The sequence below is a fragment of the Paenisporosarcina sp. OV554 genome, from assembly GCF_003058165.1.
Lineage (GTDB): Bacteria > Bacillota > Bacilli > Bacillales_A > Planococcaceae > Paenisporosarcina.
The window spans coordinates 1-115,343 of the sequence record NZ_QBUC01000003.1; the positions used below are offsets into that span (position 1 = coordinate 1).

General features: G+C 37.5%; 113 protein-coding genes, 1 tRNA gene, 2 other RNA genes, 4 pseudogenes and 1 riboswitch (1 of these 121 running past the window's edge). Of the genes and pseudogenes, 27 read left to right on the top strand and 93 right to left on the bottom strand.

Translation table 11 applies throughout. From position 1 onward, the window contains the following. Nucleotides 1-358: 358 nt before the first annotated feature. Nucleotides 359-1,267 carry a DMT family transporter gene (locus C8K15_RS03580; protein ID WP_108585069.1) on the bottom strand — a complete coding sequence of 303 codons (909 nt, stop codon included), beginning with the start codon at nt 1,265-1,267 and terminating at the stop codon, nt 359-361. A 140-nt stretch (nt 1,268-1,407) separates the two neighbouring features. Here C8K15_RS03580 and C8K15_RS03585 point away from each other — a divergent pair, with 140 nt between their 5' ends. After that, nucleotides 1,408-2,133, top strand: a complete 726-nt coding sequence (locus tag C8K15_RS03585; protein WP_108585070.1) for an MgtC/SapB family protein — start codon at nt 1,408-1,410, stop codon at nt 2,131-2,133. A 12-nt stretch (nt 2,134-2,145) separates the two neighbouring features. Further along, on the top strand, nt 2,146-3,135 hold the full coding sequence (locus C8K15_RS03590; protein WP_108585071.1) for a cation diffusion facilitator family transporter: 990 nt from the start codon (nt 2,146-2,148) through the stop codon (nt 3,133-3,135). Nucleotides 3,136-3,287: 152 nt separating this feature from the next. Here C8K15_RS03590 and C8K15_RS03595 read toward each other — a convergent pair whose 3' ends face one another. The 5 genes from C8K15_RS03595 to pruA all read right to left on the bottom strand — a co-directional run bounded on the left by C8K15_RS03595 (nt 3,288) and on the right by pruA (nt 9,451). Further along, the gene (locus C8K15_RS03595; protein WP_108585072.1) at nt 3,288-3,695 is read right to left on the bottom strand and encodes a YugN family protein; all 408 of its coding nucleotides are present in this window, start codon (nt 3,693-3,695) and stop codon (nt 3,288-3,290) included. A gap of 105 nt (nt 3,696-3,800) precedes the next feature. Continuing rightward, nucleotides 3,801-4,964 (bottom strand): iron-containing alcohol dehydrogenase, encoded by a 1,164-nt coding sequence (locus tag C8K15_RS03600; protein ID WP_108585073.1) that lies wholly within the window; start codon nt 4,962-4,964, stop codon nt 3,801-3,803. Nucleotides 4,965-5,080: 116 nt separating this feature from the next. Then, nucleotides 5,081-6,325, bottom strand: a complete 1,245-nt coding sequence (locus tag C8K15_RS03605) for a Glu/Leu/Phe/Val family dehydrogenase (RefSeq protein WP_108585074.1) — start codon at nt 6,323-6,325, stop codon at nt 5,081-5,083. An 80-nt stretch (nt 6,326-6,405) separates the two neighbouring features. Beyond that, nucleotides 6,406-7,599 (bottom strand): ornithine--oxo-acid transaminase, encoded by a 1,194-nt coding sequence (locus C8K15_RS03610; protein WP_108585075.1) that lies wholly within the window; start codon nt 7,597-7,599, stop codon nt 6,406-6,408. Between the two features lie 307 nt (nt 7,600-7,906). Then, a complete protein-coding gene (pruA, locus tag C8K15_RS03615; RefSeq protein WP_108585076.1) occupies nt 7,907-9,451 on the bottom strand; it encodes an L-glutamate gamma-semialdehyde dehydrogenase in 1,545 nt (514 codons plus the stop codon). A gap of 141 nt (nt 9,452-9,592) precedes the next feature. On the opposite strand from pruA, the gene C8K15_RS03620 reads away from it, so the two are divergent. Next, on the top strand, nt 9,593-10,900 hold the full coding sequence (locus C8K15_RS03620; RefSeq protein WP_108585077.1) for an AAA-type ATPase lid domain-containing protein: 1,308 nt from the start codon (nt 9,593-9,595) through the stop codon (nt 10,898-10,900). A gap of 68 nt (nt 10,901-10,968) precedes the next feature. Here the strand turns inward: C8K15_RS03620 and yugI are convergent, their stop codons facing one another. The 3 genes from yugI to C8K15_RS03635 form a co-directional block, all read right to left on the bottom strand. Further along, nucleotides 10,969-11,343: a S1 domain-containing post-transcriptional regulator GSP13 gene (gene yugI, locus C8K15_RS03625; RefSeq protein ID WP_108585078.1), complete on the bottom strand. Its 375-nt coding sequence runs from the start codon at nt 11,341-11,343 to the stop codon at nt 10,969-10,971. Nucleotides 11,344-11,598: 255 nt separating this feature from the next. Further along, entirely contained in the window at nt 11,599-13,737 is a 2,139-nt protein-coding gene (locus C8K15_RS03630; protein ID WP_108585079.1) for a hypothetical protein, read from the bottom strand. Then, nucleotides 13,727-14,284, bottom strand: coding sequence for an RNA polymerase sigma factor (locus tag C8K15_RS03635; protein ID WP_108585080.1), 558 nt, complete (start codon nt 14,282-14,284; stop codon nt 13,727-13,729). Before C8K15_RS03635 ends, C8K15_RS03630 begins: the two co-directional genes overlap by 11 nt. A 134-nt stretch (nt 14,285-14,418) precedes the next feature. On the opposite strand from C8K15_RS03635, the gene C8K15_RS03640 reads away from it, so the two are divergent. Both C8K15_RS03640 and C8K15_RS03645 read left to right on the top strand, forming a co-directional pair. After that, nucleotides 14,419-15,759, top strand: coding sequence for a sodium-dependent transporter (locus tag C8K15_RS03640; protein WP_108585081.1), 1,341 nt, complete (start codon nt 14,419-14,421; stop codon nt 15,757-15,759). 101 nt (nt 15,760-15,860) lie between these two features. Beyond that, nucleotides 15,861-16,076, top strand: coding sequence for a helix-turn-helix domain-containing protein (locus tag C8K15_RS03645; protein WP_108585082.1), 216 nt, complete (start codon nt 15,861-15,863; stop codon nt 16,074-16,076). 70 nt (nt 16,077-16,146) lie between these two features. On the opposite strand, the gene C8K15_RS03650 is transcribed toward C8K15_RS03645, so the two are convergent. Further along, nucleotides 16,147-16,407, bottom strand: a complete 261-nt coding sequence (locus C8K15_RS03650; protein ID WP_108585083.1) for a DUF1871 family protein — start codon at nt 16,405-16,407, stop codon at nt 16,147-16,149. A 164-nt stretch (nt 16,408-16,571) separates the two neighbouring features. Between C8K15_RS03650 and C8K15_RS03655 the strand changes: the two genes are divergently transcribed. Then, a complete protein-coding gene (locus C8K15_RS03655; RefSeq protein WP_108585084.1) occupies nt 16,572-17,744 on the top strand; it encodes a MalY/PatB family protein in 1,173 nt (390 codons plus the stop codon). Nucleotides 17,745-17,888: 144 nt separating this feature from the next. Here C8K15_RS03655 and C8K15_RS03660 read toward each other — a convergent pair whose 3' ends face one another. Continuing rightward, on the bottom strand, nt 17,889-18,101 hold the full coding sequence (locus C8K15_RS03660) for a hypothetical protein (protein ID WP_108585085.1): 213 nt from the start codon (nt 18,099-18,101) through the stop codon (nt 17,889-17,891). A gap of 17 nt (nt 18,102-18,118) precedes the next feature. Continuing rightward, nucleotides 18,119-18,850: a peptidylprolyl isomerase gene (locus C8K15_RS03665; protein ID WP_233260371.1), complete on the bottom strand. Its 732-nt coding sequence runs from the start codon at nt 18,848-18,850 to the stop codon at nt 18,119-18,121. A gap of 140 nt (nt 18,851-18,990) precedes the next feature. Between C8K15_RS03665 and C8K15_RS03670 the strand changes: the two genes are divergently transcribed. From C8K15_RS03670 to mnhG, 8 genes are all read left to right on the top strand, one after another. Next, on the top strand, nt 18,991-20,223 hold the full coding sequence (locus tag C8K15_RS03670) for an MFS transporter (RefSeq protein WP_108585086.1): 1,233 nt from the start codon (nt 18,991-18,993) through the stop codon (nt 20,221-20,223). A 235-nt stretch (nt 20,224-20,458) separates the two neighbouring features. Further along, the gene (locus C8K15_RS03675) at nt 20,459-22,876 is read left to right on the top strand and encodes a Na+/H+ antiporter subunit A (RefSeq protein ID WP_108585087.1); all 2,418 of its coding nucleotides are present in this window, start codon (nt 20,459-20,461) and stop codon (nt 22,874-22,876) included. Next, nucleotides 22,866-23,288, top strand: a complete 423-nt coding sequence (locus tag C8K15_RS03680; protein ID WP_108585088.1) for a Na(+)/H(+) antiporter subunit B — start codon at nt 22,866-22,868, stop codon at nt 23,286-23,288. Before C8K15_RS03675 ends, C8K15_RS03680 begins: the two co-directional genes overlap by 11 nt. Further along, nucleotides 23,288-23,629 carry a Na(+)/H(+) antiporter subunit C gene (locus C8K15_RS03685; RefSeq protein ID WP_108585089.1) on the top strand — a complete coding sequence of 114 codons (342 nt, stop codon included), beginning with the start codon at nt 23,288-23,290 and terminating at the stop codon, nt 23,627-23,629. Before C8K15_RS03680 ends, C8K15_RS03685 begins: the two co-directional genes overlap by 1 nt. Beyond that, nucleotides 23,622-25,106 (top strand): Na+/H+ antiporter subunit D, encoded by a 1,485-nt coding sequence (locus C8K15_RS03690; protein WP_108585280.1) that lies wholly within the window; start codon nt 23,622-23,624, stop codon nt 25,104-25,106. The genes C8K15_RS03685 and C8K15_RS03690 overlap by 8 nt, the downstream gene beginning before the upstream one ends. 1 nt (nt 25,107) lies before the next feature. Further along, nucleotides 25,108-25,584 carry a Na+/H+ antiporter subunit E gene (locus C8K15_RS03695; protein ID WP_108585090.1) on the top strand — a complete coding sequence of 159 codons (477 nt, stop codon included), beginning with the start codon at nt 25,108-25,110 and terminating at the stop codon, nt 25,582-25,584. Next, entirely contained in the window at nt 25,584-25,868 is a 285-nt protein-coding gene (locus C8K15_RS03700) for a Na(+)/H(+) antiporter subunit F1 (RefSeq protein WP_108585091.1), read from the top strand. Before C8K15_RS03695 ends, C8K15_RS03700 begins: the two co-directional genes overlap by 1 nt. After that, nucleotides 25,855-26,220 (top strand): monovalent cation/H(+) antiporter subunit G, encoded by a 366-nt coding sequence (gene mnhG / locus C8K15_RS03705; RefSeq protein ID WP_108585092.1) that lies wholly within the window; start codon nt 25,855-25,857, stop codon nt 26,218-26,220. The genes C8K15_RS03700 and mnhG overlap by 14 nt, the downstream gene beginning before the upstream one ends. A 59-nt stretch (nt 26,221-26,279) precedes the next feature. Here the strand turns inward: mnhG and C8K15_RS03710 are convergent, their stop codons facing one another. Then, nucleotides 26,280-26,549 (bottom strand): hypothetical protein, encoded by a 270-nt coding sequence (locus C8K15_RS03710; RefSeq protein WP_108585093.1) that lies wholly within the window; start codon nt 26,547-26,549, stop codon nt 26,280-26,282. A gap of 174 nt (nt 26,550-26,723) precedes the next feature. Then, a complete protein-coding gene (locus C8K15_RS03715; protein WP_233260372.1) occupies nt 26,724-28,235 on the bottom strand; it encodes a leucyl aminopeptidase in 1,512 nt (503 codons plus the stop codon). 185 nt (nt 28,236-28,420) lie between these two features. On the opposite strand from C8K15_RS03715, the gene C8K15_RS03720 reads away from it, so the two are divergent. After that, complete coding sequence (locus tag C8K15_RS03720) at nt 28,421-28,897, top strand: divergent PAP2 family protein (protein ID WP_108585095.1); 477 nt, start codon at nt 28,421-28,423, stop codon at nt 28,895-28,897. Nucleotides 28,898-28,992: 95 nt separating this feature from the next. On the opposite strand, the gene C8K15_RS21130 is transcribed toward C8K15_RS03720, so the two are convergent. From C8K15_RS21130 to C8K15_RS03750, 7 genes are all read right to left on the bottom strand, one after another. Beyond that, the gene (locus C8K15_RS21130; protein ID WP_255421024.1) at nt 28,993-29,121 is read right to left on the bottom strand and encodes a hypothetical protein; all 129 of its coding nucleotides are present in this window, start codon (nt 29,119-29,121) and stop codon (nt 28,993-28,995) included. Between the two features lie 1,004 nt (nt 29,122-30,125). Then, nucleotides 30,126-30,455: a YuiB family protein gene (locus C8K15_RS03730; RefSeq protein ID WP_108585097.1), complete on the bottom strand. Its 330-nt coding sequence runs from the start codon at nt 30,453-30,455 to the stop codon at nt 30,126-30,128. A 232-nt stretch (nt 30,456-30,687) separates the two neighbouring features. Then, nucleotides 30,688-30,825 (bottom strand): YuiA family protein, encoded by a 138-nt coding sequence (locus C8K15_RS20185; RefSeq protein WP_158268252.1) that lies wholly within the window; start codon nt 30,823-30,825, stop codon nt 30,688-30,690. Nucleotides 30,826-30,967: 142 nt separating this feature from the next. Beyond that, on the bottom strand, nt 30,968-31,459 hold the full coding sequence (locus C8K15_RS03735; protein ID WP_108585098.1) for an NUDIX domain-containing protein: 492 nt from the start codon (nt 31,457-31,459) through the stop codon (nt 30,968-30,970). A 131-nt stretch (nt 31,460-31,590) separates the two neighbouring features. Then, on the bottom strand, nt 31,591-32,805 hold the full coding sequence (locus C8K15_RS03740; protein ID WP_108585099.1) for an NAD(P)/FAD-dependent oxidoreductase: 1,215 nt from the start codon (nt 32,803-32,805) through the stop codon (nt 31,591-31,593). 214 nt (nt 32,806-33,019) lie between these two features. Then, complete coding sequence (locus C8K15_RS03745; protein ID WP_108585100.1) at nt 33,020-33,382, bottom strand: HesB/IscA family protein; 363 nt, start codon at nt 33,380-33,382, stop codon at nt 33,020-33,022. A gap of 198 nt (nt 33,383-33,580) precedes the next feature. Continuing rightward, nucleotides 33,581-33,814, bottom strand: a complete 234-nt coding sequence (locus C8K15_RS03750; protein WP_090567122.1) for a NifU family protein — start codon at nt 33,812-33,814, stop codon at nt 33,581-33,583. An 84-nt stretch (nt 33,815-33,898) separates the two neighbouring features. Between C8K15_RS03750 and C8K15_RS03755 the strand changes: the two genes are divergently transcribed. Next, a complete protein-coding gene (locus C8K15_RS03755; RefSeq protein ID WP_108585101.1) occupies nt 33,899-34,231 on the top strand; it encodes a YuzD family protein in 333 nt (110 codons plus the stop codon). A 266-nt stretch (nt 34,232-34,497) separates the two neighbouring features. Here the strand turns inward: C8K15_RS03755 and C8K15_RS03760 are convergent, their stop codons facing one another. Next, nucleotides 34,498-35,565 (bottom strand): NAD(P)/FAD-dependent oxidoreductase, encoded by a 1,068-nt coding sequence (locus tag C8K15_RS03760; RefSeq protein WP_108585102.1) that lies wholly within the window; start codon nt 35,563-35,565, stop codon nt 34,498-34,500. 141 nt (nt 35,566-35,706) lie between these two features. On the opposite strand from C8K15_RS03760, the gene C8K15_RS03765 reads away from it, so the two are divergent. Next, on the top strand, nt 35,707-35,943 hold the full coding sequence (locus C8K15_RS03765) for a YuzB family protein (protein ID WP_108585103.1): 237 nt from the start codon (nt 35,707-35,709) through the stop codon (nt 35,941-35,943). Between the two features lie 33 nt (nt 35,944-35,976). On the opposite strand, the gene C8K15_RS03770 is transcribed toward C8K15_RS03765, so the two are convergent. The 26 genes and pseudogenes from C8K15_RS03770 to C8K15_RS03890 form a co-directional block, all read right to left on the bottom strand. Continuing rightward, nucleotides 35,977-36,738, bottom strand: coding sequence for a TIGR01457 family HAD-type hydrolase (locus C8K15_RS03770; RefSeq protein WP_108585104.1), 762 nt, complete (start codon nt 36,736-36,738; stop codon nt 35,977-35,979). Continuing rightward, nucleotides 36,735-37,187, bottom strand: coding sequence for a DUF86 domain-containing protein (locus C8K15_RS03775; protein WP_108585105.1), 453 nt, complete (start codon nt 37,185-37,187; stop codon nt 36,735-36,737). The genes C8K15_RS03770 and C8K15_RS03775 overlap by 4 nt, the downstream gene beginning before the upstream one ends. 103 nt (nt 37,188-37,290) lie before the next feature. Continuing rightward, nucleotides 37,291-37,644, bottom strand: coding sequence for a YutD family protein (locus C8K15_RS03780; protein WP_108585106.1), 354 nt, complete (start codon nt 37,642-37,644; stop codon nt 37,291-37,293). Nucleotides 37,645-37,661: 17 nt separating this feature from the next. Then, nucleotides 37,662-38,585, bottom strand: coding sequence for a lipoyl synthase (lipA, locus tag C8K15_RS03785; RefSeq protein WP_108585107.1), 924 nt, complete (start codon nt 38,583-38,585; stop codon nt 37,662-37,664). 245 nt (nt 38,586-38,830) lie between these two features. Beyond that, nucleotides 38,831-39,607 carry a sporulation protein YunB gene (gene yunB, locus C8K15_RS03790; protein WP_108585108.1) on the bottom strand — a complete coding sequence of 259 codons (777 nt, stop codon included), beginning with the start codon at nt 39,605-39,607 and terminating at the stop codon, nt 38,831-38,833. Between the two features lie 46 nt (nt 39,608-39,653). Next, entirely contained in the window at nt 39,654-41,018 is a 1,365-nt protein-coding gene (locus tag C8K15_RS03795; protein WP_108585109.1) for a bifunctional metallophosphatase/5'-nucleotidase, read from the bottom strand. 12 nt (nt 41,019-41,030) lie between these two features. Then, entirely contained in the window at nt 41,031-41,855 is an 825-nt protein-coding gene (locus C8K15_RS03800) for a sulfite exporter TauE/SafE family protein (RefSeq protein ID WP_108585110.1), read from the bottom strand. Further along, nucleotides 41,855-42,715, bottom strand: a complete 861-nt coding sequence (locus C8K15_RS03805) for a DUF72 domain-containing protein (RefSeq protein ID WP_108585111.1) — start codon at nt 42,713-42,715, stop codon at nt 41,855-41,857. Before C8K15_RS03805 ends, C8K15_RS03800 begins: the two co-directional genes overlap by 1 nt. A gap of 1,223 nt (nt 42,716-43,938) precedes the next feature. Continuing rightward, on the bottom strand, nt 43,939-45,336 hold the full coding sequence (sufB, locus tag C8K15_RS03810; RefSeq protein ID WP_108585112.1) for a Fe-S cluster assembly protein SufB: 1,398 nt from the start codon (nt 45,334-45,336) through the stop codon (nt 43,939-43,941). A gap of 18 nt (nt 45,337-45,354) precedes the next feature. Beyond that, complete coding sequence (gene sufU, locus C8K15_RS03815) at nt 45,355-45,792, bottom strand: Fe-S cluster assembly sulfur transfer protein SufU (protein ID WP_108585113.1); 438 nt, start codon at nt 45,790-45,792, stop codon at nt 45,355-45,357. Continuing rightward, nucleotides 45,782-47,011: a cysteine desulfurase gene (locus tag C8K15_RS03820; protein ID WP_108585114.1), complete on the bottom strand. Its 1,230-nt coding sequence runs from the start codon at nt 47,009-47,011 to the stop codon at nt 45,782-45,784. Before C8K15_RS03820 ends, sufU begins: the two co-directional genes overlap by 11 nt. Continuing rightward, on the bottom strand, nt 47,011-48,315 hold the full coding sequence (sufD, locus tag C8K15_RS03825) for a Fe-S cluster assembly protein SufD (RefSeq protein WP_108585115.1): 1,305 nt from the start codon (nt 48,313-48,315) through the stop codon (nt 47,011-47,013). The genes C8K15_RS03820 and sufD overlap by 1 nt, the downstream gene beginning before the upstream one ends. Nucleotides 48,316-48,332: 17 nt before the next feature. Continuing rightward, a complete protein-coding gene (gene sufC / locus C8K15_RS03830; RefSeq protein ID WP_108585116.1) occupies nt 48,333-49,112 on the bottom strand; it encodes a Fe-S cluster assembly ATPase SufC in 780 nt (259 codons plus the stop codon). Between the two features lie 285 nt (nt 49,113-49,397). Next, nucleotides 49,398-49,556, bottom strand: a complete 159-nt coding sequence (locus C8K15_RS20535) for a YuzK family famiily protein (protein WP_199224059.1) — start codon at nt 49,554-49,556, stop codon at nt 49,398-49,400. Between the two features lie 159 nt (nt 49,557-49,715). Then, on the bottom strand, nt 49,716-50,246 hold the full coding sequence (locus C8K15_RS03835) for a hypothetical protein (protein WP_233260373.1): 531 nt from the start codon (nt 50,244-50,246) through the stop codon (nt 49,716-49,718). 125 nt (nt 50,247-50,371) lie between these two features. Further along, a pseudogene (locus tag C8K15_RS03840) lies at nt 50,372-50,539 on the bottom strand (cation:dicarboxylate symporter family transporter); the annotation flags it as partial. 80 nt (nt 50,540-50,619) lie between these two features. After that, nucleotides 50,620-51,438, bottom strand: coding sequence for a MetQ/NlpA family ABC transporter substrate-binding protein (locus tag C8K15_RS03845; protein ID WP_108585118.1), 819 nt, complete (start codon nt 51,436-51,438; stop codon nt 50,620-50,622). 56 nt (nt 51,439-51,494) lie between these two features. After that, complete coding sequence (locus tag C8K15_RS03850) at nt 51,495-52,163, bottom strand: methionine ABC transporter permease (RefSeq protein ID WP_108585119.1); 669 nt, start codon at nt 52,161-52,163, stop codon at nt 51,495-51,497. Then, nucleotides 52,156-53,181 carry a methionine ABC transporter ATP-binding protein gene (locus C8K15_RS03855; protein WP_108585120.1) on the bottom strand — a complete coding sequence of 342 codons (1,026 nt, stop codon included), beginning with the start codon at nt 53,179-53,181 and terminating at the stop codon, nt 52,156-52,158. Before C8K15_RS03855 ends, C8K15_RS03850 begins: the two co-directional genes overlap by 8 nt. 86 nt (nt 53,182-53,267) lie before the next feature. Beyond that, nucleotides 53,268-53,375, bottom strand: a riboswitch (SAM riboswitch). Between the two features lie 63 nt (nt 53,376-53,438). Then, a complete protein-coding gene (locus C8K15_RS03860; RefSeq protein ID WP_108585121.1) occupies nt 53,439-53,747 on the bottom strand; it encodes a thioredoxin family protein in 309 nt (102 codons plus the stop codon). Between the two features lie 18 nt (nt 53,748-53,765). Continuing rightward, nucleotides 53,766-54,107, bottom strand: coding sequence for a toprim domain-containing protein (locus C8K15_RS03865; protein ID WP_108585122.1), 342 nt, complete (start codon nt 54,105-54,107; stop codon nt 53,766-53,768). 160 nt (nt 54,108-54,267) lie between these two features. After that, complete coding sequence (gene gcvH, locus C8K15_RS03870; RefSeq protein ID WP_108585123.1) at nt 54,268-54,648, bottom strand: glycine cleavage system protein GcvH; 381 nt, start codon at nt 54,646-54,648, stop codon at nt 54,268-54,270. Nucleotides 54,649-54,721: 73 nt separating this feature from the next. Further along, nucleotides 54,722-55,081 carry an arsenate reductase family protein gene (locus tag C8K15_RS03875; RefSeq protein WP_108585124.1) on the bottom strand — a complete coding sequence of 120 codons (360 nt, stop codon included), beginning with the start codon at nt 55,079-55,081 and terminating at the stop codon, nt 54,722-54,724. Between the two features lie 80 nt (nt 55,082-55,161). After that, nucleotides 55,162-56,946, bottom strand: coding sequence for an acyl-CoA dehydrogenase family protein (locus C8K15_RS03880; RefSeq protein WP_108585125.1), 1,785 nt, complete (start codon nt 56,944-56,946; stop codon nt 55,162-55,164). A gap of 284 nt (nt 56,947-57,230) precedes the next feature. Continuing rightward, a complete protein-coding gene (locus tag C8K15_RS03885; RefSeq protein WP_108585126.1) occupies nt 57,231-58,406 on the bottom strand; it encodes an acetyl-CoA C-acetyltransferase in 1,176 nt (391 codons plus the stop codon). Nucleotides 58,407-58,436: 30 nt separating this feature from the next. After that, complete coding sequence (locus C8K15_RS03890) at nt 58,437-60,803, bottom strand: 3-hydroxyacyl-CoA dehydrogenase/enoyl-CoA hydratase family protein (protein ID WP_108585127.1); 2,367 nt, start codon at nt 60,801-60,803, stop codon at nt 58,437-58,439. 420 nt (nt 60,804-61,223) lie between these two features. Here C8K15_RS03890 and C8K15_RS03895 point away from each other — a divergent pair, with 420 nt between their 5' ends. The 6 genes from C8K15_RS03895 to C8K15_RS03920 all read left to right on the top strand — a co-directional run bounded on the left by C8K15_RS03895 (nt 61,224) and on the right by C8K15_RS03920 (nt 65,023). Continuing rightward, nucleotides 61,224-61,484 (top strand): hypothetical protein, encoded by a 261-nt coding sequence (locus tag C8K15_RS03895; protein ID WP_108585128.1) that lies wholly within the window; start codon nt 61,224-61,226, stop codon nt 61,482-61,484. Next, the gene (locus C8K15_RS03900; RefSeq protein ID WP_108585129.1) at nt 61,481-61,795 is read left to right on the top strand and encodes a spore coat protein; all 315 of its coding nucleotides are present in this window, start codon (nt 61,481-61,483) and stop codon (nt 61,793-61,795) included. Before C8K15_RS03895 ends, C8K15_RS03900 begins: the two co-directional genes overlap by 4 nt. 71 nt (nt 61,796-61,866) lie before the next feature. Continuing rightward, the gene (locus C8K15_RS03905) at nt 61,867-62,187 is read left to right on the top strand and encodes a thioredoxin family protein (protein WP_108585130.1); all 321 of its coding nucleotides are present in this window, start codon (nt 61,867-61,869) and stop codon (nt 62,185-62,187) included. Between the two features lie 65 nt (nt 62,188-62,252). Beyond that, nucleotides 62,253-62,720 carry an STAS domain-containing protein gene (locus C8K15_RS03910; protein ID WP_108585131.1) on the top strand — a complete coding sequence of 156 codons (468 nt, stop codon included), beginning with the start codon at nt 62,253-62,255 and terminating at the stop codon, nt 62,718-62,720. Between the two features lie 184 nt (nt 62,721-62,904). Further along, a complete protein-coding gene (locus tag C8K15_RS03915) occupies nt 62,905-64,356 on the top strand; it encodes a catalase (RefSeq protein ID WP_108585132.1) in 1,452 nt (483 codons plus the stop codon). A gap of 145 nt (nt 64,357-64,501) precedes the next feature. Beyond that, the gene (locus C8K15_RS03920) at nt 64,502-65,023 is read left to right on the top strand and encodes a C39 family peptidase (protein WP_108585133.1); all 522 of its coding nucleotides are present in this window, start codon (nt 64,502-64,504) and stop codon (nt 65,021-65,023) included. Nucleotides 65,024-65,025: 2 nt separating this feature from the next. Here the strand turns inward: C8K15_RS03920 and C8K15_RS03925 are convergent, their stop codons facing one another. Continuing rightward, nucleotides 65,026-65,916, bottom strand: a complete 891-nt coding sequence (locus C8K15_RS03925; RefSeq protein WP_108585134.1) for a 5'-3' exonuclease — start codon at nt 65,914-65,916, stop codon at nt 65,026-65,028. 210 nt (nt 65,917-66,126) lie between these two features. Between C8K15_RS03925 and C8K15_RS03930 the strand changes: the two genes are divergently transcribed. Continuing rightward, nucleotides 66,127-66,588, top strand: coding sequence for an FAD-dependent oxidoreductase (locus C8K15_RS03930; RefSeq protein WP_108585135.1), 462 nt, complete (start codon nt 66,127-66,129; stop codon nt 66,586-66,588). A 74-nt stretch (nt 66,589-66,662) separates the two neighbouring features. Here C8K15_RS03930 and C8K15_RS03935 read toward each other — a convergent pair. Beyond that, nucleotides 66,663-67,098 (bottom strand): annotated as a pseudogene (locus tag C8K15_RS03935) (HIT family protein). 194 nt (nt 67,099-67,292) lie between these two features. Then, complete coding sequence (gene hutH, locus C8K15_RS03940) at nt 67,293-68,819, bottom strand: histidine ammonia-lyase (protein WP_108585136.1); 1,527 nt, start codon at nt 68,817-68,819, stop codon at nt 67,293-67,295. 149 nt (nt 68,820-68,968) lie between these two features. Between hutH and C8K15_RS03945 the strand changes: the two genes are divergently transcribed. Both C8K15_RS03945 and C8K15_RS03950 read left to right on the top strand, forming a co-directional pair. Beyond that, a complete protein-coding gene (locus tag C8K15_RS03945; protein WP_108585137.1) occupies nt 68,969-69,454 on the top strand; it encodes a DinB family protein in 486 nt (161 codons plus the stop codon). A gap of 18 nt (nt 69,455-69,472) precedes the next feature. Further along, complete coding sequence (locus C8K15_RS03950; RefSeq protein ID WP_108585138.1) at nt 69,473-70,024, top strand: GNAT family N-acetyltransferase; 552 nt, start codon at nt 69,473-69,475, stop codon at nt 70,022-70,024. A gap of 494 nt (nt 70,025-70,518) precedes the next feature. Here the strand turns inward: C8K15_RS03950 and C8K15_RS03955 are convergent, their stop codons facing one another. From C8K15_RS03955 to clpP, 32 genes and pseudogenes are all read right to left on the bottom strand, one after another. Further along, entirely contained in the window at nt 70,519-74,031 is a 3,513-nt protein-coding gene (locus tag C8K15_RS03955; protein WP_108585139.1) for a S8 family serine peptidase, read from the bottom strand. A 420-nt stretch (nt 74,032-74,451) separates the two neighbouring features. After that, a pseudogene (locus tag C8K15_RS21295) lies at nt 74,452-74,721 on the bottom strand (integrase core domain-containing protein); the annotation flags it as partial. 88 nt (nt 74,722-74,809) lie between these two features. Then, a complete protein-coding gene (locus C8K15_RS03965) occupies nt 74,810-75,796 on the bottom strand; it encodes a polysaccharide deacetylase family protein (protein ID WP_108585141.1) in 987 nt (328 codons plus the stop codon). After that, nucleotides 75,793-76,554 carry a hypothetical protein gene (locus C8K15_RS03970; protein ID WP_108585142.1) on the bottom strand — a complete coding sequence of 254 codons (762 nt, stop codon included), beginning with the start codon at nt 76,552-76,554 and terminating at the stop codon, nt 75,793-75,795. Before C8K15_RS03970 ends, C8K15_RS03965 begins: the two co-directional genes overlap by 4 nt. A gap of 2 nt (nt 76,555-76,556) precedes the next feature. Then, nucleotides 76,557-78,188, bottom strand: coding sequence for a GNAT family N-acetyltransferase (locus tag C8K15_RS03975; RefSeq protein WP_108585143.1), 1,632 nt, complete (start codon nt 78,186-78,188; stop codon nt 76,557-76,559). A gap of 15 nt (nt 78,189-78,203) precedes the next feature. After that, complete coding sequence (locus tag C8K15_RS03980) at nt 78,204-79,118, bottom strand: NAD-dependent epimerase/dehydratase family protein (protein ID WP_108585144.1); 915 nt, start codon at nt 79,116-79,118, stop codon at nt 78,204-78,206. Then, the gene (locus C8K15_RS03985) at nt 79,118-80,230 is read right to left on the bottom strand and encodes a glycosyltransferase family 4 protein (RefSeq protein ID WP_108585145.1); all 1,113 of its coding nucleotides are present in this window, start codon (nt 80,228-80,230) and stop codon (nt 79,118-79,120) included. The genes C8K15_RS03980 and C8K15_RS03985 overlap by 1 nt, the downstream gene beginning before the upstream one ends. Further along, a complete protein-coding gene (locus tag C8K15_RS03990) occupies nt 80,227-81,390 on the bottom strand; it encodes an O-antigen ligase family protein (RefSeq protein ID WP_108585146.1) in 1,164 nt (387 codons plus the stop codon). Before C8K15_RS03990 ends, C8K15_RS03985 begins: the two co-directional genes overlap by 4 nt. Beyond that, nucleotides 81,383-82,681, bottom strand: a complete 1,299-nt coding sequence (locus C8K15_RS03995; protein ID WP_108585147.1) for a lipopolysaccharide biosynthesis protein — start codon at nt 82,679-82,681, stop codon at nt 81,383-81,385. Before C8K15_RS03995 ends, C8K15_RS03990 begins: the two co-directional genes overlap by 8 nt. A gap of 41 nt (nt 82,682-82,722) precedes the next feature. Beyond that, nucleotides 82,723-83,472 (bottom strand): tyrosine-protein phosphatase, encoded by a 750-nt coding sequence (locus C8K15_RS04000; RefSeq protein WP_108585148.1) that lies wholly within the window; start codon nt 83,470-83,472, stop codon nt 82,723-82,725. Nucleotides 83,473-83,485: 13 nt separating this feature from the next. Continuing rightward, the gene (locus tag C8K15_RS21300) at nt 83,486-84,088 is read right to left on the bottom strand and encodes a CpsD/CapB family tyrosine-protein kinase (RefSeq protein ID WP_369973706.1); all 603 of its coding nucleotides are present in this window, start codon (nt 84,086-84,088) and stop codon (nt 83,486-83,488) included. Between the two features lie 459 nt (nt 84,089-84,547). Then, nucleotides 84,548-84,796: pseudogene (locus tag C8K15_RS21305) on the bottom strand (Wzz/FepE/Etk N-terminal domain-containing protein); the annotation flags it as partial. A 5-nt stretch (nt 84,797-84,801) separates the two neighbouring features. Next, complete coding sequence (locus tag C8K15_RS04010) at nt 84,802-85,428, bottom strand: sugar transferase (RefSeq protein WP_108585281.1); 627 nt, start codon at nt 85,426-85,428, stop codon at nt 84,802-84,804. A 337-nt stretch (nt 85,429-85,765) separates the two neighbouring features. After that, nucleotides 85,766-86,120, bottom strand: a transfer-messenger RNA (tmRNA) gene (ssrA, locus tag C8K15_RS04015). A gap of 335 nt (nt 86,121-86,455) precedes the next feature. Further along, nucleotides 86,456-87,688: a serine/threonine transporter SstT gene (sstT, locus tag C8K15_RS04020; protein WP_108585150.1), complete on the bottom strand. Its 1,233-nt coding sequence runs from the start codon at nt 87,686-87,688 to the stop codon at nt 86,456-86,458. Nucleotides 87,689-88,463: 775 nt separating this feature from the next. After that, the gene (locus C8K15_RS04030) at nt 88,464-89,642 is read right to left on the bottom strand and encodes a NupC/NupG family nucleoside CNT transporter (RefSeq protein ID WP_108585152.1); all 1,179 of its coding nucleotides are present in this window, start codon (nt 89,640-89,642) and stop codon (nt 88,464-88,466) included. Between the two features lie 602 nt (nt 89,643-90,244). Then, nucleotides 90,245-90,599: a transfer-messenger RNA gene (ssrA, locus tag C8K15_RS04035) on the bottom strand. Between the two features lie 154 nt (nt 90,600-90,753). After that, nucleotides 90,754-91,221, bottom strand: coding sequence for an SsrA-binding protein SmpB (gene smpB / locus C8K15_RS04040; protein ID WP_108585153.1), 468 nt, complete (start codon nt 91,219-91,221; stop codon nt 90,754-90,756). A gap of 52 nt (nt 91,222-91,273) precedes the next feature. Continuing rightward, on the bottom strand, nt 91,274-93,592 hold the full coding sequence (gene rnr / locus C8K15_RS04045; protein ID WP_108585154.1) for a ribonuclease R: 2,319 nt from the start codon (nt 93,590-93,592) through the stop codon (nt 91,274-91,276). A 43-nt stretch (nt 93,593-93,635) separates the two neighbouring features. Then, the gene (locus C8K15_RS04050; RefSeq protein ID WP_108585155.1) at nt 93,636-94,382 is read right to left on the bottom strand and encodes an alpha/beta hydrolase; all 747 of its coding nucleotides are present in this window, start codon (nt 94,380-94,382) and stop codon (nt 93,636-93,638) included. A gap of 205 nt (nt 94,383-94,587) precedes the next feature. Next, nucleotides 94,588-94,815 carry a preprotein translocase subunit SecG gene (secG, locus tag C8K15_RS04055; RefSeq protein ID WP_016429075.1) on the bottom strand — a complete coding sequence of 76 codons (228 nt, stop codon included), beginning with the start codon at nt 94,813-94,815 and terminating at the stop codon, nt 94,588-94,590. Nucleotides 94,816-95,031: 216 nt separating this feature from the next. Beyond that, nucleotides 95,032-96,327, bottom strand: coding sequence for a phosphopyruvate hydratase (gene eno, locus C8K15_RS04060; RefSeq protein ID WP_108585156.1), 1,296 nt, complete (start codon nt 96,325-96,327; stop codon nt 95,032-95,034). A 2-nt stretch (nt 96,328-96,329) separates the two neighbouring features. Beyond that, complete coding sequence (gene gpmI, locus C8K15_RS04065; protein WP_108585157.1) at nt 96,330-97,874, bottom strand: 2,3-bisphosphoglycerate-independent phosphoglycerate mutase; 1,545 nt, start codon at nt 97,872-97,874, stop codon at nt 96,330-96,332. Then, on the bottom strand, nt 97,867-98,628 hold the full coding sequence (gene tpiA / locus C8K15_RS04070) for a triose-phosphate isomerase (RefSeq protein ID WP_108585158.1): 762 nt from the start codon (nt 98,626-98,628) through the stop codon (nt 97,867-97,869). Before tpiA ends, gpmI begins: the two co-directional genes overlap by 8 nt. Nucleotides 98,629-98,640: 12 nt before the next feature. Further along, nucleotides 98,641-99,828, bottom strand: coding sequence for a phosphoglycerate kinase (locus C8K15_RS04075; RefSeq protein ID WP_108585159.1), 1,188 nt, complete (start codon nt 99,826-99,828; stop codon nt 98,641-98,643). A 122-nt stretch (nt 99,829-99,950) separates the two neighbouring features. Then, a complete protein-coding gene (gene gap / locus C8K15_RS04080) occupies nt 99,951-100,958 on the bottom strand; it encodes a type I glyceraldehyde-3-phosphate dehydrogenase (protein ID WP_108585160.1) in 1,008 nt (335 codons plus the stop codon). Between the two features lie 12 nt (nt 100,959-100,970). Next, nucleotides 100,971-102,008 (bottom strand): sugar-binding transcriptional regulator, encoded by a 1,038-nt coding sequence (locus C8K15_RS04085; RefSeq protein WP_108585161.1) that lies wholly within the window; start codon nt 102,006-102,008, stop codon nt 100,971-100,973. 135 nt (nt 102,009-102,143) lie between these two features. Continuing rightward, complete coding sequence (locus tag C8K15_RS04090) at nt 102,144-102,377, bottom strand: glutaredoxin family protein (protein WP_108585162.1); 234 nt, start codon at nt 102,375-102,377, stop codon at nt 102,144-102,146. Nucleotides 102,378-102,385: 8 nt separating this feature from the next. After that, a complete protein-coding gene (rpoN, locus tag C8K15_RS04095; RefSeq protein WP_108585163.1) occupies nt 102,386-103,648 on the bottom strand; it encodes an RNA polymerase factor sigma-54 in 1,263 nt (420 codons plus the stop codon). A 140-nt stretch (nt 103,649-103,788) separates the two neighbouring features. After that, nucleotides 103,789-104,571, bottom strand: coding sequence for a TPM domain-containing protein (locus tag C8K15_RS20540; protein ID WP_108585164.1), 783 nt, complete (start codon nt 104,569-104,571; stop codon nt 103,789-103,791). After that, on the bottom strand, nt 104,571-105,149 hold the full coding sequence (locus tag C8K15_RS04105) for a LemA family protein (protein ID WP_108585165.1): 579 nt from the start codon (nt 105,147-105,149) through the stop codon (nt 104,571-104,573). Before C8K15_RS04105 ends, C8K15_RS20540 begins: the two co-directional genes overlap by 1 nt. A 104-nt stretch (nt 105,150-105,253) precedes the next feature. Next, the gene (gene clpP, locus C8K15_RS04110; protein WP_108585166.1) at nt 105,254-105,847 is read right to left on the bottom strand and encodes an ATP-dependent Clp endopeptidase proteolytic subunit ClpP; all 594 of its coding nucleotides are present in this window, start codon (nt 105,845-105,847) and stop codon (nt 105,254-105,256) included. 170 nt (nt 105,848-106,017) lie between these two features. Between clpP and C8K15_RS04115 the strand changes: the two genes are divergently transcribed. Continuing rightward, nucleotides 106,018-106,089 (top strand) — tRNA-Arg (locus C8K15_RS04115). Between the two features lie 55 nt (nt 106,090-106,144). On the opposite strand, the gene C8K15_RS04120 is transcribed toward C8K15_RS04115, so the two are convergent. The 10 genes from C8K15_RS04120 to hisA all read right to left on the bottom strand — a co-directional run. Next, nucleotides 106,145-106,402, bottom strand: coding sequence for an HPr family phosphocarrier protein (locus C8K15_RS04120; protein WP_108585167.1), 258 nt, complete (start codon nt 106,400-106,402; stop codon nt 106,145-106,147). A gap of 73 nt (nt 106,403-106,475) precedes the next feature. Beyond that, nucleotides 106,476-107,432 (bottom strand): DNA-binding protein WhiA, encoded by a 957-nt coding sequence (gene whiA, locus C8K15_RS04125; RefSeq protein ID WP_108585168.1) that lies wholly within the window; start codon nt 107,430-107,432, stop codon nt 106,476-106,478. Nucleotides 107,433-107,458: 26 nt separating this feature from the next. After that, nucleotides 107,459-108,451: a gluconeogenesis factor YvcK family protein gene (locus tag C8K15_RS04130; RefSeq protein ID WP_108585169.1), complete on the bottom strand. Its 993-nt coding sequence runs from the start codon at nt 108,449-108,451 to the stop codon at nt 107,459-107,461. A 4-nt stretch (nt 108,452-108,455) separates the two neighbouring features. Then, on the bottom strand, nt 108,456-109,343 hold the full coding sequence (gene rapZ, locus C8K15_RS04135; RefSeq protein WP_108585170.1) for an RNase adapter RapZ: 888 nt from the start codon (nt 109,341-109,343) through the stop codon (nt 108,456-108,458). Beyond that, a complete protein-coding gene (locus C8K15_RS04140) occupies nt 109,343-109,819 on the bottom strand; it encodes an NUDIX hydrolase (protein ID WP_108585171.1) in 477 nt (158 codons plus the stop codon). Before C8K15_RS04140 ends, rapZ begins: the two co-directional genes overlap by 1 nt. Before the next feature lie 907 nt (nt 109,820-110,726). Continuing rightward, entirely contained in the window at nt 110,727-111,677 is a 951-nt protein-coding gene (gene trxB / locus C8K15_RS04145) for a thioredoxin-disulfide reductase (protein WP_108585172.1), read from the bottom strand. 72 nt (nt 111,678-111,749) lie between these two features. Continuing rightward, on the bottom strand, nt 111,750-113,276 hold the full coding sequence (locus C8K15_RS04150; RefSeq protein ID WP_108585173.1) for a tetratricopeptide repeat protein: 1,527 nt from the start codon (nt 113,274-113,276) through the stop codon (nt 111,750-111,752). Nucleotides 113,277-113,348: 72 nt separating this feature from the next. Continuing rightward, complete coding sequence (hisIE, locus tag C8K15_RS04155; RefSeq protein ID WP_108585174.1) at nt 113,349-113,984, bottom strand: bifunctional phosphoribosyl-AMP cyclohydrolase/phosphoribosyl-ATP diphosphatase HisIE; 636 nt, start codon at nt 113,982-113,984, stop codon at nt 113,349-113,351. Beyond that, entirely contained in the window at nt 113,981-114,739 is a 759-nt protein-coding gene (gene hisF, locus C8K15_RS04160; RefSeq protein ID WP_108585175.1) for an imidazole glycerol phosphate synthase subunit HisF, read from the bottom strand. The genes hisIE and hisF overlap by 4 nt, the downstream gene beginning before the upstream one ends. Then, nucleotides 114,733-115,343, bottom strand: partial view of a 1-(5-phosphoribosyl)-5-[(5-phosphoribosylamino)methylideneamino]imidazole-4-carboxamide isomerase gene (gene hisA, locus C8K15_RS04165; protein WP_108585176.1) — the 3' portion only. It continues 133 nt past the right edge of the window; 611 of the gene's 744 nt are visible here — the last part of the coding sequence; the start codon falls outside the window, past its right edge; the stop codon is at nt 114,733-114,735. The genes hisF and hisA overlap by 7 nt, the downstream gene beginning before the upstream one ends.

Below are 115,343 nucleotides of genomic sequence, written 5' to 3' on the forward strand. Positions count from 1 at the left end.
TGTATTAGGCACGCCGCCAGCGTTCGTCCTGAGCCAGGATCAAACTCTCCATAATGGTGAGTCGATTAGCTCGACTTTGTTGCTGGCGTCAAAAATTTGACGTTTATAATGAACGATTAAGTTCAAGTTTGTTTTCAATGCCGACAGGTGTCGGTGCAAAAAAACGTTTTCGCTTCCGGCACCGAAGTGCGTTCCGCTTGTTAGTTGACGTTTTGCTGTTCAGTTTTCAAGGTTCATTTGTTCGTAGCCGTTTCAGCGACTTTATTAATATACCGTCTTTCGAAATCAAAGTCAATAACTATTTTAAAATATTTTTTCTCGCTTCCGAAGGACAAGATTTAATATACACCCTCTTGATTCATAAATCAAGAGGGTTTTTACGAAAAAGTTTATTGAATCGTTTAAAGTCCATCACAAACAGCGTTATACCTGCAATTACGATGAATCCTCCAAGTATTTGAGTAGCGCTTAAATATTCATTAAACACATAAAAAGCTAATATTGCTGCTCCTATTGGTTCAAATAAAATCGCGATTGATATAATATTTGTTGAAACATATTTTAATGACCAGTTAAATAATGTATGCCCTAAAAGATTCGGAACAATTGCTAATAATAAAAACCACAACCAATCATTTGCTGGATACGGGCCAAACGACTCTCCTTTAACAACTATGTAAAAGAACAAAGTTATAGTGCTTACTCCATAAACCACAAATGTGTATGTAACGAGCGAAAGTCTTTTTCGTACGTCCTGTCCAAACAATAAATAAGCAGTAACTAGTCCACAAGCAGAAAGTGCCAACATATCTCCGTACAAAGCACTTCCACTGATTCGCAAGTCTCCCCAGCTAATTAAGATACATCCTCCGATTGCAATGAGTCCTGATAGAATTGTTTTAACAGATAAACGTTCCTTAAAGAAGAAATATGTTCCTGCAAACGCAAACAAAGGTTGCAACGTTACTAATACTGTTGAGCTTGCTACTGATGTGTAATTTAATGATTCGAACCATAGAATGAAATGAAAAGCTAAAAAGATACCGGCTATAAATGAAAACGTCCAATCTCTTTTTGTTAAAATTCTCAACTCTTTTGTGTACTTCCAAAAAAAGATAGGTGCCATGATTAAAACTGAAAACAACATTCGGTAAAATGCAATGACTCCTGCATCAGCGTTGGCAAGTTTTACGAAGATCGCTGACATAGAAACAGCAATAACACCAATCGCAATTGGCAGGTATGGATGAATTGTACGATTTCCCATGAATTCCACTTCTCTCTTTACCCTCTAAACAATTGTTTATATTAACCGAAAAAAGGTACTATATAAGTATTCCTTCATATTGTTTCATTTCTAATCAGGCAGCGCAAGTTTGTTTTTATCTTTTAGTGAGGAGGATGTTAATGGGAGATGTTATTTCTGGCGGGTTTATACATACCGAAATATTATTGAAGTTGGGATTAGCAGCACTATTAAGTTTAATTATTGGTATTGAAAGGGAATTAAAGAAGAAACCTGTTGGCTTGAAAACAAGTTTAGTCATTGCAACGTTTAGTTGTCTCCTTACTTACATTTCTATTGAATCTGCCTATATGGCTGAAGCTAGAGACGGTGTCAATATTACGATGGATCCATTACGTCTTGCGGCGCAAATAGTTAGTGGAATTGGTTTTTTAGGTGCAGGGGTAATCTTAAGAAAAGGTAATGACAGTATTACTGGTTTAACAACAGCTGCTATGATTTGGGGTGCTGGCGCTATAGGTATTGCTGTAGGAGCTGGTTTCTATATAGAAGCGACAATTTGTGTATTGATTGTATTAGTGGGAATCGAGCTACTTCCTCCTCTCCTTTCTAAAATCGGTCCAAAACGCTTAAGGATGAAAGAAGTTTATTTAAAAGTTCTAATTTCCGAAACGGGTGACATAAAAAGTTTAATATCTTTTTTAACCTCAGAAGAAATTGTTGTAGAAAGTTTTCGCATTAAAGACATTCCGCTTTCTGATCAACGTATTAAACATGAAATGGAAATACGCTTATCTGCACCACCTAGACACGACATGTTTACTATTTACAACAGAGTTCATTCTCTCTCTTATATCGATCGAGTTGAACTCGAAATCTTATCTTAACAGGAGGCATTTATGAAAGAATTTTTCGGACTACTTAAAGGAGGAAATAAACCTTCCTTACTTGCAGCAATCGTAAATACTATCATTGCAGTATTAAAAGGTGTTGCTTTCTTTTTCACAGGAAATGTAGCTATGTTTGCAGAAATGATGCATTCAATCGGGGATGCCGCAAACCAGTTTTTTGTTTTTATTGGATCGGCGCTTTCTAAAAAATCACCTACAACTCGTTTTCCAAATGGTTTTGGTCGAGTTGTCAACTTAGTTTGTCTAGGTGCAGTCTTAATTGTTGCTATTTTATCTTATGAAACGATAATTGAAGGATGGCATCATATACAACATCCAGCTAAATCTGGAGGATTATTAATTACTCTTGGTGTATTAGCAATTGCAATTATTTTAGAAACTTTTGTACTTTATAAGGCTGGTAAAGAAGTTTTACACGAAGCAGGAATTGCAGATGCAAAAGGTTTAGCACCTTTAACTAAAGGTTTTGTTCACTTAAATCGTGCTAAACCAGCAACTAAATTAGTGTTTATGGAAGATTTAGTAGCAACTAGCGGTGGTATCTTAGCGTTTATAGCTGTCTTAATTGCTCATTTTACTGGATTTTTACAAGCAGAAGGTATTGCTTCTATTATGATTGGATTAATGATGTTCTATGTAGTTGGACGAGTTTTCTTAGAAAATGCACGCGGTGCAATCGGCGAAACAGATGAACAAATGTTAAACCACATTGCTCATCTGGTATTTGAACACAAAGATGTGAAAGACATTCAAAAGCTTGCAGTAATAAAAGAAGGAGAGTTTTTACACGTAGAACTTGTGGCTGAAGTTGACTCTTCTATCTCTTTTGCTCAGGCAGATGATATTCGTGATCATTTAGTAGACTTGATTCTTCACCAACAAGGTGTACAAGATGTGACCATTTCATTTGATGAAGACGATGGGACTACTCATTGGAAACATGTAAGTACTCGCCCAGATACTTTACCAACTGAATAATAATAAAATGTCCCATCCAATGATTTCAAATTGGACGGGACATTTTATTTGAAAATCTTTAAACAATAGCTTTTACCTTACAACTCCGCCGACCAAACAGTAAAACGGTTTCAAGCCTTTAATGAAATCGCTTGCTACATCGCTCAGCTTTCCTATTGCAACTGACTATCGAGTACTTTAAGTAATTCTACTCCCTGCACAACTAGTTTTTCACTTATTGGTGCATCTGGATTCGTAGGCTTTTGAAATTGATTTAACGCCCCTCCACCAAGCCCAAATAAAGCATCCTTTTCGTCATCTATACCATACTGATAACAATGTCTAAGCAAGAAAGGTATACCGCATTCTAACTTAGCAGATGCCTGTTCAAAGTCCCCGCTCTTCACATATACTGGAATTCGTAAGACATCATAGTATGGTGTTTTTTGAAATACATAATCAAAATAAGCATGATCATAATCCCAACCACCACCAACAGTAAATCCTTGGGCTGTTAAAAACTCTTCTAACTCACCTTTTTCAAACCGTTGTCCTTGTATTAAAGAATTTAGTTCAATCAAAAAAAAGACCTCCTTCTTCTATATAGAATGGACAGGAGGAGTACGATTTTATTCGTACGCAGGAAAAGAAAACACTCGACCATGTTGGAAGAGTGTTTTTCGACTTTATAAAGAAGCTTTTAGGATTGAACGTACATCTTCAGACTCTAAAGAAACAAAATTTCCAAATGGTCCATAAACCATTGCTTTTTCTACCATGACTTCAATATTAGAATCATCAATATCATAATCAGCAAGAGTTTCCGGAGCACCTAGTGAAGTCCAATAAGCACGTAAATTATCGATTCCTTCATTTGCTATTTCTTCTACCGTTTTGCCTTCAGGTTCAACTCCAAATACATAAACTGCTAAACGTGCGAAACGTTCTGGGTCAATTTTAATATTGTGTCGCATCCAGTGTGGGAAAAGAATTGCTAACCCACCTGCGTGCGGGATATCATAAACGGCTGATACTGCATGCTCAATATTGTGGGATGCCCAGTCCCCTTGGTATCCCATTTGAAGCATGCCATTTAAGGCAATCGTTCCTGAGAAGAGAATAGTTTCACGGTGTTCGTATGAATGTAAATTATTTAATAACTTTGGTGCAGTTTCCATAATTGCACGTAATACACCTTCACACATTTCATCTTGGACAGGTGTGTTCGTAGCGTTGTTGAAATATTGTTCAAATATATGTGACATCATATCAACGATTCCGTAAACAGTTTGATCTTGTGGGACGGAGAACGTATATGTTGGATCAAGTATTGAGAATTTCGGGAAAACTAGAGGGCTACCCCATCCGTATTTTTCTTGTGTCTCTTCATTTGTGATAACAGAACCTGGATTCATTTCTGAACCTGTTGCTGCTAACGTTAAAACCGTACCAAATGGCAGTGCTGCTTCAGGAACAGCTTTACGACTAACAAAATCCCAAGCATCACCCTCATACTTAGCACCTGCTGCTATTAGCTTTGTACAATCAATTACTGATCCTCCACCTACTGCTAGCATTACATCAATATTTTCTTTTTTACAAAGCTCCACGCCACGTCGAACAGTTGAAATACGTGGGTTAGGTTCTACACCACTTAATTCAAAAACATCTAAATCTGCTCCCTTTAATGTCGTCATGACTTCTTCATAAAGACCGTTTTTCTTTATACTTCCACCACCATAGATGACTAAAACTTTTTTGCCGTATGTAGGTAATTCTTGTTTAATCTGCTCAAGTTGCCCTTTACCAAAAATCAATTTGACAGGGTTATAAAATGAAAATGAATTCACTTTGATCACGCTCCTATGAATTTATTATGTGCAAAACTCTTCATAAAATCAAAGAAAAGAGCTCAGACATACAAAAAAAGCGTCTTGTCTAAAATAGACAAGACGCAGTATTGTTGTTATACCCAGCCACGGAATCGTGCCGCTTCAGCAGTTTTACGTACGCCTACCATATATGCAGCTAATCGCATATTAATATTGCGTGTTGTTGCAACCGTATAAACATTATCAAAAGCAGTAATCATCTTTTTATATAGCTTCTCGTTAACTTCTTCTTCTGTCCAGTAATATCCTTGATTATTTTGAACCCATTCAAAATAAGATACCGTTACTCCACCTGCACTTGCAAGTACGTCTGGAACAAGTAAAATGCCACGATCAGTTAATATTTTTGTAGCTTCTGAAGTAGTAGGACCATTTGCTGCTTCAACTACAATACTAGCTTTAATTTTATGTGCATTTTCTGCTGTGATTTGATTTTCAATGGCAGCAGGCACTAGAATATCACAATCCAATTCAAGTAATTCTTGATTTGAGATAGTATTTTCAAACAATGTTGTTACTGTTCCAAAACTATCACGACGATCAAGCAAGTAATCAATATCCAAACCTTCTGGATCATGTAACGCACCGTAAGCATCTGAAATTCCGATAACTTTCGCTCCTGCATCACTCATGAATTTAGCTAAGAAACTTCCTGCATTACCGAATCCTTGAATGACAATTCGTGCGCCTTTCATTTCGATTCCGCGTTTTTTTGCAGCTTCTTCAACACAAATAGTTACACCCTGTGCAGTTGCACGCTCCCGTCCTTGTGAACCACCAAGAACAATAGGTTTACCTGTAATAAAGCCAGGAGAGTTGAATTCATCCATACGGCTATATTCATCCATCATCCATGCCATAATTTGAGAATTTGTAAATACATCTGGAGCAGGAATATCTTTAGTTGGACCAACAAATTGACTTATTGCGCGAACGTAACCACGACTTAACTTTTCAATTTCATTCATTGACATTTGTCGTGGATCACAAATAATTCCACCTTTAGCTCCACCGTATGGTAAATCAACGATACCGCACTTTAAAGTCATCCACATAGATAATGCTTTCATTTCATCTTCAGAAACTTCAGGATGAAAACGTACGCCACCTTTAGTAGGACCTACAGCATCGTTATGTTGTGCACGGTAACCCGTGTAAACTTTAACTTTACCATCATCCATTTTAATTGGAATACGTACTTCTAGCATTCGTAATGGTTCTTTTAAAAGTTCAAACATTCCCTCGTCATATCCAAGTTTGTTCAGTGCGTCCTGAATTACATCTTGCGTTGAAGTGAACAGGTTTAGATTTTCAGCCATTTTATATTTTCGCCTCTTTATTCATAATGATTCTATCGCAACTATTGTAACATATTTGGTATATTTTTTTACAATAAAAATTATTTATTGAATACTTTTTGAATTTTTTCGATTGCCCAGTCTAATTCTTCTTTAGTTATTACCAAAGGTGGTGCAAAACGAATTACCGTGTCATGAGTTTCCTTACATAGAAGCCCAAGTTCTTTTAATTCTTCACAATATGGACGAGCTGCTTCGTTAAGCTCTATACCGATAAATAATCCACGTCCACGAACTTCTTTAATAGAAGAATGTTTAATTTGTGATAATGCTTCTTTGAAATAGTTTCCTAGTTCTTCAGAGCGTTGTGCTAACTTTTCATCTACTAAAACATTTAATGATGCAATTGAAACTGCGCAAGCCATTGGGTTACCACCGAAAGTAGAACCGTGTGAACCTGGGTTAAATACCTCAAGTATTTCTTTATTCGCAACCACACAAGAGATTGGGAATACACCGCCACCAAGTGCTTTACCTAAAATATACATATCTGGATCTACATCTTCCCACTCGCATGCAAACATTTTACCTGTACGGCCAAGACCTGCTTGGATTTCGTCTGCAATGAATAGAACGTTATTTTCGCGACAAAGTTCAAGAGCTGCTTTCATGAAACCTGCTGGAGGAATAACAATCCCAGCTTCTCCTTGAATTGGCTCAATTAAGAATGCAGCTGTATTTGGTGTGATAGCTTGTTTTAACGATTCAATATCACCATAAGGGATTAGGTTAATACCTGGTAGCATCGGTCCGAAGCCACGTTTGTAATCTGGATCAGAAGAAAGAGACACCGCAGCCATAGTACGACCGTGGAAGTTCCCGTTGCAAGCAATAATTTCTGCTTGGTTCTCAGCAATCCCTTTTACATCGTATGCCCAGCGACGGGCTGCTTTAATAGCTGTTTCAACAGCTTCAGCACCCGTATTCATTGGCAATGCCATTTCTTTACCCGATAACTCACAAATCATTTCGTACCAAGGTCCTAATTGGTCATTATGGAAAGCACGTGAAGTTAGTGTCACACGGTCCGCTTGATCCTTAAGTGCTTGAATAATTTTCGGGTGACGGTGTCCTTGGTTTACTGCTGAATAAGCAGATAACATATCCATAAATTTATTTCCTTCTGGATCCTTTACCCATACACCTTGTGCTTCAGAAATTACGATTGGAAGGGGATGATAGTTTGGAGCACCAAACTTCTCTGTTTGTTCAATAACATTCTGTGAAACTGTCATAATGTTTCGCCTCCTCTGATTTGTAAAAAAAAGCAGACCCATCTTCAGATGTGCCTGCCTATATTCATACTTTCGTGTCCAGCTTCGAAGTCCAGCTCGCCGGCCACAGTATGGGGTCAGAAAGGCGAATTATTCGCCTTTCTTCCTTCCAGCACCGGTGTCGAGCTATTTAGGGTTTCCCGCTAGTCTTAATGTCTAGTTCCGCAGGGCAGGCTGCACCTAAGCTTCAAGCCCTCATTCGGAAACAGGTTTCCGATTCGGTCTTTCCAGCGCCGGCGTCAGCCTAACGCACCCTGCTTCACTTTTCTTATAGCATTTCAGATGTTGTTTTAGCTTGTAAGTGCAATCCTAAGTAATCAGGTCCGCCCGCTTTAGAGTCTGTTCCTGACATGTTGAAACCACCGAATGGTTGGTAGCCAACGATTGCGCCAGTACATCCACGGTTGAAGTATAAGTTACCAACATGGAATTCTTCACGTGCTTTTTCTTGGTTCATACGGTTGTTAGTAATAACCGCTCCAGTTAAGCCGTACTCCGTGTTGTTTGCAATTTCAAGTGCGTGATCGAAATCTTTTGCTTTAGAGATACCAACAACTGGTCCAAAAATTTCTTCTTGCATGATGCGTGCTTTTGGATCCAAGTCAGCGAATACAGTTGGTTGAATGAAGAATCCTTTAGAGTCATCTCCAGATCCACCCGAAACTAGGCGACCTTCACCTTTACCAATTTCAATGTAGCTCATAATTTTTTTGAATGCAGCGCCATCGATAACTGGACCTACAAAGTGCTCATCTTGCTCTGGAACACCTACAGATAAAGCTTTCGTTAACTCTTCTACACGATTTACTACTTGATCGTATACATCTTCAACGATAACAGCACGTGAACATGCTGAACATTTTTGTCCACTAAAGCCAAATGCAGATTTAACGATTGATTGAGCAGCTAATTCTAAATCAGCTTCTTTATCAACAACGATTGTGTCTTTACCGCCCATTTCAGCGATAACACGTTTAATCCAAATTTGACCTTCGTTTAATTTAGAAGAACGTTCAAAAATACGTAAACCAACATCACGTGAACCAGTGAAACTGATTAAACGAGTACGTGGGTGATCGACTAAGAAGTCCCCAACTTCAGCACCAGATCCAGGAATGAAGTTAAGTACACCAGCAGGCATTCCTGCTTCTTCTAATACTTCAACAAATTTAAACGCTACGATTGGTGTAGTTGATGCAGGTTTAAGTAAGACTGTGTTACCAGCAACAATATTTGCTACAGCAGTTCCTGCCATGATAGCAAATGGGAAGTTCCATGGAGAAATAACAACTGCTACACCTAAAGGAATATAGTCATAACGATTGTACTCACCTGGACGGCTTTCAACTGGTTGACCATCTTTTAAACGAAGCATTTGACGACCATAGTATTCAAGGAAATCGATAGCTTCAGCCGCTTCAACGTCTGCTTCTATCCATGTTTTACCAGCTTCTTTAGAAAGTAATGCTGAGAACTCAAATTTACGACGACGCATAATTGCAGCTGCTTTGAAAAGAACATCTGCACGGATTTCAGGTTTCACTTTTTTCCATGTGCTAAATGTAGCATCAGCAATGTCCATAGCTTTTGCAGCTAATTCATGGCTTGTTTTAGATACTGAACCGACAACTTCAGTTTTATTTGATGGATTGTAAGAAACAATCTTTTCTTCAGTCGTAATTCTTTCGCCACCAATAATAAGTGGGAAATCTTGCCCCATGTAACCAGCTACTGTTTCATAACCGTCTTGAATGGCAATTTTGTTTTCTTCTTTTGAAAAATCTGTGAATGCTTCATGTTTATAAGGAATCATATGAATCCTCCTATAATTTATTTTTAGTGCAAAAATAATTTGCACTTTTATTTCGTTTACATCTATAATAATGCAAAAGATTGTTGCGTTAATCAAGTGATATTTCTTATTTTAGCAAAAAAAGTTAGGAGTGTTCCTCCCGTGAATAAAAAAGACCTTCAATTATTACCGTTTTACCGTTTTGCAAGTGACCATATTCCCGTTGGTATTCACGCAATTGATCGTAATGGACGGACCATTTTATATAATGAAAAAATGAAAAATATTGAAGGCTTAGATTTACACGATGTAGCCGATCGTTCTCTTCTTGAGTTATTCCAATTCGATCAACAAGAAAGCACTCTTTTAAAAGTACTACAAAGTGAGGAACACGTGTTAAATGTAAAACAAACGTATTGGAATCGTAATGGTCATGAAATTACAACAATAAATGATACATATCCCGTTTTTGAAAATGGCGAGTTAATCGGTGCTGTTGAATTAGCACGTGACGTCACAACCTTAGAACGTTTGGTTTACCAACCATTGCGTCGCTATGGTGAACCGATTACATTTTCAGTAATTACAGCCGTTTCAGAATCGATGAAACAAGTCATTTCAACTGCTAAAAAAGCAGCTACTGCACGCTTATCTGTATTACTAGTTGGTGAAGCCGGAACTGGCAAAGACTTAGTTGCTGAAGGCATACATTACGAATTATCCCCACCTTTATCCCATTTCTATACGCTATATTGCCACAACTCTGATCCAACCATTCTAAATAAATTAAAAGACGACTTAGTTTCTCTTGAAGCAAGTACAATTTTTTGTGAACGAATTGATTTACTTACACTTAGTATGCAACAGCAGCTTTTAAGTATAGTTAATGATCCAACACTTTGTGACCATTTATTTTTAGCGAGCGTTGGCGCAGACCCAGTAGATTTAATTGCTTCAGGAGAACTTTTAAAAGACCTATATTATTTCTTTTCATCCATGACAATAGTTGTTCCTCCGTTAAGAGAACGCCGAGAAGACATCGATCCGTTTATTCATGACTACTTTGCTAGACATCGTGTTCGTTTTGGTTCGGCTATTTTAAGTTTGACCAATGAAGTGCGCGAAATTTTCCATTCGTATGACTGGCCAGGAAATTTAAAAGAAGTGGAAATTTTATTGGACGAAATGGCCTCTATGTTATCCGATGAAGACATGATTACTTTTGAAATGTTGCCTCTGCATTTTAAAATAAAAGTGCAAGAAATGCGAGAGCCTTTGATGAGAGCAGAAGATTTTGTTGTTCAGACAGATCGAGACTTATTGCCACTTGACGATTATTTAAGAGAAGCAGAGATGTACTACTTGCAAAAAGTGATGGGGATGTTTGATGGAAACGTTACAAAAGCTGCATTAGCTTTAGGAATGAGTAGACAGAACTTGCAGTATCGATTGAGAAAGATGAAGAAATAGAGCTTTGCATAATACTATTTATCAAATAAAAAAAGCGAGTAACTCATATAGAGTTAGCTCGCTTTTTCTCATTGACCGGATTTATTAATCCATTCTTGCAATTTATCTTTTAAAGAGTTAAAACCTTCTGCATCATGCTCGTCAACGCGTGCTTGCAATGATTTTTTAGGTTTGTCGTCTTTACGTAAAACTGGTGGACGTTCTTGTAATGCACGAATTGAAAGGCTGATTTTCCCTGCCTTTTCGTCCACTTCAAGTACTTTCACTTCTATTTCTTGACCAACTGACAAGAATTCGCTTACTTCTTTTACATAACCGTATGTGATTTCAGAGATATGAACAAGACCTTGAGTCTCTTCATCTAATGCTACAAACGCGCCGTATGGCTGTACGCCTGTTACTTTTCCTGAAACCACTTCACCAACTTGAAACTTCTTAGTCATAATAATCTCTCCCAGTCTTGGATATATACCTATCTACCTTAAGGCCATAAAAGATTATACCATAAACTAGTAAATAACTCAAAAACATCACTGGAATGGAGCAAAATAAACTCGCCATCCATCTATAGTTTTCCGCATACTAATACCTTTTCGTGTTTCATTTCCATATTGAAACTCTCTTTTAAGTTCGAAATATATTATTTGATCGTACTCTTCATCTCCTTGCGGTATTACAGGAGTGTATTGTCAAAAGACTCACTGCATCGGCATAAAGTGAACACGCCATCCTTCACTCGTTTTACGCAGTTGGAATCCTTTCTGAATTTCATCTTTTGTCTGATATTCGGTTTTTAAATTAAAATAAATGACTTGATCATGGTCGCCTTGCACTTCTTCTAATTGATATTCAACTGATTCGAATAGAGTCTTCCAATCCATGACGTCGGCAGAACGGGAGTATTCACCTATAAATTCCTCGCGGGTAGGTCTTAAATAGTTCACGTCATCCAACAACAATGCATACTGGGTTTCAGCATCACCCGAATATAATGCTTCCAAATAGATGCCTGCAATAATATCTGGACTTTCCGATCTAATGATATCGAAGTCATATGCTTCTTTGAATTCTTCATAAATTCTTTGGACTCTTTTCGTGTACTTTAAAGTAATCGGTTCGTAATAGTGCTCTCCTAGAGTTGTCACCGAAATACCTAAATCGATTTGCCATACACCTTCTCGGTTTTTCACAACCGGTATTGTCTTAACAGTTTCCTTCGTTTGGACTTCAATCATGCCAAAAAGTTCTTCATTTTGAGAGGTGCTCATTCGTTCATCATACATAAGTGTAATTACTTCTTCGGGAAGAATATTTTCGTTCCCTAGAAATGCCTGTATATCCGCTACTGATTCCATTCCTTGGAATGGAAGAGTCAAATCCAACAGTACTTCTGGGAAATCTGATTGTTGGGCATAGGAAAATAACAGCACAGACTCAATCGGCGTTAAATTCGATAAGGCATAATCAGGATTTTTTGAGCCTGGATTTTTCAGATAGCCATGAATTTTTTGATGTAATTCTGAGTTTGGCCATTCAACCACTTTTACAGAGTCCGCTAATTCCTCAGTCGGCATTAATTTTGCGAGTTCACCCGTTTCTGCAAGCCGGACTGCATCCTTCAAATCATTGAAATCAAGTAATTTGTAAGTTTCGTTCACTTCCCAATTATTCGCACTTAAGGAATCGACAACAGGTTTCAAGTAATATTTCATTGGTGATACACTAGGAATCAAAAGGAAATAATTCCATGCGGTTTGATATTCCTCTTTAATTTTCCCATTTGAAAAAACTGCTGTGTTGGAAGAGCCGAAAATCAATGTATAAGCAAGGTCTTCATAATAAGATTTTATTACGGAGTACAATTCACCTCGCTGTCTGACGCTCATCAGGGAATATTCTATAGACTCCAAAATGTACGCTGATTCCTGTGTATCGTAAACTAGTTCCCCTCCATACGTGAATGGAGCCATTTGTTTAATATACAATGAATTTAGGGCTGACTGGGCTATCTTTCCATCCAGACCGAATATCATATCATTCATTTCAATATCAGCTATAAATTCTTTTTGATTTGGTGCCACCTCAATCCGAATACCTTCTTGAGAAGCATTCGAAATCATCAGCTGCACTGGTTCAGGCAAATCTTTTCTACGGCTATACAAATAGTCGGCATCAAGTTTTCCGTTCATTTTAGCTGTATTTAAGATTTCCTTATTTTTAGTAATGACCAAATCATAGACCATTTTCAAGTCATCCATTTTACTGCTCAGTTCATCCACAAAACCTGTACTCATTTCTTCATTCAATGGGCTATTGTTTTTAAGGCTTGTCACCATTTCTGAAGGCAGTAGTAAATACTTAATCGTTTCTCCATAGGCTATTTTCAAGGGAAGTGTCGACTTCTTTATAGTGTCAGGATGTGTGATACGTGCAAATTCACTATCCGCAAACTTTACAAAGCCCAGATGATCGAACTGTTCATTCGTCAAGCCCAGCATTTTCTGTCTCTTTTCCCGCTCCGATTGATAGTCTTTCTTGAGTTCTTCCATTTCCTTCTGATCGTATTCGGCAGCCGTGCTGTTCTTTTCCTCATCATGATCATTCATGAATGAAGCACTCAAAATACCTATTAAAAAGATACTTGCTAAACTGACAGCCCAGACACTATTTTTTTGCCACTTAGATGTATTGACCGACTTATCGACTGTTCCATATTGTTGTTGTTGGCTTTCATCCTCGATTTTAGACAATACTTCGTCCGCTTTGAATTTAGACGGGACGCGATTGTATGATTTTTTTAATAAGTTCATTCGTTGTTCAAATTCTTTATCGTCCATATTCGGCCCCTCCTATTAAAGCGATTGCGGAATTTAGTTGGTCTTTCGCGCTCAATAAACGTGTTTTAACTGTTGCGAGCGGGATATTCATAACTTCACCTATTTGATCATATGTGAGTTCCTGAAAATAGAATAAGACGATAGGTATACGATATTTTTCTTCTAATGCTCGAATAGCTTCATGAAGTACTCTGTCCTCTTCGAATACTAATATTTTTGATTCTGTTAATTTTCTGGGTATTCCAAAGTTGATTTCGCCTTGGATTTTACTTTCTTTTACTTTTTCTCTATTTGTTAATCGATAATAATCTTTTGTGATATTTAAGGTGATTTTATATAACCATATGGAAAATTGATCTTGTCTAAAATGGTTTAAAAATCTATATAATTTCATAAAAACTTCTTGTGTGACGTCTTGAACATCATCTGCTTTGACGCCACATTGAAAGGCGAACTTCTCAACTGTGCGATGATGAAGGTTCATTAATTCACCATAAGCCACTTTATCCCCTTTTTGCGCCCTGTCAATCAATTCAAGTTTTTCCATACGTCCCCTCCACTCTCTCTATTTGTTATAAGTTATACGTTTCTTTTTCTATGATTGTTTCAAAAGTTATATTCTTTTTTATTCCTGTCGTGTAGTATTAGAAAAATCTTTAAAGAATTTAGGAGTTGGGTTAAATGGAAAAGCGCGATCATTTTGCATCAAAGATAGGCTTTGTCCTCGCAGCTGCAGGTAGTGCGATTGGACTTGGAGCAATATGGAAGTTTCCATATATGGCAGGAACAAACGGTGGTAGCGTATTTGTCTTATTATTTATTATCAGTACATTATTAATTGGGTTACCAATTCTATTAGCAGAGTTTGTTCTTGGTCGGAAAGGCCAAGCAGATGCAGTAACAAGTTTTAAAAGATTAAAACCGGGTAAAAATTGGTTCTTTATTGGCTGGTCTGGGTTCTTTTTCTCACTCATCATTTTGTCATTCTACAGTGTGGTTGGCGGATGGATTTTATCCTATTTAGGAAGAGCCTTAATGTTCAGTCTTGATAATAATGGAAACAGTGATTACGGAAAGTTATTTGAATCAATTATCTCAAATCCTTGGGAGGTATTAATTGGTCAAGCAGTCTTTATGATTTTGACTGTCATCATTGTACGTGGGGGTATTGAAGGCGGTATTGAACGCGCCAGTCGAATCATGATGCCCGCTCTATTAATATTCTTTGTTGTGTTAGTTATCCGTTCTTTAACATTAGACGGTGCAATGGAAGGCGTTAAATTTATGTTTGTCCCAGATTGGTCTTACTTTAATGCTCAAACCATGTTATTGGCATTAGGACAAGCATTCTTCTCTCTAAGTGTTGGTGTGGCTGGAATGATGACTTATGCTTCTTATTTGCCTAAAGATCAAAAGTTAGGCAGTTCAGCGTTCAGTGTTTCTATGTTAAATATCGGTATTTCTCTAATGGCAGGTTTAGTAATTTTCCCTGCAGTTTTCGCTTTAGGTTATTCACCAGATGAAGGTCCTGGACTTGTATTCATCATTTTACCTGCCGTGTTCGAGCAAATTCCTTTTGGTGCATTCTTTATGCTCATGTTCTTTATCTTATTATTATTCGCAACATTAACTTCTTCGATTGCGATGTTAGAAACTGTTGTGTCTATTGGGATAAAAAATGCATACGATAAACGGAAACGAGCTGCCTGGATTTATGGTTTAGTGATTTTCTTAGTAGGTATTCCAAGTGCTCTATCTTTCGGTGTTTTTTCCGATATTAAAATATTAGGAAAAACATTCTTCGATTTTGCGGATTTCCTAACAAGTAGTATAGGCTTACCTTTAGGCGCTTTATTAATATCAATTTTTGCAGGATACGTTGTGAAGAAATCAGAACTGATCGAGGAATTAAATATTTCTCCTGTCACGTTTAAGTCTTGGTATTTTATCGTTCGTTATCTAGCTCCGGTAGCCATCATTCTGGTCTTTATAAACGCTGTTATTTCAGCATTTAGAGGGTAAGCTTCTGTCTATAAAACAACTTATTTCACATAATCCATGTATGTGGAGTATGATAAGATAGTAAGTAGCATACTTACTATGATGGAAAGGAGTGCATGAAGATGAAACAAGAATTTCACACTCAACTTCGCTTGTTGCGGGAAGAACGTAATATGACTTTAGAAGATTTATCTTTAAAAACCAGAATAGGTGCGAGGAAATTAGAACAATATGAAGCCGGTACAGAAGTTCCTTCCGTACAGACCATTTTGAAATTATCTAACGCACTAGAAGTTCCTGTCTCTAATTTATTAGATGGGCTTCAAGTTAATTCATAAAAACGAAAGAGCATTCACCCAAATGGGAGAATGCTCTTTTGTTTTATCCAGATACAAAAAGAAACTCGGATTAAACTATACATTTTGCTTCATATTTAACAGCTATTAGTTTATAAGCAATTTGAACACATTGCTCAAGAGGAATCCACTGTTCATAAGAATGTTCATACACTTCTTGAATGCGTTTAGCAAGTTCTGAAGGATGATCAATTCCTTGAAGTGCAGCCACAACATCAGCTGTTTCCGTATCATATGCATCCGGACCCATATTAAAAGGATCCCACATTTGAAGTAACTTAACCGATTTTCGATTCATTTCAATGTTTTCCATCATTTTTCACCTATTTGCTTTTCTTTAATAAAGGCTATGATAACATAATAAAGGAACGAAGGCTAGATTCAGGACGTCCTGTCATGACTAGTAATCGTACTCTATAAACTTGAAAACAAACTGAATACAATACTTCCACAATAAAAAGGAAAGAAGGAATTACCTTGACTAATTTTGAACAAGTGATTGACCGACGTAAAAGTCGTTCTGTTAAATGGGATTTAATGGAGACGATATATGGGATTGAAGATGCTTCTGACATTTTGCCAATGTGGGTAGCTGATATGGACTTCGCCGCACCTCAAGCAGTTACTGATGCCTTACATAGCCGAATTGATCATCCTGTCTTTGGTTATTCCTATATGTGTGAAGGTTGTAAAACAGCTGTGCACACGTGGTTAGAAGAGCGACATGATTGGCACACCCAAACAGAATGGATGCTGTTTCATCATGGGGTAGTTCCTGCAATTGCATCTGTAGTTGAAGCATTTACAGAAAAAGACGATCGTATATTAATAACTCCCCCCGTTTACCCTATGTTCTTTTCAGTTCCGGATAGACTAGGTCGCCAAATAGTGGAAAGTTTATTAATAGAAGAAAAAGGCAATTATCAAGTGGACTTTGATTCATTCGAGGAACAATTGAAACAAGGAGTAAAATTATTTATTTTATGTAACCCACACAATCCAGGTGGCATGGTATGGTCAAAAGAGACGTTACTGGAAATTATTCGATTGTGTGCCAAGTATGATACTCTCATTTTATCGGATGAAATACACGCTGATTTAGTGTTCCCTGGACATCAGCATATCCCATTGGCGACTTTGGCAGGGGATGAAGTAAACAGAATTATAACTTGTGTAGCTCCAACCAAAACGTTTAATTTAGCTGGTGTACAAGCCGCTGTGATGATTGCGACAGATCCTGAAAAACGAGAAAAACTAAAAGAAAACGCACTTGCTCATGGACAAATGGAACTTAGCCCTTTTGCTGCAGCTGCTTTAACTGCTGCCTATGAAGATGGTGGTCCTTGGTTAGATGAATTAATGAACGTCCTTTCTTCTCATATGGACTATGCAATTAATAAAATCACACAATCTGTTGCAGGAATAAAAATCAACAAACCACAAGGGACCTACTTGCTATGGATTGATTACAGAGACACAGGATTATCAGAAAAAGAAATAATGGACAAGTTATTAACCAAAGGGAAACTTGCATTAGAACCAGGTTCCAAGTACGGCGATTCTGGAAAAGGCTTCTTGAGAATGAATGTAGCTTGCCCACGTCAAACACTTGAAGATGGTGTTTTGCGTTTCATAACCGCTTTAACATAAGAAAAGCGCCTTCTAGATCGACACCGGCGCTGGGAGTTAGACATATCTGCGCCATGTACGAAGGTGTAGCTCGGAAAAACTTTTACTTTCTTTTAACATAAGAAAAAGGCTTAACCATTTGTAATTGGTTAAGCCTTTTTCAATTTAATATTGATCTTTTTGTTTTTCCAATTGGCGTTCACGTAGAATACGTTCTTCTAATTCCTTAGTTTTCACTTCTTGCTTTTTGGAAATTTTGACGATCCAACGAAAAGCCAAGACGCAAAGAATGGCAAAAATCAAGAATTGAAATGCAGCAGGAATATAGGCAGATTTATCTTCTGGAAAATACAGAAAGTTAACTATCCATGCGTTCAAGTTGAACACTTCCTTACTTATTTTTGAAGAATTTCGATAGATTCAATCTTAATGTCTTCAAGAGGTTTATCGCTACCGTTTCGCTTAACTGTTGTCATTTTGTCAACAACTTCTAATCCTTCGATAACTTGCCCAAATACTGTGTGTTTGTTATCTAACCAAGGTGTCCCACCATTTGTAGTATATGCTTCAATAATTTCTTCTGGGTATCCAGCTTTTTTCATTTGGCTTAACATGCTAGAATCTACACGATTTGCTTGAACGATAAAGAATTGGCTACCATTTGTTCCAGGTCCAGCATTAGCCATTGATAGTGCACCGCGTAAGTTAAATGCTTTATCAGAGAATTCGTCAGCAAATGTTTTTCCGTAAATGCTTTCTCCGCCCATACCAGTTCCAGTAGGATCTCCACCTTGAATCATGAAATCTTTGATAATGCGGTGGAAAATAATACCATCGTAGTACCCGTTTTCAGCGTGTGTAATAAAGTTTTCTACAGTTTTTGGAGCAACCTCTGGGAATAGTTTGATTTTAATAGCTCCCATAGTTGTATTCATTACGACTAAAGCTTCGTTTGAAGCAACTTCTTTTGATAATTGTGGATACATAGCGCTCTCTCCCTTAGTTGCAGTTTGTTTTGTTTCTTCACTCGGCTTTTCTGCCTTCTCTACATCGACACTTTCTTTAGTGCCGCATCCTGATAAAAGGACAATTATACTAATTAATAACAGCCATCCTCGTTTTTCCATGTTCATTTCACCCTAAAATAGTCTATCATATTTAGCTTATATTTTCAGTAATTAAGTCTCTTTACTTCCTTCGTAAGACGAAATGTTTTATAATGAATAATTAGAGGCACTTTATTGCTGAAAATGAAAGAAGGGATTTTTTGGATAGAAAGAAAAGAAATTTTTATATCATATGGATTTCAAACTTTTTAGTTGCAGGAACGGCAACGATGATTATGCCTTTTTTGTCACTTTATATAGATACCATGGGTGAATTTTCGGACGCTTATGTACAGAAATGGTCAGGTCTTGTGTTCGGTATCACATTCGTTTCTGCATTCCTTATGTCTCCCATCTGGGGACGTATCGCAGATCGCTTTGGCTATAAACCAATACTAATAATTACTGGATTCGGTATTTCAATAAGTATTTTGTTAATGGGCTTTGTTCACTCGGTTGAAGCTTTCTTCTTTTTACGACTATTTATGGGTGTAGTCACCGGGTTTATACCGACTTCTCTTGCATTTATTAGTTCACAAACAGCAAAAGAAGTTGCAGGTAAAACGCTTGGTACTCTTCAAATGGGTAGTGTTTCGGGTACATTATTCGGACCAGTGTTAGGGGGCTTGCTCGCTGATTCATTCGGTTTTCAATATACCTTTGTCATCACTTCAGTGGTAATCGCAATCGCTGCTTTACTGGTTATGATTGGTATTAGAGAGACGAAAAGAATACCTGCCCCGAATGCACATGTGTATTCTCGGAAAACGGTTTTATCAGGAATTATTCACCACAGACTCGTATTTCATGTGATGATTATTACCGCTTTGATTCAAATTGGGAACTTTAGTATTCAACCACTGCTCTCTCTCTATGTTTCTAATTTAACCGACTCTTCTCAAGTGGCTTTGCTTGCCGGTATTACATTTAGTGCAGCTGGTGTTGGAAACTTATTGTTTGCGAGAAAATGGGGACAGCTAGGTGATTCTATTGGATATGAGAAAGTGTTAAGTGCATTACTCATACTTGCTTTCCTATTTATCATTCCACAAGCTTTTGTAACCGAGCTTTGGCAGTTAATAGGCTTACGATTATTATTCGGAATCGCGGTTGGTGGGTTAGTTCCTGTTACAACCGCCTTGATAAGACGAGAATCACCTATCGAAATACAGGGAGAAATGATGGGTTATAACACGAGCTTCCGTTTCTTAGGGAACATCATAGGCCCCATGTTCGGTGGTATTGTCAGTGGCTATATTGGTATTTCTTCGGTATTCTTCGTTACTGGTGCGTTATTCTTAATCTCTTATGTGGTGTTAACTTTAACACGTAAAAAACCAGAGCAAGATTTTGAAAAAGTGCTACTAAATGAAGAAGCACATCAACAAGCATAATATTTAATTTTAAAAAGCGTTTCTCCTCATTGAGAAGCGCTTTTTTATATTGAAGAAGAAATTTTCAAAATTAATTCCACGAAATATGAATGGTCTCTTCCTATTTATTAAGACGGATAAAGATAGGTCGTTTCTACCTTTACTGTAAAGAGTATCCCATGCAATCACTCCATATGTAAGCTATAATTGCATTATTGATTATGAATTTGTAGTTTTTCGAAGAAGGAGGATTAACTTGTCATTTGTTTATTTTATTTTCATCCCAATGATTGTTGCACTTGTGATTCCTTTTTTGTATAAAAAAGTTAGTGGAATTCACACTGGCTGGTTTGTCCTTGTTGTACCCGTTGTATTATTTGGACTTTACACGACCTTGTTACCAATGGTTCAAAAGGGGGAAGCACATAGTTCTTCATTTGATTGGATTCCTTCGCTAGACATTTCATTTATATCGTACATAGATGGATTGAGTTTATTATTCTCTCTTCTTATCACCGGAATCGGGTCACTTGTGGTTCTATATTCTATATTCTACTTAGATAAAACTCGTGAGCAATTACATAATTTTTACGTGTATTTATTGCTGTTCATGACAGCGATGCTCGGAGTTGTTCAATCTGATCATTTGATAAGTTTGTATTTCTTTTGGGAGTTAACTTCAATTTCCTCGTTTTTATTAATAGGTTATTGGTATAAGCGGGATCGTTCACGCTTCGGCGCGTTAAAATCGATGATGATAACTGTCTTTGGTGGACTTATGATGCTCGGTGGATTTGTACTACTTTCTATAATGGGTGACACTTATTCAATTAGAGAATTAATCGCACTAGCACCAGAGCTTGCTAATCATAAGTGGTTTGTTTGGTCACTTGTACTTGTGTTATTAGGAGCTTTCACAAAGTCTGCCCAGTTCCCATTCTACATTTGGCTTCCGGATGCGATGGAAGCGCCTACACCTGTGAGCGCGTACTTACATTCTGCGACTATGGTTAAAGCAGGATTGTATCTGGTGGCACGCTTCACTCCCCTTTATGCTAGTTCAGAATATTGGATTTGGTTAGTAACTGGAATCGGTTTACTTACTTTATTCTGGGGATCCTTCTTTGCCTTGAAACAAACCGACCTAAAAGGCATTTTAGCATTTTCAACCGTAAGTCAACTTGGATTAATTATGTCTTTACTTGGTGCTGGAGCAATTTCATTCCACACAGGTGTTGAGGATAATTCCATTTTCAAATACGCAGCATTTGCGGCCATTTTCCATTTAGTGAATCATGCAACGTTTAAAGGATGTTTGTTCATGATTGCCGGGATTATCGATCACGAAACAGGTACCCGTGATATTCGTAAACTAGGCGGCCTCATGAGTTTAATGCCGATTACTTTTACCATTGCTCTTATCGGGAGCTTTTCAATGGCAGGTCTCCCTCCTTTTAACGGATTCTTAAGTAAAGAGATGTTCTTAACTGGCATGCGGTCAATTTCTGAATTTGATCTTTTTGCATTTGATACTTGGGGCATTTTGTTCCCGATAATTGCATGGATAGCGAGTGTCTTTACGTTTGTTTATAGTTTCTACTTTGTTTTCCGGACATTTACAGGAAAACACAAACCAGAATTATTGCCAAAACAAGCGCATGAAGCACCCATTGGTATGCTCATTTCTCCTGCAATATTAGGTTCCCTTGTCGTAGCTATATTCTTCATTCCCAATATAATTGGAGATGCTTTGGTTAAACCTGCGGTCATGGCGATTCAACCTTTCCTTTATACTTCGACTAGTGATATCAAAATTCACGTTTCTGCGTGGCATGGTCTTACTCCTGAACTTTGGATGACCGTCGGGATTATTGTTCTTGGATACTTGTTATATCTCACTTTATCTAAGTGGCAACCTTTGTACAGTAAATTCCCTGAAGGCTTTTCACTGAATCGCCTTTACGACTGCTTGATGTTTTTAAGTGAAGTTGGGACAAACCGTTTATCTAGACTTTATATGAGCGGTTATATGCGTTCGTATTTAGTGTATATGTTTACAGGGATTATTCTCTTAACTATCAGTACAGTTTTTATCCAGAATGCTTTCGATATGAGCTTCGCCATGATTTCACCGATACGATTTTATGAACTGATTATTGCACTTGTGTTAGTTGCTGGAACGGTGACCATTTTGCTTGCTAAGTCTCGATTAACTTCGATTATTGCATTAGGGGCAGTTGGTTACACGGTCGCTTTATTCTTTGTTATCTTCAATGCACCTGATTTAGCATTAACACAACTAGTTATTGAAACCGTATCTGTCGCTCTGTTCTTACTGGCTTTTTATCACTTACCAAAACTTAATCGTCATGAAAACCGTATGAAATTCCGTTTGGGCAATGCATTAGTCGCGTTTGGAGTAGGTGTAACAGTTACAATCGTTGCTCTCTCTGCCCATTCACAAAAACTGGTTCCTTCTATTTCATCTTATTATGAGGAAACAGTCTATACCGAAGCTGGTGGAGGAAATATCGTTAACGTTATTTTAGTGGATTATCGTGGTTTTGATACTTTGTTTGAAATTGCGGTACTTGCAATTGCCTCTTTAGGAATTATCGGTATGATTAAGCTTCGATTAACTACAAAGAAAGAGGTGAATCGAAATGAAAACTAATGATGTGATCTTACAGACAACAACGAAGCTCATATTTTTCATTATTATTCTCTTTTCGATTCATATTTTCTTTGCTGGCCACTATGCGCCAGGTGGTGGATTCGTTGGAGGTTTGTTGACTGCGAGTGGGATCGTCCTATTACTGCTTGCTTATGATATCAAAACCGTTTCAACTGCATTGCCGATAAATTACACGGTTATGACAGCAATAGGTTTGTTAGTAGCTTTAGCTACTGCTGCTGGCTCTATTATCTTTAATGTTCCTTTTTTCACACATGCATTTGATTATTTTGATCTTCCTTTATTAGGCAAACAGTCTCTACATACTGCTATGTTATTTGATACAGGAGTGTACTTAGTTGTCGTAGGTGTAACGATGACCATTATTCAATCGATTGGAGCTGATGATTAATGGAAATTGTCATGTGTTTTGTCATTGGCTTTCTTTTTATGGCCGCGGTTTATTTAATGCTTTCAAAAAGCTTACTTCGAATTATTATCGGCACTGGGTTACTTAGTCACGGTGCGCATTTACTCATATTAACAATGGGTGGATTAGATGGTTCCTCACCTCCTGTTGTGTCACCCGGCGTAACAGATTACGCTGATCCGTTACCACAGGCACTAATCTTAACGGCAATTGTTATTAGCTTTGGTGTTACAGCATTTTTCCTAGTACTCGCTTATCGCTCTTATCAAGAGCTAGGTACAGATAATATGAATTTAATGAGAGGAACTGAAGATGATGACTAATTTGCTTTTGTTCCCCATCATAATACCCTTTTTCTTTGCCATGATTTTGATGTTATTTCCAAAGAAAATTTATGCACAAAGAGTAGGTGCTTTATTAGCACTTGGCTCAACTTTAATCGCATCAGTTACATTATTATATAAAGTCAAAACGGATGGTATTCAAGCCATTACACTCGGTAGCTGGCCTGCGCCCTTTGGTATATCAATGGTATCTGATATGCTTTCCATTTTACTTGTTCTTTCTTCCACAGTAATTGCCATCTTTGTTGTATGGTACAGTTTTTCATCTATTGGAAAAGCTCGTGAATCTTTCTTTTACTATCCAGGTATTTTGTTTATGTTAACAGGCGTGAATGGTGCCTTTACAACTGGTGATATATTTAACATGTTCGTTTTCTTTGAAGTATTGTTGATGTCTTCTTACTTATTAATTGTTCTCGGTGGCGAGAAAGTACAATTACGGGAATCGATCAAATATATTCTTGTAAATGTTATCTCATCAGCCTTATTTGTTATAACTGTTGCCTATTTGTATTCAGTTGTTGGAACACTAAATATGGCGGATATTTCAGTGAAAATTGCTCAAATTAATCAACCTGGAATCATTACCGTTATTGCAGTATTGTTTTTACTGGTATTTGGTTTAAAGGGAGCCATCTTCCCTCTATTCTTCTGGTTACCAAGTTCCTATGCCGCTCCACCAATTCCTGTATTGGCCTTATTCGGTGCGTTACTTACTAAAGTTGGCGTTTACGCCATCATGCGTACATATACATTATTTTTCACTCTCGATCAAAGTTTCACACACGAATTGTTGATGATTCTTTCTATCCTGACCATTGTTGCAGGTTGTATAGGTGCGTTAGCATACTTCGATGTAAAGAAAATCATCATTTACAATATCATCATCGCTGTTGGTGTGATTCTATTTGGTGCTTCTCAAATGAATGAAGCGTCACTAATGGGATCTGTGTTTTATTTAATCCATGATATTTTGATTAAAGGTGCATTATTCTTGTTAATTGGCGTGATTATTGCAATTACAGGTACATCTGATTTACGAAAAATGGGTGGATTGATAAGATCTTATCCTATGCTTGGATGGACCTATTTAATAGCTGCTTTTGGTTTAGCGGGTATACCTCCATTAAGCGGATTCGTTGGAAAGTTACTTATCGTTCAAGGTGGCTTTGAAGCCGAGAATTTATGGGGATCTATATTTATATTAGCTTCAAGTTTAGTTGTATTACTTTCAGTCATGCGGATCTTCATCTATGCTTTTTGGGGTGAGCCTGTTGAAATCACTCTGTTAACGAAGAAACATTATCGTGGCTTATTTACTCCAGCACTAGTTTTAGTTGGAATAAGTGTACTGTATGGTGTTGGTTCCGAGTGGCTTGTCCCTTATATGAATGATGCGGCAAATGTAATGATAAATCCTTCACAATATATACAAGCTGTTTTAGGAGGTTCATAAAATGTCCTTTCAAATTATGCTAAACTTCTTTATTGCTTTTTTATGGATGTTTTTGACTGTTTCCTTTAACGCTTCTACATTTGTTGTAGGGTTTTTATTAGGCGCTATGATGTTGTGGATAACCAAAGGGTTTTTTCCAGGACGTTTCTATATGAATCGTGTATGGGCAGTCATTAAATTAATTCTGTTGTTTTTCAAAGAGTTAATCCTGGCTAATATTCAAGTGTTACTTTTAATTGTTCAACCAAAAATGCCGATAAAACCAGCCATTTTTGCTCTACCTACTGTCCTTGAAAAGGATTGGGAAATCACCTTGTTATCGAATCTCATCACGTTGACGCCTGGTACACTCGTAATTGATGTATCGGAAGATTCAAAAACGTTATACATTCACGCGATAGATTATGGTGACGCTGACGACGCTATTAATTCAATTAAGAATACATTTGAAAAAGCCATTCAGGAGGTGAGCCGCTAATGATGTTATTTTATTGGGTCATGGTAATTTTGATAAGCCTTTCCATGGTGGCATTTATCTACAGGTTAATTATTGGCCCTTCTGTACCTGACCGGGTTGTTGCGCTTGATTCATTAGGCGTGGCACTCATAGCTATGATTGGTTTAATCTCCATTTTAGCCGACACAAGCTTTTTCTTAGATATTATTTTGCTACTCGCGATACTTGCGTTTATTGGCACTGTAGCGTTCTCTAAGTTTTTAGAGAAAGGGGAGATAATCCAACGTGACAATGATCTTAGCTAATATTCTCATTGGTGTAACTGTCAGTTTAGGTGTTATTTTCATACTAGTGACGGCAATCGGATTAATTCGGTTACCAGATATTTATTGTCGTACACATGCTGCATCTAAAAGTGCCACTCTCGGTGTCATGTTTATCTTACTTGGAGTGTTTCTTCATTTTTGGTTAATCGAAGGGATTGTTAATACACGCATTATTCTAGGGATTGTATTTTTATTTATTACAGGACCTGTTGGAGGCCACGTTATTGGGCGGTCAGCATATTTATCAGGAGTGAAGATGTGGGATCAGTCGGTTAAAGACGAACTCGCACCGGTGATAGCAGAAAGAAAAAAATTAGATGAACAAAAATAAAACACTTTTGCTTTTCTCATTTAGGTGAAAAGCAAAAGTGTTTTTTAAATTTCGAAGCCTCAGTATGGATAACCTCCGTAATACGGATACTGACAATAAGGATATGGATACGGACAATAAGAATATGGATACGGTTGATAACCGCCATAACCGCCATAACCGCCATAACCGCCATAACCGCCATAACCTCCAGATAAAGTTGAACCGAGTAAACTACCCGCTAAACCACCTAAAAAAGGACCTCCAAAAAAGCCGAGCCCTCCAAATCCTCTTCCAAATCCTCTTCCAAAGCCTCCTCCAAAACCTCTTCCATGAAATCGATTGACCATTGTCTCTCCTCCTCTCTTCCATAACGTATGAAAAAAAGGAGGTATGACATATGCACAAAGCCTACTCGGTTTGTCTATTTCCGAATCCCAGATCGCCCCTCCGATTCAATTGTTCCACCAAGGGAGACGGTCTACATCAACCTGCTACAATTTACGGGAGTGGAGTGAGCTTCTTCACTTTTCAGTTTCTTCTAAGCTCATTCTTTCAATAAGTGTTGCCAGAGAACGGACCATCGCACCAGTCCCACCTTTTGGACCCAAATCATGAGCAGCGCTTGCATCAGAAGTACCAGCAATATCTAAATGAATCCAAGGAGTATTGTCAACAAATTCACCTACAAAACCACCACCGAAAATCATATGACCGTCGCGACCTGGTGAGTTATTTAAGTCGGCCACATCACTCTTACGAATTCGCTTTTTATCACTTTCTGTTAACGGTAAACGCCAAACAAACTCGCCAGTTTCTACAGAAGCCTCTAAGAAAGTTTCAAAGAATGTTTCATTGTTTGTAAGAGCTCCAGTTTTATCCTTACCAAGTGCTACAATAACACCACCTGTTAATGTAGCTACATCGACAATGTAGTTCGCGCCTTGTTGTTTTGCGTAAGTTACAGCATCAGCTAAGACGAGTCGTCCTTCTGCATCTGTATTCAGAATTTCAATCGTTTTGCCGCTTAACGAAGTAATAACATCATCTGGTTTAAATGCATTTCCTGAAATCATATTATCAGTTGATGCAATAACCGCCATAACATTTTTGTTTGGTTGAGTTTCACCAACAATGCGCATTGCACCCAATACTGCAGCCGCACCACCCATATCACCCTTCATACCCACTAAACCGTCCTTAGGCTTGATTGAGTAGCCTCCAGTGTCATAAGTGACACCTTTTCCTACTAAGCCAACTACATCGGTCCAATCATCGTTAGCGCGATATTTCATGACGATCAGTCTTGGTTCTTCTGTCGATCCTTGATTAACTGCTAAAATCGCGCCCATTCCTAGCTCTTCCATTTGGGATTTTCCTAATTCCTCATATTCAAAATCATACTTCTCAGCTAGTTCCTTTGCGTACTCTGCCATTTTTGTAGCTGTTAAAACGTTAGATGGCATATTAACTAAAGTACGTGCTTCATTCACAGATTCTCCGTACACTTGTCCTACTTCGAAGTATGCTTGAATTTCTTGATTATCAGAATTAGTTAGCAATTCGACGGTATCAAGATACGTGTCAGTAGCGTTTGAAGATGTTTTATAATTGGGTACTTGGTACAATCCCATGCTGATTCCTTCAGCGGCAAGATACGATGCATCATCAATTTCAATATCTTCATTCGTAAACGAATCTAACCAAATTGTAACATTGGTCGTTTTTGAAGCCACGAGTTCTTTTCCAACCGTTCCAAAAATACCACGTAGGTCGTCTTGATTTAACGTCTTTCGATCACCAAGCCCAACAAAGAAAACGCGTTTCAGTTTACCTTCTTGAAGTGTCGGTAATTTTGTCAGTATCTTGCGATTAGTTGACACATCCCCAGCTTTCAACCACTTTTCAAGTGAAGTACCGTAAAATGATACAAACTCTGACCAATTTGTTGTGTTTTCAGGATGTTTATACGTCCCAACGATTAAAACTTCTGCTTGAATTTCGTTAAAATTTACTCCTGCAACTGCTATTTTCACAAAAACCCCTCCATCTATATACATTCGTATTCTATTATATACGAAATTCTTACGCTTTTCGAATTATCCAAATTCAACTGTTACAACGATTTTAAAGAGGATAGCTGTGGTATACTAAATATAATCGTAGAAAGCTTGGATATACATTCATTTTTGATTTTCGAACATGAAAGGGTGGACAGCTTATGGACATTTTAACTAATATTCCACTCCTTGCTGCATTATTTGGCATTTTATTTGCACAATTCGTCAAAATACCCATAACTTATCTGGTAACGAAGAAAATTGATTGGAAACTCTTCACTTCTACAGGTGGTATGCCGAGTTCTCACTCAGCCGCGGTTACGGCTCTTACAACAGCCATTGCGTTTGAAACGGGACTTGGTTCCCCATTATTCGCTGTATCTGCAATCTTTTCAATTATTGTCATGTTCGATGCATCTGGCGTTCGATTCCAAGCAGGCCAACAGGCAATAATGATTAACCAAATGCGTGTTGATTTTCAATTATTCGTGAATCAATCAAAAGATTGGGCAAATAAAAAAAATGAAGAAAAAATCGAAGAACTTAAAACACTTCTTGGGCATAAACCAAGTGAAGTCTTTATGGGAGCTTTAACAGGAATTTTCATTTCGATTATCATTTATGTATTTTTCATCTAAAAAGCAGTGAAGCTCATTTCTGAGCTCCACTGCTTTTTTAGGCTAACAGATCCTTTATTTTCAAAACATCTTATTAAAATTCAATTTAAGAAATATCACCACAACTGCATACCGATACCTTGATTCCATTCACAGTGTCTGACAGGTTTCCAGTTCGCTTCTGACGCTTTACCTGCTGCACAATAATCTAGTGAACAAAGAGGAGGGGCTTGTGACTGCGTCACTCGCCCACCTCTCTTTTGGTAGATTACCCTGCGGCGGGCGTGCATCCTTCGCTCCCATGCAACCTGGAAGCACACAGTGATTTTGGTTTGGTTTACTACAGAATAGAAGGCTTCTTTAAGTAGATGTTCGGCCGAAGATGATATTTCGGCCTCTTCCTGCTTTTTTATTTCTAAGACTACTTTTATAGTTAGAAGTGACACTTTCTTAAAGGAAAAATAAACGTGGGCAAAAAGGTTTTCAGTCCGCTTTGGACACACCTTTTGCTGCATCTTGGTCTAGAGATTAAAGAAGTGGGCTTGTGACTGCGTCACTCGCCCATCTCTCTTTTTTTAGATCATCTTGCTGCGTATGTGCATCCTTCGCTCCCTTACAACCTGGACGTTAATAGTTAGGAGCGTTCGGTTTACTACAGAATAGAAGGTTTCTTTAAGTAGATGTTCTGCCGAAGATGCTATTTCGGCCTCTTCCTGCTTTTTTCATTTTGGGTAAGTTTAAGAATGCTGTTTATATTAAGAACAAACGAAAGAGGACATTTGCGCCTAGCATGCCGCAAGAGCGTGAAGAATGAGCCAACAAGTATGTGCTTTTCATACTTGTTGGCTCATTCGGAACGTGCGGCTAGCGCAAATGTACGATAGACGACAGAATAGTTTTAACTTAGCATTTTATAAAAAAAATGAATCGGCTCTAAACACAATTTAATTGAGCCTATTGAAAAGCTATCTTAAAAAATTAATATTAAAAACAAACGAAAGAGTTCAGTTGCGCCTAGCATGGCGCAAGAGCGTGAAGAATGAGACCCACAAGTATGTGCTTTTCATACTTGTTGGCTCATGCGGAACGTGCGGCTAGCGCAAATGTACGATAGACGACAACATAATTTAACAGAGACAATAAAAAAGATTATTAATAATGCTGTCGATATTTAATAAAAAAAAAGAGCACATTTGCGGCAAGCGCAAATGTGCAGTAAAAAAACATTTTAGTTTTACGGAACCTTATATTAAAACATTTGATAGCCATTTTTACGCAACATTTTAATAACTATCCCCGCAATGATTGCACCAACTAAACCACTTGATAATACTAAAACATCTGCAAAATGAAGTGCCATTAATTTTGCTCCAAGTGACTGAAATGCCATCACTGGCGATGTAAAATAATCAAAGAAATCTACTTCGTCAATAATTAAAATTACCACTATAGGATAGACAATAGCCATTAACCAAGTCATGCGAAGTAGCATGTTCAGCAAAAAGCCGATCCCAAAAAACATTACTAAAAATATTAATACTGATAACATCACTGTTACAAGTGTAAAATTCCCGTCCATTGAATTCTTCCCTCCATGCTTCCTTTCAACAGTTTACATGATTGGTAACTTCCTTTCAATGTAGATGTGCGTTGTTCAATTATATGTAACAATTACGAATTGATTAAACCTTTCTCTAGCTAAACTATATTCAGGGACTTTCATTTTTCTATCTCAACCTATATGGTTTATTCATCAATCATAATACATAAAAAAAAAGCCTCCTCGGCTACTTACCCGAAGAGAAGATTTCTCATACTACACTTTTCTTTCTTCCTGACCCTGAACAACAAGTGCATGTTTCTGATCCACCTAGACGCAATTGGAAATATCCATTTCCTTTACAATATGGACATTCATTCGTTTTTACATCTTTATTATTAGTTGTCATGTGACCGCCCCTTTTTATTCTTAATATTCAGATAATATAACATACGCAAAATTTTCTGTAAACTAATAAAAGCCTTAATGTAAACGAATACATTAGGCTTTTACTCGAATTATCTTGATCTTTCTCTTGAATTCGCTATCTTTCAGAAAAACAATTTATAGCTTGTATAGCCAAAGATATCCCCTGGATTGATACCTTCAATTACTTGGAGACCTGAGCCTAATGTTTTTTGGGCCATTTCAAGAATCATGACAGAAATGTTCGGATCTTGACTTAAAGCGACAGGATCCATCCAACATACTTCATATACTTCTTTTAATTGTGGGACAAGTAATTGCTCCTGATGAGTCATGCGACAAATAAAAATTACCATATTGTCACTAACCTCAGCCTTTATCACACCTGTTCGAAAACCAATTAGACCTTGAACGAGTGTTTCGATTCCTGTTTCTTCCTGTACTTCACGGACGACTGCTTGATCTACCGTTTCTCCTGGCTCAACAAAACCAGCTGGAAATGACCATTTCCCATCAAGTCCCCCATAGCGTTTTTTTACGACTAGCCACTCACCAAGATGATTAATTACTAGACCAGCTACGCCTAACCACACGTTACTTCTCTTTTCTTTTGCCATTTAGCTTATCATCCTTTTTTCCTAAAGCACTATTTTACTTAAGATTAAGTATGGTCAATTAATATAGGTTTTCATAGTAGAACCAAAAAACTCCCATCTGAAGAATCCAGATGGGAGAATAAAATTTTCTATTAAAGAACGTTGAATTTACCTTTTTTCACAACTAGTGAAGGACCGCCAATCATGAAAAGAGAACGGTTATCAATTACTTTTTTCATAAATGATGCTTTTGCGCCTGTAATTTTTTTACCGAAAACTACACCGATTGCATCATGTTCACCAAGTGAACATACGCTACCTTTTAAATCAGGTACGAATTCTTCAGTTTCTTCACCTTTGATTAAAGAAATTAAGTTTTTCGCTACTGTTACACCTTGTTGCATAGCAATTTGTGCAGTTGGTGGGTAAGGACGATTTACTTCTTCATTAATCATCAATGCACAGTCACCAACGATAAATACATCATTGTGACCTGGAGCACGCATATCTTTTTCAACTTTAACACGAGCACGCATATTTTCAATGCCTGTTTGTTCGATTAAACGGTTTCCGCGAACTCCTGCAGCCCAAACAACTGTTCCAGCTTTGATAAATTCAAACACGTCTTCACCTTTTTTGATTTTAACGCCTTCAGGAGTCGCTTCTACTACTGGAGTACCAATTGAGAATTCGATTCCTTTTGCTTGTAGATGACCCACTGCGTATTCAACCAATTCTGGATCGAATCCTGGCAATACCATTGGAGCAGCTTCAACACATAGTACACGTACTTTTTCTTGAGGTACATCAAATTCTTTGCAAAGTTCAGGAACTCGGTTACCTAATTCACCTAAGAATTCAATACCTGTGAAACCAGCCCCACCAACAACGATTGTTAAACGGCTATCGTCCTTCACATCTTCCATTGACCATGTAGCGAATTGATATTCGATATGTTCACGGATTTGACGAGCTGCTTTAACATTTGCAATTGATAAAGCGTATTTGTCTAGACCAGGAATACCAAAAGTTTCGCCTTCGAATCCAAGACCGATAACTAAGTAATCATAAGAAAATACACCGTTATTAGTTGAAACTTGTTTACCAGCGATGTCGATGCCTTCAACAGATGCTTTCACAAATTTTACTTTATCAGCTTTAATTACATCTGCGATATCATAGCGTACTTGATCTGGACGTAGTGTACCCGCTGAAGCTTCATGTAACCAAGTTGATTCATAGTGATAATCATTTTGGTTAATTAAAGTAATGTCTGCAACGTCTATTCCGATGTTTTTTTGTAAGTTGACTACTGTTGCTAAACCGCCATATCCGGCGCCTAATACTAATATTGTCGGTCTTTTCACGAAGATCGAAACCACCTTTGTTTGATTTATATGCTTTTCTTTAGTCAAAGAAAAAAGAAGTATCTCTACTTCACAAAAACTAAAGCGAATTTGTCTATATTTCGACAAACGTACTATACTCTATAATAGACCTTTTAATTGTTGATTTCAATACATACTTGTCAAGTGCAAAAGGTTTGAATTTACAGAAAAAAAGACCGAATATGAATCGGCCTTAACAATTTTCTGGAGTTCCTTTTTTTGTTGCCGTTGTAAATGAAGATCCACAACCACAAGATGCTATAGCATTGGGGTTCTCAATCGTAAAACCGCCACCCATCAAGGATTGTTTATAGTCGATAACAGTACCGTTGATAATAGCTTTATCTTCATTTGAAACTAGAATTGTTAATCCATGTTGTTCTAAAATTGTATCGGACTCATTTTTCTCACGTTCAAATCCCATACCATACGATAAACCACTACATCCTCCACCGTGAACAGCTACTCTTAAAAATGCACCTTGTTCATCGTTATGGATCATCATTTCTTTTACTTGGTAAGCTGCAGCTTCTGATAATTCGACAATTTGCGTCATCCGTTACACCTTCCTTCTATCTTCTATGATAACAATTAAAAGATGTTACATACAAGAACAACACCTTTAAATCGTCATTCTTTTCTATATTTTATTCGGTATAATTAAAAGTAATACATCTAAAAGAAAAGGAGCCCTATATAGGCTCCGTTTTCAAAAATTAGAAATAACAACTCCAGCTACGCTAAAGTTTTCAAATTAAAATACTTGTTCTACTTCTACGACACCAGGGACTTCTTCCAAGAGTGCACGTTCAATACCTGCTTTTAGTGTAATAGTAGAACTTGGGCAACTTCCGCATGCGCCAAGAAGACGAAGTTTGACGATTCCATCTTCGATATCAACAAGCTCACAGTCTCCACCGTCTCTTAGTAAGAATGGGCGTAATTTATCTAGTACTTCTTGTACTTGCTCGTTCATTGTATCAGTCATTTGTTTCGACTCCTTTCCTTATAATTATTATAATGTGAAGAGAGAAAAAAATCCATCAGTTAATACTAAAGGAGAAAAATAACCATGGAAAAAAAGACACTTTCAATTGAAATTTTCGGGGCTGAAATTGCGTGCGCTAGTTGTGTTAATGCACCTACCTCTAAGGATACCTATGAATGGTTGCAAGCAGCTATTGATCGCAAATACCCAAATCAATTGTATAAAATAACTTATATTGATATTCAGAAGCCAATTGATAATGAACGCCAACAAGACATTGCCAATCGAGTATTAGATGACGAATTCTTTTACCCACTTGTCTTGATTGAAGGAGAAGTGGTTGGAGAAGGAAACATTCAACTTAACCCAGTTTTTGCAGAACTTGAGAAAAATGGTTTTACGAGTAGCCCTTCATAAGAAAAGCGAAGCTCGACTTTAGAAATGAGCTACAAGCCACCTAAAACAGAGACTGGTTTTTCACAGGAGGAATGATGTCTTTGTCCAAGCGAATGGGTAGAAACGTTACGCGAGTGGTCGGAAACCCAGGTTGAATGATCGAAAACCCCAAGTGAATGGTCGGATATCCTAAGTCTCCAACTTCGAAGGTGTCGCTCGAAAAACTTTTACATGCAGAAAAAGAAGACCTAGAAGTTATGGTTCGCTTCTAGGTCTTCTTCTATTCATCAACCGTTATGCCACTTGTACATCCACAATACACCAGACTTCATTAACCTAGCGATACGACCTGTAACTGTGCGGTCTGCTAAGTATGCAAATCCTTGCTTTTTCCCTAAAGAACCTAAGAATCCTTTTAGCTTGATTTCCGGCATTTGTTCAGGAAGTTCTTTGCCTCTCCAACGTGCTTGTAGCACTTGAACAATTTGTTCTGCTTGTTCTTCAGCTACTTGTGCACTTGGTGAATAAGGCAATGCTGCACAATCACCCACAACATAGACATGTTCATCTTCGGGTAAGTTATGGTATTGAGATAATACGACACGACCTATTGAATCTGTCTCAGAACCAATATTTCGAACAGGTGCGACTGGTTGAATGCCAGCTGTCCATACTACTGCATCTACAGCAATTGTCTCTTCATGGTTGTGTAATATTTTTGGTTCTACTTTTGTAATATTTGAATTGCTTACAACTTCTACGTTGTGTTTATCAAACCACTTCTTCACGAAATTACTTAAGCGTTCAGGAAAATCACGTAATATACGAGGACTGCGGTCAAACAATTTGATACCTAAATCAGGACGTGATTCGCGTAATTCACTCGCAAGTTCAATTCCACTTAACCCCGCTCCAACTATTCCTACAACTGAACCTGATGGCAATCCACACAATTTATTAAAGGTTTCACGAGAACGCCCAATTGTCTGTATGCTATACGTGAATTCAGAGGCACCGGGAACATCGTGGTACTTATCTTCACAACCTAATCCGATTACAACATCATCATAGGGGATTGTAGTTTCATCGGAAAGCACTACCACTTTCTCTTCGCGGTTAATTTCAATAACTTCTCCAAAAACCATTTTTAATTGTTCATGTTCTGGATACGAAACACGAACTTCTTGATCAGGCACCGTACCGGCTGCTAATGCATAAAACTCTGTTTTCAAACTATGAAATGGTGTGCGATCGACTAAAGTAATTTGTATATCTTCTGGTAAATTATTTGGCAATAAACGAAGCAACACTCGCATGTTACCGTATCCGCCACCTAGCAATACTAAATTTTTCATAAAAATCTCCCTTGAGCATTTTATATACAGTCTTTCTCTACGTAGTTAGTATAAATCATTGTGAGATGTTTCACAATAAGTCACACGCATTGACGAATATTAAAAAAAAGAGTAGCATATCGATGTAGCGAGGTGAAGAACGTGAATCCTATGGTAGAATTTTGTGTCAGTAATTTGGCAAATGGATCACAAAAAACATTTGAAGTACTAGAACGCGATCCTAACTTAGACGTTCTGGAGTATGGTTGTTTGAGTTATTGTACCAAATGTGCAGAAGCTTTTTTTGCAGTTGTAAATGGTGATGTTGTACAAGCAGATTCTCCAGATGAACTGACGAAGAAGATTTATGAGTATATAGATGAAAATCCACTTTTTTAAAAGTAAGGAGTTGCTTTCGTGCAACTCCTTTTTTTATATACATTCGAGTAAATTCTCAAGTGTCATAGTGGGTAGAGAGAATTTTGTTAAGACTTCTTCTGTTGATGTTACGCCTGTGTTTACATGAATGGTATCAATTCCAAAACCAATCCCCGCTAAAATATCGGTATCGTAATTGTCCCCAATCATCACCATATCTTCTTTTGCAAACTGATGTTCATGTTGAATAATCTCAAGCATCAATCCTTGTGGTTTTCCAATAAATATAGGATCAACGCCAGTAGAGGTTTGTACTAATGCTGTGAATGCTCCATTGCCAGGCATGAATCCTCTTTCATTTGGAAATGCTCTATCACTATTCGTCGAAATAAACACTGCGCCTTTTCGAATATCCAAACACGCTTGTGCAAGTTTTTCGAAGTTAATATTTCGATCAATCCCCATTACAAATACATCTTGTGAAGATTCAACAATTTTTACACCGTTTTCTTGAAGAGCTTCACGAAGTCCCTTTTCCCCTATCATTGAAACTGAAACATTTGGATAATTCATTCCAATGTATTTAGCAGCTGCCATCGCTGATGTCATGATGTGACTTCGCTTTGCATTTATTCCTAAAGCGTTTAGTTTTGACTGCACTTGATCAGGAGTCTGAGAAGCATTGTTCGTCACAAAAAAGGGCTCAATACCCTGTTGTTGCAAGTGATGCACAAATTGAACAGTTTCTAAGATAGGTTCTTTTCCCCGATATACTGTGCCATCTAAATCTATACAATACGCTTTGTATGTTTTCATCTTTGCTCCAAAGGTGAAAATGCGGATACTGGTCCTAGTTCATGTGTTAAGTAGATTTCAATATGTCCAGGGAATATTTTTAATACCTCTAAATGATTTTGTAGAACAGAAGCGATTTGTTGATGATCTACACTCAGGAAATCTCTAACAAGCATTTTTCGTAGAGCGATCACCTCTTTTAATGGTGCATCCATGTCAGCAGTTATAACTTTTTCATCAGTTAAAATATCGATAATATCATCATAGCTACCTGGATCGCGCATAATAAAGCCATCTATCATTGAATTTCCAACATCAATGATGGATTCAATAATATTTTGTGCTATGCGTTCAAGTGCAAGTTTATCTAGTTCGCTTGAAGTTAAGTTTGGTGATTTTTCAATTAATAGCACAATGGATTTCATATAAGTTAATGCTAAACTTATTTTGTTACGATCTACAAAATACATACGTATCCCTCGCTTTATGGGTTTTATATTACTTTTCATTATTCTTCTATACTAACATAATTGATTGAAATTGAATGATTTCTGAACAAAGCAAAAACCTCGATTAAGATGACTGAACATCTAAATCGAGGTTGTCTTGTTCTTGAATTTCTACAGTTTCAATCGGTATTTCAACAGGTTTTGCTGGACCAATTTTTTTAAGAATAAAATAGGCACAACCAAAATTACAGTATTCATATAGATAATCTTGTAATGTACTTACCTTTGTATCGTATGTTGCTTTTTGATTTTTATCATCAAAAAAACCTTTTAAACGAAGTTGTCCATAACCCCAGTCACCTAGAATATAATCGTACTTATTCAAGATTTCACTATAACGTTCTTGAACCACTTCTTCTTGTAACGCTTCCCGGTGATCTGTAAGTATCTCATAATCCCAGCGATCGATTGTAATCATTAATTATTCACTCTCCATCAACTAGTTGTAAGAGCTAATTGCTCGTCCCCAAGGCGCTGTTTTTCTTTTGCAGCAGCATTTACTTGCTCGTCCGCATGGTAACTACTACGTACTAATGGACCTGCTTCGCAATGGTTAAATCCTTTTGACATGGCAATTTTACGCAGTTCCCCAAACTCGAGTGGCGAATAATACTTTTGGACCGTTATATGCTTTTTCGAAGGTTGCAAGTATTGACCAATTGTCATTATATCCACATTGTTTGCACGTAAATCATCCATAACTTCTATAATTTCTTCTTTTGTTTCACCGAGTCCGACCATTAAGGAAGATTTTGTAGGAATGTCAGGTTGCATTTCTTTAGAACGACGTAAAAGTTCAAGAGACCGATCGTACTTGGCACGTGCTCGTACTCTTGGTGTTAAACGACGAACGGTTTCAATATTGTGATTTAAAATGTCTGGTTTTGCATCCATTAACATTTGAATATTTTCTTCGATTCCACCCATATCAGAAGGAAGCACTTCGATGGTTGTGAAGGGGTTTTTACGACGAATTGCACGAACAGTTTCAGCAAATACTGCTGCACCACCATCTTTTAAATCGTCACGTGCAACAGCTGTTACTACAACGTGTTTTAGATTCATTAATACGACAGAGTCAGCAACGCGTTCAGGTTCTCCTAAATCAAGTTCATTCGGTAATCCTGTTTTAACTGCACAAAAACGACATGCTCTAGTACAAATTGCACCAAGAATCATAAATGTTGCTGTACGTCGAGTTCCCCAACATTCATGAATATTTGGGCATTTCGCTTCTTCACAAACCGTATTCAGATTATTTTCACGCATTATTTTTTTTAGACCTTTGTAATTGTCGTTCGTATTTAACTTAATCTTTAACCAAGCAGGCTTGCGAATATGTGTTTGTTTCGTTGTCATGTACGTCCACCTCATCCTTTTCAGACTATGTATGGTATCTACTCACTGTTGACAATGTACCATATTCGACCACGTCTCACAACCTCCTCAGACATGATAAACAAAGAAAAGCGCCTCTGCGAAGAGACGCTTTTTATCTGATTTCAGTTGTAGCTATGCTCTACAGTTTTGATAATCGCACATATAATACTGCCTACTAAACGTCCAAAATTATAACAATACCAAAATCACCTTTCTGCAAGAGCTTATTCAGGTGGAGTTTGAGGTTGAAGCGGAACTTCTATTGAAGGTTGAGCTCCACCTCCACCTTTTGTATAAATTTGAGGTACTGGACCAGAGATTACACCTAAAGCGACAGGAATTTTCTGTTCAATTGTCGTAATTTTTGTAGCGAGTGGTACGATTACTTGTACATTAACTTTTAACACAATACTAACTTCTACCATTGCGTTATTAATGCCAAATTCACGGAAGTCATATATTATGTCCGACTTTACATTTCCAATAACATGGAAGCGAATTGGAATTTTTGGACCTAAATTTCCAAGAAGCGGGATATTCGTTGCTTGACCAAGAGGAACAAAAAATACTATACCTCCGTTATCTTCCATAGCAGTTGGATCATATTCGATATCATCTAAGTAAGGTAAATTGTCTAGATTACCTTCTTCGGCTTGCTCCAAATGTGTTTGCACTAGCGTTACCGTTTCAGATTGAACTCGGGTAATAATTTCGGTATTAAACTTGGTCGTCACCCTATTATCTTGTTCAGTTGGTATTTCCTCAATGATATCATTTACGTCCATGACATCTGCCGTCCGAGAGTTAATGGCTTTACTAACTACGAGCGAAGCTATTTTATTTGACTGAACCTCTGCGTATTGTAAATAAATTGGAGTTAAACGGACATTTACGAGATAAAACATTAAGCCAACTGAAATAACAACAACAACAAATAAAAGGGGTATGATGTTTTTACCTTTCCAATAAATGGTCTTTTTATTTACTTTACGTAGTCGCACAAAAATCCTCCTATGTCATATTACGACAAGGAGGATTCATTTATGACTAATACAATTGGTGTTTTTGACCATATTCGATGAGAACATTTCGAACGAATTCCGACATATAATAAGTTTTTCGTAAGTCTTTAAATGTTGGATAAAAATAACCAAAAGTGAACATATCAAGTGTCGCTAATCGAACTGTTTGTTTCGGATCTATAATCTTATTCTGAATAAATAATGACTGATCTACAACTGTAAATTGATGAGTTATCATTTTTCCCATCACAGCACCTCGAAAGCCTAATCCTTTTAGCTCTAAATTTGGCCAACTTTCATTTAAAGACAATAAATAAATATCTGTTAACTCTTGTCCAGTTAATTCAATTACACACGGATTAATTGGGTGCGGCAGCATTTTGTGAACATCAAAATGAGTAACGGACCCTGCAGGTAAATCTGATAAAAACAATCCAGCATTAAATAACGCACAATCAGCTTGGCAAAAGGTTGTTAAAGCTTCCCCAAAAAATGTAGATAAAGCAGATTCATTAAACCATTCTTTTGGAAGTAGCTGGGGTTGGTGAAAAGCAGTTTTCTTTAATTGATCAGTACCTATTGTAACTAGTCCATTCAAAAATTCTTCTTCCTGAGGACCTTTTTTTAATTCATTCGTATCATAAAGGAGTGCCTGTTTCTTCACAATCTTTTTATCATGTAAATCGAATTCAATGGTCACATGTCCAACATAATAGCCATACTTACCTGCAGCTGCTAAAAGAGAATTATTGACCTCTTTTCCTTCATGTAAAATATGATGTGTATGTGCCCCAAAGATGATATCAATATCCGGAAATTGCTCTGCCATATCCTCGTCTAAATGAATTCCTAAATGAGACATACATATGATTATATCTGTCTGCTTTTTTAAATCCACAATCTGTTTTTCTAAAGCTTTGAATGCTGGTGTCACTTGCCATCCCAATTGTTTATAAAACAATGTGAATTCAGCAGTAAGAGCTGTTACACCTATTCTTGTACCATGAATCGTTGTCAAAATAGTTGTCGGCAATAACCAACTAGGAATGTCCTCATTCGGCTCAATTAAATTCCCCACGACCACTTCAAATTGTGCTTGAAGGTAAAGTTCTGCCAGCTCTTTATGTGAAAGAGTGATTCCTTCGTTATTTCCAATCGTAACAACATCATACTTTGCTTTATTTAACAAGTCGATATTCCCTTTACCTAAAGTTCCTTCAGTGAAGATATGCGAACGATCTATATGGTCGCCAATATCTAAAGTGAAACTAGACTCGCCTTCTTCAACATGCCATTTTTTACGTGTTGTCACGAGTTCATGAATTCGTGGCCAATGCTGAAAATGGCTATGTAAATCATTGGTATGATAAAAATGAATTGTTTCAATCATTTGGCCAACTCCTTAACCCATCAGTCCCGCTAAAATCGAACGAACACCGAGTAATAGTAAGATTATACGCAAAGCAAATACTAATGTTTCCGATTTTATTCGTTGATTAATGGTTGCCCCAATTTTCGCTCCGATAAAAGCAGCAGGAATGACTGGAATTGTATACATCCAAGGAACATTTCCTAAAGTTATATGGCTAGCTGAATTGACTAATGCTGATAAAAACACCATAAACATTGATGTACCCACGGCGACGTGTGGTGGGAATAAGAACAATAAAATCATTGCTGGGACAATAATGGACCCCCCGCCAATTCCAAACAATCCAGATGCAAATCCAACACCAAACGTTAAGAATAATGCAAACCATACGGGATAACCATAAACATAGTGTTGCCCTTGTGCATCTGTGAATGTTTTTTTTGTTCCATTTTTCACAAACCATTCAACTGGCTTTAAATAATTTCGAACCAATAATAGTGTTGATATGATAATTAATAAAATACCAAAATAAAGATTAAATGATGGCAAATCTAATCCTTTATTCACCCATGCTCCGAGAATAGTACCTGGTATGCTCCCTACAAAGAAAATGAGACCACTACGATAATCAATCGTTTTTGCTTTCATGTACGTTAAAGTCGATGCTAAGCCTGTAAAAATCATCATGATGACTGAGAGACCTACCACATTTTGTGGAGTGATTCCTGGAATTAACCCCATTGATCCTCCTAAAAAAAGAGTTGCTGGCACTAAAATAATGCCACCTCCGAGGCCAACTAATGCACCAACTATGCCAGAAAGCAGCCCAACAAGTGCCAATAATAAATATTCCATTACCATTCTCCTTCAAACATATCTAATTGCTTCGGTGCAAGCCCTTCATATTGTATAGCAAATAACCGCATAAATTGTTTGGCGTTATTCGCTGCATGTCCTCCAGAGTTGTTGTTAAATAACACGGTAACTTGTTTTGATTGTTTTTCTAAAGATTTTACAATGTCCGCAATTTGTCTTAACTCCTTCATATTGTAATCATATAAATAACGAACTTCTCGCCATTTTTGATCATTCCCTGGATTTCGCCACCCATGAACATTACGCCCATGAAGTCTTAGTAAAACATGGTCTTTATTAGTTGAAATAGCCACGAGCGGTATGCTACCTTCTCCAGATTGCGGTTCATCGCATACAGAATGAATCCACTGATTGTTTGTTAAATAGTCAAGTGTTTTTTGTTTAAACTCTGGATAGTACCAAGATTGATGGCGGAACTCGATAGCAAGTGGTAAGTCTTGCAGCTGTTCACGTACTTCATTTATGTAATCAACATGTTTTTTTTGACAATCAAACCACGGAGGAAATTGAACGAGCACCATGCTTAACTTATTTGCTTCGACTAGAGGTGCTAGTGACTCTTTATATAATGTAAACATTTCTTCAGTTGATTTAAAAGGGGATTCACCACGGAGATGTCCAGTTATTCCTTGATACGCTTTCACGACAAAGCGAAAAGTGTCTGGTGTTTCTCTAATCCACTTAAGCATATTTCGTTCTGGCTGTATTGCATAAAAGGCTGCGTCTAGTTCAACTACTGGAAAATGAGCACTGTAATCTACTAATTTTTCGCTACTTTTCGATTCTGTGCTATAGATATCTGGATGGTCCCCCCATCCCGTAAGACCGACATGAATCATCCTTCATCCCCCTCTATTTGTTTCATTATCATACCATATTAGAAATTGGGCTTCACGCTTCGCCTTGAAGACTTGGTAACGTCCTCTGCTCCCTTACAACCCGGATGGAAGTCATATGGCAATCACCACCTACCTCTTTTCTGTGAAAGACTCTCGCGGTTTTCATACAAGTACAAGAAGTTGAAAGGTTTAGAAATAAAACCTAATAATATTTACAGATACATACAGGTTTACAGTCTGCTCCTGACGCTTTATCTGCTTCACCTTGGTCTAGAGAACAAAGAGTTGGCTTGTGACTTCGTGACTACGTCATCCGCCAATCGCGGCGAAAAACCTGTCGCTCACAGTTATGTTACTTTGGTTTACTAGTGAATCGCTGGATTTCTTTATGTAGATGTTCGGCCGAAGACTATATTTCGGTCTCGTTCAGCTTATTTTATTTCAGACCACTCTATTGAAAAATATAAGACAGTTTGATATTTTCCACTCTGAAGTAAGAAGGTTTTCAGTGCGCTTCGGACGCATCTTCTGCTGCACTATAATCTAGAGAATAAAGAGTTGGGCTTGTGACTTCGTCACCCGCCCAACTCTCTTTATTCTGATTATCTTGCTGCGAGCGTGCTTCCTTCGCTCCCTTACTACCTGGTCTCTCACAGTTATGTTACTTTCGTTTACTAGTGAATCGCAGGATTCCTTTAAGTAGATATTCGGCCGAGGATACTTGGTTAGTTAAAGATAGTGACGATTGTTTAGTAAACCTAAATCAAAAAACAAATTGCATAAAGGTTGTAAGGGAGCGACGAAAGCAACTGAGCCGCAAGATTACCTGTAATAGTAAGAGGCGGATGTGACATCGTCACATCCGCCTCTTCCATTATTCATTAGGTAAAGATGCAGCCTGCTGCTTTCCAAAGCTCACTGGAAACCTGAATAGTAAAGTACTTTAAGATGTATTTGTAAGCTAAAAAGGTTTTCAGGTCGCTTCGGAAGCTTCGTCTGCTACACCATGTTCTAGATAAATAAGTCGAGAGGAGAGACGTCACTTCTCTCCTCTTATTCATTCAATAGATAAAGGTGAAGTTAATTGCGTTTCAAGGCCCACGAAACCTCCGTGTTTGTGTGGTTAAACTAACTAGACTAAATTTCCGTATTGAGATATTGACAACCTTTTCTTGCAAAAAAAATAAACCTCGCCAAAGGGCGAGGTTTATTTTAGATATGAATTAACCGATTGAACCTTCCATTTCGAACTTAATCAAACGGTTCATCTCAACTGCATATTCCATTGGTAATTCTTTAGTGAATGGCTCAATGAAGCCCATGACGATCATTTCTGTTGCTTCTTGTTGTGAAATGCCTCGGCTCATTAGGTAGAACAATTGCTCTTCAGACACTTTTGAAACTTTTGCTTCATGTTCTAAAGATACATTATCATTCAAGATTTCGTTATATGGAATTGTATCTGAAGTAGATAGGTTATCCATAATCAATGTGTCACATTCGATGTTTGAACGTGCTCCTGATGCTTTAGGACCAAAACGAACAATCCCACGATACGTCACTTTCCCACCTTGCTTCGAAATTGACTTCGAAACAATAGTAGATGAAGTATTTGGTGCCAAGTGAATCATTTTCGCGCCAGCATCTTGATGCTGACCTTTACCAGCAATAGCAATTGACAATGTCATACCACGTGAACCTTCACCTTTTAAGATGACTGCTGGGTATTTCATTGTTAATTTAGAACCGATGTTACCATCAATCCATTCCATCGTCGCGTTTTCATCACATACTGCACGTTTCGTTACTAAGTTATAGACGTTGTTTGCCCAGTTTTGAATCGTTGTATAACGGCAATATGCATCTTTTTTAATAATGATTTCAACGACTGCACTGTGAAGTGAGTTAGTTGTATAAACTGGTGCTGTACAACCTTCAACATAGTGAACATGTGCGCCTTCATCAACGATGATTAACGTACGTTCGAATTGACCCATGTTTTCAGAGTTAATGCGGAAGTATGCTTGCAGGGGAGTTTCCACTTTAACACCTGGTGGTACATAGATGAATGATCCGCCTGACCATACTGCTGAATTTAATGCTGAGAACTTGTTATCAGAGTTTGGAATAACTGTAGCCCAGTGTTTTTTGAAAAGTTCTTCATTTTCACGAAGAGCTGCACCAGTATCTTTGAATATTATTCCTAAGTCTGTAAGTTCTTCTTTCATGCTGTGATAAACGACTTCAGATTCATATTGAGCAGATACACCTGATAAATACTTTTGCTCTGCTTCTGGAATACCAAGTTTGTCAAACGTTCGTTTGATTTCCTCAGGTACTTCATCCCAAGAAGTTTCTGTAGCTTCAGATGGTTTTACATAGTACGTAATTTCATCAAAGTTTAGGGAAGCCATGTCGCCGCCCCATTGTGGCATTGGTTTTGAGTAAAAGATCTCCAAAGATTTTAGACGGTAGTCTAACATCCATTGAGGTTCTTCTTTCATATTTGAGATGGTTTCTACGATTTCACGTGTTAATCCACGTTTTGAACGGAAAATAGATACGTCTTTATCATGGAAACCATATTTGTAATCGCCCATTTCAGGCATTTTTTTAGCCATCATCTTTCCTCCGTTCTGTTACGAATGTGATTCGTTTACTACACCTTTTTCCATGGCTTTCCAAGCAAGTGTTGCACACTTAATACGTGCCGGAAACTTAGCGACACCAGATAAAGCTTCGATATCACCAAGGTCAATAGAGTCATCAAGTTCTTTTCCAAGCATCATATCTGAGAAAATCGTCGAAAGTTTTAACGCTTCATCGATTGGTTTCCCTTTAACAGCTACCGTCATCATCGATGCAGAAGCCATTGAAATAGAGCAACCATCACCATCAAATTTAGCATTTTCAACAATCCCGTCCGTAACTTGTAAAGTCAAATGAATACGATCACCACAAGTAGGATTATTCATTTCTATTGTAACGCTATCTTCGAGCATACCTTTGTTACGAGGCTTTTTGTAATGATCCATAATCACTGTTCTATATAGTTGATCTAAATTATTAAAAGACATCGTTAAAATACTCCTTTGCTGTGCTAAGTCCTGCTACTAATCGGTCAATATCTTCTTCCGAGTTGTATAAATAGAAGCTTGCACGAGCAGTTGCTGTTACTTGCAACCATTTCATTAATGGTTGCGCACAGTGGTGTCCAGCACGAACAGCAATCCCGTTCATATCCAGAACAGTTGCAACATCGTGAGGATGCACATCATCTAGATTAAACGTAACAATTCCTGCTCTTTTACCAGGATCTTGAGGTCCGTAAATAGTTAATCCATTTATTGTAGACATACGATCCATAGCATATGCTGCGAGTTTATGTTCATGCTTCTCGATCTCATCAAGCCCAATTTCCTCTAAGAAATCGATTGCCGCAGCTAAACCGACAGCACCTGCAATAATTGGCGTTCCTCCTTCAAACTTCCAAGGGAGTTCTTTCCATGTTGATTCATACAATCCAACAAAGTCAATCATCTCACCGCCAAATTCAACAGGTTCCATTTGCTCAAGCAACTCTTTTTTACCATATAATACGCCGATTCCAGTAGGACCGCACATTTTATGTCCAGAGAAAGCGAAGAAATCACAATCTAAATCTTGTACATCTACACGTAAATGAGGGGCAGCTTGTGCACCATCAACCACCATAATGGCGCCATTTTCATGGGCAATTTGTGTGATTTCTTTTATTGGATTCATCGTTCCAAGGACGTTTGATACATACATGATCGACACGATTTTCGTTCGTTCAGTAATTGTTGCACGGACTTTTTCTATAGACAATGTTCCGTCTTCTTCTAAGTCAACGTATTTTAAGATTGCCCCTTTTTCTTTAGCCAGTTGTTGCCAAGGAATAATATTTGAATGATGTTCCATATAGGTGATGACAATTTCATCACCTTCTTGTACATTCGCAACGCCATAACTTTGTGCAACTGTATTAATAGCAGTCGTTGTTCCACGCATGAAAATTATTTCTTGCGTGGATTTAGCAGAAATAAAGTTACGTACCTTTTCACGGGCACCTTCATAACTTTCAGTCGCACGATTCCCAAGTGTATGAACTCCACGATGAACGTTGGAATTATCAAACTCATAATATTTCTTTAAAGCTTCAATGACCTGAACGGGTTTTTGAGAAGTCGCCGCACTATCAAGATAGACAAGCGGAAAGCCGTTCACTTCTTGGTTTAATATAGGGAAATAGCTTCGAATGTCTTTACTGATCATTAGCGCACTTTCCTTTCAATTACCTCCGTCAGTTGCTTTTTAACGCCTTCAATTGGCAATACATTAACAACTGGCGCAAGGAAACCATGAATTACTAATCGTTCTGCATTTTGTTTAGAAATACCACGACTCATTAAATAATAAAGTTGAAGAGGATCAACGCGGCCTACTGAGGCAGCATGTCCTGCAGTTACATCATCTTCATCAATTAAAAGAATTGGGTTTGCGTCTCCACGAGCTTTTTCATTTAACATTAATACGCGTGACTCTTGCACCGCATTTGATTTTGTAGCACCATGTTCGATTTTTCCAATTCCGTTGAAAATAGAAGAGGCTTCGTCTTTCATTACACCATGCTTCAAGATATGTCCTTCTGAGTGTTTACCCCAGTGGATTATTTTAGTTGTAAAGTTTTGTTTTTGTTTCCCTCGTCCTACAGTCACCATTTTAGTATCTCCATACGAGCCATCACCCACTAAGTGTGTAACGTTCTCAGAAATGGTATACCCATCATTCATTAAACCAAGAGCCCAATCAATGCGGGCGTTACGATTTACGATACCTCGTCGGTTTACGTAAGTTGTAATTCCTGATGCTAGGACATCAACAGCACCATAAGTGATGTGTGCATTGTCTTCAGCAAACACTTCAGAAATAATGTTTACAATTCCTGAACCTTCGGGAACAGTTGAAAGATAGTTTTCAACATATGTTACTGAGCTATTTGTATCTGCCACAACAATTGTATGGTTAAATAAAGAAGCTTGAGCATCGTCATGTAAGAAAACTACTTGGATAGGTTCTACTAATTCAACATTTTTAGGCACGTATACAAATACCCCACCATTTACTAAGGCCGCATGTAAACTAGCAAGTTTATGCTCGTCAGTTTTAACGCCATTCGTCATGAAATATTTTTTAACAAGCTCACCATGTTCACGGATAGCTGTTGAAATATCTGTGAAAATAACACCTTGCGCAGTTAATTCATCTGAAACTTGTAAGTAAGCAGGTGTATTGTTGCGTTGAATGTACACACTTTTTTGCTCATCAGTTACAATGGATTTCACTTCTTCCGGTAATTCAGTAAGAGAAGCAAAAGGTTTGCTTTCTACTGTATGTACTGGGAAATTAGTGAAGTTCCAATTAATAATTTTTGTTTTATCTGGCGTAGGCATTGGCAAGTGTTCTGCCGCTTGCAAGGCTTGTACACGATATTCAGCAAACCAAGAAGGTTCTTGTTTCGCAGTTGAATAGGAGCGTACATCTTGTTCGGTTAATGCCAATTTTGTTTCAACCGTCATTTGTATGTCTCCCTTCCTTACGCTTCTTGACCTACAGTCTCGTCTTCAATTCCTAATTCTTCTTTAATCCAGTCGTAACCTTCAGCTTCTAATTTATGAGCTAGTTCAGGACCGCCAGATTTTACTACGCGACCTTGCATCATCACATGGACTTTGTCAGGTGTTATATAGTTAAGTAAGCGTTGGTAATGGGTAATGATTAAGCAACCAAAACCTTCTCCACGCATTTGATTAATTCCTTTTGAAACCACTTTAAGAGCATCAATATCAAGACCTGAATCAATCTCGTCAAGAATAGCGAACTTAGGTTGAATCATCATTAATTGAAGAATTTCGTTACGTTTCTTTTCCCCGCCTGAGAATCCTTCATTTAAATAACGTTGAGCCATATCTTGGTCCATCTCAAGATATTCCATTTTCGAATCAAGCTCACGAATAAATTTCATGATTGAAATTTCATCGCCTTCTTCTCGACGAGAGTTCATTGCTGAACGTAAGAAATCAGCATTTGTAACTCCTGTAATTTCACTAGGATATTGCATAGCTAAGAAAAGACCTGCTTGTGCGCGCTCATCTACTTCCATTTCAAGTACATCTTCACCGTCTAAAGTGACAGAACCAGAAGTTACTTCATATTTCGGGTGACCCATGATAGCCGATGCTAAAGTTGATTTACCAGTACCATTTGGTCCCATTATTGCATGAATTTCGTTTGTATTAAGTGTAAGGTTTAACCCTTTAAGAATCTCCTTACCATCAATGGCAACGTGAAGATCTTGAATAACTAAAGTCGACATTTTACTACCTCCATAATGTATAAATGAATGGTAAATTCCATTCTTAATTTATTATCATTCTAATCTTATCGTAATTATCGAACCCATGCAAATCTTTTAGACGACCCTTTTAATATATTAAAATCGTTTAATACATCTGAATTCGCTATTATTAGCATGATTATGTCATAGCCTTTAACTGCTCAACTTCATTTTCAATAAAGTGCTTCTAATTGAGAATCGATTTCATCCGAATAATAAAAAAAGCCAATGAGACCTAACTCATTGACTTTACCAATATATTCATTATACTTCGCGATGGGCTTGACGCTCTAATCGAGCAGCCATTTGTTGGCCAAGTTCATGATCGCGCTCACGTTCCATTTCGACTTTTAATCGAAGTTTTGAATTATGTTGATAATCGGACAACCCAACTCCATGTGCGCCTCTAAATGCTTGGTCCATACGTTCTGTGTAGGTGAAATCTAGTGATTGGATAGTGAATCATTCCTTTCAAGTTTTCAACCCAATATTCCGAGTTGTTATCCTTCACATTTGTATATTTACCCAACTGACATAAAGTTAAACAAAAAAAATTCGTCCGATTGAACGGACGAATTTTTCTTATAGTGATACTTCGTTGAAAATGCTTGATCCTGCTAAGCCTACTTCTTCAAGTACCTTATTTAATTCAGCGTCAGCCTCTTCAAATTTTGCATTTGCCTCATCTAATACAACTTCACCTTCAGCAGCTAATGCTTCTGATTTCATTGTATAAGCTTCTTGCATTTTGTTTAATGCTGAGTCAATTGTTTCTTGATGATCTTTTAATTCAGCAGGAACTTCTAATTCTTCTACTTTAACAGCAGCATTATCTGCAGCTACTTTCGCAGCATCTTGCATCGTTTTAAGTTCAGCACCTTTAGGAAGTGCTTCTTCAGCTTTTGCAGTTTCAAAAGCGTTTAAATCTGCATCTACAGCATTAATAGATTGAGAAATTGATAAGTAAAACTTCATCATATCTCCAGCAGGGTTCACTTTTTCTTCTGATGTTTTTGTTCCTTCAGTAGTTGTATCCTTCTTCTCTTCTTTGTCTCCAGAGCAAGCTGCAAGAACTAAAGAAAGTGAAGCAATAAGCAATAATAGTTTTTTCATCATTCAATCTCCTTCAATTTTGGGAATATTTACTTTGTTATATTACCATAGCGAAATTCACCTGTAAATAAATTACCAAATAGTCGGAAATGATTGAATATTAAATTTTTATTTCATTAGATTTTTTAAGATTTATCAGGTGAAAAACGGTTCACAATTAATGCTAATGCGCCATCACCTGTTACATTAGTTACCGTGCCAAAGCTATCTTGTGATAATTAAATAGCAATCATTAATGCAATCATCGTTTCATTAAATCCGAGCATCGAGCTAAGTAAACCGATGGCTACCAAGCACCGCAATTCATGATAAAGCGGGTCTATTTTTTCCGCAAAATTAAAAGACGTCGGAACCCGACGTCTTTTCATTTATATTATTTAACTGGAACGACTGAGCCGCCCCATTCTTCTAAAATGAAATCTTGAATTTCTTTAGATTTCAATACTTCTACTAAAGCTTTAATTTCTTTACTGTCTTCATTACCTGCTTGTGTAGCAATAATATTTACATATGGAGAATCTGAAGATTCAATAGCGATTGAATCTTCTAATGGGTTTAACCCAGCATCGATTGCATAGTTTGAGTTAATTAAGACCGCATCTCCTTCTTCGTTTTCATACAATTGAACAAGAAGTGCCGCTTCGTATTCTGCATCGAATTCCAAGTTTTTTGGATTTTCAACGATATCTTTCACTTCAGCCGTTGTTTTATCAACACCTTCAGCTAATTTAATTAATCCTTCTGCTTCTAACATTGAAAGAACTCGACCATGGTCAGCAACTGAATTACTAATTAAAATCGTTGCACCTTCAGGAAGTTCTTCTAATGATTTATATTTTTTAGAATAAACACCGATAGGTTCAATGTGAATACCGCCAGCATTGACAAAATCATAGTTGTTGTCAGAGATTTGTGATTCTAAGTAGGGAATATGTTGAAAGTAGTTAGCATCTAAATCACCAGATTCTAAATCTTTGTTCGGTAAAATATAGTCTTGATATGTTTCGATTTCAAGGTCAATCCCTTTTTCTTTAAGCAATGGTTTCGCTTGTTCGAGGATTTCAGCGTGCGGAGTGTTTGATGCTCCTACTACTAATTCCTTGTTACCTCCAGAAGACTCTCCATCTCCACCACATGCTGCTAGTGTGATTGCACTTACCGATAATAAAATTCCTGCTACAAGTTTCTTCATGATTGTCTCTCCCTTTTCCTTAAAATATGTGATCGAGTTTTACTCGCAGGCACCAATTAACGCTTATCTGCTTTTGAAGTGATGGCATCGCCAATCCATTGGATGATAAAAACAATAATTAAGATGAGAATCGTCGATACGATCGTTACATCTTCACGACTACGTTGGAAGCCATCTAAGAATGCCAAGTTACCTAATCCGCCCGCTCCAATAATACCTGCCATCGCAGTATACCCAACAAGCGCAACAGCAGTAACTGTAAGTCCTGAAAGTAATGCTGGAAGTGATTCAGGTAATAACACTTTCCAAATAATTGTCGTAGTCTTTGCACCCATTGAGCGAGCTGCTTCGATTACTCCTTTATCAATTTCACGTAAAGCAATTAACACCATTCGAGCATAAAATGGAGCTGCACCAATGATAAGTGCAGGTAATGCTGCATTTGCACCACGAATGGTATCAAGTAAAAGCTTAGTAAACGGAATTAACAAAATGATTAGGATGATAAATGGGATGGATCTGAAGATGTTGACAAATGCACCTGTTAACCAATACACGATTTTATTTGCCCATAGTTGATGTGGACTCGTCAAAAATAGCAAAATACCTAGTACAAGACCAATTACAAATGTGAATCCCGTGGCCATTGCAGACATATAAAGTGTTTCAAGTGTAGCTTCCCACATTTTTTCCCAATCAACATTAGGTAGAAGGTTTTCAATCATGTGAGATCACCTCCGTATGAACTTCTTGTTCATGTAAATAGTCAATTGCTTGATTAATCGCTAAAGTATCCCCATCAATTTGCAAATACAATGTTCCGTATGCACCATTTTGAGTTTGTGTAATATTACCTTGTACGATATTTACTTCGACTTGATATTGTTTAATAAGCCTTGAGAGTATAGGTTGTTCAGTTCGATCTCCAACAAACACGAGTTTCACGAGTTTGCCAAAAGGATATTGCTCGATAAGATGAGCAATTGTTTGACTGGCTTCTTCTGGACCATTAACTTGTGCTACAAAGCGTTTCGTAATGTCCTGTTGAGGTGTTTGGAAGATTTCGAGTACTGAACCCATCTCAACCACTTTCCCTGCTTCCATGACCGCGACGCGATGACAAATTTTGCGAATAACATGCATTTCATGTGTTATGAGTACGATTGTTAAGCCTAAGCGTTTGTTAATATCCACAAGCAACTCTAGTATTTGATCCGTTGTTTCTGGGTCAAGCGCCGATGTTGCTTCGTCACAAAGCAATACCTCGGGGTTGTTAGCAAGTGCACGCGCGATTCCAACACGTTGTTTTTGTCCTCCAGATAATTGAGAAGGATATGCTTTTTCTCTCCCAGTTAAACCAACAAGTTCGATTAACTCTTTTACTCGTTCTATGCGTTTCGTTTTGCTAATTCCTGCAATTTCAAGTGGGAACGAAATATTATCTTCAACTGTTCGAGACCACAGTAAGTTAAAGTGTTGGAAAATCATGCTAACTTTTTGTCTTGCACTTCGAAGTGCTTGACCTGAGCTTGATGATATTTCTTGTCCGTTAACTGTTACACTTCCTGAAGTCGGTTTTTCTAAACCATTTAACAATCGAATTAATGTACTTTTACCTGCACCACTATAGCCGATAATGCCAAAGATTTCTCCTTGTTCAACAGTTAAATTGACATCATCTACAGCAATAAGTTGACCATTACTTGTTATAAATGTTTTTGATAAGTTTTGTAATTGAATCATTTCTCTAGTTCACCTCTGAATTTAAAAAGTCCCTTCCGCAGAAAAGCAGAAGGGACTAATTGCATAGTTATATACGTTAGACCGTTCTCTCATCTGTCAAAGCAAAATACTTTGAGTGATTTGGCACCATTTCACAAATTTGTGACGGTTGCCGGGCTTCATCGGGCACTTCCCTCAGCCTCTCTTTATAAGAGTTTACGATATTAAGTTTTGGTTTATTGTTCCGACTGATAATGTAACACGTTCAAATGTGAACGTCAAATATTTTTTCTCAATCGATTGTAGAGATACGGCACTGAGTGGAAAGCGTAAATTTTTCCAGTGATTTGTCCATTCTCAGAAATTAATAAGCAAGGGACACTTTCAATTTGCTGGTCATCCGCTAAATGTTCTACAAAATTCAAATTCGCTTTGCCTATTTCCACATTTGGTAAGAGATCTTCCACCACATCCATCATTTTGGAAGCAATTTTGCAAGTTCCACACAAAGGAGTATATAGGTAATATGCTGTAACATTAGCGTTTTGTGAAATAGTTTCCCACTCAGTAATTGTCCATTCTTTCATTATATTCATCCTTTTAGTTTAAACGATAAATTGCGATTTTACTTCAATATTTGCTCCGAGTAAAATGCTCGCAATGACTTTCAAAGGGGTTGTCGCGACTTCACGATAAGTAACATCTGTATATAAATGCAAAGCCTCAGGAAATTCACGTTTAATGAGCGCACGTAATTTCTCACCTGAACTATCAGCATCCACAAATATATACATTTCATCATGCTCATAAGGAAAAAGTAACTCTTCTAAACGAGATGCGCTGACCGTTCCGTTCGTACAAATAATTTCAATAGGTTCTGCTAGAACTTTTTGTATTCTTTGTTTATCTGAACGACCTTCTACCACGATTACTCTCCCTGAAAGCATGGGATCACTCCTTGCTAGACTCATTTATAAGGATATATTAAAAGCTGTTACCATACCTTTATCGTTACCTACTCGAAGCTTTTAATGCGCCTTTTAAATTCAAATTTATACTCGATATATGAAAAAAACGCCGAACACATGTCGGCGTTTTACTAACGTTTTACTCTTGTGTCATTTTTTCGTATTGTTCAGCAGTCATTAATGAGTCTACTTCTTTAACATCAGCAGGTTCGATAACAACCATCCATGCATTTTCGTATGGAGATTCATTAACAAATTCAGGACTGTCTTCTAATTCACTGTTAACTTCTACTACTTTTCCACTGATTGGTGCATAAAGCTCTGAAACTGTTTTAACAGATTCAACACTGCCAAATGGTTCGTTTGTTTTAATATCGTCGCCTACTTGAGGAAGTTCAACGAATACAATATCACCAAGCTCAGATTGAGCGAAGTGTGTAATACCGATGCGTGCTTTCCCATCTTCAACTTTAACCCATTCGTGTTCTTCAGAGTAGCGTAAATCTTTTGGTGTGCTCATTAATAACCCTCCAAATATGTAATATATTCAACTTCAGTTTGACATAATCTTTCCCTAAAAACAAGAACAGATATTACCGTTTCCAGTTCTCAATAAAATCCGATTCTTTATATCCCAATGTAACTTTTGAGCCATCTGTAACGAGAGGTCTCTTAATTAACATTCCGTCTGAAGATAGCAATTCAAATTGTTCATCGTCTGACATAGTTGGAAGATTATCTTTCAATCCAAGCTCACGGTATTTCATGCCACTTGTATTATAGAACTTCTTGAGTGACAGACCACTTGTCTCCACGATTTTTTTCAATTCTTCTATTGTTGGGGGTGTTTCTACAATATGTACATCATGATATTCTAACCCTTCTGCATCTAACCAAGCTTTTGCTTTTCGACATGTTCCACATTTAGGATATCCGTAATAGGTTATTGCCATCCTTCTTCAACCTCCTCGATTTAATTCATTTTACCAAAGAAAAATCCAAACGCCTCTTCAGAAGCGTTCGGATTTCTTAATTAAACGATATATTTTTCAGCATCAATTAATTTAACAGACGCTTCACGTTTTTTCGCGATCACGTTATAAGGAGTAGAACGTGTTAATTTACGAAGTGCAGATAGCATCATACGTAAGTTGTCACCTTCAACCGCTGCAATTAATGTTTCTTTCGCATCTTTTTCTATACATTCAAATGCTTCTTGACAGAAGATTTGTGTATATAAAAGTTTTTGGTTTGCTTTCTCAGCACCCACACGTTGGATGGCTTTTTCAGTACGAAGAACCGCTGATTCCATTGCGAATATGTTATTGACGATGTCCGCAATGTTTACTAGCACTTCTTGTTCTGTTTCAAGTTTTGTCCCATAACGTTGTGCAGCTAAACCAGCTGCTAATAATCCTATTTTTTTAGCATTTTGGACAAGCATTTTTTCTTGAGCTAATGGAGCATCTTCAATCTCTTCAGGCATCATCATTAACAACTCTTCTTGGAGTGCTTGAGCTTTTTGAAGAAGAGGTAGCTCTCCTTTCATTGCTTTACGCAAGAAAGTTCCTGGTACTAGTAGACGATTAATTTCATTTGTTCCTTCAAAAATACGGTTAATACGAGAATCACGGTAGATGCGCTCTACTTCGTACTCTTGCATGAAACCATAACCACCGTGTAATTGCACTGCTTCATCAGCAATATAATCTAAAACTTCTGTACCGAAGACTTTGTTGATTGAACATTCAATTGCATATTCTGCAATCGATGCTGCAATTGCTTTTCCGTCTTTTTGCTCATCTGTACTCAATTGACTCATACGATCTTCAAAGTAACCTACAGTGCGATAAATTAAACTTTCTGAAGCATAAAGTCTTGAAGCCATTGTCGCTAATTTTTCTTTTGTTAAATTGAAAGAAGAAATTGGCGTTTTAAATTGTTGACGTTGATTTGTATATGCTACCGCTAATTCAAATGCACGTTTTGAAGCACCTACTGTACCTACTCCTAATTTATAACGACCAATGTTTAAGATGTTGAATGCAATGACGTGACCACGACCAACTTCACCAAGTAAGTTTTCAGCAGGTACTTGAGCGTCTTGAAGAATTAATGTACGAGTTGAAGAAGATTTGATTCCCATCTTCTTCTCTTCAGCACCTACTGACACACCGGAGAATTCACGTTCAACGATGAAAGCAGAGAATTTGTCTCCATCAATCTTTGCATACACAACGAAAACATCAGCAAAACCTGCATTGGTAATCCATTGTTTTTCACCATTTAATACGTAATGCGTGCCTTCTGCATTTAGTTTAGCAGTCGTTTTAGCACCTAATGCATCTGACCCTGAACCTGGCTCTGTTAATGCGTACGCCGCGATTAACTCACCTGTAGCAAGCTTCGGTAAATACTTTTGCTTTTGATCTTCATTACCAAAAAGAACGATTGGTAATGAACCAATACCTACATGTGCACCATGAGTAATGGAGAATCCACCTGCGCGAGACATTTTTTCGGCAATTAGAGCTGAAGAAACTTTATCTAAGGCAAGACCACCATATTCTTCTGGAACGTCTGCACCTAGTAAACCGATATCTCCTGCAGATTTTAAGAGTTTTACAGAATGTTCAAATTCATGATTTTCCAGTTTGTCAAGAACCGGTACAACTTCTGATAATACGAAGTCTTCCGTTGTTTTTGCAATCATTTTATGCTCATCTGTAAAGTCTTCTGGTGTAAATACACGGTCTAATGTTACGTCTTCAACTAAGAAACTTCCGCCTTTAATCATGTTAGCGATTGTGTTTGTCATGTTTATTTTCCTCCTGTTTTTTTAATCTATATTTGTAGAACTTTTTGTTTTACTTTTTGTTAGGCTCTATTAATCTATACTTTTGATCTCCGTTACAACGCCCTTCATGTTTCGAAGCTAGCGTAGCGATGCAACTCACTTCCATGTTTCGAAGCTAGCAAAGCGATGCAGAAACAGAAACAGGCGGACGCTGTCCGCGGGCAGTCCGTGAGTCTTGGCGCTCGCCCTAGGAAAGTGTAGCTGTTTTGCGGAATATCAAAATCAATATTTAACATAGCTTTTTATTAAAGTATTTCAAATACGCCTGCTGCACCCATGCCCCCACCAATACACATCGTGACGACACCGAACTGCTTACCTTGACGTTTTAATTCATGGATCATTTTTAACGTTAAAATCGAACCTGTGGCACCAAGTGGATGGCCAAGTGCAATTGCACCACCATTGACATTCACTTTATTGATGTCAATTCCTAAATGGCGAACTACTTGAATGGATTGGGAAGCAAATGCTTCATTCAATTCCCATAAGTCAATGTCTTCAATAGATAGTCCTGCAATTTTTAACGCCTTTGGTATTGCTACAATAGGTCCTATTCCCATAATTTCTGGAGGTACGCCGCCTACAGCAAATGACAGGAATTTGGCCATTGGTTTCAACCCTTGAGCAGTCGCAACTTCACGATCCATGACAAGCACAGCACCTGCACCGTCAGACGTTTGAGATGCATTACCTGCAGTTACAGTACCGCGTGCGTTAAAAGCTGGACGAAGTTTTGCGAGTGTCTCCATGTTCGTGCCGACACGAACACCTTCATCCATATCAAACATAAATTTCTTTTCTTGCGCTTTATGATTTTCATCAAGATAACGTTTCAACACTTCCACTGGTACAATTTCATCTTTGTATTTTCCAGATGCAATGGCTGCTGCTGCTAGTTCATGTGATCGAACTGCAAATGCGTCTTGATCTTCACGTGTGATACCATATTTCACTGCAACTTGTTCAGCTGTATGACCCATACCCATATAGTATTGTGGAGCAGTTTCTGCTAATGTTGCGTTTGGTCGAATGGTATTCCCCATCATTGGCACCATACTCATAGACTCAACGCCACCTGCAATAATTGCTTGTGAGTGGCCGAGCATAATACGTTCTGCTGCATATGCAATTGATTGAAGGCCAGATGAACAGAATCTGTTGACTGTAATAGCAGGTGTAGTATCTGGTAAACCTGCAAGTGCCCCGATATTACGCGCAACATTCATTCCTTGTTCGGCTTCAGGCATTGCACAACCTAAAATTAAATCGTCTATTGGACCATCGTAGCCACCCGCTCGTTTTAACGTTTCTTTTACTACTAATGCACCAAAATCATCTGGTCTCACTGTTGCAAGGGAGCCTTTTTTCGCTTTCCCTACAGGTGTTCTGGCACCTGCTACTATTACTGCTTCGCGCATAAGTTCTCCTCCTCTTTACCACACGTAACATTAGTTACGAAGTGGCTTTCCTTTCACCAACATGTTTTGCATTCTGGCTTGAGATTTTGATTCAGCTACTAAACTTAAGAATGCTTCACGCTCTAAATCGAGCAAATATTGTTCGTCAACTAACGTGCCATATGGGACTTTTCCGCCCGCAATTACATAAGCTAATTTCTTCGCGATTTTCAAATCATGCTCACTAATGAATCCTGATAAGAACATCCCTTCAGCTCCAAGTAATAGAGTGGCATAACCTGATTCACCTGTTACGGGTACTTTTTCACGAAGTGGTGCTTTGTAGTTATTTTCATATAAAGAAAGCGCTGCTTGTTTCGCATCATAGATTAAGTGATCAGCATTAACACTAATACCATCAACAAAGTTTAAGAAATTATTTTCACGTCCTTCTTCACCTGAAGTCGATACTTTAGCCGTGGCAATCGTTTCAAACACTTTATTTGCCACATATTGATAATCAATGTGTACGCCATTTGGTAAGCCTTTTAAATGTTTCATATATAATTCTTTATTCCCACCACCACCAGGAATCAGGCCAACTCCAACTTCTACTAATCCCATATAGGTTTCATGAGAAGCTTGAATATGTGCAGCAGGTAAACAAACTTCTGCTCCGCCTCCTAGTGTCATACCGAAAGGTGCTGCTACTACTGGTTTTGGGCTATATTTAATTTTCAGCATCGCGTTTTGGAATGAACGAACAACAAAATCAAGTTCAAAAATATTATCATCTTGTGCTTCCATTAAAATCATGCCTAGGTTCGCGCCAACACAGAAATTTTTTCCTTGGTTTCCAATAACAAGACCTTTAAAATTCTTCTCAACTTCATCCACTGCAAAGTTAATCATTTGAATAATATCGAGTCCAATGGCATTAGACTGTGAATGGAATTCAAGTAATGCAATACCATCCCCTAAATCTATTAAACTAGCTCCAGAATTTTTCTTGATTACTCCGTGTTTTTTCTTAAATTGTTTCAAGTTCATTACTTTTTCATTCGTTGGAACTGCTGCGTAATCTTGACCATTGAAAAAATACGTCTCAGCATTGTCTTCTTTATAGAAGGAATCAAATCCTTGGTCGAGTAAATTTTGTGCGAAAGCTGGAATTTCTAAGCCTTCCGCTTTCATTTTTTCGACTGATTCTTTTACGCCAATGGCATCCCATATTTCAAATGGACCCTGCTCCCAACCGAAGCCCCACTTCATTGCATTGTCAATTGCCACAATATCATCAGCAATTTCGCCATGTAATTTTGCAGAGTACGCAAGCGTAGGTGCTAGAATGCTCCAAAGTAATTCACCCGTACGATCTTTTGCATATGTTAACGTTTTCACTTTTACAGCAAGACCTTTTTGTTGTTTTGCCATTTCCAGTGAAGGTGTTTTTAATTTTTTCACAGGCTCGTATTCCATCGTTTCAGGATTTAATTCGAGTATTTCTTTCCCATTTTTAACGAAGAACCCTTGCCCAGATTTTGCTCCTAACCAACCATTTTCAAGCATTTTGGTAATCATCGATGGCAATTCAAACACTTTTTGTTCGTCACCAGTTGTTTGATCAAATACATTTTTTGCTACGTGTCCAAACGTATCAAGACCAACGACATCAAGAGTACGGAAAGTTGCAGATTTAGGACGTCCAATAGCAGGACCCGTGACCGAATCAACTTCACCCACCGAATAACCTCTAGCTAACATTTCACGAAGTGTGACAAGAAGGCCATACGTTCCAATACGGTTGGCAATAAAGTTTGGTGTATCTTTCGCTATTACAACACCTTTTCCAAGGCGGTCTTCTCCGAATTCTTTCATGAATTCAATTACTTCTGTCGATGTTGTAGTTGCTGGAATCACTTCAAGCAATTTCAAATAACGTGGTGGATTGAAGAAATGTGTACCAAGGAAGTGTTTTTGGAAATCTTCCGAGCGTCCTTCAGCCATTGCGTTAATGCTAATACCTGATGTGTTAGAACTGACGATAGTTCCCGTCTTGCGAACTGCGTCAATTTTTTCGTAAAGACCTTTTTTAATCTCCAGATTCTCTACAATTACTTCAATAATCCAATCAACATCTTTTAATTTATCTAAGTCGTCTTCAAAGTTTCCAGCCGTCAATAAGGCAAGATTTTTCTTTGACGCTAATGGTGCAGGCTTTTGCTTAAGTAGTTTGTCTAAAGCTCCTTGTGCAATTTGGTTGCGAGCTTTTGAGTTTGCTTTGTCCTCATCTGATAAATTGCGAGGTACCATATCAAGCAATAATGTAGGAATCCCGATATTTGCTAAGTGAGCTGCAATACCTGAACCCATCACACCAGAACCTAAAACTGCAGCTTTTTTAATTTGATAAGTCACGTGCAAAGCCTCCTTTATTTTTTTGAATGAATACTCATTCATTTTTTAGTCAAAAAAAATAGAAACAACCTCTATAACAATTAGTCTATTTCATTATCGCCTTTTTCGCAATATTTAAATGATAATGTGAAATGATTTTTTGAATGAAAAATAGTTTTTGTCAGACATCAATTTAACTTCCCGTCATAGGCATTATATGATTTTTTTTTGACGAGTGTGAAGTTATTCTCTGTTTGACGGACAAAGGATTAAATAGCTTCAGACACATAACTTATATTATTCCCAACATGTTAGTGATATGTCTTTTCTTTATAGAAGGAAATAAATTTTATGTGTTTTTCCTAAAAATTGCAGAAAGTTGTGTATATAATATTTAACTCTTCTCACACTAAATAGAGAAATCTTAAGGAGGAACAGTAAATGAACTTGTTTTCACAACCAAAAGAGCAGCAAATGGTTTTCCCAGAACCACCAAAAATGGTTTCAACAAAAGATTTCAGCTATTTCAAGGATATGATGTCCTGGAATTTATTGGCTGCAAAAAAAATGAATTGGGCTGCTGAAAATTGTCAGCTTCCAGATTTAAAAAAGGAATTTGAAGCAGCTGAACAAATGCATAGCAATCATTATGATGAATTACTGAAGCTTTTAAAACAAAATGAAGGAGGATCAGTTTCGTGAATCAACAAACCGTAAAAAATCCAGAAACACCTTATGCTGAAACACCACAACTAAATGATCGCGACATTCTAAATGATGCGCTTTCTACAGAAAAATCTTTATGCGGATCTTATGCAACGGCAATGCACGAAGCTAGCCATGACGCTTTGTACCAAATTATTTTCACACAATTAAGAAATACTTCTAAACAACAACGAAGTTTTTATGACTTACTATTCACTCATGGATGGTATACACTCACTCCGGCTGACCCACAAGAAATCAAACAAGTGACACAACAATTCCAAGAGTACAAACAACAGCTACAATAATAATACAATTTGCTATCCGTCTGAAGTGAAACGGTGTAAACTGTTCCTATAGCACATTAGGAGGAACAGACATGAACTCAATTACTACTACTGAACAATTTAATGATATTATTTCTTCAGATAAAGAAGTCATCGTGAAATTCACTGCAGGATGGTGTCCTGATTGTACACGTATGGATATGTTCATCGACCCAATTATTGAAGAATACAAGCAATATACATGGTATGAAGTAAATCGCGATGAGCTGCCTGAAATCGCTGAACAATATGATGTTATGGGGATTCCAAGTCTTTTAATTTATCAGAACAACGAGAAAAAAGCTCATTTGCATAGTGCAAACGCAAAATCACCTGATCAAGTAACTGAATTTCTTCAAAGCCAAAAAGGATAGACCATGTGTCTGTCCTTTTTTTTTGCTATACTAAATGAAAATAGCAACTATCGGAGTGGACAAAGATGTCACAAGAAATAGAAGTAAAGCAATTAAAAGACAAGATTAAGTATTACGAAAATATTATTAATAATATGTCTGCCCCCGTCATTCCTTCAGTGGTACCTGGCACAATATTGATACCTATTGCAGGATATATGTTTAAAGAACGTTTTGACATGATACAAACTAAAGCTCTTCAATATGCAGGAGATAACCGTGATACTGAGCAAGCAATTTTCGACTTTACCGGTGTCTCCGTTGAAGATGTTGCATCATTTGACTATAATGATTTAGCTACTGAGATTTTTAAATTAAACAGTTCGCTAAAACTGATGGGCATCCGTCCAATGTACGTTGGATTTAATCCTCGTTTCGTTCGTGAAATTGTTCATGCAGGTATTCATGTAGAAATTGAAACATATGTAAGTTTTCGTGCAGCTCTTAAACGTTTATTACAAGAAAGCAACCAGTCACTTCACACTATTCGGTGAATACTGATTGCTTTTTATTTTGGATAAAACCTAATTAATGGATATTCTTTCTTCTTACTTTTCCTTACTTCATATGCTTCAAATCTATTAAAAACTTCTAGTACCTTATTACTTGAAAATTAGTTTAATATACTTTACATTTGAATTAGTACTTTTTTGTAATGATTATAAATAAGGAGTGGAAATGATGAAAAAACATTTAACAACCAACCAAGGAGTGCCGATTGGTGATAATCAAAATTCACGCACAGCCGGTGAACGCGGACCAACACTTATGGAGGATTATCAATTAATAGAAAAATTAGCTCATTTTGACCGTGAACGTGTGCCAGAACGTGTTGTTCATGCTCGTGGTGCAGCTGCACATGGTAAATTTGTTTTGAAAAATAGTATGAAAAAATATACTCGAGCTGCATTCTTACAAAATGAAGGACAAGAAACTCCATTGTTCGCTCGCTTCTCAACAGTAATTCACGGACTCCACTCTCCTGAGACGGCTCGTGACCCACGTGGCTTCTCTGTGAAATTTTATACAGAAGAAGGCAACTATGATTTTGTTGGTAATAATTTGCCCGTATTCTTTATCCGAGATGCAATTAAATTCCCAGACGTAATTCATTCATTAAAACCAGATCCACGCACAAATCTTCAAGATGCTGCACGTCTTTTTGATTTCATGGGCTTATCCCCTGAATCGACAAATATGTTAATTCACTTATTTACAGATGAAGGAATTCCACAAGATTACCGTCACCTACGTGGTTCTTCTGTCCATTCGTTCAAATGGATTTCAGCAGAAGGAAAAACTACATATGTGAAACTACGTTGGGTGCCTAAACAAGGCGTGAAAAACTTATCAATCGAAGAAGCGGCTGAACAGCAAGGAAAAGATTTCAGTCATGCAACGCGTGATTTATATGAAGCAATTGAGCGTGGAGACTATCCAGAATGGGATTTATTTGTTCAAACTTTGAAACCTGAAGACATGGATAACTTTGACTTTGATCCACTTGACTCTACGAAAGATTGGTTAGAGAAAGACTTCCCTTATGAGTTGGTCGGAACAATGACTTTAAATCGAAATGTAGACAACTTCTTTGCAGAAACAGAATCAGTTGGATTCAATCCAGGTGTTCTAGTACCGGGTATACAACCATCTGAAGATAAAATGTTGCAAGGTCGTTTGTTCTCTTACTCAGATACACAACGCTACCGTATTGGTGCAAACTACTTACAGTTGCCAATAAATGCACCAAAATGTCCATTCTCAAATAACCAACGTGACGGCGCTATGCCATTTAGACAACAAACGTCTCGCGTAAATTACGAACCAAATAGTTTCGACTCAGAACCAAAAGAAGTGCCTGAATTCAAAGAATTTGATCAACCAATTTCAGGAGTTGCGGGTAAAAACGCAATCGAAAAAACAAATAACTTCGGTCAAGCTGGTGAAATTTATAGAAGTTATGATGAATCGACAAAACAAGCATTAATTAAAAACTTACTTGATCAGTTCTCTGGCATTGAAAATCGCGATATCGTAGGTCGAGCGATTGCAAACTTCCACAGAGCAGATGAATCATTAGGACATGCATTAGCTGAAGGTGCAAACGTTGAAGTTCATCTATATTTATAAAATTAATAACTAAATAGATGTTTACTTTCCTATTTTAGATTTGATATTAAAAGAGTTTTTCCGTACTGTTAAAACAGATGGAAAAACTCTTTTTTATATTTTGCTCTTACTAATATTTACTTACTTTTCCTTAAGAGGTGAATTCATGCGTACGCAATTAGACGTTAAAGGTCTTTCTCAATACGACAAATCCATAAAATCCAATTATCAACCTTCTGCTTGTGGGCCTGTGACTACTTTGACCATCCTACGCTACTGGATGCCAAACGCTTGCCCATACAATACCAATCAATTATACGAGTTACTTGGAAGTACTCGTATTGGTTTATTTACTTGGCTATTAAAGCGTAATTTGCGGAAGATTCTTGGGCCTACTTGGGAAGTAAATACATGTTCAATAGATGACGCAAAATCTGAACTTCTTGAAGGACGTCCTGTAGCATGCAAATTTGATCGCTATTTTTCTTTCCACTGGTTTGGCACATATGAATTTGCCTACCACTGGGTTCCGCTCATAGGATTTGAAGAAAATGAAAACGGCTTAACGCTGATTCTCCATGATAATGGTGGAAGAAATCGCGAAAGCCGCATTCGAAAGGTTTCATATGAAAAGAATCAGGAGATTTTAACGTTTGTCAAAATTGTCCCACATAGTCTGAATTCCTAACGTTAAATAGGATACAAAGACCGTGCATATCTACTTGTAATACCAAATCCAGCTTGATCAAGTTGTAGCATTAGTTCATTACTGTAAGAAGGAATGAGTAGCTGGTCCAGTTCAATTGGTAATTCCATCTCACAATGAATCGTCGCTAGTTTTTTTGACAAACGTAACATGTCCATATTCTCTTGAATCTTCTTTTGTTGGCCTGGTTTCAATTCGTGTAGTGAATCAATTACGCCTTCAACCGAACCGTAATTTTGAATCAATTGGAGCGCACTTTTAGGACCGATCCCTTTTACTCCCGGGTACCCATCACTCGAATCCCCCATGAATGCTTTCACATCTGCAAAAACAGATGGTTCGATTTGATATTCTTCTAAAAATCGATCATACGTATATTCATCATAAATGGTATACCCTTTTTTGGTGAAAGCGATTTTAGTTGTTGGGGAAAGCAATTGCAATAAATCTTTATCTCCGCTAACGATCGTAATATTCGCTTCGTCCTGCCATTTGCATACCATAGAACCGATTAAATCATCCGCTTCCATTCCAACTTCCCCAAAATTTTGCCACCCTAGCATTTTAGATATATCTTTTGCCATATCAAATTGAGGAATCATTTCTTCAGGAGGAGCTGGTCTATTAGATTTATAACCATCAAACAAATCATTACGGAATGTATGCATACCCATATCCCAACAAATAGCCATATGAGTTGGTTGCATCATTTGCTTTGCTGATAATACGTGACGCGCAAATCCTTGAACACCATTTGTAGGTACCCCATGTTCGTTACGAAAATATTGATTAAATACAGATGTTGCAAAAAATGATCGGAATAGCAACGCCATTCCATCGACTAATAAAATATGTGGTTTTTCAGTGGATTGCATGTAATCTCCTCTTTCTTCTATTGTTTTCACAAAGGTATATCGCCATTTAAATGACAGAGAATTATTTTCATGTGATCCTCTTAATTATTAACCTTCTATTATTATAGCAAATAAAGCGATAAAATTTCGGAAAACATCGATTTACAAAGGCTTGATTAGTGTTGGATTCGGGTAAAGTAAGGGAATTAGATGAGAATGGGGATGCCTAAAATGGTTATACATCATGGGTCACTATATTGGCCAACCACTTACCCTAAACAAGGATCTAGAAAAGTTCCCGAACGATTATCTTTTTATGATGTAGTCATTGTTGGCGGAGGAATGTCCGGTTCTTTATCTGCTCTCGCGTTAGTCGAAGCGGGACTGAGTGTCGCAATACTTGATAAACGTCAAATGGCTACAGGAAGTACGATGGCAAACACTGGACTTCTTCAATATTCAATTGACATTATGCTTCATGAATTGATTGATCAAATTGGAGAATGTGAAGCTGTGCGGTTTTATCAAATTTGCTGTCCAACCAAAGATAAGCACTACTATTTGCTCGGCTATGGAGGAAACGGGACAGTCTATAGCATGTTGGGGTCCCACATTCTCCGTAATCTAATAATTTACGGTGATCACCCTGATGCAGACCTCGTAACATTGGATCGAAAATATGGAGTTAAATAAAGAAAAATGCTGTTTAATGCAGTGTTTTTCACGTTTCATTAATTGTTTTGTTTGACTATACACTATTATAACTCTCAAATAATTTTTGCTAATTCATCCCGTGTACTCGGCAATTTGTTTTTAACCTTATCATTGCTCCAAGGTTCTTCTGTGTAAAAACTAGCAAAAGATTGATTTTCATATCTTGGTACAACGTGCATATGGTAATGGGACAATTCATCAATTTTCCCGCCGTTTTGACAGATGGAAATACCATCTGGATTATATGTTTTTTTATAGCCTTTGAAACTAGTTGAGAAGCCTTCATTACTGCATTGGCACTGAATCAAATTCATCTACATAACCAAAATGCTTCTTAGGTAAAATTAATGTGTGCCCTTCGTTAAAAGGGTCGTGGTCTAAAAAACAACAAACATAATCATTTTCATAAACCACATGAACGAATGCCTCTTTATTTGCCAATGCACATCCTAAACAATCCGAACTCTTTTGTGTATAATCCGTTTTCACATAGCTCGCCTCTTTGAAATCATATAGGAATACTTTTTGTAATATAAACATCATTTTATCCCAATAATACTGCCATATATTATCTATTAAAATAACACTTCAATTCGCAATGCTTTCTGTGGCAGAAAACAAAAGAATTGAAGTGCTATTTTTGAGGTCATCCGCTTGATTTTTGTGCTACAACTATAGTGTTTTTATTGAAATGATAATGTAATTTTAGTTGAATAACTGGCAATGCCTGTTTCATTCTTCAAATGAGTACTAATGCGTTCAATATCAGTGCTAAAAATCCGATCCTCTACCATTGATGGTGTGAATGAACGGAATTCATCCCATTTATCTTGTAGAGATGGAGACATTTTTTCTTTTCCACGATATTCTGTTCCTTGAAGCGCACAAAAAGCTTCTATTGCCAACACGCGTCGTGCATTTTGAATCATCATTCCAGCGTGACGAGCACCAATTGTTCCCATACTTACATGGTCTTCTTGATTGGCTGACGATGGAATTGAATCCACAGATGCTGGATGTGCTAACGTTTTATTCTCAGAAACTAAACTAGCAGCTGCATATTGCAGAATCATAGCACCTGATTGAAGTCCTGGTTGTGGACTAAGGAAAGGTGGCAATCCTTCGTTTAATTGTGGATTTACTAATCGTTCGATTCGTCGTTCCGAAACATTCGCAAGCTCTGCGACTGCTAATTTTAGAAAGTCCATCGCAAAAGCAATAGGCTGGCCATGGAAGTTGCCACCAGAAATAATGACGTCTCCATCTTCAAAAATCAGTGGATTATCTGTTGCTGCATTCATTTCAATTTCCAATTTCTCTTTTACATAGCCAAGGACTTGCCAGCTCGCACCGTGTATTTGAGGAATGCATCGTAGTGAATATGCGTCTTGCACTCGTTTCTCCCCTTGTTTTGTCACGAGTTTACTGCCTTCTAGCCACTCAAGCATTCTTCTAGCTACATCAACTTGTTCAACGTAACCACGCGCTTGATGAACAGCGGGATGAAAAGCATCTGTAATGCCATGTAATGCTTCCATAGTCATTGCTGCAATCCATTCACTTTGATAAGCAAGTGTCTCAGCTTCCAACCAATTCACCACGCCTTGAGCTGTCATCGCTTGTGTTCCGTTTATTAGTGCTAAACCTTCTTTAGCTTCTAATACAAGTGGATCCATACCACGAGTTGCCCACACTTCCGAAGCAGCCACGTGTTGACCTTTGTTCCATACAAATCCTTCGCCGACTAAAACAAGCGCTAAGTGTGACAAAGGAGCCAAATCACCAGAAGCCCCAAGAGATCCTTGAGAAGGGATTACTGGATGAATCTGATGGTTAACCATATATGCTAAACGCTCTAATACCTCAACTCGTATTCCTGAAAAGCCTTTCAATAATGCATTTAATCGTAGAACGACCATGGCGCGAGATACATGTTCTTCAAAAGGCTCACCAATCCCACATGCATGTGAACGAATTAAATGAAGTTGTAATGCACGAACATCTTCTTCATTAATACTGACATCGCTAAATTTTCCAAATCCCGTATTAATCCCATAAACTGTTTTACCTTCTCTTACGATTCTGTCCACAGCTTCACGGCTTTTTTGAACACGAACTAATGCATTTTTATCTAAATCTATTTTTTCTTGTTGAAATAAAATGGATCGCATTTCTTCTAAATGTAAATTCTCACCTGTTAATAAAATCATATTAAACACCCCTCTGTCTCGAGTATAAGTGCGTCATATTATAAGTTCAATTGTTTTCTTCCAAATTCTAACAAGATACAGTGGTAGTGTATCAGCGTGCAAAAGTGTTAATATAGAAAATATTCACAATTATTAAAAGGGGGATTCTTATGAATTGGCAATCTATGTTTCATTATCATCAGTGGGCAACTCAAAAACTACTCAATCACGTAGAATCAAAAGACGAAGCTATTTTTCACCAGGTAGCAAAGAATTCATTTAAAACGATTAGTGAAACCTATTCACATGTTTTAAGTGTGGACTACCTGTGGTTCAAAAGATTGACTGGAATTGAGAAGCCTGAATGGAAAGAATTCGACGTAAGCACGGTGTCAGTCACAAAAGAAGGTTTTGCACAGTTACATGAAGAGATGAAACAATTTTTTGAAACCCTGACAAATGAGCAATGGAAAGAAACTCTGAACTTTACGAATATTAAAGGCGATCCGTTTTCCAATACAAGAGAAGAAATGTTCTTTACCTTCATTAATCACTCTTCCTATCATCGTGGTCAAGTGACCTCGTTCTTAAGACAATTTGACTTGGAAGGAATACCCGTTGATTATATTTATTTTGCAAATGAAACTCAAAGCTAATAGATGGAGGTAATCCCCTTGTCCTTTCCTGTACTAGAGACTAATAGACTTCGATTGATCGAGTTGAATCCAACGCACGCTGACCATCTTTTCAATCAGTTTTCCCGAAAAGATGTAACGCGGTACTACGGTATGGATCCCCTCATTACATTGGAACAAGCAGAAAAAATGATTACTAATATGAATAATGGCTACAAGGAAAAACGCTCCGCACGTTGGGGCATTCAACTTAAAGAAACGGACGAATTGGCTGGAACCATTGGGTTGAACAGCCTTCAGCTATGGAGCAAAAAATGTGAAGTCGGATACGACCTGCATCCAGATTTCTGGGGCAACGGGTATATTAAAGAAGCATTAGAAGAAGTCTTGGGCTATTGCTTTGAAACACTCATGCTATCTCGTGTGGGAGCAGTTACATTTCCAGAAAATGAAGCGTCATGGAAGTTGTTGTTGAAGGTAGGGTTTGAAAAAGAAGGACTGCTAAGGAATTATTTATACCAAGGCGGAGAAAATCACAATGCTTTGGTTTTTTCGATTACGAAAGAAGTATGGAATCAACTTCATTCATAAATGGAAAAGAGGATGCACCAACTTTGGTGCATCCTCTTTCATCATTTGTTAGGATTTTTCAATTCTACCTTAACATCACCTTCTATGAAATTTGGATATGCAAGTAATTTCAAATGTAGAGGATTTTTAGAGTCTGACAGGTTTCCAGTTCGCTTCGGACGCTTTACCTGCTGCACAATAATCTAGAGAATAAAGAGGATGGGCTTGTGACTGCGTCACTCGACCACCTCTCTTTTTGTAGATTATCCTGCGGCGGGTGTGCATCCTTCGCTCCCTTGCAACCTGGAAGGACACAGTAATTTTGGTTTGGTTTACTACAGAATTGAAGGCTTCTTTAAGTAGATGTTCGGCCGAAGATGCTATTTCGGCCTCTACCTGCTTTTTTTATTTCGCCTAATTTAAAGAATGCGAAACATCCAGGATTCGTACATGATAAAACCTCAACCATTCTAAACATCATAAAGGATTGAGGTTTTATCTTATGGTTTCTTTTTTTAAGGTTGCACCACCGTCATATAACGTGGTTTTGTTGTGATCTTTAGTCCCGTTTCAATTTCTTCCATCTCTGCGATCACTTTATATTTCCCACTAGGTAGATCAGCAGATGGAGTCCATTTTATATAAGCAGTCTCTGTATTCGCTTCTTTATAAGTATGAACCACTTTTCCTTCAGGATCTTGGATTGTAATGGTCCAGTTCAATTTTTTCAAGCCAATTCCCAAAATATGACCTGGCTCCTTTTGCGTTATTGGTCTAGCCCATACATCCCACGCTGAAAGGAATAAAAACTCATTTAAATACGAGTGATCTCCGTATATTTCAAAAGTGACATTACCTGCCCAGTCAAATGGCACTACGATTACACTTTTCGGTTCTGTATTTACTATTAAGGACGATTGTGTTGCAGAAATAGGTTTATAAATGCCATCGACATAAACCATCGATTTTGTTAAGCCGCTCCCCCCTGCATTATCCTTCATGTCCCAACTAATCAGATACTTATTTTCTGGTGTTTTGTTGACTTGAATATTTTCTACTTTTGGTGCAACAGAATCTACACTAATTGGGAGCTTAATCGTTTGTGGTCGTGCTCCTTCATAATCTAATGTGCTCTCTATAATAAATTGATACTTTCCGTCCGGAACGTATTTTCCATCCTCTGATTTCAAATCCCATCCATATCCAGGATTAAAGTACTCGCTTCTTGTCATTACATTTTTTCTGAATTTCCATGGTTCTCCTGTTATAGTACCTTGACTGTAATCTCCAAGATAACGAACTCGATTACCTGATGCATCTTCAATGTACATTTGCACCAGTTTTACATTGCGCAAGGTGGTAAACATCGAATAAACACCTTGATTCGCAGCATGTGGAGAGTTGGCCATTCTTTCTTCTGCGAATGTTTTGGTCACTTTATCATAACCAAGTGCTATAGCTGGTTTGCCAAGCCAATTTTTATTACCATAGTATGGAAATAGAGCTGTTTCTTGTAAAAACGCATTTTTGTCCCACATCGGTGCATCTAAGTTCTGAGGTTGATCCCAGTCTCCATAAAAGGCCATATACGGAATAGTTAAAGACGGAATCGAAGCTTGATCTCCATTTTTCGGAACAAAGCGAACAAATCCTTCAACAAATATATTTTTCTTCAATCCATCTGGAAGTTTAATATCCACCTCTAAATCTTGCAGATGACCTTTTTTCACGGTAAAGGTGGCAGGTGTTTTGTCGCTAAAATCTTTTCCGTTGATTTTCGCTGTTGCTCCTTCGACCCGCTTACTTGTTAGCTTTAGCACTTCCATCGTTTTATCAATTTTCCCATCGCGATTTAAATCTAGATCTTTCTGCTCGGTATCATCGGTTAAAAGATCTAGATAAACATCATAGGTAATCTCTTCTTGAGAAGATTTACCAGTTAACGCCTCTAACTCCAGCATAAATTTTACTTTATCTTGCTTTATCTCTTTTAACTCCACAGCAGCTGCATTTTCTGGCTTAGCAAACTTATCTTTGACTAATACAGGTGTTTTTAGTGCATTAGCAATCTGCATCATCCCTGAGCCTTGTTTACGTGGTGAATATGGAATTTTACTTTCTGTTGTAGGGTCCATTAAGATTTGAGCTGTATTCATCAAAGCTGTTTTCGCTCGATAAATAGCATCTGAACCTCTCGTCACGCCTTTTTCATAGAGCGACTGTAACACTAGAGCTCCTGCACCCGCTACATGTGGCGAAGCCATCGAAGTTCCGCTATACGTGTCATATTTGTTATCCATGACAGTAGAATAAATCTTACCACCAGGTGCGGTGATTTCAGGCTTAAAATCAAGGGTATGTGGTGCTCCAATTGATGAGAATGCAGACATTGTTCCCTTGGTATTATTATCGATTAAAGTTCCTTTACCCACTTTAACCTTAATCTTTTCACCACTTTTCAAACGTTGAATTAAGTCCTTTCCTTCAGCAATCCCAGTACTAATTCCTGGAATATTGCCATAAGGTGAAAATAGTAATTTGGCATAATTTCCTAGTGTATCTAAAGGTACCATTATTACTCCTTTTGCTTGATTCTGTTGGGTAGGAGATTGTATGTATTGTTCACTACCCGCCCATTGTTGTTCTGCAACCACGATTTTGCCTTTTACATCTTTTCCAGCGAAATCCTCGGTCCTACCATAACCTACATAAACTAACTCAATCTCTTCACCTGGAGCAAAGACATCTGCCATTTGAACAGAACCTGCATGGCGTTTGTAAATAAGTGGTTTCCCATCTGGAAGAGTAAGTGTGTCCATATGGATTTTATCATTTTCATAAGAAGCTACTTGTAAAGCATATGGACTTGAACCAGGTGCTCCTACTACTCCAATATCAGGATTTTGAGCATAGGGTGGATGATTATAAGTGACGGATCCACTTTTGGTACTGTAAAATGCGTTTCCACCTGCTGCTACTACTAATACTCCTTGTTCTGTAGCAATACGAACTGCTTTTTGGATAGGATTGTTCTCATCCACAAAATCAGCATCAGACCCTAAGCTTAAGTTGATGACATCGGCATCCATTTCAACCGCATGATTGATTCCTGCTATGATATCGTCTGCAAATGCCCCATTCCAATAATCGGAAAATACTTTTTCCACTAGGATCTGCACATCGGGTGCAATCCCTTTTACCCCGTCGATTTCATCGGTTCCATTGGCCCCAATCGTTCCAGCTACATGCATTCCATGTGATGTAGCATATGGAAGAACATCTTGATCTCGGTCAGCCCAATCGTAACCAGCTGGTACTTTATCTGAATACCAGCGATCTTCTACAGCTGTTTCAGCTAATTTTTCTTGAATATTAGTAGAGTTCCACTTGGCTTTCGCTTTTCCTCTGTCAGACATAGTAAGATCTTGATGGCGATAGTCCACTCCGGTATCGACAACAGCAACCACCATCCCCTCACCATGGTAACCGAACTCTTCCCATACTTTTTTCGCTTGTACCATGGATTTACTAGTGCTCATCGTTTGTTGATAAGTCACTGCAATATGAACACTAGCCACTCCAGATAGTTTTTCGATTTCTTTGATATTTTTGAACTCTGTATCCATACTGAAGCCATTAATACCTGTTACAAAGTGATGTCGCTCTTTCACATTCCACTTTTTCGTTTCTTTCATCTCTTGGATTAATGATTTTTGAGCTTGCTTTAATTTTTTCTTTTCAGATTCATTTCCCTTGGCACTGTGTACAGGTTCTCCTGTCATTTCCACAATCACTCGTACAGAATCGTTAGGAGCATATTGAGTATCAACTGGCTTGTGGGCTTGGTCTACTGTCCCTGTTTCATCTGTAGTTGCTTCTGTTAAATTAGACTCAAATACTTGGTTGGTCAATTGTGACTCGGTTGATGTGTCATTCGTTTCCGCAAAAACTGTGATTGATGAAAGAAGTAAGGATGTTACAGCTGCAGTAGTCATCACTTTAAATGCCTTTAATTTACTCTTGGTCATTTACATCTCTCCTTTTTTTATTTATCTTTGAGTTTTATAATTATTTCACTACAATTATGAGTTTAGGAATTTAATAAAATTATGGAATAACGCATAATGCTAACCCTACTGAGTGAATAATTACACTACAAATTGTACATACAACATAAAAAACAGTAAATTGGGGGAATATAGCATAGTTCGATAGTAGTTCGATAGATTTATATGTAAAAAATCCCATAAAAAGATTGTCATTTAAAATAGAATTTTAAGTTATTATCAGGAAAAATATTTCTGATTTTGTCGAAATCAAAAATATTAGTGAGAGTATTTTCTCTTAAATTGGGGAAAATAAACATAATCGGTATAATTTTATGAAAATTCAAAAATATATTTTATTAAAATGTGGATAAAGAACTAGAAACGTATATGGTATTTTGGTCATGTATTCATTATGTAGATGGTGGAGTGTCTACGACGCTCATTATAAAAGCTAATAATGTAATTTGTTATAGCTTTACGTGCTTCAGCTCGGGTTTTAAATTTTGTACGATAAATCAATTCTTTCTTGATTGTGGCATGAAAAGACTCAATACAAGCATTTTCATAAGAATCACCTTTACGGCTCATGCTAATTTGAATGTCATGTTCAAGTAATTTATCAACGTAATCCGTCGAACAGTATTGAGCTCCACGATCTGAATGATGAATGGTGCGGCTAGCGCAAATGTTCGATAAACAACAGTATTGATTAACAATTCCAAATAAAAAAACCTGCTACTTTATAGTAGTAGGCAGGCTATTCATTCACAAATTGAATTTTTTCAGTTGCTTCCTTCATGGTTAAACTTTGAAAAGCATAGCGTTTTTTTAGTAGCTCTACATGTTCGAGTATGTCACGTAAAAAGTTGATATTTTCATCTATGTTTTTTCCGAAATTGTGAGGGTGCCACCAAAGATGATAAACTTCTCCTTTTTGAGCTGCATATGTGAGACTATTTTTTATACGTTTTAAACGGGATCGCTCCAACAGTTTAAGACTTCTACTGTAGGGACGAAGAAAACGGCTGGAAGGTAGGTTAACTATTGGTTCTTTATTGACTGTATTTAACTGATAAGTATGGTGCCCTGTTAAGTTCACGTAATGATCCACTAATCTTGCAGCTCTTTTCACTGGATGTTGTTGACTAAGGTTACTTGCTTCATATAGCCAATTTGTTTCATTTCCACGATAGCTCGTAACCCCGTGCTTTTTACATATTTCTAAATAACTCTGTTGCGTTTGATTTCGAGGGAAAATAAAGGAATGCATGTTAATACTTTTTTGATAAAACACATATTTTGCGGCCATCAGATCAGCTTCGAATTCTTCTGGCGATTGACCATCCTCTAAACAATAATAATGTGAAAAAGTATGTGTGCCGATTTCTTGATTAGGCGTATCCATTATTTTTTGGACTAAAGACGAACCAAAATGGTAAGGATCTAACTCTTCATTTTCCCCGACCTTATCCATCTTTTCGTATGGAGAGAATATCGGATGATTATAAGAAGGTTTTATATCAGGCAAGTTTGCTAGTAATTCGTCTTTATTATCAAAACATAATAAACCAACAATTCCCCAAGTTGAATGGACATCATAGGAGTTAAATAACTCTAATATTCGAGGGATTGCTTTTCTTGCACCTAGCAGTCGATCTCCATACTGTTCGAGAGAAAATACATCATGTACGCCCCAGTTCAATTCAAAATCAAGTGACACAAGTAAGGTTCCTGGTTGAGTCATCGATTTTTATAAGGAGAATTCATCTTTACTTTCCGAATCCACAAAACGAATTTCCCTATCCTATTATTTGATGCATAGCCGGAATATGCTTTCACAACTTCTCCTCCAAAGCCAATTTTAAATTGACGAATGTTTTCGTCATTCGTTAGGCTACCTAAATCGTAAATAGCATGACCATATTGTTTAAACCATAATATATTTTTCCAAAGTAAATATCGGCTTGCCAAACTATATAGACGTTTTATTTCGGGTACGTCGTTTTTCCGGAAATGAGAAGCAGAATAAAGTGTTAATGCTCGAATGCAATCAGTTAAATAAACCCGATAACAAAAAACCTCATCTTGATCGTTTAAAATTTTACTGATAATGAGTGCATTTTTGTCGCGTAGTAATTGTAAAGTTTTCAAGTGAAATGAATTACATTGATGTGTGTTTTTATCTTTAGCAAAATGATTGTAATATTGTTGGAATTTTAGTAACTCTTCATTGGATGGATGTTTTTCGATGAAATGTGTGAATGATTTGGTAGTAGCTTGCTTTATTTGACTGCGGTTTGATTTTTTCAATTTCCGAAAAAGGTCCTCTTCTGATAAGGTCAAATCGATTTGGTAGGTTTCTTGTTCTTGTAAAGTAGGAAGTGGACGAAGAGCATTTGTATAACTAATTATCGATGATTCTGGTTTACTTTCTGTGTTCTCAGCATAATAAATGTGTGTCATTTTCACATTCCAACTTTTTCGTAATAGGGTAATAATCAAGGTCACTCCTCAGGTGTGTCGATGGTTGAAATGTGTGTATTTGACTTGGTAAACATATGTGTTTTTTTAATCCTGTTAACGTGTTTGAACCCTAACTGATGTAAGTGTTTATTTACGATTTCATCTTTCTTCGATGTATATAGAAAAATATCTTTAGCTTTTTGTTCATTACGAAGGTATGAACAAATGTTTGTAAGGTTATGAAATTGCCACTCTCCTATAAAGACACTTTGTTTAGGCAGTGGTTGTAAATAACCAACTTCGTCAACTCGAATTAACTTCGGGTGAATCCAAAACATCGAAAACTTCGAATCACTATATGGGATAAACCCATTGTAAAATCGTTTGTTTATTCGCGATAGATTATGATGTCTTTTTTTAGCGTTCGGATAAACCAACTTTTCAAAATCGGCTAAGTTCTCATTTCCTTGGCTCTGTTTGTAAATATCTACTGTTTTTCTTGAGTATATCTTTCCTGCTAATTTCCCACAGGCTTGAACCCACTCTGTAAACTTAGCATTTTTAATAAAAGAATATTTACTACCGATGAATTCTCGTTTAAACAAAACAATTTTATAATTTTTTTTTAGCGTTTCTTTTATATGTCCTTTTCCTTTTGTCAGGAAAAAAATCATCTTCGATTGCCAACTATCAGTGGAAAAGATGAAGTTATTTGTATAATCAACTGCCGAATTCCATTCAAATTTATAAGGTTCATAGCCAATACTTAAATCGAATTTCTTAATTGCTTTATTAGGGCTGCTGACAATTAATTCTTTTTCTAATATTGTTCCTGGACCATAAATTCCATAATCGTCATCGTGGCCAATTACGTACCCAATGTATCTGCCTCTACACGATAAACCATATGAAAAAGCAATCATTTGATTATCTAAATATAAGCTCTCCACTTTTGCTTGCATGGGGCCTTCAGAAATATTAACTAAAGCACGATAAAAATTTTTGTGCTCATCATTTGTGAATCCACTAGTATCTAACTTATATCTCCAATGTCGATCATGTAGCGCAAATACTTCATCAATTTCATTTGGACTACTCGTCGATACTTTCACTTCGCCTAAATAACTAAGTCTTTTTTCTCTTCGATCGAGTCCATGTAGTTTTCTTCTTTTTTTCATATACGCTTCTAAATTAATAGATTCCATATTAATAAAAGGTGTTACTACTGAAAATACAGTAGGTGTACATTTCCGTTTGGCTAAGTATAAACTCAACATATTAGTTGTTGGACTACTTGATAATAATCCATGTAAATTGAAAATACAGTCCGGCATCTTTTCCAATAACCGATCGAAAACAAATTGAATCGTTTCTTCCCTGTCCTTATCATAGACAATGATGTCCATGTAATTCGCTTCACCACAGGCTATAAATTCAATCATGATGGTATTCCATTTACGAGTAAATTGAAAAGGAAAAAAGGCTATGACTTGATCGTTTTTTTCTACGACAATCATTTCAACTCTTCGCTTTTCGCCAATGTACCTCCACCAATTTTCTACCCATTTAAATTCGATAAAAGGATTATCATTGTTATTTTCTTCTAATATATGATCCCAGATTTTCTGAAAGGGCATCAATTGTTCCAATGAACGAATATGATAGAATTTCATTTTGTCCTCCCCTTATTAAATCTTAAGTTGATAAGTAGATATTGTTTCCTTCAATCCTTCTTGCAGTGAATACGAATTTTTCCATTCAAACTCTTTCTTTGCTTTTTCATTATCTAAAACACTTTGCTGAATCTCTCCTTGTCGCAAAGGATACTTAAGTGGGTCCATACTAATTCCAGCAAGTGAGGAGGTTATTGAAAAAAGATCGTTAATTGATGTTTCAGAACAAGAGCTAATATTATAAACCCCAGTTTTTGTACTTTCAATCGCTTTCATGCAAGCCGTCGCCACGTCTTTCACATATACAAAATCACGTGTCTGCTGACCACCATAAATTGCTATTTCCTCACCATTGATTAATTGGTTGATAAAAATTGATACAACACCCGCTTCACCTAGTGGATTTTGACGCGGACCGTAGACATTCGAAAAACGTAAGATACAAAAAGGTAGATCAAATAAACTTTCATATAGCTGGACGTATTGCTCACCAGCCCATTTTGAAAGAGCATAAAAGGATAATGGATTTACTGGAGATTTTTCATTGACTGGCAATTCTTCTGGATTACCATAGACAGCTGCTGACGAAGCCAACACGATCTTTTTGACATGATGAATTCTTGCATGCTCTAATATTCTTAAAGTTCCTAGTATATTTATTTCACCATCAGCAACAGGATCTTCTAAAGATTTCATTACAGATGCCTGCGCAGCTAAATGAATTACCATATCTGGCATCTCTATTTCGAATACCTTTTTCAAATGAATATCATTAATATCAACCTGATATACTTTGCAATCATCGGAGATATTATCAATGTTCCCAGAACTGAAATTATCCACTACAACAACTTCATAGTTGTGAGCTAGACACTCTTCCACAACATGTGAACCAATAAACCCTGCTCCCCCGGTAATAAGCACTTTCATTAAGTTTTCCCCTTTAGTAATTGATTTTGAACGACCGATTCATATACGTCCTTTGTCTCAATAAGCATTCTGTCAAATGTAAATTTCTCAAAAAATAACTCCCTGCTTCTGTGCCCCATCGATTCTCTTAGTGAAACATCGGTAATTAACTGGGTCAGCCGTCGAATAAGTGGTTGTTCTTTTCCTTTTGGAATTAAGAAACCATTATCTGAATCAATTACGGCTTCTTTCACACCACCAACGTCCGTTGCAATAATCGGTAGTCCAGCTTGCATCGCTTCCAAAATACTTAATGGCAACCCTTCATAATCAGATAACAAAACAAAGAGTTGTGATTTACTTAATGGAATCTCAATATTATTCATGTCACCATAAAACAAGACTCTATCGTGTAAATTGCGTTTTTCAACATAGCCACGAGCTTCGTCTAACTTTGTACCATCTCCTATGAATGATAATCGCCAAGGCAAATCACGTAATTTTTCACATGCTCGAATTAAGTTTAATTGCCTTTTGGGTACATCGAACCGAGCAACCATTAATATATCTACTAAGGCATTATTGCGATTAGGGTTCGTTATAGGCTTAAGAGGCAAGACACCATTATGTACGGTTTTCATTTTGTGCATAGGTAAGACCTGATTAGAGTCAGCAAGATGGCGATCATAATGAGAGACAGTAATCACTTGATCAGTTATCTTCCCTATCGCTTTTTCAATAGCTATATAAAATCTTCTTTTTTTAGGTGCAACTCCTTCGGTGAATGCCCATCCATGCGCAGTAAAAACAGTAGGTATACGAAGCGACCATGCAGCAACACGGCCAATCAAGCCAGCTTTTGATGAATGAGTAGCAACTACGTCCGGCTTTGTTTCTTTTAAAATCTTGCGAACTTCAAAGATGGCTTGTACATCGTAAAACGGATTGAGTTCCCTTTTTAAAGAAGGGCTTATGTAACAATGTACGTCTAATTTATGATTTGTAGACTTTCCTGCACCTGTAATGATAACGACTTCAGACCCCAAGGCTGCTAAATGGTTCGACAAATCACGAACGTGCACTTGAGCACCACCAATAGTGTCCATTCGAGTAATCACTTGTGCAATCTTCACCCGTCATCTCTCCTTTTTAGTGGTGCACACCAAGCAAGTGCTAAAATTAACCAAAAATGCCGCCAATGCAATGTATCGATGAACATACTATTGAATGTTAGTCCTATTAAAGAAGCACATATTATTAAAAAATATACTGCCGATTCATCGTATGATTGTTTATATGATTGAAATGCTTTGCGGATGCTAATACACAAAAAAAAGATAAATAATACAATGCTTATGATCCCATTTTCCGTAATGATTCGAGCATACAAACTGTGTGGAGCAATTTGAAAAACATATTCAGATTGCCCAGGTCCGATACCAAATGGATTTTTTAAGCCCATTAAAAAGGCTTCTTTTTGTGTTGAAAATCGAGACTCATCGTATCCTTGCAAGCTGAGTCTCGATTGAAATAGCTCTATCACAAATGGACTTTGAGCGAGCCAAACCAACACAGGAATAGATAAAACACCTAAACTGATGCTAGTTTTTAATCTTCTTCGGAATAGTTCTCGCTTGGTTAATAAAAAATAAATAAAAAAAGATATGACCAAGTTTCCCCAAGCTGCTCTAGAAAAACAAACGAAAATTGCAGTTAATAATAGTAAGAATGTAAATGAGTAAGCAATTTTTTTAAATATGGATGATTGTCCTTTTTCAAATAAACTAAAGGCATATAACGCTGGCACAATAAGAAATGGTCCGAAAACATTCGGATCTTTAAAAAATGCTTTTGCTCTTCCAAACATTAATAACGAATCACTAAAAGGAATGAGACCGAAATACGCGAGAATTCCAATGGAAGCTGCTAGAACTCCTGAAATTAAATAGCCGTTCATTATCACAGTTAATAGAGAGGTTTTTAAAATTTGACTTACTCCTACTACTACGAACCATGAAATCATTAAATAGCTTGTGATAGCTAGATAAGAAAGTGATCCGTGAACCTCGTTAGCAAATAAAAGTGAGATAAATTGGAAAATCAAAAATAGTAACATAACGATTAATGGGATGAAGACCTCTTGTGGAAATCTCACTAGGAAGAAAATCAACCCACAACATATAATCAGCACCATGAAAAAGTCATATGGAGAAGGCTCTATCAAAACGAATGAGCTATTGAGCATCATTAAAAACAATAGATGAATTAGCCATTTTGGCGCTCTCTCAGTCATGTTTAATTTCCTCCGACTTATATTCCTTTATCGTACTCCATGCAAATATCCCATGAATTATATAACCTGATGCACTCACTAAACTAATACATAATAGCGAGGTTGTCGGTGTAACAAAAAATTCTAAGGCCAAAAACAAAGAAACACAAATTAGTATAAATCGGATTAATTCACTTATAAATTGTTTTCCAAGTGCATTAAAAACGTAGAAATTAGCAGAAATCGGATTAATAATAATCTTCATAAAATATAAAACGGATAGAATTTGGATGAACTCAGCTGCTTGGATCCATTGTTCGCCAAAAACAATTTTAATGGCTAAAGGTGCACATAACGCTACAAGTCCAATAATAATTAAACCTATAACAATCATTTTTTTTACTGTGTCCCAAAAAAATTGCCGAAAATGTTCTTGTGAATTTCTTGCTGTCTGTGCTGCTTGAGATAAATAAACTTGTGAAGCTGAAAACCCTATTAAACCTTCAGGTATTGTTAAGATCTTTTGAGCAAGAAAAAACCAACCTGCAGTTTTTGCATCAAAATGAGCTGCTAAATAAAAAATAGGCATTTGCGTACCCAAGCTATTTATTAAAGCGGCCCAACTAGAAACAATGGGATATGATTTATAACCAATTAACACCTTAACAAGTGATTTTGCACTTATTTTAGATACAGCTTTATGTGTCCGTTTAATTAACCTAAAATAATCTAGCGAACCTGTCATTCTGCCGATGATTTCTCCTATAAGTAATCCAGGTAAACCAAGTTGGAATAGACCTAATGAGAGTTGCGAAGTAATTTGACTACTATTCATGGTCATTTTCGCCCTAGAGATCATCATGTACTGCTCGTCTCTTAAAGCCCATGAGTTAAAAGCCTGGAATATGCCAATTCCTAGTAAACTTAAAGACAACATCCACATATATGTTTCAAGTTCAGGCACATTCAATAATTTTGAAATCGGAATAAAGAAAAACAGTATACATAACAAAGCGCTGACGATAAAAGCTAAGATAATCGATAAAACGAGAAGATGAAAGGCTTCATCTTCATCTTCGGGAAGAGGTATTGCTGTTTCATATCTAAGAGAGACTAGAATTGTTCCTGTAAACAATAGGGATAAAAAAACAGAATAAACACCAAACTCCTCTGGTGTATACAGTCTTGTTAATAATGGTGTTGTTAGTACTATTATTAAATTGGTTAACGCTGTTCCAGCCATTAATACTGACAAACTACGAATAAATGGATTTTTTAAAAGCTTATCCTTCCACTGCCACAGTTGTGTCAAGTCACCATATCCTCACTCTCTTTCACCTAATATCTAGCGATCTACACGGTTTCAACTAATCTAGGTGGCAACGTTACAAATTCAACTCCATCTACTACATGGTTTGCATTTCGTTGATAGTACTTAACCATTTCATTTCCTAGTTTTCGTTGAATCACAAGATAAGCTTGTTGTATTAAAAATGGACGTTTTTTAACGTCGTGAGCATCTGAAGCAATAAAATGAACCATCTGATGCTGACATAATTTTAATGCGAATTTTTTAAGTTCTTTGCCGTTTTCGCCACATACACTGCTAGCTGTAACTTGGACTAGTGCACCTTTATTTACTAAATCCAATAACTTTTTAGGATGACGGCGAATTTCCGTATTCTTCTCTGCATGCGCAATGATTGGAATGAATCCCTTTAACTGTAGTTCGTAAAATATGGACTCGGTAAACTGCGGTATGTGTTGTGTTGGAAACTCAATTAATATATATTTCATACTGTCTGCTAGCGTCAATATTTCTGTTTCTAACTCCTCCATGAACTCTCCATGAAGGTGAACTTCCATGCCAGATAAAATAGTAACTGGAATTTCTCTCTCTTGTAACAATGAGTTTAATACGTGAATAGAATTTTTTATTTCGTTTGCATCTTGGTTAAATTGGCCGTTGCGATGATGCGGTGTTGCAACAATATGTGTCACTCCATTTTTCACAGCATTTTGAATCAGAAGCATAGCCTCTAATTCTGAAGTAGGTCCATCGTCTAAACCGGGTAACACATGATTGTGTAAATCTACGAGCATATCGACTCACTCCTTAATTGTAATAAGAATAAGAACGGACGGAGCCTTTTGATTTATTGATGATCGTTCCAATTAGAGGTGCTTGGACTTGTTTTAACAGCTCAATTGAATAAATAGCTTGTTCTACTTTAGAAGACTCAGCATTCACCACATACAAACACCCATCTACGTTTGCAGATATATGTAATGTGTCAGCAACCAGTAATGGTGGAGTGTCAACAATGATTATGTCGAATTGGTTCTTCAATTCTTCTAGAAGTTGTACAAATTTAGTAGAAGATAATAACTCAGTTGGATTAGGCGGAACAGGACCAGCGCTAATAAAAGATAAATTTGGTACTTCAGTGGACTGAATAATCTCATGCAAAGTGCATTGTCCAGCTAAATACGATGTTATTCCTATACGTTTTGGTAAATGAAATAAATTACGACCAGTTCCTCTTCGCAAATCCGCATCAATAAAGACGGTTTTTTTTTGATCCATCGCAAATACAATACTTAAATTTGCACTAACAAAAGATTTACCATCACCCGACTCTGCACTCGTAACTAGAAGCGTTTTTGCATTGTTCTTTGAAAGTACATAAAGTAAATTCGCACGAATGGAGCGAAACATTTCTGTAAATACATCGAAAGTAGGTAGATCATGTATGAGTTTGCCTTCACCTGGAGGCACTAATCCAATGACGGGTAACGCTAATGCTTTTTCTGCTTTTTCAGAGGAGTCAACTAGAGTAAAGAACATCTCTTGAATCAAGATGAATGAATAACTAGCTAAAAATCCAATGATTGCAGAAATAATAAAAAATAGTGCAGTAATTGGTTTGACTGACTTTGTATCTTCATTTACAGTTGCTTGACTTAAGATATGTACGTTTTCTAAGTTCATGAGTGTTTTGATTTCTTCTTGGAATGTTGTAGCCAATGTATTTGCTAATGCAGCTGCTTTTTCTGGCGTTTTCTCTTCAGCTAAAATGGTTAGTATTTGTGAATTAATACTTGATTGAATTTCAACTTTTTGGCTGATTTCTCCTTTTTTATACGTTTCGTCCAGTGAACCATTAACCTTAGTTAAGATACGATTACTTTTCATTAAATATTTATATGTTTCAATCAGTCGTAAATTCGCATCAATTTCTCCACTCGACACGACATTTGCAGTCGTGAAATTCACAAGAACGTCTGTCTTTGCTTCAAATTTTGGAGGAATAGCAAAACTCGAAAATCCACCAATTAGGGTTATATAAAAAGTGACCAGCAATATGACTTTCTTCTTCTTTTTAAACAATCGAATAAAATCACGTATTTCCATTGTTCGATTCATGAACTTTAATAAGCCCCCTTGCCTTTATAAATTGCCACAAATGTAAGGATGAAAATTTTCATGTCTAATTTAAATGAACAATTTTCAATGTAAAATAAATCATGTTCTATTTTATGCCCATGACAAGAATCTGCTCGCCCATTTACTTGAGCCCATCCAGTCAATCCAGGTTTCAATAACAAACGTTTCCTTTGCTTTTCGTTATACCACTGTGTTATTTCTGGTACTTCCGGCCGAGGTCCAATCAAACTCATTTCACCTCGTAACACATTGAAGAGTTGGGGTATCTCATCAATACTGCTTTTTCTTAAAAACATTCCAATCTTTGTGATTTCTAAATTGTGAGCTGACTTAAAAATAAAATTATCTGGAACGCCATAGTTCCATTCGTGTTTAGGCTTGTTACTATTTATTTTATTGTGTTTCATGGTGCGGAATTTAAATATTTGAAAAGGTTGATTTGATTGTCCAATCCTGGTTTGTGTAAACAAAAGTGGTGTACCTGAAGACAAAAGTAAAAAGAGTGAGATGATTGGGTAAAGAGGTAATAGTAAGAGCAGCAAAATTAGAGAGACACACACGTCGAAACAGCGTTTACCATATCGCTCATAAATAAACGGTTCAATTGTCACATGCAATAATGAACGAATTCTTTCCAGACCTTACACTCCTCTGTCTTTTTTGAGATTTTATTTATAATTTTAGATTTCAACATGCCTAGTTGATTGTATTCGGGGTTTTCCACAAGCAGAACTACTTATGACCTAGTGTCGTTATGAATCAAAAAAAATTTAAACATGTACAAGACGTTTGTAGTATGTTCTCTAATTCAAATGTACTTTATTTTGATAAAAGTTCCGTCCATACTTCTTTACATTTTTAATTTCGACAACAAAAAAGCACGTCTTTCGAAATTAATCGAAAGACGTGCTTTTTTGAAAAGATTATATCCACTTACATAAATCATGTAAATGGAGACGGTGGGAATCGAACCCGCGTCCAGAAACTCCAACACTTAAGCTTCTACGCGTGTATCTTGCCTATTAAATTTCGCGCAGCATTATGCCGACAAGCGGGCGTCTTGTGCGCTAACTTGAGAGTCTCTTGTTGGTAGCTCAAGTGGCACTACCAACCGTATCCCACTAAAAGTTGAGCTTTACCTAGACACATGGGCGATGGATGTATAGAGCAGATCCGAGCTTACGTTGCGAATGCTAAGTTGTTGTTTGTTTTACCTGTTATTATAAAGTCCGTTTTTACGGAGCCGAGTATCCGACGCGGAACTCAGGCTCAGACTATCCCTGTTCGAATCCATAACGTCCCCTTTTATGGAATAATATAAGCTTTACATTCGACATCACAAACGTACTATACTTAATGAAAGACATCTAAGAAACGGCAAGTGAAGTAAATGACAAAGTTCAGGAAATTGCAGCCATCTCAGAAGAATCAGCAGCAAGAATCAAAGAAGCATCTGCCACTACACAGACACAGGGCGGATAAATCATAACACAACCAAAGAGCCACGATCACCGAGTCATCCTCGGTAATCGCGGCTTTTTATATCTTCATTAATCGAATTCAATCAAATGGATACCTTTATGGAGCTTTAGATCAGATCAATAGTTAAGCTTCTATATACTTCTAGAGTTGTAGATCCTAAGATTTCATAGAAACTACTGTACCTTCTTTACGTTCTTTAGCATACTCAGCTGTAGCTGTGAACAGTACGTCAGAAGAAGAATTCAGTGCAGTTTCACAAGAATCTTGAACAACACCGATGATAAAACCAACAGCAACAACCTGCATTGCAATATCATTTGGAACTCCAAATAAATTACATGCTAGTGGGATAAGTAATAGTGATCCGCCTGCAACACCTGATGCACCTGCAGCAGAGATAGCTGCTACAACAGAAAGCATAAGTGCAGTCACAAAATCAACTTCAATACCAAGCGTATTTACTGTTGCAAGAGTTAGTACAGCAATTGTAACGGCTGCACCAGCCATATTAATTGTAGCACCTAGAGGGATTGACACTGCATAAGTATCCTCATCTAAGCCTAGTTTTTCACATAATTTCATATTTACCGGAATATTTGCAGCTGAACTACGTGTAAAGAATGCCGTAATACCACTTTCTCTTAAAACCATTAAAACAAGTGGATAAGGATTTTTTCGTGTATAGATGAATACGATTAACGGATTCACTACAAGTGCGATAAACAACATACATCCAACTAGAATTAAAATTAATCTACCGTAATCAAGTAAAGCAGAAAGACCACTTGTTACAATTGCACTAAAAACAAGCCCCATAATACCAAGCGGTGCTAAATTAATCACCCATTGTACTATTTTAGTGATTGCATCCGAAAAATTACCTAACATGTCTTTCGTATTTTGATTCGCATTTTTTAATGCAATCCCAAGAACGATTGCCCACATTAATATACCTAGATAGTTAGCATTTACTACTGCATCAATTGGATTAGCAACTAAGTTAAATAGTAATGTTTGAATAACTTCAACAATACCTTCTGGTGGAGATATGTCTCCTGCTCCTGTTGTCAGTGTTAATGTAACTGGGAACAAAAAGCTTGCAACTACAGCGACAGCCCCAGCTAGGAATGTACCAATAGCATAAAGACCAAGAATCGATTTCATATTCGTTTTCTTACCACTTTTATGTACGGCAATCGCATGCATCACTAAGAATAATACTAATATTGGTGCAACTGCCTTTAATGCACCGACAAATAAAGAACCGAAAATGGAGATCCAACTTGCGGCTTTAGGAACCGTTAAAGCTAAGATAAGACCGACAATAATACCAATCATAATCCTTTTTACAAGGCTCACTTGATTCCATTTAACAAATAAATTTTTCATTCTACCATCCCCCAAAATTTTCTTAAAACACGCATAAAAAACGCACAATCACTTCTCCCCGTTAAAATAATGTGTACTTATTTTAACTTTAAATAGACTGATATTTTATTCTAACACAAATTTTTAGAATGTTATATCGATTTTTTTTGTTATATTTTAGGATATCTTATGAAAACCGTCCTTGTGTTAGCTGCAATTTTGGGAGCATATGGACAGGGCAGGGACATCATAAAACAACAAAAAAGCCACAATCCTGAATTATCTTCAGTAATTGTAGCTTTTAAAGTTTTACTTCATTGTTGATTGGAGCGAAGACCGGCGACTCCTGGGGGAATAGCATGAGCAGAAGACCCCGCAGAGAGCGTTAGCGAATAAGGAGGCTGAAGCCATGCCCCCGGAAAGCGTCCGGTCATAGCGGAAATCAACATGATGATTATTAAGATTCTTTTTACTAAAAAATCACTTATTTGAATGCCATTAGATGAAAAAACGTGCATTTAGGTGAAAAAGTAAAAACGTTCCAACGATTTTTCAGCACCTAATAGGGTACCGTCCTATACGCGAATTGGAAATATTAAAGACACCTGATTTTTTAGACACAAAAAAACCTCCTAATCATAATTGATTTAGAAGGTTCTTTGGTAATCTTTACAGTAAGACGAGAATGGAGATAAAATATTAAAATTCGTATCCCGTTCTTTTATGTCCCAGGAATACTTATAAGCATTCGCTGGGTTGTTGCTTTTATTAGGGTTTTGGATGACACTATTTCTAACTATAGGATAAAACTCACAATAATCGCTGATAATACGCTCACTAACGTTGCTCCGTATAAAAGTTTCAAGCCGAATCGTGCTACAACGTTTCCTTGTTTTTCATGAAGACCTTTTACAGCACCTGAGATGATGCCAATTGAAGTGAAGTTTGCAAATGAAACAAGGAAAACTGAAATGATTCCGATTGATCGTTCACTCAGATTTGACGCTAAATCATTTAATGAAAGCATCGCTACAAATTCGTTTGTAACTAGTTTGGTAGCCATAATACCGCCTGCTGTTACTGATTCTGAAACAGGGATACCCATTAAAATCGCAAATGGAGCAAAGACATATCCAATAATTGCTTGGAACGTGACTCCAAATATCATATCAAATAAGTTATTTATTCCTGCCATTAGTGCAACGAATCCAATTAACATCGCCGCAACCACGATTGCAACCTTGAATCCATCCATAATATATTCGCCAAGCATTTCAAAGAAGCTTTGTTTTTCTTCTTGCACAACAAGGAGATCTTCTTCATCGGTTACAGAGTAAGGATTAATGATTGAAGCAATGATGAATCCTCCAAATAAATTAATCACGATTGCAGTTACGACATATCTCGGTTCAATCATCGTCATATAAGCTCCGACAATAGACATCGATACTGTAGACATCGCTGATGCACTTAGTGTATATAGACGTTGAGGGGATAATTGTCCAAGCTGTTTTTTTACAGTAATAAATACTTCAGATTGTCCAACAATAGCAGATGCTACTCCATTGTAAGATTCCAATTTACCCATGCCGTTTACTTTACTGATTGCCCAGCCAAGCCATTTCATAATGAAAGGAAGAACCTTAATGTGCTGCAGAATTCCAATCAGAGCCGAAATGAATACGATTGGAAGTAAAGCAGTTAAGAAGAAAGGAGCTTGTCCTTCATTCGCAATGCCGGCAAATACAAAATTGATTCCTTCATTAGCGTAATCTAGTAATTTTGTAAACACAGCTGCGATTCCCTCAATAAGAATCAATCCAAATTTGGTATTCAGTAATATAAAGGTTAATATTAACTGAATTATGATCATCTGGATAATTGGTCTTATTTTTATTTCTTTACGATTGTTACTTGCAACCCAGGCAAGACCCAGAACAACAATTATGCCTACGATTGAGATTAAATAATTCATTTAATGCCTCCACAAAGTTGTATTATTAAAAGGTTGAACGTCTGACCATTCAACTTACTTAATAAGTATACATTTATAACTTATCATGTCCATATACTATTTATTAAATGTTACCCATGTTGATAAAGGAATATTATATTTTAGGATTGCGGTTCCACATTTTTGTAACAATTTGACCGTCATTCATTTGCAGCCTACCTACAAGTCTAAATTTATAAGTACCAATTATCTCAGCTTGAAGGCAAGATAACGCAAACAAAAAGCAGAAGATAAAACAGACGACAAATAAAGTTGTCTGTTTTTATTGTGTACATTTTTCAGCATATTTACAAAATGGAACCAAAGGATGAACATAATAAACGTACTATTTTTCTTGATGGGCATTGTCTGGATGATATTTGGAATAGTTTTCGATGCACACGTTACGAAGAAAGCAAAAGAAGAAGCAATAACTGAAGTTCGCCAGCTACATTGAATGTAGTAGGTGACTACGCTTTGACTACGTTCGGTTAATACTCATTGAAACTAGATGATATAGACAAAAAGAAAAAACCCTTGAATACCAAGGGTTTTGACACTGTATGAAATCATCTGATTTCGTAATATGGAGACGGCGGGAATCGAACCCGCGTCCAGAAACTCCAACACTTAAGCTTCTACGCGTGTATCTTGCCTATTAAATTTCACGCAGCATTATGCCGACAAGCGGGCGTCTTGTGCGCTAACTTGGAAATCTCTTATCGTCGACTCAAGTCGCACCGACGATCGTATCCCACTAAAAGTGAGCTCGTACATGACCACATGGGCGATGGCCAAGACAAGCAACATCGTCAGCTTACGCTGCGAATGCTAGGTTTTGGTTTTTGCCAGTTATTATAAAGTGCCGTTGATACGGAGCCGAGCCCTCCGACGCGCAACTTAAGCTCAGACCATCCCTGTCGAATCCGTAACGTCCCCTTAATATAGGATGATCAAAAAGGCATGCTCAAAAATTAGCTAAGCTAGTTTTTGTTCCTCCTTGAACTCTTAATGGAAGTTCGGGTGAACTACATGTACATCTGGCAAGTTGTATTCTTATTATAAGACAAAAATGGTCAAACTTCAAGTAGTTTCATTCTTGGTTACGAGATTTGAAGGCACGTTCGATATCACGCTTCGCTTCTTTTTTCTTTAAATCATCACGTTTGTCGTAATTCTTTTTCCCTTTTCCTAAGCCAATTAACACTTTAGCAAAGCCATCTTTTAAATACATTTTGATTGGAATAATCGAAAAACCATCTTGTTTTGATAAACCTATTAACTCGTTAATTTGTTTTTTATGAAGTAATAGTTTACGAGAGCGCAACGGTTCATGATTAAACCGATTTCCTTGCTCATAAGGACTGATATGCATATTCGAAATCCACGCTTCGTTGTTTCTAATGCGCACGAACGCATCCTTTAATTGAACTTTCCCTTTACGTACTGATTTTATTTCGGTTCCTTGGAGCACAATTCCTGCTTCCATTGTTTCCTCAATAAAATAATCATGATTCGCTTTTTTATTTTGCGAAACCACTTTTCCTTCGCCTTTTGGCATCTGATTTCACCCCACTGTTTAGAAGAGAGCGGCTACTCGCCGCTCCATTTTCTTACTTTTTCTTTCTTTTACGACCTTGACCCTGTTGTTTCTTCGCAATGCCTTCATAAAACTTTTTCTTTTGTTTTACTTCTTTTTTCTGACCAGGCTTAGAATTGTCCGATGAGCGTCTTCCTGAACCTTCTTTACGGGTTGCATGAAAGACTTTTGGTGCTTCTTTACGTGTACGTTGGAAAGCTTTAGTCATACCGACGATTTCAAAATCGATTGCAGATTCTTCAGGTTTTACAGCAGTAACACGAACCGTTACTTCATCACCAATACGATACTGTTTGCCTGCACGTTCACCTATCATCATCATTTGACGATCATCAAAACGATAATAATCATCCGTCATATTACTAACGTGAACAAGTCCTTCAATAGTATTCGGAAGCTCAATAAACATCCCGAAGTTTGTGATTGAACTAACAATCCCTTCAAACTCTTCGCCAATTTTATCTAACATGAATTGTGCTTTTTTCAGTGATTCAGTATCTCGTTCTGCTTCCACTGCACGGCGTTCACGATCTGACGTATGATCAGCAATTTCAGGCATAACTGCATCCCAATGAGCTACAGTCGGTTTCGATACATCCCCATTAATTAAGTACGTGCGAATCAATCGGTGCACAATTAAATCAGGATAGCGACGTATTGGTGATGTGAAATGCGTATAATAATCGGTTGATAAACCAAAGTGACCAAGACTCTCCGAGTAATAACGAGCTTGTTGCAATGAACGAAGCATCATCGTCGAGATTACAGGTTCTTCAGGCATTCCTTGAATTGACTCTACAATTTCTTGTAAAGCTCTTGGGTGAATTTCATTACCAGATCCTTTAACAACTAATCCGAAGTTCGTAATGAATTCGAAGAAGCGTTGAAGTTTCTCAGGTTTTGGATCTTCATGTATACGATAAATAAATGGAACTTCCATCCAGTGGAAATGTTCAGCCACTGTTTCGTTAGCCGCTAACATGAACTCTTCAATCAAACGTTCAGCCACAGTACGTTCTCGAATCACAACATCTGTCGGCCAACCTTTCTCGTCTACAATGACTTTTGATTCTTTAAAATCAAAATCGATAGCTCCACGTTTTGCACGTTTTTCGCGCAAAATTGTAGCAAGTTCAGCCATTAGTTCAAACATCGGAACTAAATCACGGTAACGTTCAATCAACGCCTCATCTTTTTCTTCCACAATCTTATAGACATCTGTATACGTCATACGCTCTTTTGTTTTGATTACACTTTGGAAAATTTGGTGTGAAACCACGTTCCCTGTACCATCTATAACCATTTCACATGATAAAGTTAATCGATCTACTTTCGGATTCAATGAACATATACCATTAGATAATCGATGTGGTAGCATTGGAATTACTCGGTCTGTTAAATAAACACTTGTCGCACGATCATAACCTTCTGTGTCCATTGGTGAGCCTTCAGTTACGTAATGACTAACATCCGCAATGTGAACGCCAAGTTTATATGTACCATCCGGATTTTTCGTAACCGTAACAGCGTCATCCAAGTCTTTTGCATCCGCACCATCAATCGTCACGATAACTTCATCTCTCAAATCGCGTCGGCCTTCTAAATCGGCCTCATCAATTTCATCGGGAACAGCATTTGCTTGATCGATAACTTCTTGTGGGAAATCAATTTCGATGCCATGTTTATGAATGATCGATAAAATATCTACACCTGGATCATTTTTATGACCAAGAATTTGTGTGACCATTCCAGTTGCCGATTTACGTCCTTCTGGCCATCCCGTAATCTCTACAACTACTTTATGTCCATCAGCCGCGCCAAGAGTATCTTCTTTTGCAATAAAAATATCCATTGAGATTTTTTTATCATCTGGAAGAACAAAGCCAAAACCTTTGTTGTCTTGGAACTGACCCACCACTTTAGAAATACCGCGTTCTGCAATTTTTGTAATAGATCCTTCTCGACGGTCTCCTGAACTAGCAGTTGAAACCCGGACCAAGACGATATCGCCGTTCATTGCTCCGTTTACTTCAGTTGGAGGAATAAAAATATCATCCATCCCTGCTTCATCCGGTGCAACAAATCCAAATCCTTTTGCGTGACCAATAAATTTACCTCTTAGTAAATTCATTCTTTCAGGAACACCATAGCGATTTGATTTTGAGCGAATCACATATCCTTTTTCTTCTAGACGTACTAATGTCTTAACTAACTCTTTAAATTCATCTGCATCTTCAAAACCAAACTGACTTTCAATTTCTTGGACAGTCAATGGATGATATTCTTCTTCACGCATGAAATCAAGTAAACGTTGTTGTAAATTATGTTCCATCTTTCATCCCTCCTTATTATAGCGTGTGCGAGTGAGGCGGTTTTTACTCCTGCCACTCTAGTGTCTGTAAAAATTCTAATATATCTTCATGTAATTGCTCTTTTTCTTTATCGAGTGTTATCACATGACCTGATTTTTCATACCATTTTATACGTTTTTCAAATGACTCTGCCTCGTCATGAATGATATTAGCCGAGTTTACTTCTATGACGGTATCTTGACGGCCTTGGACAACAAACAATGGAGCATACACATGATCCACATGGTCACGAACGTCATAAACTAGGTTTCGTAATTCTGGTAATGAATCCATCGACTTACGTTGAAGAGCTTCTACTTCTTCTTCGATAAGTGATAGGTCTTTTCCTTCATAACGCTTATAATCTCTTGCATATTTAATAACACCTTCATACATAAGTTCTGTCGTTTTCATCGACATAGGTGCACACATCGTCACAATTCCCTTTACAGGTAAGGTATACCCTAATTTTAATGAAAAGACACCGCCTAATGATAATCCAGCAACTGCAATTTCTTCATAGCCTGCAGCTTTTAATTGATCATATCCGCGCATCACATCTTTCCACCAATCCTTCGGTCCTGTCTGGATTAATTCTTCGGGTGGAACTCCATGTCCTTTATAATGAGGCGCCAGTGATGTATAGCCGTTTTTTTCTAAAAACCGACCAAGCATACGTACATCTGACGAATTCCCCGTAAAACCATGTAACAATAATACGGCTCTTTTACCCGCTTCAAAAAAGAACGGTTTGGGTTGCGCGATTCGCATTCAAAAAACCTCCAATAATAGAAAATAGCATAGCGTGCAGTATTAAACAACAATAGTTAATGCTGTTTCCAATTGAGTTTGTGATTAACTGGTTGTTGTTAAACCACACATATGTAAGTTATTCGTAATATCCAACTTATCCCAATGGCTATAAAAACAAGAAAACGCCTAACCAGTTCAGTCGGTCAGGCGGTTTGAATGTTGATTATAATTTGGTTACGGCAATTGCCAGAATAAAAAATAACACAGCTAATACAATCGTTACACGGTGCAAGACAAGATCAATTCCTCTTGCTTTTTGCTTCCCGAAAAGTTGCTCAGCTCCGCCCGAGATGGCACCTGATAAACCTGCACTTTTCCCTGATTGTAACAACACAACAACGATTAATGCTAGCGAAACGATGACGAGTAAAGTCAATAAAAACGCATGCATTTGTTCCACCTCCTGATCAGAAACATCACAACAAGAACTATTTTACCAAATTATAGAGACAAGTACAATAAGCTGAGAGAAATACATTAAGAATTCTGTCAGATAATTTGAAGAACAAGAGTTATTTAATAGATTTCATCTAATTTAAAATTTAATCGGCTTTGCCATAACTGTAAAAAAGCCGCACTTTCTTAAAGGAGTGTGCGGCTCACGTCTTTATTTTTTCAAGTTATAGAAAGTTTTCATTCCTAAATATTGAGCAGTTTCATAAAGTTGATCTTCAATGCGAAGTAACTGGTTGTATTTCGCAACGCGGTCAGATCGTGACGGTGCACCCGTTTTAATTTGGCCAGCGTTTGTAGCAACTGCGATATCAGCAATCGTTGAATCTTCAGATTCACCAGAGCGATGAGAAATTACTGTTGTATATCCAGCACGTTTCGCCATTTCAATCGCATCAAATGTTTCTGTTAAAGTACCGATTTGGTTAACTTTGATTAAGATTGAGTTAGCAACACCTTCTTCAATCCCTCTAGAAAGTTTCGTTGTGTTTGTAACGAATAAATCGTCACCAACTAGTTGAACACGATCGCCTAAGCGTTCTGTCAATAATTTATGTCCAGCCCAGTCATTTTCATCTAAACCATCTTCAATTGAAACGATCGGATATTTGTCGCAAAGCTCTTCATACCATGCAACCATTTCTGCAGACGTTTTGACGATTCCTTCACCAACTAGATGGTAGTTTCCATCTTCTTTATTGAAGAACTCAGAAGAGGCAACATCCATTGCAAGCAAAATTTCTTCGCCTGGTTTGTATCCTGCTTTTTCAATAGCAGTCAAAATCGTAGTGATCGCTTCTTCATTTGACGCTAAGTTAGGAGCGAATCCACCTTCATCTCCTACTGCTGTGTTCAATCCTTTATCTTTCAATACAGACTTCAAGTTATGGAAAATTTCAGCGCCCATTTGAAGTGCTTGGCGGAAAGTTTTTGCCCCTACTGGCATTACCATAAATTCTTGAATATCAACATTATTATCAGCATGAGCACCACCATTTAAGATGTTCATCATTGGAACTGGAAGTTGTTTCGCGTTAAAGCCACCTAAGTATTGGTATAACGGGATATCTAAAAAGTCAGCTGCTGCATGGGCAGTGGCAATTGAAACTCCAAGGATTGCGTTAGCTCCTAGTTTGCCTTTATTTTCAGTACCATCTAACTCAATCATCGCTTGATCTATTGATACTTGATCTAATACAGTGAATTTTTCTTCAAGTTCTTCTGCGATCACGACATTAACGTTTTCTACGGCTTTAAGCACTCCTTTACCGAGGTAACGATCTTTATCGCCATCACGTAGTTCTACGGCTTCATGTTCACCAGTAGAAGCGCCTGAAGGTACTATTGCACGACCAAAAGCGCCGCTTTCTGTAAATACTTCTACTTCAATAGTTGGATTTCCGCGAGAATCTAATACTTCACGAGCTTGTATTTGAGTAATAATTGGCATGTTTAAATCTCCTCAGCTTTCAGTAATGTTTTACCTGTCATTTCAGGCGGTTGACTAATTCCTAATAAGTGTAACATGGTTGGCGCAAGATCTGCTAAGATACCATCTTCACGTAAATCAATTCCATTTTTCGTTACAATTACAGGTACGGGATTCGTTGTGTGTGCAGTCATTGGTTCACCGGCAACCGTTAATACTTCATCTGAATTGCCATGATCTGCTGTGATAATAGCTGCCCCACCTTTAGCAATTAATGCATCAACTATACGTCCTAAACATTCATCGACTACTTCAATCGCACGAATAGTAGGCTCGAGCATCCCACTATGACCGACCATATCAGGATTTGCAAAGTTTAATAAAATCCCATCAAAACGGTCCGCAGAAATGGCTTCAAGTAACGCATCTGTAACTTCATAAGCGCTCATTTCGGGCTGTAAATCATAAGTGGCTACTTTTGGAGAATCAATTAAAATACGTTCTTCCCCTGGATAACGTTCTTCTCGTCCACCACTCATAAAGAAGGTAACATGAGGGAATTTCTCTGTTTCAGCAATACGTAATTGTGTTTTCCCATTAGCAGAAAGAACCTCGCCCACTGTGTTAACCAAGTTGTCACTTTCATAAGCGACAGAAGCCAAAACTTCTTCACTATAAGTTGTAAATGTCACAAATTTTAATTCTGTTGGGTGTTTGATACATAAAGAAAATGCTTGATCACAACTAGGGTTTGTTAAGACAGATGATAATTGAATTGCTCGATCTGGTCTAAAATTAAAGAAAATAACGGCATCTTGTGAATCAATCGTTGCAACAGGTTTTCCCTGCTCCTCAATAACAAACGGAAGAACAAATTCATCTGCCACGTTGCTATCATAAGAAGCTTTTACACCTGCTGCAGCTGATGAAGATCTTTCACCTTCCCCATCAACTAAAGCACGGTAGGCTTTTTCCACACGTTCCCATCGACGATCGCGATCCATAGCGTAATAACGTCCACTTATGGTCGCGAATTTCCCCACACCAATAGTAGCCATTTGTTTTTCAGTTTCTTCAATGTAAGAAAGTGCTGTTGTTGGACCAACATCGCGACCATCTAAAAATCCGTGAACAAATACGTCTTCAAGACCTTGTGATTTCGCCAACTGCAACAGTGCAAATAAATGCTCGTAATGCGAATGAACTCCACCGTCAGATAACAAACCTATTAAATGAAGTTTTGAATCATTTGCTTTCACATGTGCAATAGCTTCCATAAATGCAGAATTCTGAAAGAAGTCACCATCCACAATTGATTTATGGATTCTCGTTAAATTTTGATACACGATACGACCTGCACCAATATTTAAATGACCTACTTCTGAATTCCCCATTTGACCTTTAGGTAGTCCAACTGCGTTTCCTGAAGCAACTAAAGAAGCATGGGAATAGGTATTCCAGTAACGATCAAAGTTCGGCTTTTTAGCTTGTGCTACTGCATTGCCAAAAACTTCATTACGAAGTGCAAAACCATCCAGAATTATTAGAGCAACTGGTGTCTTAGACATTGGCACCAGCCTCCAATAATTTCAAGAACGATTCAGGCTGTAAACTTGCACCACCCACAAGAGCACCATCAATATGTTCCATTGTTAATAATTCTTCAATATTCTCTGGTTTAACAGAGCCACCATATTGAATTCGAACAGAATCAGACACTTGTTGTCCAAATAAAGACTCCACTTTAGAGCGAATCGCGCCACACACTTCATTAGCATTTTCGGATGTTGCTGTTTTACCTGTACCGATTGCCCATATGGGTTCATATGCAATAACCGTTTGTTTCACTTGAGCTTCAGTTAAGTCAGCTAGTGCTTGTTCTACTTGTCCTTCAACTTTTGAAGCCGTGCTACCTGCTTCACGCTCTTCAAGAGTTTCACCTACACAAACAATAGGTGTTAATGAATGGGCAAATGCCGCATGCACTTTCTTATTGACTGCTTCGTCTGTTTCATTGAAATATTCACGTCGTTCTGAGTGTCCTAAAATAACATATTCAACGCCTAAGTCTGCTAATTGAACCGGGCTAACTTCTCCAGTAAAAGCACCTTCGTTTTCAAAGTGCATTGTTTGAGCACCCACATGAACAGTTGATCCAGAGAGTGATTGGGTTAATTGTTCAAGAAAGAGTGGAGGTGCACAAATTACTGTATCCACTTTCACAGAATCTGGTGCTAAACCTTTTACTTCCTCAGCAAATTGTTTCGCCTCAGATAAAGTTTTATACATTTTCCAGTTGCCAGCAATGATGGGTTTTCGCATGCGAATTCCTCCTTAGTTTTGATCGTTTAGTGCCACAACTCCCGGTAGATCTTTGCCTTCCATGAACTCTAAAGAAGCTCCGCCACCAGTCGAAATGTGATCCATTTTATCAGCTACATTGAATTTTTCAACAGCAGCCGCTGAATCGCCCCCACCAATCACTGTATAAGCTTGTGTTGTTGCCATAGCATTTGCAACACCTTTCGTTCCTTCAGCAAATGGTGTCATTTCAAATACGCCCATTGGGCCATTCCAAATAATAAGTTTCGAATTGGCAATGACATCTGCATATTGAGCCGTTGTTTTTGGCCCGATATCCAGCCCCATCCAATCGGAAGGAATCGCATCAATATCGACTACTTTTGTTTCGGCATCTTTTGAAAATTCATTTGCAACTACAACGTCGATGGGCAAGTATAATTTCACACCTTTTTCTTTCGCTTTAGCGATAAATGATTTGGCTAAGTCAACTTTGTCTTCTTCAAGCAAAGATTTTCCAATATCATTCCCTTGTGCTTTAGAAAATGTGTAAGATAAGCCTCCACCAATTAATAGGTTGTCCACTTTGTCTAATAAATGATCGATAACACCAATTTTGTCTTTCACTTTTGCTCCACCAATAATAGCTGTAAATGGTCGTTCTGGTTCAGACAATGCTTTCCCCAAAACGTCTAATTCTTTTTCCATTAACAATCCTGAAACTGCTGGAATATGTTTGGCGATTCCTTCTGTTGATGCATGTGCACGATGTGCCGCTCCGAAAGCATCATTGACAAACACATCTGCTAGCTTAGCAAATTGCTCTGCTAAAGTTGCATCATTCTTTTCTTCACCTTTATGGAAACGAACATTTTCTAGTAACACAATGTCCCCTTGATCCATTCCAACAATTGTTTGTTCCACTGACTCGCCAACTGACTCGTCTAATTTCAGAACAGGTTTATGTAATAGCTCACTTAAGTGTTCACCCACCGCAGTTAAGCGTAACTCTTCAGTAACTTCTCCTTTTGGACGACCCATATGACTCGCCAAAATTACTTTTGCACCTTTTTCTACCAAGTGTTTAATAGTAGGAAGGGCTGCACGTATTCTTGTATCATCTGTAATTTTTCCGTCTTCCATAGGCACATTGAAATCTACACGGCAAAATACCCGCTTACCTGCCAAGTCTACTTGTTGCATTGTCTGTTTTTGTTTCATGAAGAATCTCCTCCTTCAAAATTTAAAAAAATAAGGAACGGAGGGTACCTCCGTTCCTTTTACCCCACTTTATTATAGAGGTTATTGACAATATTCGCTACTTTATCAAGAGCTTAGACATCTTATAAACCTTTACTAGACATGTGTAATGCAAGGTCGATACAACGAGTAGAGTAGCCAGTTTCATTATCATACCAAGACAATACTTTAACCATGTTTTTCTCTAGAACCATTGTCGATAATCCATCTACAGTTGATGAAGCGGCATTACCGTTATAGTCACGAGATACTAATGGCAATTCATTGTATTCCAAGAAACCATTTAACTCGTTTTCAGATGCTGATTTTAATGCAGCATTTACTTCTTCAGTTGTTACATCTGTATCAAGTTCTACTACTAAATCAACAAGTGATACGTTTGGCGTTGGTACTCGAACAGCCATTCCATCTAACTTGCCTTTTAATTCAGGTAGAACTAATGAAACTGCTGCTGCAGCTCCTGTTGATGTTGGAATCATTGATTCAGCTGCTGCACGAGCACGACGGTAATCTTCATGTGGCAAATCTAAAATACGTTGATCGTTTGTGTATGAATGAATCGTAGTCATCATACCGCGTTTAATTCCGAATTTCTCATGAAGAACTTTAGCAACTGGCGCTAAGCTATTTGTTGTACAAGATGCGTTTGAAACGACATGATCTGCTTCAGGATTATACGTTTCGTGATTAACACCCATAACGAACGTAGACATCCCACTCTTACCAGGTGAAGAAACGATAACTTTTTTAGCACCCGCTTCAATATGTTTTCCAGCAGATTCGTTGTCGCGGAATATTCCTGTTGCTTCAATAACAATATCAATTTCAAGATCTTTCCAAGGCAATACTGAAGGATCTTTTTCAGCATAAACACGTACTTGTTTGCCATTGACAATTAAATATTCGCCTTCTGAAGTTACTTCTGCATCAAAAACACCATGAATTGAGTCATATTTTAGTAAATGAGCTAGCATCGCTGCATTCGTTAAATCGTTAATCGCTACTACTTCTACTCCATCACGTTGTAATGCTTCGCGGAATACTACTCGCCCAATACGTCCAAATCCGTTAATTGCTAGTTTTAATGTCATTTATAATTCCTCCTAATTTTCATTACTCATAAGTTGAGTTAGTTTTTTTGCGGCACCTTCATCGGTAATTAATACTGTTTGATTAGGTGCATGTTTTAAATAAGATAATATGGCCGAAGCTTTAGAAGCTCCACCTGCTACAGCTAATAAATGTTGAGCATGTTTAAGTTGTTTTAATTGAATCCCTACCGTCCGAATACGATGAACAGCCTTCCCTTGCTCATTAAAGTAATAACCAAAGGCTTCTCCGACAGCTTCCTTCTGCAAAATAATATCAAGTTCTTCATTGCTAGAATTACGGCGTCTTGCCATTTCTTTTGCATCCCCAATACCGTGAATGACAATGTTGGTTTTATCATATAGGTCCATCATTTCTTTAATGACAGGCTCTTTAATCATTGTTTTGTAAGCTGTTTCACTTAAATGGTCTGGTAAGTACAACGTTCGAGATGTTCCACCTGCTTGGTTGGCGAATGCGGATGCAATATGATTTGCTTGCAATTCCACGTTCTCCCCAATTCCACCTCTCGCTGCAACAAACACTAAATTTTTAGGTTTAATATGCACAGATAAGTGGTTGGCTATTGCTGCAATTGTACTGCCACCTGTAACGGCAACAGTATCTTTATTTTTCGATAACAGCTCAAGCTGTTTTGCCGCTTCTTGTCCGATTAAGGATTTTGCAGGACTTTCGATTTCGCTGTCACCTGGAACGATGATTACTCGAGCTAATTTAAATGCTTTTTCAAGCTGTTTTTCCATATCGTATAATCCGGACCATTCATGAACCAAATCTTTTAAAACTTCTAACACACTCTTACCTTCTTGTGTAATTTCCATTCCATTTGCCAACACTTGGATTAACCCTTGTGCTCGCAAAATGTCTAACTCTCTTCTCGTCTCACGTTCAGTCGAATGGACAATTTCGCTTAATGCTCTACGTCCTATTCCTGTAGACAACTGAATCGTCATTAATAGTCGATATCTTTTTTGGAGAAGAGTCGTCATTTCTGGCAACAATTTCTGTTGTGCTCCTAGTAATTGTTCCATTGCATTCTCCCTTTTCGAAAAACTGCATCTTATTAACAATGCATCGGGACGTTTTTTGTCCCAGTAGTATAATTTTTGTCCCACTTGTAATATTAATATACTCTTCTTTATAAAAAAGTGCAAACAAAAAGACGTTTACGATGTAAACGCCTCTAACAATGTTGGATAATCAATTCGACCTTCTTGAATAATTTCCCCTTTACTCATAATTACAGGAATGCGTAGGAGATATTTCTCGTGTAGCTCATCATCTTCTTCAATATTAATTTCTTCGATTTCTAAGGAAATATCCTCTTTTACTAATTCAAGCATTAATTTAGCTTCTTCACATAATGGACAATTAGATCGCGAATAAAATTGAACTTTCATTATTAATCCTACCTTTCAAATCGTTTTCTTTTTGATGAACCAAAAATGCCAAGCTGTTCTCTATACTTTGCAATTACTCGTCGTGATAAATGTATTCGTTCTATAGAAAGTAAATCGACGATTCTTTGATCGGATAAAGGTTTGTTTTTGTCTTCATGTTCAATAAAAAATTGAATTCGTGTTTTCACATGAATTGCTGATACATCATCAACTGTTGGTTGCGAAAAAAAAGACTTTAATGCGACGATTCCAGTTTGCGTCTGAATATATTTTTCTCGAACAGCTCTGCTAACCGTTGACTCGTGTATTTCTAAACGTTCGGCTAAATCAGTCATAGTCATCGGTACTAAAAAAGATGCCCCATTCGTGAAATAGTTTTGTTGACTATGGACTATTTCCTGAATGATTCGTTGCAAAGTCGATTTTCGCCACTGTAATTGAAAGCTCATACTCTCGACTTCTTTTGTTTTTTTCAACACATATGCCTTTGTTTGTTTATCCATTTGCGATGAAAGCGTTTGTGAATAGGTTTTATCTACTTGTACTTGAGGAAAAGCGTGTCCATAATAATTGATAGTGCACTCATCTTTGTCAAATGATACATAGGCATCAGGTTGAATGTAAGCAACGTGATGTTGTGTAATTAATTGTAAAGGTGATGTTGAGAAGTTTGATAATGTATCCGCGATTTGTTGAATTTCTTCTAATGAAATATGTATCTTCTTCGCAAGCTCTTTCCACTTTTTAGAAATAAATAAGTCAAAATGTTTGGATACAATATTTATTGTATTCATTGATAATTTATGATGCATTGCTTGCAAGACTAATGCATGTTGTTTTGAGAATGCTCCTATCCCAATTGGCTCACAACGTTGAATGACTGCGATTGCTTCTTGAATTAACCATTCTGGTTTATTTGTCCAATTAGCATATTCTTCAACTGTACCAGTAAGGAAACCATCCTCGTCTAGATCATCGATGAGCCAGTGAACCAAATGTCTAAGTTCATCTGATAAATGATAGTCTATCAATTGTGCATATAGCAGGTCTTTAAAAGAAGAATGGATTGCTTGTTGTTGGACAAATTGAGGAGAAATAAGTGTCGGTCCTTTTGATCGTACTTTTAACCAAGGGTTCTCATCTTGCTTCTCTCTAAGAAATTGTTCTAGTTCATACGTCGAGAAATTTAAGATTTCAAGTGATTGGCGCAACGATTGAGTCATTGCTAATTTTTGTGTCTGTATTTGCAATTGACTTAAGTGTTGTTCCATTCAAATCCACCCCTTTGTTCTATTATACGAGACAAGGTCCTTTAAAGAAATGTGGACAATGGTCGATTTTACTAATAACACATGACTAAATCATGAAACAAAAAAACGAGTGGCAGATTTTAGCCACTCGCTGTTTTTTATTAAAATCCACGACCTGCTCCGCCACCGCCAGAAGAACCACCTCCACCACCACGGAAACCACCACCTCCGCCTCCGCCAAAACCGCCGCCGAATGAACCTGGTCCGATCATAGGAAAACCTCCACGACGACCACGAGATCCTGGTCCCATTCCCCCACCTCCACGATTTTTAAAAATCATATAAAGTACGAATAGGATGATAATAATCGTGATAAACGACATGGAACCTCCTCCACCGTCGCTACTACTTTTAGACTGCACAGGATTTACGTCTTCCCCATTCCACTCATATTCCTTAGCGATTTCTTGGTAAAAGACTTTCATCGTATTTAAGATGGCTAAATCAGCTTGGTCATTTTTCATATAAGGTACTGTAAACTCATCTAGGATTCGGCCAACTTTGCCATCTGGTAAGGCACCTTCCAGACCGTAGCCAACTTCTACCCACATCTCTCGAGAACCCATGTCGATGACAAGCAAGACGCCATTATTTTTCTCTGCATCTCCGAGTTTATATTCACGAAATGCTTGGTTTGCGAAGCTTTGAATGTCAGCACCGTCTAATGATTTTACTGTCAACACAGCAATTTGAGCACCTGTAGCATCATCTAAACGAGCTGCTAATTGATTAATCTCAGCTTTTTGTTCATCATTTAGCAAACCAGCAAAATCTTGCGTATAAATATCACCAACAGGTTGGGGTATTGTTGCCGCCTGAATCAATGGCGCAAACGTCAACAGAAAAAGAAGCGCCGTTCCTAGGAAAAGCGCAGCTTTTTTCATCACTCGCCATCTCCTCCAAAATCAACTTTTGGTGCATCTTTTGCAGCTGCATCAGCTTTAAAGTATTCTTTTTCGTCAAAGCCGAAAATCCCTGCAAGTAAAGCACCTGGGAATCGTTTTACTTTTCGATTAAAATCAGCAACTTCATTATTATAATCTTGTCTTGCCACCGATAATCGATTTTCCGTACCAGCTAATTCGTCCATCAATTGTCGGAAGTTCGCATCAGATTTAAGTTCAGGATAATTCTCCACAACAACTAATAATCGACTTAATGCACCTGATAATTCATCATTGGCTTGTGCTTGAGCTTGTGGAGAACCTGCTCCAGCCAATCGAGCCCTTGCTTCAGTAACACTATCAATTACATCTTTTTCTTGTTTCGCGAATCCTTTTACTGATTCCACTAAATTAGGAATTAAATCAAGTCGGCGTTGTAGTTGATTTTCCACTTGTGCATATGCTAGATCCACGTTTTCTTCGCCGTTCACGAATCCGTTATAACTAGGAATTAGCATAAGTGCTAATACGACAATAATACCCACTACTACATATAGAGGAACTAAACCTTTTTTCATTTTCTTCACCTCTTGGTTAGTATAGTCATTATCTACCTCTTTTAGAGATTATTAAAACATAAAAAAACAGCAGTGACTTCAACCGTCACTGCTGTCTTAATTTATTATTTTTTCAAGTCGCTACGAGAAATAATATGATCAACTAAACCATATTCTTTAGCGCGTTCAGCTGTCATGAAATTATCACGATCTGTGTCTTTCGCAATGACATCAACCGGTTGACCTGTACGTTCAGCCAAAATAGTGTTCAACTTATCACGTAAGAATAAAATACGTTTAGCAGCGATTTCAATTTCAGTCGCTTGCCCTTGAGCACCACCGAGTGGTTGGTGAATCATGACTTCAGAGTTTGGTAATGCATATCGTTTTCCTTTTGTTCCAGCAGCTAGTAAGAAAGCCCCCATTGATGCAGCCATACCGATACAGATTGTTTGAACATCAGGTTTAATAAATTGCATCGTGTCAAAAATCGCCATACCCGCTGTAATGCTGCCACCTGGGCTGTTAATGTAAATTGAAATGTCTTTTTCTGGATCATCTGCTTCTAGGAAAAGTAATTGAGCTACTATGGAGTTTGAAACATTGTCATCAATGCCACTACCTAGCATAATTACACGATCTTTAAGTAAACGAGAGTAAATGTCATAAGCACGTTCTCCACGGCTTGTTTGTTCAATAACTGTAGGAATTAAGTTCACTGAAATTTCCTCCTTCAAACATAAATTAATTTTCTTACATCCTGAGTTTCGTAAGTTGTTCTCAGTTGTTACTTTATCATATACAAGTTGGTCAAGGAAGGTCAAATATTATGCATAAAAAAGTAAAGTTGTATTGTTGCTCTTCTCTTTGTATAATAGAAAAGTCGCCTGCCCTCGTGGTGCAATGGATAGCACGTGAGCCTCCGAAGCTTTAGATGTGAGTTCGATTCTCGCCGAGGGCGTCATATATTTACAAAAAAGACCTTCGACAAAACTGTCGAAGGTCTTTTTTGCTACTTATTCTTCATTTCCAACCATTGCGACTAATCCGGAAACTGCTTGTTCTTCATCCGATCCGTCAGCACTGATAACAACTGATGACCCTTTGCTAATAGCTAAGCTCATAATGCCCATAATACTTTTCGCATTAACTTTTTTGGTCTCTTTTTGTAGATACACATCTGCTTGATAACGATTTGCTTCCTGTACAAAAAGAGCAGCTTGTCTTGCTTGTAATCCTGATTTTAATCCTACTTGTACTTGTTTTTCCACCATTCGTTCATGCCCCCTATGCTCTTCTCGTTTTTGTATTGTTTTTTATGTTAGCGGAAAAATTGTTTTCCCACAACTATCTATTTACCTTATCGAAAGTTACGCCACCGCGAAGACCATCTGCTATTTCATCAAGTTTGCGTAAGCGATGGTTAATCCCTGATTTACTGATAGTACCTGTAGATACCATCTCGCCTAGCTCTTTTAATGTCACATCTTGGTATTCTACACGTAAACGAGCAATTTCTCTAAGTTTCTCTGGAAGTTGATCGATGCCCATCGCTTTATCAATATATCGTATGTTTTCCACTTGGCGTACGGCTGCTCCGATGGTTTTATTTAAATTCGCCGTCTCACAGTTCACCAGGCGATTTACGCTATTTCTCATATCGCGAATGATTCGTACATCTTCAAATTTTAATAATGCCTGGTGTGCTCCAGTTATACTGAAAAAATCTGAAATTTTTTCTGCTTCTTTTAAATACGTTACAAAACCTTTTTTACGTTCAATAGTTTTTGCATTTAATCCAAATCCATTCATCAAGTCAACCAATGCTTCACTATGGTCTTTATATAGTGAATATATTTCTAGATGATATGCAGATGTTTCAGGATTATTAACTGAACCACCTGCTAAAAATGCTCCACGTAAATAGGCGCGCTTACAACAATTTTTTTTGACCAAGTCTGGTGAGATTGTATGATTAATTTGAAAATCTTCTGAAATGATTTTCAAATCTTCCAGTAAGGCTTTTGAGCCATCACGTACTCGACAAATATATACATTGTTTTTCTTTAAACGCATCTTTTTTCGTACCAGTAATTCTACCCGATAAGGATAAATGGATTTCATGAGAGTATATAGTCGTCTTGCTATTGCTGCATTTTCTGTTTGAACATCTAAGCTTAAACTCCGATTGGCAAATGAAAGCGCACCATTCATCCGAATAAGTGCTGATAATTCTGCTTTCGCGCAACAAGGGATTATGTCAGCTTGCGTCATTTCTTTTTTTGTTTCAGATGCAAATGACATAAAATTGTCCTCCTTTCAAACGAAAGCTAGATAGATGAATTCTTGATGGCACTTTCCCTATCTTCCGCGTATTGAACCAGCCATTTGGCAACTTTCGTTGCATCATGGCGTATGGCTCCATCCTGAATGGTCGCAATATCTTTTTTGACCACAGTGATTCCTAATTGAGTTAAGCGAGATTCATCATAACTTACTGGTTTAGACTGTTCTTGTTCATACACTTTTTGAACCTCCAAAGGAACTTCATCCGTATTCAACAAAATGGTTTCAATAAATGGAGCTCCCATATGTAAAAAGAGTGCGCGAACATGATCAGCTGCAGAATAATTATGTGTTTCTCCGGCTTGTGTCATTAAATTGCAAATGTATATATTATGAGCTTTAGATTCGAGAATCGCTTTTTGAATACCTTGCACTAGTAAATTAGGCAAAATACTAGTATATAAACTTCCGGGACCAAATACGAGTAAATCAGCTTTTCGAATCGCTTTAATCGTATCTGGAAGTGGCTCTACATCATTAGGTGTTAAAAATACTCGATGAATACGCTGATTATATGTAGGAATTTTTGATTCTCCCGTAACTATTGTACCATCGTCGAGTTCTGCATGGAGAGTAATGGTTTGATTTGCAGCTGGCAATACAGTTCCATGAACATTTAAAACACGGCTCATTTCACGAATAGCATGTGAAAAGTCGCCGGTTATATCTGTCAAAGCTGTTAACATTAAGTTTCCTAAAGAATGGCCACCTAAGTCATCCGATTCGCTAAAACGATACTGAAACATTTCTTCAACTAATGGTTCCACATCTGACAATGCTGCCATTACTTTTCGAATATCACCCGGAGGCGGTATATCGTAATCATCTCGAAGTCGGCCTGAACTTCCTCCATCATCTGCGACGGTAACAATTGCAGTAATGTCGACAGGGAATTTTTTCAATCCTCGAAGTAACGTAGATAAACCCGTTCCCCCGCCGATTATTACGATTCGTTTCCGGCGTTTGGAACGTGCCATTTCATCAACCCTTTCTATGTTTAATATCCCGATGTGTTATCACTGTTTGATAATCTTGTTGGAACAATTTTGCGAAGTATTCCGTAAGTGTTACGGAGCGATGTTGTCCACCTGTACAACCAAATGCGATTACTAGTTGTCGTTTACCTTCTCGTTTATATTGGGGAATCATATAAACCAGTAAATCAGTTAATTTTTCATTCAACAACTTGGTTTCAGGCCATTTTAATACATAGTCTGATACATCTGATTCTAATCCTGTCTTAGGTCGTAATTCTTCTATATAATAAGGGTTTGGTAAAAATCGCACATCAAATACGAGGTCAGCATCAATTGGCATTCCATGTTTATAACCAAATGACATGATATTCAAAGTGAAGGTATAGTTGCCTTTTGCTGAAAATTCAGCTTGAATTTTCTCTCGAAGTTCTTTTGGTTTTAAAGAAGACGTGTTGTAAATAAATTGTGCTCTTCCTTTTAACTCAGATAATAACAAGCGTTCTCTTGCGATACCTTCTAATGGTAGCCCAGCAGGTGCAAGGGGGTGTGAACGACGTGTTTCTTTGTAGCGTCTAACCAAAGTTTCATCGTCTGCTTCTAAAAAGAGAATTTTCGGAGTCACCGCATTTTCCTTCTCCATATCATCCAGAGCGCCGATTAGCGAATCAAATAGATCTCCACCACGCATATCCATGACTGCAGCAATCCGGTTCATATCTTTCCCGGATTCTCTCATTAACTTTAAAAATGTCAACAACAAGGCTGGTGGCAAATTATCGATACAGAAAAACCCGAGATCCTCGAAACTTTGAATGGCTACTGTTTTACCTGCGCCAGACATGCCGGTAATAATGACAAATTCCGACTCTTGAGTTAGTCGTTGCAATTCCATTATTGTTTCTCTCCCTCGTTTGACACTTGAATATCTTCTTTAATTAATTCAAAGTCAGTGGTGTAAACAAAAGTGCCGTACTGAACTCCTTTGCCAGAAACAGCAAATTGTAAATTCGTGCGATCTCCCTCTGCCATTGGTAAATGAGCTAAATCTTCTACCGGATGCCATTCGAGGATTCCTTCGCTTGTGTGCTCAAATGGAATTCCTTCTAAATCATACGCAATAAAGGTAAATAACATCCATTCGGTTTCAACCTTCTCATCGTCACGTATGACCATCGTATATACACCTTTTAAATGAGGATTCACAGGTTTAGTGTTCGTTTCCTCTTGAAACTCTCTAATAGCTGCAGTGTATATGGACTCGCCTGATTCCATTTTCCCACCTGGTGCGACATACCAATCTCTACGTGGTTTCCTTAATAAAAGTACTTGTTGATTTTTCAATATAATTAAGTTCGCTATACGTTGCATATTCGACACTCCACATCCAAATAAACTCACTCATTCTATTATACAACTTTGATGGATACCATACCAAAAAGAATGCAATAAGATTAGACGAATGTGCTCCTATCGCTCGAGACCATTAAATATGGCACAGGAAAATGCGAGTTAATATAATAAGATTACATGCTTCGTAGCCATTGATTGCGTCTACTGATGAAGAAAGGTTTCTAGGTCGCTTCGGACGCTTTTCCTGCTGCACCATGGTCTATAGAACAAAGAGGCTGGGCTTGTGACTTTACTTTGTCACTTCACCCATCCCTTTTCTCAGATCATCCTGCGGCAGTTGTGCGTCCTTCGCTCCCTTGCAACCTGAACTTGCTCAGTAATGATGATTTGGTTTACTAGAGAATTGATAGTTTCTTTATGTAGATATTCGGCCGAAGATACTATTTCGACCTCTTTCTACTTCTGTTATTTTACCTTCTCCTATCAAGTAGGAGCGTTAATGAAACAACTATCCAAAATAAAGAAAATGGGTAGCAGCCGAAATAGCATCTTCGGCTGCTTGGTTCTTTAAAGAAAAGTGTCGATTCATTAGTAAGCCAAAATATAGTAATAACTTGCTCGAAGGTTGTAGGGGAGCGACGAAAGTATCCAAGCCGCAAGATTATCTGTAGAAGTATGTGACTTCACATTCCCCCTTACTTATTCATTAGGTAAAGGTGTAGCATCGTGCTTTCCAAAGCTCCCCCGAAACCTGAGTGAAAAACCGATTTCACTTGTATACATTAAAAAAGAGGCTGCCCATCGATTTTCATCGACGAACAGCCTGTCAAAAATGTTGCTATAAAAAGGGGGTCAATTTACTTCCTTAAATATACACCTTTATTGTTGCAAGCGTATTACAGATGGATTAAAGAATGATTAAAAATTAAACTTTTTCGCTTAATTTTTCATGTAACTCTTCAATATAGTGTTGTGCTGCTTGAGCAGCAATACTACCATCACCTGTAGCAGTAACAATTTGTCGTAATGTTTTCTCTCTCACATCACCTGCAGCGAAAATACCAGGAATTTTAGTTTCCATTTGTTCATTTGTTAAAATATAGCCATTTTCATTTAAGATACCTAAATTTGCAAATGGCTTTGTTAATGGCAGCATTCCGATGTAAATAAATACTCCGTTCGCTTTAAATTCCTGTTCAGAATCATCCACTGTTGAAGCTAATGTTACGCTTCCAACTTTGCCATTTTCGTCATTAATCGATTTTACAGTATGATTCCAGATGAAATCGATTTTTTCATTTGCAAATGCACGATCTTGGAGGATTTTTTGTGCACGTAATTCTTCTCGACGGTGGACAATCGTCACTTTACTTGCAAAGCGAGTTAAATAAACGCCTTCTTCAACAGCCGAGTCTCCACCACCTACTACTACTAATTCTTTATTTCTAAAGAATGCTCCATCACAAACTGCACAATAACTTACTCCGCGTCCACCTAGTTCTGTTTCGCCGGGGATGCCCATTTTTTTATATTCTGCACCAGTAGTTAAAATAATCGTGCGTGCTTTGTATTCTTTTCCACCAGCTTTAATTGTTTTAAAAGCTTCACCATCAATAATTTCTTGTACATCTCCGTATGCATATTCAGCACCGAATTTTTTCGCATGGTCAAACATTTTGGTCGAAAGTTCTGGCCCTAAAATATGCTCGAAACCAGGGTAATTTTCAACTTCTTCAGTATTTGCCATTTGACCACCAGGAATTCCTCGTTCAATCATTAACGTCGATAAATTTCCACGTGATGTATATACAGCCGCCGTCATACCTGCAGGACCTGCCCCGATAATCACAACGTCATAAATTTTTTCTTCAGTCATTTTATAAACCTCCTAAACCCAATGTTCTGTAACAAATGTATAAGATTCATGTCGCTTATTCAACTTATTTGCTTACGTATCAGAGAATGGTAAAAACTGAATGAGTTCATTTATATACTTCGTTAAGGTTGTTGTTGTGATTCCATAGTTTTTTGCTAATGCTTTTTTCGTAATTCCTTGAGAACGAGAAGATTGGAACATATAATCAGCTGCAGCTGCTAAGGCATTCGGATTTTTAAAGACATACCCTTTATCTATTGCTCGTTCAATGAGAACGAACCACATCTGAAACAAAAATGATCCATCAATTGTTACGGGATGGTTTTTTACATACAATACATCTGTCGCATTAACTGCACGCATAAATGAAATTTCGTCTGGTTGTCTTGCTTCAAATTCATGTCCAAGAGAAAAAGCGAGTAACCATTTTTCCATTGTAGAATATGATTCAACATTTACCCATTCAGGATGAGCTATAATTTCTTGTTTATGAGCTGTCTTACCAAGTAAAAACAGACCAAACAAACGCTCACTTCGATAAGCGTTTTCAAGCTTCTCAACAATAAAATCTCGGTTATGTTCCATTCCATGCAGTGCTTCGCCTTCAACTTGACCAGCCCATGGTTCAAGACCTTGCTTATCTGGATCAATATTTATTAATTGTTTCCATGCAAAGCGTGCCTCTTTTTCATGGCCCGAAAAATACGCTGAATGTGATAACCAGAAATAAAATCCTGGGTCGCCCTCATATCCGCGTTTTTGTAGGGAACGTAACCATTTATAGGCATTATCGTAACGGCCGACTAAAGCAAATGTCGCACCCAGTTTATAACGATGTTCTAACATATATGGTTGAATCTTACTCAGTAAATTTAACAAGTAATTAAGTTCCGGCTCATTTTTTTCATAATAATGAACCACTGCTAAATTACACAATGCATGTAAATTACCCGTGTTATCTTCAAGTACTTTGTGTAATAAGGCTTTTGATTGATCCACTTCGCCAATATAGAAATAAGCAAGCGCTAGGTTATTGTAAGCCGCCCAGAAGTCTGTATTTTCTTCTATTAATTTTTCTAACACTTCGATAGCTTGGTCAAAGTTACCTTGTTCCATCATACGTCTGGCTTTTTCTTGAATAATTAAAATTTCACTTCCAAAATTATCATCCTCAAATAACGGCCAGTCTTCTTGTTCCGAAAAATCAATGATTTCCATTGCTTCTTCAGCGTAAACACCACTAAAATCCAGTTCTACGTACTTTTTCGCAAATTTGCGAGCATCAGAAAGAAACCCTAGATGTGCATTGACTTCTGCTAAGAAAAAGATGATTTCCGTTTCATTCGGGTCAAGACTATGAGCACTTTGCAATAACTCGAGTGCATGGTCGTATTTTTCAACTTCCATTTCCACAATAGCGTATTGCATTAAAATAAGCGGATCGTCAGGACTCAATTCCGCTGCACGTCTTAAATATTTATGCGCTTTGTCAAATTGCTCTCGATTGAGAGCATGTAGCGCTTTTTGATAATAATATTCGCCTGTTGGTATAAACGAGACGATATTTTCTTTTATTAGTTGTTTTTGTTTTTTCTCCAATTAATGCCTCCGAAAAAATAAAAAGGAACACTAAGGTTCCTTTTCAGTATCTCTCTATTATATCACACAGACTTATGATTTACTCTCATGTCGTTTTTGTAACACTTCTAACACATCGTATAAATCCACTTTTTGTTCTTGAAGGAGTACTAATAAGTGATACAGTAGATCCGCAGCTTCCCATTGCAATTCTTCTGCGTCACGATTTTTCGCAGCAATTACAACTTCTGTTGCTTCTTCTCCTATTTTCTTACCGATTTTATCTACGCCCTTTTCAAAAAGATACGTCGTATAAGCACCTTCAGGCATTGATTGTTCACGATTTTGAATAACTTGTACTAAGTTTGCTAATATCCCAAAACTTCCAACTGCTTGAACAGGTGTTATGATTTCTTTATGAAAACAACTAACTTCACCAGTATGGCATGCCGGTCCTTTAGGGAGCACTTCAACTACAAGAGAATCTTCATCACAATCTGCTCTTATCGCAATGACATGTTGCGTGTTTCCACTCGTTGCACCTTTATTCCACAATTCTTGTCGAGATCGACTAAAAAACCAAGTTTGATTTGTCTCAATTGTTTTTTTTAGTGACTCTAGATTCATAAATGCCACCGTAAGAACTTCTTTTGTTTGTGCATGTTGGACTACTACTGGAATCAGTCCACTTTCATCAAATTTTAAGGATTCTAATGCGAATTCATTCATCTAACTGACACTCCTTTCTCTCTCAAGACACTCTTCACTTCTTTTACACTTGTTTCTTTATAATGAAAAATAGAGGCCGCGAGTGCCGCATCTACGTCGGTTTGGGTAAATACATCATAAAAATGTTGAGCATTTCCTGCTCCACCGCTGGCAATTACAGGAACACTGACAGCTTCCCGGACTGCTTTCGTTAAAGCTATATCAAATCCACTTTTTTCACCATCTTGATTCATAGAAGTAAGCAGGATTTCTCCAGCACCTAAACGAGTGGCTTCTTGCGCCCATTTAACAGCAGTCCATTTAGTTACACGACGACCACCATGTGTATATACCATCCATGTGTCATCTGTTTCTGACCATTTGGCGTCAATTGCTACTACTATACATTGAGACCCAAAAAATGCTGCACCTTCTGTAATTAATTCAGGACGTTCTATTGCTGATGTATTTACCGATACTTTATCGGCTCCAGCACGTAACATTTTTTTCATATCTTCAAGAGTTCGTATTCCACCACCAACTGTAAATGGAATGGCAAGTTCAGCTGCGGATTGACGTACTACATCGACCATCGTTTCTTTGCCTTCATGAGAAGCAGAAATATCTAAAAAGACTAATTCATCTGCTCCATGTTCATCATAAAACTTTGCAAGTTCTACTGGATCTCCAGCGTCACGTAGCGATACAAATTGAACACCTTTAACAACACGACCCTCTTTTACATCTAAACAAGGAATGATTCGTTTTGTTAACATGAAGTCACCTCTCGTAATGCTTGTGGTAAGGTGAATCGATTTTCATAAAGCGCTTTGCCAATAATAACTCCGCCAATTTTTGATTGAGTTGCTGCTTGTGCCACTTGATTCACATCTGCAAGTGAACTAATTCCACCAGAAACAATTACTTCTGCACCGGTTGCTTCAGCGAGTAATTCATTCGCCAAAATATTGGGTCCTGTTAATGTACCGTCTGTTGCAATATCTGTGAAAATAAACACTTTGGCACCGTGTTTTGAAAAATATTGCCCTACTTCAATTGCAGACTTCGTGGACGTCTCTAGCCAACCATGGGTTGCGACCATTCCATCTTTCGCATCTAGTCCTATGACGATTCGTTCTGAACCAAATTTCTGAATAAACGACACGGCTAACTCTGGTTGCTGAATTGCTAAGCTTCCTATAATGACACGTGTTACCCCATTATCAAGATAATGTTTCACATCTTCTTCAGTACGAATCCCGCCACCTATTTGAACATTCACACCTAACTCTGTCGCAGCACGAATGACATCCTTATCGTGAATACGTTTGCCGTCTTTTGCTCCATCTAAATCAACCATATGTATCCACTTTGCTCCTT

What these genes read in the sequence shown, in the direction of transcription:
- C8K15_RS03750 (WP_090567122.1), bottom strand. Translation starts at nt 33,814, where the DNA reads ATGACTGATACAATGAACGAGCAAGTACAAGAAGTACTAGATAAATTA.
- C8K15_RS03845 (WP_108585118.1), bottom strand. Translation starts at nt 51,438, where the DNA reads ATGAAGAAACTTGTAGCAGGAATTTTATTATCGGTAAGTGCAATCACA.
- rnr (WP_108585154.1), bottom strand. Translation starts at nt 93,592, where the DNA reads ATGGAACATAATTTACAACAACGTTTACTTGATTTCATGCGTGAAGAA.
- gcvH (WP_108585123.1), bottom strand. Translation starts at nt 54,648, where the DNA reads ATGAGCACACCAAAAGATTTACGCTACTCTGAAGAACACGAATGGGTT.
- C8K15_RS03805 (WP_108585111.1), bottom strand. Translation starts at nt 42,715, where the DNA reads ATGATTCATGTCGGTCTTACGGGATGGGGGGACCATCCAGATATCTAT.
- C8K15_RS03850 (WP_108585119.1), bottom strand. Translation starts at nt 52,163, where the DNA reads ATGATTGAAAACCTTCTACCTAATGTTGATTGGGAAAAAATGTGGGAA.
- C8K15_RS03820 (WP_108585114.1), bottom strand. Translation starts at nt 47,011, where the DNA reads ATGATCAGTAAAGACATTCGAAGCTATTTCCCTATATTAAACCAAGAA.
- whiA (WP_108585168.1), bottom strand. Translation starts at nt 107,432, where the DNA reads ATGTCATTTGCATCTGAAACAAAAAAAGAAATGACGCAAGCTGACATA.
- C8K15_RS03745 (WP_108585100.1), bottom strand. Translation starts at nt 33,382, where the DNA reads ATGACGCAAATTGTCGAATTATCAGAAGCTGCAGCTTACCAAGTAAAA.
- C8K15_RS03640 (WP_108585081.1), top strand. Translation starts at nt 14,419, where the DNA reads ATGGAAAAGCGCGATCATTTTGCATCAAAGATAGGCTTTGTCCTCGCA.
- lipA (WP_108585107.1), bottom strand. Translation starts at nt 38,585, where the DNA reads ATGACAACGAAACAAACACATATTCGCAAGCCTGCTTGGTTAAAGATT.
- C8K15_RS03580 (WP_108585069.1), bottom strand. Translation starts at nt 1,267, where the DNA reads ATGGGAAATCGTACAATTCATCCATACCTGCCAATTGCGATTGGTGTT.
- C8K15_RS20185 (WP_158268252.1), bottom strand. Translation starts at nt 30,825, where the DNA reads ATGACAACTAATAATAAAGATGTAAAAACGAATGAATGTCCATATTGT.
- C8K15_RS03980 (WP_108585144.1), bottom strand. Translation starts at nt 79,118, where the DNA reads ATGAAAGTGCTTATTACCGGGGGAGCAGGGTTTATTGGTTCACATGTT.
- C8K15_RS03585 (WP_108585070.1), top strand. Translation starts at nt 1,408, where the DNA reads ATGGGAGATGTTATTTCTGGCGGGTTTATACATACCGAAATATTATTG.
- C8K15_RS03610 (WP_108585075.1), bottom strand. Translation starts at nt 7,599, where the DNA reads ATGACAGTTTCACAGAATGTTATTGAACAAACAGAGAAGTTTGGTGCT.
- gpmI (WP_108585157.1), bottom strand. Translation starts at nt 97,874, where the DNA reads ATGTCTAAGACACCAGTTGCTCTAATAATTCTGGATGGTTTTGCACTT.
- C8K15_RS03930 (WP_108585135.1), top strand. Translation starts at nt 66,127, where the DNA reads ATGGTTATACATCATGGGTCACTATATTGGCCAACCACTTACCCTAAA.
- sstT (WP_108585150.1), bottom strand. Translation starts at nt 87,688, where the DNA reads ATGAAAAATTTATTTGTTAAATGGAATCAAGTGAGCCTTGTAAAAAGG.
- C8K15_RS04075 (WP_108585159.1), bottom strand. Translation starts at nt 99,828, where the DNA reads ATGAAACAAAAACAGACAATGCAACAAGTAGACTTGGCAGGTAAGCGG.
- C8K15_RS03860 (WP_108585121.1), bottom strand. Translation starts at nt 53,747, where the DNA reads ATGAAAGAATGGACAATTACTGAGTGGGAAACTATTTCACAAAACGCT.
- C8K15_RS03650 (WP_108585083.1), bottom strand. Translation starts at nt 16,407, where the DNA reads ATGGAAAACATTGAAATGAATCGAAAATCGGTTAAGTTACTTCAAATG.
- C8K15_RS03955 (WP_108585139.1), bottom strand. Translation starts at nt 74,031, where the DNA reads ATGACCAAGAGTAAATTAAAGGCATTTAAAGTGATGACTACTGCAGCT.
- hutH (WP_108585136.1), bottom strand. Translation starts at nt 68,819, where the DNA reads ATGATTTTATTAACAGGTGAGAATTTACATTTAGAAGAAATGCGATCC.
- C8K15_RS03735 (WP_108585098.1), bottom strand. Translation starts at nt 31,459, where the DNA reads ATGGCAAAAGAAAAGAGAAGTAACGTGTGGTTAGGCGTAGCTGGTCTA.
- C8K15_RS04030 (WP_108585152.1), bottom strand. Translation starts at nt 89,642, where the DNA reads ATGAATTATTTAATCTCAATCGTAGGCATAATTGTTGTTCTGGGTCTT.
- C8K15_RS03680 (WP_108585088.1), top strand. Translation starts at nt 22,866, where the DNA reads ATGAAAACTAATGATGTGATCTTACAGACAACAACGAAGCTCATATTT.
- C8K15_RS20540 (WP_108585164.1), bottom strand. Translation starts at nt 104,571, where the DNA reads ATGAAAAAAGCTGCGCTTTTCCTAGGAACGGCGCTTCTTTTTCTGTTG.
- yugI (WP_108585078.1), bottom strand. Translation starts at nt 11,343, where the DNA reads ATGACTAAGAAGTTTCAAGTTGGTGAAGTGGTTTCAGGAAAAGTAACA.
- C8K15_RS03695 (WP_108585090.1), top strand. Translation starts at nt 25,108, where the DNA reads ATGTCCTTTCAAATTATGCTAAACTTCTTTATTGCTTTTTTATGGATG.
- C8K15_RS03990 (WP_108585146.1), bottom strand. Translation starts at nt 81,390, where the DNA reads ATGACTGAGAGAGCGCCAAAATGGCTAATTCATCTATTGTTTTTAATG.
- C8K15_RS03730 (WP_108585097.1), bottom strand. Translation starts at nt 30,455, where the DNA reads ATGGACGGGAATTTTACACTTGTAACAGTGATGTTATCAGTATTAATA.
- C8K15_RS04120 (WP_108585167.1), bottom strand. Translation starts at nt 106,402, where the DNA reads ATGGTGGAAAAACAAGTACAAGTAGGATTAAAATCAGGATTACAAGCA.
- C8K15_RS03855 (WP_108585120.1), bottom strand. Translation starts at nt 53,181, where the DNA reads ATGATTCAATTACAAAACTTATCAAAAACATTTATAACAAGTAATGGT.
- C8K15_RS03635 (WP_108585080.1), bottom strand. Translation starts at nt 14,284, where the DNA reads ATGGAAAAACTTGAATTGATTGACAGGGCGCAAAAAGGGGATAAAGTG.
- rapZ (WP_108585170.1), bottom strand. Translation starts at nt 109,343, where the DNA reads ATGGAATTGCAACGACTAACTCAAGAGTCGGAATTTGTCATTATTACC.
- C8K15_RS03925 (WP_108585134.1), bottom strand. Translation starts at nt 65,916, where the DNA reads ATGCAATCCACTGAAAAACCACATATTTTATTAGTCGATGGAATGGCG.
- C8K15_RS03780 (WP_108585106.1), bottom strand. Translation starts at nt 37,644, where the DNA reads ATGATTACAATCGATCGCTGGGATTATGAGATACTTACAGATCACCGG.
- C8K15_RS03630 (WP_108585079.1), bottom strand. Translation starts at nt 13,737, where the DNA reads ATGGACGATAAAGAATTTGAACAACGAATGAACTTATTAAAAAAATCA.
- C8K15_RS03975 (WP_108585143.1), bottom strand. Translation starts at nt 78,188, where the DNA reads ATGAAATTCTATCATATTCGTTCATTGGAACAATTGATGCCCTTTCAG.
- rpoN (WP_108585163.1), bottom strand. Translation starts at nt 103,648, where the DNA reads ATGGAACAACACTTAAGTCAATTGCAAATACAGACACAAAAATTAGCA.
- hisF (WP_108585175.1), bottom strand. Translation starts at nt 114,739, where the DNA reads ATGTTAACAAAACGAATCATTCCTTGTTTAGATGTAAAAGAGGGTCGT.
- C8K15_RS03690 (WP_108585280.1), top strand. Translation starts at nt 23,622, where the DNA reads ATGACTAATTTGCTTTTGTTCCCCATCATAATACCCTTTTTCTTTGCC.
- C8K15_RS03905 (WP_108585130.1), top strand. Translation starts at nt 61,867, where the DNA reads ATGAACTCAATTACTACTACTGAACAATTTAATGATATTATTTCTTCA.
- C8K15_RS04000 (WP_108585148.1), bottom strand. Translation starts at nt 83,472, where the DNA reads ATGCTCGTAGATTTACACAATCATGTGTTACCCGGTTTAGACGATGGA.
- C8K15_RS03590 (WP_108585071.1), top strand. Translation starts at nt 2,146, where the DNA reads ATGAAAGAATTTTTCGGACTACTTAAAGGAGGAAATAAACCTTCCTTA.
- C8K15_RS03915 (WP_108585132.1), top strand. Translation starts at nt 62,905, where the DNA reads ATGATGAAAAAACATTTAACAACCAACCAAGGAGTGCCGATTGGTGAT.
- C8K15_RS03770 (WP_108585104.1), bottom strand. Translation starts at nt 36,738, where the DNA reads ATGAAAACATACAAAGCGTATTGTATAGATTTAGATGGCACAGTATAT.
- C8K15_RS04085 (WP_108585161.1), bottom strand. Translation starts at nt 102,008, where the DNA reads ATGGAACAATTACTAGGAGCACAACAGAAATTGTTGCCAGAAATGACG.
- gap (WP_108585160.1), bottom strand. Translation starts at nt 100,958, where the DNA reads ATGACATTAAAACTAGCAATTAACGGATTTGGACGTATTGGGCGAGTA.
- C8K15_RS03880 (WP_108585125.1), bottom strand. Translation starts at nt 56,946, where the DNA reads ATGACAAACACAATCGCTAACATGATTAAAGGCGGAAGTTTCTTAGTT.
- hisIE (WP_108585174.1), bottom strand. Translation starts at nt 113,984, where the DNA reads ATGAATGAATTCGCATTAGAATCCTTAAAATTTGATGAAAGTGGACTG.
- mnhG (WP_108585092.1), top strand. Translation starts at nt 25,855, where the DNA reads ATGATCTTAGCTAATATTCTCATTGGTGTAACTGTCAGTTTAGGTGTT.
- C8K15_RS03875 (WP_108585124.1), bottom strand. Translation starts at nt 55,081, where the DNA reads ATGGCAATAACCTATTACGGATATCCTAAATGTGGAACATGTCGAAAA.
- C8K15_RS03910 (WP_108585131.1), top strand. Translation starts at nt 62,253, where the DNA reads ATGTCACAAGAAATAGAAGTAAAGCAATTAAAAGACAAGATTAAGTAT.
- C8K15_RS03760 (WP_108585102.1), bottom strand. Translation starts at nt 35,565, where the DNA reads ATGAAAAATTTAGTATTGCTAGGTGGCGGATACGGTAACATGCGAGTG.
- C8K15_RS03685 (WP_108585089.1), top strand. Translation starts at nt 23,288, where the DNA reads ATGGAAATTGTCATGTGTTTTGTCATTGGCTTTCTTTTTATGGCCGCG.
- C8K15_RS03920 (WP_108585133.1), top strand. Translation starts at nt 64,502, where the DNA reads ATGCGTACGCAATTAGACGTTAAAGGTCTTTCTCAATACGACAAATCC.
- C8K15_RS03885 (WP_108585126.1), bottom strand. Translation starts at nt 58,406, where the DNA reads ATGCGCGAAGCAGTAATAGTAGCAGGTGCCAGAACACCTGTAGGGAAA.
- C8K15_RS03645 (WP_108585082.1), top strand. Translation starts at nt 15,861, where the DNA reads ATGAAACAAGAATTTCACACTCAACTTCGCTTGTTGCGGGAAGAACGT.
- C8K15_RS03700 (WP_108585091.1), top strand. Translation starts at nt 25,584, where the DNA reads ATGATGTTATTTTATTGGGTCATGGTAATTTTGATAAGCCTTTCCATG.
- tpiA (WP_108585158.1), bottom strand. Translation starts at nt 98,628, where the DNA reads ATGCGAAAACCCATCATTGCTGGCAACTGGAAAATGTATAAAACTTTA.
- eno (WP_108585156.1), bottom strand. Translation starts at nt 96,327, where the DNA reads ATGCCAATTATTACTCAAATACAAGCTCGTGAAGTATTAGATTCTCGC.
- trxB (WP_108585172.1), bottom strand. Translation starts at nt 111,677, where the DNA reads ATGACTGAAGAAAAAATTTATGACGTTGTGATTATCGGGGCAGGTCCT.
- C8K15_RS03795 (WP_108585109.1), bottom strand. Translation starts at nt 41,018, where the DNA reads ATGATTGAAACAATTCATTTTTATCATACCAATGATTTACATAGCCAT.
- C8K15_RS03665 (WP_233260371.1), bottom strand. Translation starts at nt 18,850, where the DNA reads ATGGAAAAACGAGGATGGCTGTTATTAATTAGTATAATTGTCCTTTTA.
- pruA (WP_108585076.1), bottom strand. Translation starts at nt 9,451, where the DNA reads ATGATTCCTTATAAACATGAAGCATTCACAGATTTTTCAAAAGAAGAA.
- C8K15_RS04130 (WP_108585169.1), bottom strand. Translation starts at nt 108,451, where the DNA reads ATGGCACGTTCCAAACGCCGGAAACGAATCGTAATAATCGGCGGGGGA.
- C8K15_RS03835 (WP_233260373.1), bottom strand. Translation starts at nt 50,246, where the DNA reads ATGAAAAAACTATTATTGCTTATTGCTTCACTTTCTTTAGTTCTTGCA.
- sufC (WP_108585116.1), bottom strand. Translation starts at nt 49,112, where the DNA reads ATGTCGACTTTAGTTATTCAAGATCTTCACGTTGCCATTGATGGTAAG.
- C8K15_RS04090 (WP_108585162.1), bottom strand. Translation starts at nt 102,377, where the DNA reads ATGAAAGTTCAATTTTATTCGCGATCTAATTGTCCATTATGTGAAGAA.
- C8K15_RS03895 (WP_108585128.1), top strand. Translation starts at nt 61,224, where the DNA reads ATGAACTTGTTTTCACAACCAAAAGAGCAGCAAATGGTTTTCCCAGAA.
- secG (WP_016429075.1), bottom strand. Translation starts at nt 94,815, where the DNA reads ATGCATGCGTTTTTATTGACTTTACTCGTCATCGTTTCGCTAGCATTA.
- C8K15_RS03865 (WP_108585122.1), bottom strand. Translation starts at nt 54,107, where the DNA reads ATGCTTTCAGGGAGAGTAATCGTGGTAGAAGGTCGTTCAGATAAACAA.
- C8K15_RS03605 (WP_108585074.1), bottom strand. Translation starts at nt 6,325, where the DNA reads ATGGCTGAAAATCTAAACCTGTTCACTTCAACGCAAGATGTAATTCAG.
- C8K15_RS03775 (WP_108585105.1), bottom strand. Translation starts at nt 37,187, where the DNA reads ATGTATTTTGTAGATCGTAACAAAATAAGTTTAGCATTAACTTATATG.
- C8K15_RS03965 (WP_108585141.1), bottom strand. Translation starts at nt 75,796, where the DNA reads ATGACTCAACCAGGAACCTTACTTGTGTCACTTGATTTTGAATTGAAC.
- sufD (WP_108585115.1), bottom strand. Translation starts at nt 48,315, where the DNA reads ATGACGGTTGAAACAAAATTGGCATTAACCGAACAAGATGTACGCTCC.
- C8K15_RS21300 (WP_369973706.1), bottom strand. Translation starts at nt 84,088, where the DNA reads ATGTTTCGCTCCATTCGTGCGAATTTACTTTATGTACTTTCAAAGAAC.
- sufB (WP_108585112.1), bottom strand. Translation starts at nt 45,336, where the DNA reads ATGGCTAAAAAAATGCCTGAAATGGGCGATTACAAATATGGTTTCCAT.
- C8K15_RS04050 (WP_108585155.1), bottom strand. Translation starts at nt 94,382, where the DNA reads ATGCGAATCGCGCAACCCAAACCGTTCTTTTTTGAAGCGGGTAAAAGA.
- C8K15_RS03720 (WP_108585095.1), top strand. Translation starts at nt 28,421, where the DNA reads ATGGACATTTTAACTAATATTCCACTCCTTGCTGCATTATTTGGCATT.
- C8K15_RS03800 (WP_108585110.1), bottom strand. Translation starts at nt 41,855, where the DNA reads ATGGAATATTTATTATTGGCACTTGTTGGGCTGCTTTCTGGCATAGTT.
- C8K15_RS04105 (WP_108585165.1), bottom strand. Translation starts at nt 105,149, where the DNA reads ATGAAAAAAGGTTTAGTTCCTCTATATGTAGTAGTGGGTATTATTGTC.
- C8K15_RS03710 (WP_108585093.1), bottom strand. Translation starts at nt 26,549, where the DNA reads ATGGTCAATCGATTTCATGGAAGAGGTTTTGGAGGAGGCTTTGGAAGA.
- C8K15_RS04140 (WP_108585171.1), bottom strand. Translation starts at nt 109,819, where the DNA reads ATGCAACGTATAGCGAACTTAATTATATTGAAAAATCAACAAGTACTT.
- C8K15_RS03945 (WP_108585137.1), top strand. Translation starts at nt 68,969, where the DNA reads ATGAATTGGCAATCTATGTTTCATTATCATCAGTGGGCAACTCAAAAA.
- C8K15_RS20535 (WP_199224059.1), bottom strand. Translation starts at nt 49,556, where the DNA reads ATGGACCAAGCATTTAGAGGCGCACATGGAGTTGGGTTGTCCGATTAT.
- smpB (WP_108585153.1), bottom strand. Translation starts at nt 91,221, where the DNA reads ATGCCAAAAGGCGAAGGAAAAGTGGTTTCGCAAAATAAAAAAGCGAAT.
- sufU (WP_108585113.1), bottom strand. Translation starts at nt 45,792, where the DNA reads ATGTCTTTTAATAATTTAGATCAACTATATAGAACAGTGATTATGGAT.
- C8K15_RS03755 (WP_108585101.1), top strand. Translation starts at nt 33,899, where the DNA reads ATGGAAAAAAAGACACTTTCAATTGAAATTTTCGGGGCTGAAATTGCG.